This is a genomic window from Amycolatopsis tolypomycina, from assembly GCF_900105945.1.
Lineage (GTDB): Bacteria > Actinomycetota > Actinomycetes > Mycobacteriales > Pseudonocardiaceae > Amycolatopsis > Amycolatopsis tolypomycina.
Window position 1 is genome coordinate 1,813,088 of sequence record NZ_FNSO01000004.1, and the last position, 115,343, is coordinate 1,928,430.

At 73.4% G+C, this 115,343-nt stretch carries 72 protein-coding genes and 1 pseudogene (1 of these 73 cut by a window edge); 33 read left to right on the forward strand and 40 right to left on the reverse strand.

Annotated elements, in window-relative coordinates; all coding sequences use genetic code 11:
- Positions 1 to 57: 57 nt before the first annotated feature.
- From BLW76_RS19140 to BLW76_RS19175, 8 genes are all read left to right on the forward strand, one after another.
- Positions 58 to 17,727, forward strand: a complete 17,670-nt coding sequence (locus BLW76_RS19140) for a non-ribosomal peptide synthetase (RefSeq protein WP_091309245.1) — start codon at positions 58 to 60, stop codon at positions 17,725 to 17,727.
- Positions 17,728 to 17,756: 29 nt separating this feature from the next.
- The gene (locus tag BLW76_RS19145; RefSeq protein ID WP_091309248.1) at positions 17,757 to 17,981 is read left to right on the forward strand and encodes an MbtH family protein; all 225 of its coding nucleotides are present in this window, start codon (positions 17,757 to 17,759) and stop codon (positions 17,979 to 17,981) included.
- A 67-nt stretch (positions 17,982 to 18,048) separates the two neighbouring features.
- Positions 18,049 to 19,389, forward strand: a complete 1,341-nt coding sequence (locus BLW76_RS19150) for a serine hydrolase domain-containing protein (RefSeq protein WP_091309251.1) — start codon at positions 18,049 to 18,051, stop codon at positions 19,387 to 19,389.
- Positions 19,390 to 19,427: 38 nt separating this feature from the next.
- Positions 19,428 to 39,215 (forward strand): non-ribosomal peptide synthetase, encoded by a 19,788-nt coding sequence (locus tag BLW76_RS19155; RefSeq protein ID WP_091309254.1) that lies wholly within the window; start codon positions 19,428 to 19,430, stop codon positions 39,213 to 39,215.
- Entirely contained in the window at positions 39,212 to 40,462 is a 1,251-nt protein-coding gene (locus BLW76_RS19160) for an MFS transporter (RefSeq protein WP_091309257.1), read from the forward strand. The genes BLW76_RS19155 and BLW76_RS19160 overlap by 4 nt, the downstream gene beginning before the upstream one ends.
- The gene (locus tag BLW76_RS19165; RefSeq protein ID WP_091309260.1) at positions 40,459 to 41,664 is read left to right on the forward strand and encodes a cytochrome P450; all 1,206 of its coding nucleotides are present in this window, start codon (positions 40,459 to 40,461) and stop codon (positions 41,662 to 41,664) included. Before BLW76_RS19160 ends, BLW76_RS19165 begins: the two co-directional genes overlap by 4 nt.
- A 114-nt stretch (positions 41,665 to 41,778) precedes the next feature.
- A complete protein-coding gene (locus BLW76_RS19170) occupies positions 41,779 to 42,654 on the forward strand; it encodes a hypothetical protein (protein WP_091309263.1) in 876 nt (291 codons plus the stop codon).
- Between the two features lie 251 nt (positions 42,655 to 42,905).
- Positions 42,906 to 43,676, forward strand: a complete 771-nt coding sequence (locus BLW76_RS19175) for a sugar phosphate isomerase/epimerase family protein (RefSeq protein WP_091309265.1) — start codon at positions 42,906 to 42,908, stop codon at positions 43,674 to 43,676.
- A 36-nt stretch (positions 43,677 to 43,712) separates the two neighbouring features.
- Here the strand turns inward: BLW76_RS19175 and BLW76_RS19180 are convergent, their stop codons facing one another.
- Positions 43,713 to 44,372 (reverse strand): lytic polysaccharide monooxygenase auxiliary activity family 9 protein, encoded by a 660-nt coding sequence (locus BLW76_RS19180; protein ID WP_091309268.1) that lies wholly within the window; start codon positions 44,370 to 44,372, stop codon positions 43,713 to 43,715.
- Between the two features lie 368 nt (positions 44,373 to 44,740).
- Here BLW76_RS19180 and BLW76_RS47820 point away from each other — a divergent pair, with 368 nt between their 5' ends.
- Positions 44,741 to 45,031: a hypothetical protein gene (locus tag BLW76_RS47820; protein WP_143060644.1), complete on the forward strand. Its 291-nt coding sequence runs from the start codon at positions 44,741 to 44,743 to the stop codon at positions 45,029 to 45,031.
- Between the two features lie 226 nt (positions 45,032 to 45,257).
- On the opposite strand, the gene BLW76_RS19185 is transcribed toward BLW76_RS47820, so the two are convergent.
- The 5 genes from BLW76_RS19185 to BLW76_RS19205 form a co-directional block, all read right to left on the reverse strand.
- Positions 45,258 to 46,061: an MBL fold metallo-hydrolase gene (locus BLW76_RS19185; RefSeq protein WP_091309270.1), complete on the reverse strand. Its 804-nt coding sequence runs from the start codon at positions 46,059 to 46,061 to the stop codon at positions 45,258 to 45,260.
- Between the two features lie 53 nt (positions 46,062 to 46,114).
- Positions 46,115 to 46,720, reverse strand: a complete 606-nt coding sequence (locus tag BLW76_RS19190; RefSeq protein ID WP_091309272.1) for a DUF3618 domain-containing protein — start codon at positions 46,718 to 46,720, stop codon at positions 46,115 to 46,117.
- Positions 46,717 to 47,142, reverse strand: a complete 426-nt coding sequence (locus BLW76_RS19195) for a phage holin family protein (protein WP_091309274.1) — start codon at positions 47,140 to 47,142, stop codon at positions 46,717 to 46,719. The genes BLW76_RS19190 and BLW76_RS19195 overlap by 4 nt, the downstream gene beginning before the upstream one ends.
- Complete coding sequence (locus tag BLW76_RS19200; protein WP_091309276.1) at positions 47,142 to 48,122, reverse strand: hypothetical protein; 981 nt, start codon at positions 48,120 to 48,122, stop codon at positions 47,142 to 47,144. Before BLW76_RS19200 ends, BLW76_RS19195 begins: the two co-directional genes overlap by 1 nt.
- 125 nt (positions 48,123 to 48,247) lie before the next feature.
- Positions 48,248 to 48,712 (reverse strand): SRPBCC family protein, encoded by a 465-nt coding sequence (locus BLW76_RS19205; RefSeq protein ID WP_091309279.1) that lies wholly within the window; start codon positions 48,710 to 48,712, stop codon positions 48,248 to 48,250.
- A 109-nt stretch (positions 48,713 to 48,821) separates the two neighbouring features.
- On the opposite strand from BLW76_RS19205, the gene BLW76_RS19210 reads away from it, so the two are divergent.
- Genes BLW76_RS19210 through BLW76_RS19220 form a run of 3 tightly spaced genes read left to right on the forward strand, consistent with a single transcriptional unit; the run spans position 48,822 to position 50,770 of the window.
- The gene (locus BLW76_RS19210) at positions 48,822 to 49,202 is read left to right on the forward strand and encodes an STAS domain-containing protein (RefSeq protein ID WP_091309282.1); all 381 of its coding nucleotides are present in this window, start codon (positions 48,822 to 48,824) and stop codon (positions 49,200 to 49,202) included.
- 30 nt (positions 49,203 to 49,232) lie between these two features.
- On the forward strand, positions 49,233 to 50,042 hold the full coding sequence (locus tag BLW76_RS19215; RefSeq protein WP_091309284.1) for a nucleotidyltransferase family protein: 810 nt from the start codon (positions 49,233 to 49,235) through the stop codon (positions 50,040 to 50,042).
- Positions 50,039 to 50,770 (forward strand): metallophosphoesterase family protein, encoded by a 732-nt coding sequence (locus BLW76_RS19220; RefSeq protein WP_091309287.1) that lies wholly within the window; start codon positions 50,039 to 50,041, stop codon positions 50,768 to 50,770. Before BLW76_RS19215 ends, BLW76_RS19220 begins: the two co-directional genes overlap by 4 nt.
- A gap of 64 nt (positions 50,771 to 50,834) precedes the next feature.
- Here the strand turns inward: BLW76_RS19220 and BLW76_RS19225 are convergent, their stop codons facing one another.
- The 3 genes from BLW76_RS19225 to BLW76_RS19235 all read right to left on the reverse strand — a co-directional run bounded on the left by BLW76_RS19225 (position 50,835) and on the right by BLW76_RS19235 (position 55,554).
- A complete protein-coding gene (locus BLW76_RS19225) occupies positions 50,835 to 54,071 on the reverse strand; it encodes an AfsR/SARP family transcriptional regulator (RefSeq protein WP_091309288.1) in 3,237 nt (1,078 codons plus the stop codon).
- A 275-nt stretch (positions 54,072 to 54,346) separates the two neighbouring features.
- Positions 54,347 to 54,715 (reverse strand): hypothetical protein, encoded by a 369-nt coding sequence (locus BLW76_RS19230; protein ID WP_091309291.1) that lies wholly within the window; start codon positions 54,713 to 54,715, stop codon positions 54,347 to 54,349.
- Positions 54,716 to 54,948: 233 nt separating this feature from the next.
- Positions 54,949 to 55,554, reverse strand: a complete 606-nt coding sequence (locus tag BLW76_RS19235; RefSeq protein WP_244170212.1) for an SGNH/GDSL hydrolase family protein — start codon at positions 55,552 to 55,554, stop codon at positions 54,949 to 54,951.
- A 51-nt stretch (positions 55,555 to 55,605) separates the two neighbouring features.
- On the opposite strand from BLW76_RS19235, the gene BLW76_RS19240 reads away from it, so the two are divergent.
- The 4 genes from BLW76_RS19240 to BLW76_RS19255 all read left to right on the forward strand — a co-directional run bounded on the left by BLW76_RS19240 (position 55,606) and on the right by BLW76_RS19255 (position 59,148).
- Entirely contained in the window at positions 55,606 to 56,421 is an 816-nt protein-coding gene (locus BLW76_RS19240; RefSeq protein ID WP_208613335.1) for an alpha/beta hydrolase, read from the forward strand.
- Between the two features lie 69 nt (positions 56,422 to 56,490).
- Positions 56,491 to 57,453 (forward strand): quinone oxidoreductase family protein, encoded by a 963-nt coding sequence (locus BLW76_RS19245; RefSeq protein WP_091309297.1) that lies wholly within the window; start codon positions 56,491 to 56,493, stop codon positions 57,451 to 57,453.
- Positions 57,454 to 57,628: 175 nt separating this feature from the next.
- Positions 57,629 to 58,381: an SDR family oxidoreductase gene (locus BLW76_RS19250; protein WP_091309298.1), complete on the forward strand. Its 753-nt coding sequence runs from the start codon at positions 57,629 to 57,631 to the stop codon at positions 58,379 to 58,381.
- Entirely contained in the window at positions 58,378 to 59,148 is a 771-nt protein-coding gene (locus BLW76_RS19255; protein ID WP_091309301.1) for an SDR family oxidoreductase, read from the forward strand. The genes BLW76_RS19250 and BLW76_RS19255 overlap by 4 nt, the downstream gene beginning before the upstream one ends.
- Before the next feature lie 46 nt (positions 59,149 to 59,194).
- Here BLW76_RS19255 and BLW76_RS19260 read toward each other — a convergent pair whose 3' ends face one another.
- Positions 59,195 to 59,701: a dihydrofolate reductase family protein gene (locus BLW76_RS19260; protein ID WP_091309303.1), complete on the reverse strand. Its 507-nt coding sequence runs from the start codon at positions 59,699 to 59,701 to the stop codon at positions 59,195 to 59,197.
- Between the two features lie 167 nt (positions 59,702 to 59,868).
- Here BLW76_RS19260 and BLW76_RS19265 point away from each other — a divergent pair, with 167 nt between their 5' ends.
- Entirely contained in the window at positions 59,869 to 62,937 is a 3,069-nt protein-coding gene (locus BLW76_RS19265; protein WP_091309305.1) for a glycoside hydrolase family 2 TIM barrel-domain containing protein, read from the forward strand.
- Positions 62,938 to 62,979: 42 nt separating this feature from the next.
- On the opposite strand, the gene BLW76_RS19270 is transcribed toward BLW76_RS19265, so the two are convergent.
- Complete coding sequence (locus tag BLW76_RS19270; protein WP_091309308.1) at positions 62,980 to 63,825, reverse strand: hypothetical protein; 846 nt, start codon at positions 63,823 to 63,825, stop codon at positions 62,980 to 62,982.
- 358 nt (positions 63,826 to 64,183) lie between these two features.
- Here BLW76_RS19270 and BLW76_RS19275 point away from each other — a divergent pair, with 358 nt between their 5' ends.
- Genes BLW76_RS19275 through BLW76_RS19285 form a run of 3 tightly spaced genes read left to right on the forward strand, consistent with a single transcriptional unit; the run spans position 64,184 to position 67,451 of the window.
- Complete coding sequence (locus BLW76_RS19275) at positions 64,184 to 65,830, forward strand: AMP-binding protein (protein WP_091309310.1); 1,647 nt, start codon at positions 64,184 to 64,186, stop codon at positions 65,828 to 65,830.
- On the forward strand, positions 65,830 to 66,810 hold the full coding sequence (locus BLW76_RS19280; RefSeq protein WP_091309313.1) for a phosphotriesterase family protein: 981 nt from the start codon (positions 65,830 to 65,832) through the stop codon (positions 66,808 to 66,810). The genes BLW76_RS19275 and BLW76_RS19280 overlap by 1 nt, the downstream gene beginning before the upstream one ends.
- A 14-nt stretch (positions 66,811 to 66,824) precedes the next feature.
- Positions 66,825 to 67,451, forward strand: coding sequence for a TetR/AcrR family transcriptional regulator (locus BLW76_RS19285; RefSeq protein ID WP_091309316.1), 627 nt, complete (start codon positions 66,825 to 66,827; stop codon positions 67,449 to 67,451).
- 15 nt (positions 67,452 to 67,466) lie between these two features.
- Here the strand turns inward: BLW76_RS19285 and BLW76_RS19290 are convergent, their stop codons facing one another.
- The 14 genes from BLW76_RS19290 to BLW76_RS19355 all read right to left on the reverse strand — a co-directional run bounded on the left by BLW76_RS19290 (position 67,467) and on the right by BLW76_RS19355 (position 88,052).
- On the reverse strand, positions 67,467 to 68,792 hold the full coding sequence (locus BLW76_RS19290; RefSeq protein WP_091309318.1) for an extracellular catalytic domain type 1 short-chain-length polyhydroxyalkanoate depolymerase: 1,326 nt from the start codon (positions 68,790 to 68,792) through the stop codon (positions 67,467 to 67,469).
- Positions 68,789 to 71,653, reverse strand: a complete 2,865-nt coding sequence (locus BLW76_RS49650; RefSeq protein WP_091309320.1) for a PQQ-dependent sugar dehydrogenase — start codon at positions 71,651 to 71,653, stop codon at positions 68,789 to 68,791. Before BLW76_RS49650 ends, BLW76_RS19290 begins: the two co-directional genes overlap by 4 nt.
- 33 nt (positions 71,654 to 71,686) lie before the next feature.
- A complete protein-coding gene (locus BLW76_RS49655) occupies positions 71,687 to 72,859 on the reverse strand; it encodes a ThuA domain-containing protein (protein ID WP_244170213.1) in 1,173 nt (390 codons plus the stop codon).
- A gap of 190 nt (positions 72,860 to 73,049) precedes the next feature.
- A complete protein-coding gene (locus BLW76_RS19305) occupies positions 73,050 to 73,928 on the reverse strand; it encodes an alpha/beta fold hydrolase (RefSeq protein ID WP_091309323.1) in 879 nt (292 codons plus the stop codon).
- Between the two features lie 139 nt (positions 73,929 to 74,067).
- Positions 74,068 to 75,573, reverse strand: a complete 1,506-nt coding sequence (locus tag BLW76_RS19310; RefSeq protein WP_091309326.1) for a hypothetical protein — start codon at positions 75,571 to 75,573, stop codon at positions 74,068 to 74,070.
- A 128-nt stretch (positions 75,574 to 75,701) separates the two neighbouring features.
- A complete protein-coding gene (locus BLW76_RS19315; protein WP_091309329.1) occupies positions 75,702 to 76,796 on the reverse strand; it encodes an acyl-CoA dehydrogenase family protein in 1,095 nt (364 codons plus the stop codon).
- Entirely contained in the window at positions 76,793 to 77,977 is a 1,185-nt protein-coding gene (locus tag BLW76_RS19320) for an acyl-CoA dehydrogenase family protein (protein ID WP_091309330.1), read from the reverse strand. Before BLW76_RS19320 ends, BLW76_RS19315 begins: the two co-directional genes overlap by 4 nt.
- Positions 77,974 to 79,197 carry an acyl-CoA dehydrogenase family protein gene (locus BLW76_RS19325; protein ID WP_091309333.1) on the reverse strand — a complete coding sequence of 408 codons (1,224 nt, stop codon included), beginning with the start codon at positions 79,195 to 79,197 and terminating at the stop codon, positions 77,974 to 77,976. The genes BLW76_RS19320 and BLW76_RS19325 overlap by 4 nt, the downstream gene beginning before the upstream one ends.
- Positions 79,198 to 80,214, reverse strand: a complete 1,017-nt coding sequence (locus BLW76_RS19330; RefSeq protein ID WP_091309336.1) for a phosphotransferase family protein — start codon at positions 80,212 to 80,214, stop codon at positions 79,198 to 79,200.
- 104 nt (positions 80,215 to 80,318) lie between these two features.
- On the reverse strand, positions 80,319 to 80,771 hold the full coding sequence (locus BLW76_RS19335) for a MaoC family dehydratase (RefSeq protein ID WP_091309337.1): 453 nt from the start codon (positions 80,769 to 80,771) through the stop codon (positions 80,319 to 80,321).
- A 5-nt stretch (positions 80,772 to 80,776) separates the two neighbouring features.
- Positions 80,777 to 81,538 carry a 3-oxoacyl-ACP reductase FabG gene (fabG, locus tag BLW76_RS19340; protein WP_091309340.1) on the reverse strand — a complete coding sequence of 254 codons (762 nt, stop codon included), beginning with the start codon at positions 81,536 to 81,538 and terminating at the stop codon, positions 80,777 to 80,779.
- Between the two features lie 235 nt (positions 81,539 to 81,773).
- The gene (locus BLW76_RS19345; RefSeq protein ID WP_091309342.1) at positions 81,774 to 85,286 is read right to left on the reverse strand and encodes an SAV_2336 N-terminal domain-related protein; all 3,513 of its coding nucleotides are present in this window, start codon (positions 85,284 to 85,286) and stop codon (positions 81,774 to 81,776) included.
- Positions 85,287 to 85,302: 16 nt separating this feature from the next.
- Complete coding sequence (locus BLW76_RS19350; protein ID WP_091309344.1) at positions 85,303 to 86,361, reverse strand: AAA family ATPase; 1,059 nt, start codon at positions 86,359 to 86,361, stop codon at positions 85,303 to 85,305.
- The gene (locus BLW76_RS19355) at positions 86,358 to 88,052 is read right to left on the reverse strand and encodes a VMAP-C domain-containing protein (protein ID WP_091309346.1); all 1,695 of its coding nucleotides are present in this window, start codon (positions 88,050 to 88,052) and stop codon (positions 86,358 to 86,360) included. Before BLW76_RS19355 ends, BLW76_RS19350 begins: the two co-directional genes overlap by 4 nt.
- Before the next feature lie 113 nt (positions 88,053 to 88,165).
- Here BLW76_RS19355 and BLW76_RS19360 point away from each other — a divergent pair, with 113 nt between their 5' ends.
- Positions 88,166 to 88,462: a hypothetical protein gene (locus tag BLW76_RS19360; RefSeq protein WP_091309349.1), complete on the forward strand. Its 297-nt coding sequence runs from the start codon at positions 88,166 to 88,168 to the stop codon at positions 88,460 to 88,462.
- Between the two features lie 65 nt (positions 88,463 to 88,527).
- Here BLW76_RS19360 and BLW76_RS19365 read toward each other — a convergent pair whose 3' ends face one another.
- From BLW76_RS19365 to ligA, 3 genes are all read right to left on the reverse strand, one after another.
- Complete coding sequence (locus BLW76_RS19365; protein WP_091309350.1) at positions 88,528 to 89,661, reverse strand: polysaccharide deacetylase family protein; 1,134 nt, start codon at positions 89,659 to 89,661, stop codon at positions 88,528 to 88,530.
- An 813-nt stretch (positions 89,662 to 90,474) separates the two neighbouring features.
- A complete protein-coding gene (locus BLW76_RS19370) occupies positions 90,475 to 90,921 on the reverse strand; it encodes a hypothetical protein (RefSeq protein WP_091309353.1) in 447 nt (148 codons plus the stop codon).
- A 96-nt stretch (positions 90,922 to 91,017) separates the two neighbouring features.
- Positions 91,018 to 93,009 (reverse strand): NAD-dependent DNA ligase LigA, encoded by a 1,992-nt coding sequence (ligA, locus tag BLW76_RS19375; protein ID WP_091319585.1) that lies wholly within the window; start codon positions 93,007 to 93,009, stop codon positions 91,018 to 91,020.
- A 154-nt stretch (positions 93,010 to 93,163) separates the two neighbouring features.
- Between ligA and BLW76_RS50780 the strand changes: the two genes are divergently transcribed.
- Together BLW76_RS50780 and BLW76_RS19385 are read left to right on the forward strand one after the other, a co-directional pair.
- Positions 93,164 to 93,337 carry a mycothiol transferase gene (locus BLW76_RS50780; RefSeq protein ID WP_425266055.1) on the forward strand — a complete coding sequence of 58 codons (174 nt, stop codon included), beginning with the start codon at positions 93,164 to 93,166 and terminating at the stop codon, positions 93,335 to 93,337.
- Between the two features lie 40 nt (positions 93,338 to 93,377).
- Positions 93,378 to 94,217, forward strand: a complete 840-nt coding sequence (locus BLW76_RS19385; RefSeq protein WP_167384654.1) for an LLM class F420-dependent oxidoreductase — start codon at positions 93,378 to 93,380, stop codon at positions 94,215 to 94,217.
- A 122-nt stretch (positions 94,218 to 94,339) separates the two neighbouring features.
- Here the strand turns inward: BLW76_RS19385 and BLW76_RS19390 are convergent, their stop codons facing one another.
- Positions 94,340 to 94,798, reverse strand: a complete 459-nt coding sequence (locus tag BLW76_RS19390; protein ID WP_091309360.1) for a peroxiredoxin family protein — start codon at positions 94,796 to 94,798, stop codon at positions 94,340 to 94,342.
- 237 nt (positions 94,799 to 95,035) lie between these two features.
- Between BLW76_RS19390 and BLW76_RS19395 the strand changes: the two genes are divergently transcribed.
- On the forward strand, positions 95,036 to 96,148 hold the full coding sequence (locus BLW76_RS19395; RefSeq protein ID WP_091309362.1) for an IS110 family RNA-guided transposase: 1,113 nt from the start codon (positions 95,036 to 95,038) through the stop codon (positions 96,146 to 96,148).
- 23 nt (positions 96,149 to 96,171) lie between these two features.
- Here the strand turns inward: BLW76_RS19395 and BLW76_RS19400 are convergent, their stop codons facing one another.
- On the reverse strand, positions 96,172 to 96,687 hold the full coding sequence (locus BLW76_RS19400) for an RNA polymerase sigma factor (protein WP_091309364.1): 516 nt from the start codon (positions 96,685 to 96,687) through the stop codon (positions 96,172 to 96,174).
- Positions 96,688 to 97,318: 631 nt separating this feature from the next.
- Between BLW76_RS19400 and BLW76_RS19405 the strand changes: the two genes are divergently transcribed.
- The 3 genes from BLW76_RS19405 to BLW76_RS19415 are packed head-to-tail and all read left to right on the forward strand — an operon-like array spanning position 97,319 to position 98,773.
- On the forward strand, positions 97,319 to 97,687 hold the full coding sequence (locus BLW76_RS19405; protein ID WP_091309367.1) for a roadblock/LC7 domain-containing protein: 369 nt from the start codon (positions 97,319 to 97,321) through the stop codon (positions 97,685 to 97,687).
- Positions 97,688 to 97,729: 42 nt separating this feature from the next.
- A complete protein-coding gene (locus BLW76_RS19410; protein WP_167384990.1) occupies positions 97,730 to 98,101 on the forward strand; it encodes a hypothetical protein in 372 nt (123 codons plus the stop codon).
- Positions 98,102 to 98,107: 6 nt separating this feature from the next.
- The gene (locus BLW76_RS19415; protein WP_091309371.1) at positions 98,108 to 98,773 is read left to right on the forward strand and encodes a hypothetical protein; all 666 of its coding nucleotides are present in this window, start codon (positions 98,108 to 98,110) and stop codon (positions 98,771 to 98,773) included.
- A 6-nt stretch (positions 98,774 to 98,779) separates the two neighbouring features.
- Here BLW76_RS19415 and BLW76_RS19420 read toward each other — a convergent pair whose 3' ends face one another.
- Positions 98,780 to 98,992, reverse strand: a complete 213-nt coding sequence (locus BLW76_RS19420) for a hypothetical protein (RefSeq protein WP_091309373.1) — start codon at positions 98,990 to 98,992, stop codon at positions 98,780 to 98,782.
- Between the two features lie 164 nt (positions 98,993 to 99,156).
- On the opposite strand from BLW76_RS19420, the gene BLW76_RS19425 reads away from it, so the two are divergent.
- The gene (locus BLW76_RS19425) at positions 99,157 to 99,717 is read left to right on the forward strand and encodes a copper resistance CopC family protein (protein WP_091309376.1); all 561 of its coding nucleotides are present in this window, start codon (positions 99,157 to 99,159) and stop codon (positions 99,715 to 99,717) included.
- Positions 99,718 to 99,719: 2 nt separating this feature from the next.
- Here the strand turns inward: BLW76_RS19425 and BLW76_RS19430 are convergent, their stop codons facing one another.
- The 4 genes from BLW76_RS19430 to BLW76_RS19445 form a co-directional block, all read right to left on the reverse strand.
- A complete protein-coding gene (locus BLW76_RS19430) occupies positions 99,720 to 101,072 on the reverse strand; it encodes a dipeptidase (protein ID WP_091309378.1) in 1,353 nt (450 codons plus the stop codon).
- On the reverse strand, positions 101,069 to 101,338 hold the full coding sequence (locus tag BLW76_RS19435; protein WP_091309380.1) for a hypothetical protein: 270 nt from the start codon (positions 101,336 to 101,338) through the stop codon (positions 101,069 to 101,071). Before BLW76_RS19435 ends, BLW76_RS19430 begins: the two co-directional genes overlap by 4 nt.
- Positions 101,335 to 102,807 (reverse strand): glutamate/gamma-aminobutyrate antiporter GadC, encoded by a 1,473-nt coding sequence (gene gadC / locus BLW76_RS19440; RefSeq protein ID WP_091309382.1) that lies wholly within the window; start codon positions 102,805 to 102,807, stop codon positions 101,335 to 101,337. The genes BLW76_RS19435 and gadC overlap by 4 nt, the downstream gene beginning before the upstream one ends.
- 93 nt (positions 102,808 to 102,900) lie before the next feature.
- Positions 102,901 to 104,715, reverse strand: a complete 1,815-nt coding sequence (locus tag BLW76_RS19445) for a glycoside hydrolase family 15 protein (RefSeq protein ID WP_091309384.1) — start codon at positions 104,713 to 104,715, stop codon at positions 102,901 to 102,903.
- A 139-nt stretch (positions 104,716 to 104,854) separates the two neighbouring features.
- On the opposite strand from BLW76_RS19445, the gene BLW76_RS19450 reads away from it, so the two are divergent.
- Complete coding sequence (locus BLW76_RS19450; RefSeq protein ID WP_091309386.1) at positions 104,855 to 106,198, forward strand: MFS transporter; 1,344 nt, start codon at positions 104,855 to 104,857, stop codon at positions 106,196 to 106,198.
- A gap of 75 nt (positions 106,199 to 106,273) precedes the next feature.
- Here the strand turns inward: BLW76_RS19450 and BLW76_RS49665 are convergent.
- The 3 genes and pseudogenes from BLW76_RS49665 to BLW76_RS19470 all read right to left on the reverse strand — a co-directional run.
- A pseudogene (locus BLW76_RS49665) lies at positions 106,274 to 106,516 on the reverse strand (ion channel); the annotation flags it as partial.
- Positions 106,517 to 106,683: 167 nt separating this feature from the next.
- The gene (locus BLW76_RS19460; protein ID WP_091309389.1) at positions 106,684 to 107,046 is read right to left on the reverse strand and encodes an SHOCT domain-containing protein; all 363 of its coding nucleotides are present in this window, start codon (positions 107,044 to 107,046) and stop codon (positions 106,684 to 106,686) included.
- 446 nt (positions 107,047 to 107,492) lie between these two features.
- Positions 107,493 to 110,153, reverse strand: a complete 2,661-nt coding sequence (locus tag BLW76_RS19470; RefSeq protein ID WP_091309393.1) for a LuxR C-terminal-related transcriptional regulator — start codon at positions 110,151 to 110,153, stop codon at positions 107,493 to 107,495.
- 197 nt (positions 110,154 to 110,350) lie between these two features.
- On the opposite strand from BLW76_RS19470, the gene BLW76_RS19475 reads away from it, so the two are divergent.
- Both BLW76_RS19475 and BLW76_RS19480 read left to right on the forward strand, forming a co-directional pair.
- A complete protein-coding gene (locus BLW76_RS19475) occupies positions 110,351 to 110,605 on the forward strand; it encodes a hypothetical protein (RefSeq protein ID WP_091309396.1) in 255 nt (84 codons plus the stop codon).
- The gene (locus tag BLW76_RS19480; protein ID WP_208613336.1) at positions 110,602 to 110,841 is read left to right on the forward strand and encodes a hypothetical protein; all 240 of its coding nucleotides are present in this window, start codon (positions 110,602 to 110,604) and stop codon (positions 110,839 to 110,841) included. Before BLW76_RS19475 ends, BLW76_RS19480 begins: the two co-directional genes overlap by 4 nt.
- Here BLW76_RS19480 and BLW76_RS19485 read toward each other — a convergent pair.
- A complete protein-coding gene (locus tag BLW76_RS19485; protein WP_091309399.1) occupies positions 110,836 to 112,194 on the reverse strand; it encodes a DUF2252 domain-containing protein in 1,359 nt (452 codons plus the stop codon). The genes BLW76_RS19480 and BLW76_RS19485 overlap by 6 nt on opposite strands.
- Positions 112,195 to 112,507: 313 nt before the next feature.
- Entirely contained in the window at positions 112,508 to 113,014 is a 507-nt protein-coding gene (locus BLW76_RS19490) for a DUF1269 domain-containing protein (RefSeq protein WP_091309400.1), read from the reverse strand.
- A 207-nt stretch (positions 113,015 to 113,221) separates the two neighbouring features.
- Here BLW76_RS19490 and BLW76_RS19495 point away from each other — a divergent pair, with 207 nt between their 5' ends.
- Together BLW76_RS19495 and BLW76_RS19500 are read left to right on the forward strand one after the other, a co-directional pair.
- Positions 113,222 to 113,683 (forward strand): DUF7144 family membrane protein, encoded by a 462-nt coding sequence (locus tag BLW76_RS19495; protein ID WP_091309402.1) that lies wholly within the window; start codon positions 113,222 to 113,224, stop codon positions 113,681 to 113,683.
- A gap of 103 nt (positions 113,684 to 113,786) precedes the next feature.
- On the forward strand, positions 113,787 to 115,343 hold the 5' portion of the coding sequence (locus BLW76_RS19500) for a winged helix-turn-helix domain-containing protein (RefSeq protein WP_091309405.1). 1,002 nt of this gene lie beyond the right edge of the window; 1,557 of the gene's 2,559 nt are visible here — the first part of the coding sequence; its start codon is at positions 113,787 to 113,789; the stop codon falls past the right edge of the window.

Consider the following 115,343-nt stretch of genomic DNA (forward strand, 5'->3'; position numbering starts at 1 on the left):
TCCCTGGTCGCAGGCCCCTCGACGGCCCTGCGCTGACGTGCTCGAAAGGTTCCCGCAATGCCGCGATACGACGTCTCGGTTCCCGCCGCCGAAGACGGGCCGCGTACCCTCGCCCGGCTGTTCCAGGCGCAGGTCGCCCGCACCCCCGCCGCGCCGGCGCTGACCGGTGACGGCGGCACCCTGACCTACGCGGCCGTCAACGCGCGGGCGAACCGGCTCGCGCGGCTGCTGATCCGGCGCGGGGCCGGCCCGGAAGACGTCGTCGCGCTGGTCCTGCCGCGGTCGGCCGACCTCGTCGTCGCGCAGCTCGCGGTGGCCACGGCCGGGGCCGCCTTCCTGCCTGTCGATCCCGACCAGCCCGCCGAGCGCATCGCTTTCATGCTCGGCGACGCGCGGCCCGTGCTGGTCGTGACCCGGGGGAAGACACCCCGGACCACCCTTGACCTCGACGACGTGAGCGAAACAGGCACCGACGCCGACCTCACCGACGCCGACCGGAGACGCCCCCTGCGTCTCGACCACCCCGCCTACCTCATCTACACGTCCGGCTCGACCGGCGTCCCCAAGGGCGTCCTCGTCACCCACCGCGGCCTGGCCGGCTTCTTCGCCGCCATGCGCGAGCAGTACGACGTCCGGCCCGGCGACCGCGTCCTCGAGTTCTCCTCGCCCAGCTTCGACGCGTCGATCCTCGAGCTCGGCATGGCGTTGCCGCACGGGGCGGCGCTGGTCGTGCCGCCACCGGGCCCGCTGCTGGGCGACCGGCTCGCCGACGTCCTGGCCGAGCACCAGGTCACCCACGCGCTCATCCCGCCCGTCGCGCTGGCCACCCTGCCGACCAAGCGGCTGCCGGACTTCCGCACGGTGATCGTCGGCGGGGACGCCTGCCCGCCCGAACTGGTCCGGACCTGGGCGCCCGGCCGGCGGATGATCAACTCCTACGGTCCCACCGAGTTCACCGTCGTCGCGACCTGGAGCGATCCGCTGGTCCCCGGGGGCACGCCGCCGATCGGCCGGCCGCTGCCGGAGGCCACCGCCTATGTCCTCGACGATGCGCTGCGCCCGGCCGCCACCGGGGAGCTCTACGTCTCCGGCCCCGGCCTGGCCCGCGGCTACCTCGACCGGCCCGGCCTGACCGCGAGCCGGTTCGTGGCCGACCCCTTCGGCGCGCCCGGCGCGCGGATGTACCGCACCGGGGACGTCGTCAGGCGGACCGAGTCCGGCGAGCTGGAGTTCGTCGGGCGGGCCGACCACCAGGTCAAGATCCGCGGCTTCCGGATCGAACCGGGCGAGATCGAAGCACTGCTGCTGAAGCAGGCAGGCGTCCGCGAGGCGGTCGTCGTCGCCCGTGAGGACCGCGTCAAGCGCCTGGTCGCCTACTTCGTCGGCGACGCCGAACCGGCGCGGCTGCGGGCCGCCGCGGCCGACCGGCTGCCGCCCTACATGGTCCCGGCCGCGTTCGTGCCGCTCGCGCGGATGCCCCTGACCCACCACGGCAAGCTCGACCGCGACGCGCTGCCCGAACCCGACTGGCAGGCGCAGGTCCGGACCACCCACACCCCGCCGCGGACCCCGGCCGAGCACGCGCTCGCCGAAATCTGGGCCGACGTGCTCGGCGTGCCCGGCATCGGCGTCGACGCGGACTTCTTCGAGCTCGGCGGCGACTCCATCCTCGGCGCCCGCGCGCTGGCCCGGATCCGCGCGCGCTTCGGCGCCGACCTGTCCCCGCGGGTGGTGTTCGACGCGCGCACCATCGCCAAGCTCGCCCGGCTGCTGCCGGCGCGACCCAGTGCCCCGGCCGGCCGGATCGAGCCCGTGGCCCACGGCGCCGTGGCGCCGCTGTCGCCGGTCCAGCGCCGGCTCTGGGTGCTCGACCAGCAGAACCCCGGAAGCACCGAATACAACGCCGGCGTCGGCCTCACCCTCGACGGCCCGCTGGACCGCGACGCCCTCCGCGCCGCACTGGACTCCCTCGCCGCCCGCCACGAATCGCTGCGGACGACGTTCCGGACCGTCGACGGCGAGGGCGTCCAGGTCGTCGCCGACGAGGGCCGCATCCCGCTGCGGGAAGCCGACGCCGAGCCGGACCTGGACGCGCAGCTGGCCGCCGAACTGGACCGCCCCTTCGACCTGACGACCGGGCCGCTCACCCGGGCCACGCTGCTCCGCCGCGGCCCGGACGACCACCTGCTCCTGCTGTGCCAGCACCACATCATCACCGACGGCTGGTCGGTCGGCCTGCTCGTCGACGAGTTCGCCGCGCTCTACGCGGGGGAGAAGCCCGCGCCCCTCGAGATCGGCTACCGCGACTACGCGAAGTGGCACCGCGAGCGGCTGGCCGGGCTGCGCGAGCGCCAGCTGGCGTACTGGCGCACGCAGCTCGCCGGCCTCGAACCCCTGGACCTGCCCACCGACCGCCCCCGCCCGCCCGTCCGCGCCACCGAAGGCGCCATCCGCCGGTACGAGCTGCCCGCCGGCCTCGCCGAACTGGGCCACGACACCGGCGCCACGCTGTTCACGACGCTGACCGCGCTGGTCCAGGTGCTGCTGGCCCGCTACACCGGCCAGGACGACATCGCCGTCGGCACCGCGGTGTCCGGCCGCGACCACGACCAGCTCGAACGGCTCGCCGGGTTCTTCGTCAACACCCTCGTCCTGCGGTCCGCGGTCGACGCCGCGGAACCGTTCGACGCTTTCCTCGACCGGGTCAAGGAAACGACGCTGGCGGCCTTCGCCGCCGCCGAAGTGCCCTTCGACCAGGTCGTCGACGACCTGCGGCCGGCCCGTGACCCGAGCCGGACCCCGCTGGTGCAGGTCCTGCTGGTGCTGCAGCAGGACCTCGTCCGGCCCCGGGAGGCGGGCGCCCTCCGCCTGGGCGAGCACGATCTGCCCCGCCCCCGGGCCCGGTTCGACCTGGTGCTGGAGTTCCAGCCGCAGGGCCGGAGTGTCGCGATCGAGTACGACACCGCGCTCTTCGACGCCGCCACGATCGACCGTTTCGCCGGGCACCTGCGGGTGCTGGCCGAGGCGGTGGTCGCCGAGCCGCACCGGCCGGTGGCCGAGCTGCCGATCATGGGCGAGGCCGAGCTGGCCCACCTGCGCGAGCTGTCCCGCGGGCCGCTGCTCGCGGCGCCGGAAGCCACGCTGCCGCAGCTGTTCGAGGCCCAGGCCGCCCGCACCCCGGACGCGGTCGCCGTCGTCTGCGAGGACCGCCGGCTCACCTACCGCGAGCTCGACGAGCAGGCCGACCGGCTGGCCCGCGTCCTCGCGGACCGCGGCGCGGGGCCCGAGCGGTTCGTCGCCGTCTCCCTGCCCCGCACGGAACGGATCCTGGTGGCGCTGCTCGGCGTGCTGAAGTCCGGCGCCGCGTACCTCCCGGTCGACCCCGCCTACCCGGCCGAGCGGAAGGAACTGATCCTCGCCGACGCCGCCCCGGCCCTGCTGCTCACGCCCGACGGCCGCGGCCCCGGATCCGTGCCCACGCTCGCGTTCGACGACCCCGGCCTGCTCGAAGGCCCGGCGGAAAAGCCACGAGACCGCGCCGCGAACCCCGACCACCCCGCGTACGTGATCCACACGTCCGGCTCGACCGGCCGCCCCAAGGGCGTCGTGGTCGCCCACCGCAGCGCCGCGAACCTGATGGCCTGGGCGCGTAACGACTTCGAAGACGTCTTCCGCCCCGGGTCCACAGTGGTCGCTTCGACGTCGCTCAACTTCGACGTCTCGGTGTTCGAGGTCTTCGCGCCGCTGATGGCCGGCGCCACCGTCGAGATCGTCCGGGACGTGCTCGCCCTCGGCGAAGGCGAGCACACCGGCCGGCCGGTCGGCCTGGTCAGCGGCGTGCCCTCGGCGTTCGCCCAGCTGCTCGCCCAGGGCGCGGTGACGGTCCGGCCGTCCACTGTGGTCCTCGCCGGCGAGGCGCTGACCCGGCACGCGCTGCACGACATCCGGAAAGCGTTGCCGGACAGCCGGATCGCGAACATCTACGGTCCGACCGAGTCCACTGTGTACGCCACCGCGTGGTACCACGACACCGACCGCACGCCGCCGATCGGCCGTCCGATCGCCGGTGTCCGCGCGTACGTGCTGGACCGCGGGATGCGGCCGGTGCCCGTCGGCGTGCCCGGCGAGCTGCACCTCGGCGGCGCCGGGGTGGCCCGCGGCTACCTGAACCGGCCCGGGCTGACGGCGAGCCGGTTCGTGGCCGACCCCGCGGGCGCGCCCGGCGACCGCATGTACCGGACCGGCGACGTCGTCCGCTGGACCGCTCGCGGCGAGCTCGAGTACCTCGGCCGCGCCGACGACCAGGTCAAGATCCGCGGCTTCCGGATCGAGCCCGGCGAGGTCGAGGCCGCGCTGCGCAAGCACCCGGACGTGACCGAAGCGGTGGTGGTGGCGCGCACCGACGGCGGGCACCAGCGGCTGGTCGCCTACGTCGTGCCCGAAGCCCCCACAGACCTGCGGGACTTCCTCGGGGCCGCCCTGCCCGCCCACCTGGTGCCGTCGGCGTTCGTGCCCCTGGCCAAGCTGCCGCTCAACCCCAGCGGCAAGCTCGACCGGCGCGCCCTGCCCGCCCCGGACTGGACCGGCGGCACCACCCGCGTCGCGCCGCGCACCGCCACCGAACGGCTGCTCGCGGACATCTGGGCCGGCGCGCTCGGCCTGCCCGAGGTCGGCGTCGAGGACAACTTCTTCGAGCTCGGCGGCGACTCGATCCTCAGCATCCGGCTGGTCTCCGAGGCCGCCAAGGCCGGCCTGCGCATCACCACCAAGGACGTCTTCCGGCACCAGACGATCGCCGCGCTCGCCGCGGCCGCCGGGGTGGCCGAGCCCGCGGCCGAACGGCCCGCGGCGACCGGCGAAGTGGTCGTCACCCCGATCCAGCACTGGTTCCTCGACACCGACCCGGCCGACCCGGACCAGTTCGTCCAGCAGCTCAGCGTCCGCCTCGCCGACGACGTCGACCAAGCCCGCCTGCGCGCGGCCGTGAACACCGTCGTCGCCCACCACGACGCCTTCCGGCTGCGCTTCCGCCAGACCACGGACGGCTGGACGCAGGAGCACGCCGGGCCCGGCGACACCGACGTCTTCGGCGCGGAGATCGACATCGAGCACGGCCCCCTCGTCAGCGCGGACCTCACCGGGACGACCCTGTGCCTGGCCGTGCACCACCTCGTCGTGGACGGCGTCTCGTGGCGGATCCTCCTGGAGGACGTCGACCGCGCCTACCACGGACAGGAACCGGGCGCCCGCACGACGTCCTTCCAGGAGTGGGCGAACCGCCTGGCCGAGCACGACTTCGCCGAAGACCTCCCGTACTGGCAGGCCGTCGAAGGTGCCCAGATCCCCCTGGACACCGACGGCGCCAACACGGTGGCGAGCACCCGCACCGTCACCACCCGGCTCGACGCCGAACTGACCCGCGCGCTGCTGCAGGACGTCCCCGGCGTCTACCGCACCCAGGTCAACGACGTCCTGCTGACCGCACTCGGGGGAGCACTGCGCCGCTGGACCGGCGCCGGCCGCGTGCTCGTCGACCTCGAAGGCCACGGTCGCGAAGACCTCTTCGACGACGTCGACCTCTCCCGCACGGTCGGCTGGTTCACGTCCCTGTTCCCCATCGCGCTCGACGTCCCCGACGCCGGCGTGAGCGACTTGCTCAAGTCCGTCAAGGAGCAGCTGCGCGCGATCCCGGCCCGCGGCCTGTCCTACGGCGTCCTGCACCACCTCACCGGGACCGCTCCCGCGGTGAGGCCCCGGATCGGTTTCAACTACCTCGGCCGCTTCGAGGCCGAGGGCGAGCTGTACCGGGGCCTCGAACGGGAGCTCGCACTCGAACAGAACCCGGCGGACGTCCGCGCGCACGCCGTCGACGTCGTCGCCCGGGTCACCGACGGCAGCCTGGAGATCACCTGGTTCTACTCGGACCGGCTCCACGAGGAAGCCACGATCCGGACCGTCGCCGACGACCTCGCCGGCGGCCTCGCCGGGATCGTCGCCCACTGCACCGGACCGGACGCCGGCGGCCGCACGCCGTCGGACTTCCCCCTCGCCGCCCTCGACCAGTCCACAGTGGACAGGCTGGCCGGCGACGGCCGCGCCGTCGAGGACATCTACCCGCTCACCCCGGCCCAGGCCGGCATGCTCTTCCACCGGCTCGCCGGCGGCGGCCGCCAGGCCTACCTCCAGCAGGTGACCTTCCTGCAGCGCGACGTCCCCGACGCCGAAGCACTCGGCCGCGCCTGGCAGCGGGTCGTCGACCGGACCCCGGTCCTGCGCAGCCAGGTCGTCTGGGACGGCCTCGACGAGCCGGTGCAGGTGGTCCACCGGCAGGTCACCCTGCCGATCGAGCACCGCGACTGGACCACCGAGCCGGCAGACCTCGACACCGTGCTGGCGGCCGACCGGGACGCCGGCCTCGACCTCGGCGAGCTGCCGCTGATGCGGCTGCTGCTCGCCCGGGTCTCGGCGACCGAGGTCCGCGTGGTGTGGACGTTCCACCACCTGCTGCTCGACGGCTGGAGCCTCTTCCAGGTGCTCACCGACGTCGCGGCCGCGCACGCCGGGCGTCCGCTGCCCAGCCGCCGCCCGTTCCGCGACCACCTCCGCTGGCTGTCCGAACAGGACACCCCGGCCGCGGAACGGTACTGGCGCGAAAAGCTTTCCGGGCGGCCGGAGCCGGTCCGGCTGCGCACCGACCGCCCGCGGTCCCCGGCGCACCCGGTCGAGTCCACGGCCGCGCTGCGGGTCGCGCTGCCCGCCGGGCCGCTGCGCACCGCCGCGCAGCGCCAGGGGCTGACCCTCAACACGCTCGTCCAGGGCGCCTGGGCGGTGCTGCTGGCCCGCCACACCGGGCGGCCGGAGGTCAGCTTCGGCACCACGGTCGCCGGGCGGCCCGCCGAACTGCCCGGGGCCGACGAGATCACCGGCATGTTCATCACCACGCTGCCGGTCGTCGCGTGCGTCGACGAGCGGGCGGCCGCGGGGGACTGGCTGCGCGGCCTCCAGGAAGACCAGGCCGAGGCGCGCCGGTTCGACCACCTGTCCCTGGCGCGCCTGCAGAACTGGGGCGGGGAGTTCGACACCCTCCTCGTGTTCGAGAACTACCCGGTCACCGCCGAGCTGGGGCTGCACGACCTGCGGGGCGTGGAGGCGACGAACTACCCGCTCAGCGTCGTCGCCTACCCGGGCGAGGAGCGGCTGGAGTTCCTGTTCGGCTACGACCCCGCGTTGTTCGACGCCGAGACGATCGCCGGGTTCGCCGGGCACCTGGAGACACTGCTCACCGAGCTGGCGACCCGGCCGCACGAGTCTCTCGCCCGGCTGCGCATGCTCCCCGACGCCGAGCAGCGGGAAGTCCTGGACTCCGGGACCGGCTTCACGCAGGACCACCCCGAGACGACCGTGCCCGCCCTCTTCGCCGAGCAGGTCCGCCGCACACCCGACGCGGTCGCCGTCATCGGCGACGTGACCCTGACCTACGCGGAACTCGACGCCAGGGCGAACCGGCTGGCCCACCGCCTGCTCGCCCTCGGCGCGCAGCGGGACGGCCTGGTGGGGCTGCTGCTGGGCCGCTCGGCCGACGTCGTCGTCGCCGAGCTGGCGGTGCTCAAGGCCGGCGCCGCGTACCTGCCGCTGGACGCCCGCGCGCCGCGCAGCCGGCTGACGGCCCTGCTCGACGGCGTCTCCGTGCTGGTGACCGGCGACGACGGCCTCGCACGGGCCCGGGAAGTCCACAATGGACACATCGTGTCGCTCGGCGAGGTCGGCGACGGACCGGCCGAGGCGCCGGAGGTGCCGATCCGGCCCGCGAACCTGGCCTACGTCATGTACACGTCGGGTTCGACGGGCACGCCCAAGGGCGTGGCGATCAGCCACCGCGACATCGTCGGCCTCGCGCGGGAGCGGTCCTTCGCCGGTCCCGCCCACTGCAGTGTCCTCATGCACTCCGCGCTGGCGTTCGACGCGTCGACCTACGAGCTGTGGGTGCCGCTGCTGAGCGGCGGCCGCGTGGTCGTCGCCCCGCCGGGCGACCTCGACGCCGACGTGCTGCGCCGGCTCGTCACCGACTACGGGGTGACCGGGCTGTTCATCACCGCGGGGCTGTTCCGCGTGCTGGCACAGGAGGATCCCGGCTGCCTGCGCGGCGTCCGCGAGGTGTGGACCGGCGGCGAAGTGGTGCCGCCCGCCGCGGTGCGCCGGCTGGCCGCGGCCTGCCCCGGCCTGACCGTGGTGGACGTCTACGGCCCCACCGAGACCACGACGTTCGCCACCCGGTTCCCGCTGCCGCCGGGGGAGCCGGTGCCGGACGTGCTGCCGATCGGCAGGCCGCTGGACGACATGGCCGCCTACGTCCTCGACCACGGGCTGCGGCCGGTGCCGCCGGGGGCGGTCGGCGAGCTGTACCTGACCGGCACCGGGCTCGCCCGCGGCTACTTCCGGCAGCCGGGCTTGACCGCCGAACGCTTCCTGGCCAACCCCTTCGGCACGCCCGGCGCGCGGATGTACCGCACCGGAGACCTCGTCCGGTGGACGCGCCGCTCGCCTTCGGGGGGTCCGGGTGGCGAAGCCCCCGGCCCGGGGCGAAGCCCCGGTTGTCACGGCGTGCTGGAGTTCGTCGGCCGCGCCGACGACCAGGTGAAGATCCGCGGCTTCCGCGTCGAGCTCGGCGAGATCGAGACCGCGCTGACCGCCCACCCGGACGTCGCCGAGGCCGTCGTCGTGGCGGCCGAGCACGGCGGGTCCAAGCGGCTCGTCGCCTACGTCGTCACGACCGGGACGCCGGACCTGCGCGAGTTCCTGCTGCGGACGCTGCCCGACTACCTCGTCCCGGCCGTGTTCGTCCCCCTGGAAACCCTGCCGCTCAACCAGAACGGGAAGGTCGACCGTCGGGCGCTGCCTGCCCCCGACTTCGTCTCCGGGCTCGGCTACCGCGAACCCACGACGGACGCCGAGCGGCTGCTCGCCGGCATCTGGGCCGAAGTGCTGCGGGTGGACCGGGTCGGCGCCGACGACAACTTCTTCGAACTCGGCGGCGACTCCATCCTGAGCATCCAGGTCGTCTCCCGGGCCCGCCGGGCCGGTTTCGACCTGATGCCCGGCCAGGTGTTCGACCACCCGACCGTCGCCGCGCTCGCCCGCGCCGCCACCCCGGCGGCGCCCACCGCGGCCGACGCCGGACCGGTGACCGGCGAACTGCCGCTGACGCCGGTGCAGCACTGGTACCTCGACCCGCGGCCGGTGCACCCCGAGCAGTTCGTCCAGTCCGTCACGGTGGACCTGCCGGACCCCGCCGGGCTGCCGCGCGCGTTGCGTGCGCTCCAGCTGCACCACGACGCCCTGCGGCTGCGGTTCACCGCCGGCGGGCCACACCACGCGCCCGACGCGCAGGACGTCCTCGGCGCGACCATCGACCTCGAGCACGGGCCGCTGCTGAGCGCCGACCTGGCCGGCACGACGCTGACCCTCACCGCGCACCACCTGGTCGTCGACGGCGTCTCGTGGCGGGTCCTCCTCGACGACCTGGAAACCCTCCTCTCCGGTGGCGAGCTCCCGCCCAAGACGACGTCCTTCCGCGACTGGGCGCGCACCCTGGCCCGCCACGCGGCCGACGGCTTCTTCGACGACGAACTCGCCCACTGGACGGCCATCGACGCCGACCCGGCCCTGCCGGTCGACGCGGACGGCGAGAACACCTACGGCTCGGCCCGCGAAGTGGTCGTGCGGCTGCCCGCGGAGCAGACCCGGGCGGTGCTGCACGACGTGCCGGGCGCGTACCGGACGCAGGTCAACGACGTCCTGCTGACCGCGCTCGGCCGCGTCCTGGGCGACTGGACCGGCCGCGACCGCGTCCTCGTCGACCTCGAAGGCCACGGCCGCGAAGACCTGTTCGGCGGCATCGACCTGTCCCGCACGGTCGGCTGGTTCACCACGATCTTCCCGGTCGAGCTGACCTCGGCCGGCGAGGACTGGGGCGAAGCCCTGAAGACGACCAAGGAACGGCTGCGCGCGATTCCCCGCCGGGGCATCGGGTACGGCGCCCTGCGCCACCTCACCGGCACCGCCCCGCGCCTCGAACCGCGGATCAGCTTCAACTACCTGGGCCGCTTCGACCACGGCGGCGGGCTCGGCGGCGCCGCCCACCCCGAGCAGCGGCGGGCGCACCAGCTCGACGTCGTCGGCGCGGTCGTCGGCGACGAGCTCGAACTCACCTGGCACTACTCGACGGGCGTGCACACCGAGGCCACCGTGCGCCGGCTCGCTGACGCCCTCATCGAGGCGCTGACCGGGATCGTCGGGCACTGCGCCCGGCCGGACGCCGGCGGCCGCACGCCGTCGGACTTCCCCCTCGCCCGCCTCGACCAGGCCGCGGTCGACCGGCTCGCCGGCACCGGCCGGACGGTCGAGGACATCTACCCGCTCACCCCGATGCAGGCGGGCATGGTCTTCCACAGCCTCGTCGACGGCGCGGCCGGGACCTACCTCAACCAGGTGCGGCTGCGGCTGACCGGCATCACCGACCCCGAGCGGTTCGCCAGGGCCTGGCAGCAGGTCGTCGCGGCCACGCCGGTGCTGCGCAGCCGCGTCGTCTGGGACGGCCTCGACGAACCGGTGCAGATCGTCGAGCGGACCGGCACCGTCCCGGTCGTCCACCTCGACTGGACCGCGCTGGACGACGACGCGCGCGCCCGGGAGCAGGAACGGTTCCTCGAGGCCGACCGCGCGCGGGGCTTCGACCTGACGGCCGCCCCGCTGCTGCGGCTGGCGTTCGCCCGGCTGCCCGGCGGCGACGTCCTGCTGATCTGGACCTTCCACCACGTCCTGCTCGACGGCTGGAGCGCCGCGCAGGTGTTCGGCGAGGTGTGCGCCCGGTACGCGGGCGCCGCCGTGCCGGGCGGGCGCCCGCCGTTCCGCGAGTACCTGCGCTGGCTCGGCGAGCAGGACACCGCGGCCGCCGAGGCGCACTGGCGCGCGCAACTTGCCGGGCTGCGGACGCCGACGCCGCTGCCCTACGACCGCCGTCCGGTGGAAGCCCACCGCGCCCGCTCCGCCGCGTCGGTCCGGGTGTCGGTGCCCGCCGCGGGGCTGCGGGAGCTGGCCCGGCGCGCCGGCCTGACGCTCAACACGATCGTCCAGGGCGCGTGGGGGCTCGTGCTGTCGCGCTGCAGCGGGGAATCCGACGTCGTCTTCGGCACCACGGTGTCCGGGCGGCCGGCCGACCTGCCGGGTGTCGAGGCGATGGCCGGGTTGTTCATCAACACCCTGCCCGCGCCGGTGACCGTCCACGACGGACAGGCCGTGGCGGACTGGCTGCGGGAGCTGCAGGCGGCGCAGGCGCGCTCCCGCCGCTTCGACTTCGTGTCACTGGCCCAGCTGCAGAACTGGGCGGGCGGCAGCACGCTGTTCGACAGCATCCTGGTCTTCGAGAACTACCCGTTCGACCCCGAAGCGGTGGCCGCACACGGGATCGGCCTGCACGAAGAAGGCGAGCTGCAGCCGACCAACTACCCGCTGAGCGTGGTCGTCACGCCGGGGGAGCGGCTCACCGTGTCGTTCGACCACGACCCGGACCTGTTCGACCGGGCCACCGTCGACCGGCTGGCCGGGCAGCTGCTGCGGGCACTGGACCGCATCGCCGCGGAGCCCGGGCAGCGCGTCGGCGACCTCGACCTGCTGACCGACGAGGACCGCGAAAAGGTCCTGCGGACCTTCAACACCACCGCGCACCCGGTGCCCGAGGCCACCGTGGTGAGCCGGTTCGCCGACCAGGTCGCCCGGACGCCGGACGCCCCGGCGGTCGACGACCTGACCTACGCGGAACTGGACACCCGCGCCGACCGGCTCGCGTCCCGGCTGATCGAGCTGGGTGCCGGGCCGGAGGACCGGGTCGGGCTGCTGCTGGAGCGGTCGGCCGACGTCGTCGTCGCCGAACTGGCGGTGCTCAAGGCCGGTGCCGCGTACGTGCCGGTGGACCTGCGGGCCCCGGAGAGCCGGATGCGCCTGGTCCTGGCCGAAGCGGGCGTCTCCGTCGTCATTGCCGAGCAGTCCTATCAGGACATCCACAGTGGACCTGTGGTGCGCGTGGACGAAACCGGGCCGGTACCGACGCCGGATGTCCCGGTGAGGCCGGGAAACCTGGCCTACGTCATGTACACCTCGGGGTCGACCGGCAAGCCGAAAGGCGTGGCGGTCACCCACCGCGACATCGTGGCCTTGGCCGCGGACCGCTCGTTCGCGGGCGAAGCGCACCGGACCGTGCTGCTGCACTCGCCGCAGGCGTTCGACGCGTCGACCTACGAGGTGTGGGTGCCGCTGCTGAACGGCGGCCGGGTGGTCGTCGCGCCGCCGGGTGACGTGGACGCCGAGGTCCTGCGTGCGGTCGTCACCCGGGGCGTGCGGGCGCTGTGGCTGACGGCCGGGCTGTTCCGGCTGCTCGCGCAGGAGGATCCCGGCTGCCTGCGGGGCGTCGGTGAAGTGTGGACCGGCGGCGACGTCGTTCCCGCGGCGGCCGTCCGGCAGGTGCGGGAAGCCTGTCCGGGCCTGACCGTCGTCGACGGCTACGGCCCCACCGAGACCACCACCTTCGCCAGCCGGTTCTTCCTGGCCCCCGAAGACGCCGTACCGGACGCGATGCCGATCGGGCGCCCGCTGGACAACATGGCCGCCTACGTCCTGGACGAGGGGTTGCGGCCGGTGCCGCCGGGCGTGCCGGGCGAGCTGTTCATCGCGGGCGCCGGGGTGTCCCGCGGGTACCTCGGCCGTCCCGGGCTGACCGCGGAACGTTTCGTCGCCAACCCGTTCGGGACGCCGGGGGAGCGGATGTACCGCACCGGGGACGTCGTCCGCTGGACCGGCAACGGCGTGCTGGAGTTCGTCGGCCGCGCCGACGACCAGGTGAAGATCCGCGGCTTCCGGATCGAGCCGGGGGAGATCGAGACGGCACTGGCCGCGCACCCGGACGTCACCGAGGCCGTCGTCGTCACCCGCGACCGGCGGCTGGTCGCCTACGTCGTCACGACCGGGAAGCCGGACCTGCGGGCGTGGCTGGAGCGCGACCTGCCCGACTACATGGTCCCCTCGGCGTTCGTTCCCCTCGACGCGCTTCCCCTCAGCGCCAACGGAAAGGTCGACCGCAAGGCACTTCCGGAACCGGCCGTGGCACCGGAGGCCGGGTACGTGCCGCCGCGCACGGAGACCGAACGCGTGCTCGCCGAAGTCTGGGCCGACGTGCTCGGCGTGCCCGGCGTCGGCGTCGAGGACAACTTCTTCGAACTCGGCGGCGACTCGATCCTGAGCATCCAGGTCGTCTCCCGGGCCCGGCGGCACGGCCTCGCGCTCACCCCGCGGGACCTGTTCGCGCACCAGACCGTCGCCGCGCTGGCCGTGGCGGCCGGGTCGGCCGCGGTCACCGTGGCCGAGCAGGGACCCGTCACCGGCGCCGCCGCGCTGACCCCGATCCAGCTCTGGTTCTTCGCCGGCCACCACGGCGATCCGAACGCGTTCACGCAGTCCGTGCGGATCGAGCGGCCCGAGCCGTTTGACGTCGGGACGCTGCGCGCGGCACTGGCCACGCTGGTGCGGCACCACGACGCCCTGCGGATGCGGTTCACCATCGCCGGCCAGGAAAACGCCCCGGCCGAACCGGCCGAACTCCTCGGGGCCGAGATCGACGTGACCCGCGGGCCGCTGCTCACCGCCGAGCTCCTGGAGCCGGCCGTCCTGCGGCTGACGGTCAACCACCTCGTCGTCGACGGCGTCTCGTGGCGGATTCTCCTGGAGGACCTGGAAACAGCCTACCGCGGCGGGCCGCTGCCGCCGAAGACGACGGCGTTCCGCGACTGGGCCAACCGGCTCGCCGCGCACGCCGAGGCCGGCGGCTTCGACGACGAACTGCCGTACTGGCGCACCGCGCTCGCCGTCGACCCCGCGCTGCCGGTCGACCGTGCCGCCGACGAGCCGGGCACCGGCACGGTCACCACGCGGCTGGACGCCGAGCTGACACGCGCGCTCCTGCAGGACGTGCCGGGTGTCTACCGGACGCAGGTCAACGACGTGCTGCTGGCCGCGCTGGGCCGGGTGCTGGCCCGCTGGACCGGCCGCGACGGCGTGCTGATCGACCTGGAGGGCCACGGCCGCGAGGACCTGTTCGACGACGTCGACCTGTCCCGCACGGTCGGCTGGTTCACCTCGCTGTACCCGGTCGCGCTGCGGATCGACGACGAGTGGGACGCGCTGCTCAAGTCGGTGAAGGAACAGCTGCGGGCGGTGCCTCGCCGCGGTGCCGGCTTCGGCGCCCTGCGGTACCTGACCGGGACCGCGCCCGCGCTGCGGCCCGAGATCAGCTTCAACTACCTGGGCCGCCTCGACGGCGCGGCCGGCAGCCTCGACTCCGCCGTCGGCGAGGGTGCGGGCCGGGCGCACCTGCTCGACGTCGTCGGCCGCGTGGACCGGGAAACCCTGGAACTGACCTGGTACTACTCGCGGGACACCCACACCGCCGCGACGGTCGAAAAGCTGGCCGCGGACCTGGTGGCCGCGCTGGGCGAGGCCGTCGCGCACTGCGCCGAGCCCGGCGCCGGCGGCCGCACGCCGAGCGACTTCCCGCTGTCCACATTGGACCAGCGGCAGGTGGACCGGATCGCCGGCGACGGCCGCGGCGTGGCCGACATCCACCCGCTCACGCCGATGCAGGCCGGCATGGTCTTCCACGGGCTGTCCCAGGAATCCCAGGGCGTCTACTTCGAACAGGTCACCGCCGTCCTCGACGGCGTGGCCGAGCCGCGGTTCCTCGCCGAGGCGTGGCAGCACGTCGTCGACCGGACGCCGGTGCTGCGCGGCAGCGTCGTCTGGGAGGACGTCCCCGAGCCGCTCCTGGTCGTCCACCGCGAAGCGCGGGTGCCGGTCACGGAGCTGGACTGGCGGGACCGCGACCGTGAGGAAGCCCTGCGCGAGCTGCTGGCGCAGGACCGCGCCCGGCCGTTCGACCTGGCGGCGGCCCCGCTGCTGCGGGTCGCACTGGCCCGGCTGCCGGATGACGCCGTCCAGCTCGTCTGGACGTTCCACCACGTCCTGCTGGACGGCTGGAGCGTCTTCCAGGTGCTTTCCGACGTCTGCACGGCCTACGCCGCCCTGCGCGACGGCGGCCGGCCCGCCCTGCCGCACCGCAGGCCGTTCGGCGACTACGTCACCTGGCTGCAGGGCCAGACCGCCGACGGGGCCGAGGAGTACTGGCGGCGCGAACTCGCCGACGTCACCGAGCCGACTCCGCTGCCGTATGACCGGATACCGGCGGCCACGCACGAATCCAGCTCGTCGACGTGGGTGGGGCGCGACCTCGACGAGGCGGCGACCGCCCGGCTGGCGGCGTTCGCCCGGCGCGAGCGGCTCACCGTCAACGCCGTCGTGCAGGGCGCCTGGGCGCTCCTGCTGGCCCGGCACAGCGGCCAGGACGACGTCTGCTTCGGCGCCACCGTGTCCGGCCGCCCGGCCGGGCTGGCCGGCGTCGACGACATCACCGGCATCTTCATCAACACCCTGCCGGTGCGGGTCACCGCCGACCCGGCGGCCCCGGTCGCCGGCTGGCTGCGCGGCCTGCAGACCGCGCAGGCCGAGTCGCGCCGGTTCGAGCACGTGCCGCTGACCGCGGTGCAGGCCTGGAGCGGCGTCGAGGGCGGCCGCAACCTGTTCGACAGCCTCGTCGTGTTCGAGAACTACCCGGTCACGGCGGACGATGTCGCGGCGCACGGGGTGCGGCTGCGCGAACTGCAGGCGATGGAGACGACCAACTACCCGCTCAGCGTCGTCGCCGCCCCCGGCCCGCGCCTGTCGCTCGGCCTCGGCTACGACAGGGCGCTGTTCGACGAGGCCACGATCGAACGGCTCGCCCGGCAGCTCGAACACCTCCTCGAGGCCATCGCCGAAGACCCGGCCCGGCCGCTGCGCGCGTTCGACGTCCTCGATGCCGCCGAACGCGACCGGATCCTCGTCGCGTTCAACGACACCGGCCACGAGGTCCCGCCGGTCACCCTCACCGAGCTGATCGAGGCCCAGGCGGCCCGCACGCCCGACGCCGTCGCGGTGGTGTCGCGCGACGAACGGCTCACCTTCGCCGAGCTCGACGCCCGCGCCGACCGGCTCGCCCGGCTGCTGGCCGCGCGCGGCGCCGGGCCGGAGCGGGTCGTCGCGCTCGCCCTCCCGCGGTCGGTGGAGATCGTCGTCGCGCAGCTGGCCGTGCTGAAGACCGGCGCCGCCTACCTGCCGGTCGACCCGGACTACCCGCCCGAGCGGATCGCGTTCATGCTCGCCGACGCGAACCCGGTCGTCGTGGTGACCCGGCCGGGAACACCGGTGCCGGCGGACAACGTGCTCGTCCTCGACGGCTCGGAAGCCCACCGCCCGGCTGCCCCCTTGGCCCGGTCGGTGCCGTTGAGCGCACCGGCGTACGTCATCTACACCTCGGGTTCGACCGGCACCCCCAAGGGCGTCGTCGTCACCCACGCCGGCCTGGCGAGCTTCTCGGGCGCCGAGATCGCGCACTTCGACGTCCGGCCCGGCGACCGCGTGCTGCAGTTCTCCTCGCCGAGCTTCGACGCCTCGGTGCTGGAGCTGTGCATGGCGCTGCCCGCGGGGGCCGCGCTGGTCGTGCCGCCGCCAGGGCCGCTGCTCGGCGACCACCTCGCCGCCGTGCTGCGCGAGGAAGGCGTCACCCACGCGCTGATCCCGCCGGTGGCCATGGCGAGCGTGCCGGACGTCGAGCTGCCCGCGTTCCGCACGCTGGTCGTCGGCGGCGAGGCGTGCCCGGCCGACCTGGTGGCCCGCTGGGCGCCGGGCCGCCGGATGATCAACGCCTACGGGCCCACCGAAACCACGGTGGTGGCGACCTGGAGCGACCCCCTTTCCCCCGGGGCCACCCCGCCGATCGGCCGCCCGATCCGCAACACCCGCGTCCGCGTCCTCGACCACGCGCTGCGGCCGGCGCCGATCGGCGTCGCGGGGGAGCTGTACGTCGCCGGGGCCGGGCTCGCCCGCGGCTACCTCGACCGGCCGGGACTCACCGCGTCGCGGTTCCTCGCCGACCCGTTCGGGGCACCGGGGGCGCGGATGTACCGCACCGGCGACCTCGTGCGGTGGCGCGCCGACGGCACCCTGGAGTTCCTCGGCCGGGCCGACGACCAGGTCAAGATCCGCGGCTTCCGGATCGAGCCCGGCGAGATCGTGGCGGTGCTGCGCAGGCACCCGGGCGTCCGGGACGCGGCCGTCGTCGCGGACGGCCGGCGGCTGATCGCCTACGTCGTGGGCGAGGCGGGCCCCGGGGTGCGGGAGCACGTCGCCGCAACCCTGCCTGCCCACTTCGTGCCCGCCGCCTTCGTGCCGCTCGACGAGCTTCCGTTGACGGCCAACGGAAAGCTGGACCGGCGGGCACTGCCCGCACCGGCCGCGCCGGTGGAGAGCGCCGGGTACGCGGCGCCGGAAACCGAGACCGAGGAGGTCCTCGCGGCCATCTGGGCCGAGGCATTGGACCTCGACCGGGTCGGCGTCGAGGACAACTTCTTCGCCCTCGGCGGGGATTCGCTGCGCAGCCTCCGGATCACGTCGATGACGAAGTCCGCCTTCGACGTCGAGATCACGCCGAAGGACGTGCTCACCGCGGGCACCGTGCTGGCGCTGGCGGAGCTCGTCGAAGAACGGGTCCTGCAGGACCTCGAACGGCTCGCCGCCCAAGACCACTGAAAAACCGTTTACCCGAAAGGAAGAACCCCATGCAGGACGACGCCGAGTTCCAGGTTCTGGTCAACGACGAGGGCCAGTACTCCCTGTGGCCGGTGGCCAACGAGGTCCCCGCGGGCTGGCGCGCCGACGGCTTCCGCGGCGGCCGCCAGGAGTGCATGGACCACGTCGACGAAGTGTGGACCGACATGCGGCCGCTGAGCCTGCAGCGGCAGATGGCCGCCGACGCCGAGCCCGCCGCGGCCCGTCGTGAGTGAAAAGGCGGGTTAGCACCCGCTTTTCCCTCACGACCGGCTCTTGCACCGACGCGGAAGGTCCCCCCTCATGCCCTCTTCTTCGACGCTCACCCAGTCCACCCTGCGGGGCCCCGCACCCGTGGCCGACGGGCGGCTGCAGCGGCTGCTCACCGGCCTCGCCCACAAGCACGGCGTCCCGGCCGCCCAGCTCGTCGTCCACGACGGCGACCGGCGGGCCGCCGCCGTGGCGGGGGAGGTCACCGCGGACGCCAAGTTCCCGGTCGGTTCCATCACCAAGGCGTTCACCGCGGCGCTGGCGATGCTGCTCGTCGCCGACGGCGACCTCGACCCGGACGACCCGCTCGGCGAGCACCTGGACGGTCTCGGCCCGCAGGTCGGCCGGCCGGCGATCGGGCAGGTGCTGAGCCACACCGGCGGGCTGCCGGCCGCGCTCGGCGCCGCCGACGGAGCAGGCTCGGCCCGCCGGTACCTGCGGGCCTGCCACGACGCCGGGCTGGTCCAGCCACCCGGCCAGGGCTTCTCCTACTCGAACGTCGGGTACGTGCTCGTCGGCTACGTGGTCGAGGCCATCACCGGGATGAGCTGGTGGGAGGCGATGGAGACACTGCTGCTCGACGAGCTCGGCATCGACGCCGCGTTCGTCGTCGAGCCGGGCGCGCGGCGCCGGACCGGCGCGCACGTCAGCGGGCACGCCGTCCACGCGGCGACCGGCCGCGCTCGTCCGGTCGCGCAGACCCTGACCCCGGCCGAGGCCGCGGCCGGAGCACTGGCGCTGAGCGCTTCGGATCTGGCGGTGTTCGGCGGGATGTTCCGCGGCGCCGACGGCCCGCTGCCGGCGGACCTGGTGGAGCTGATGCGCCGCCCGGTGCCGGGGGCGGAGCCGTTCGGGCTGGCGGACACGTGGGGCCTCGGCCTGGCCGGCTACCGCGGCCCCGACGCTCACTGGAGCGGCCACGACGGCACCGCGGACGGCACGTCGTGCCACCTGCGGATCGACGCCGCGCACGGCCGGGTCGTCGCGCTGACCACCAACGGCAGCACCGGCTCGGCACTGTGGACGGACCTCGTGGCGGCCCTGCGGCTCGAAGGCATCCCGGTCGGCGACTACGAGCTGCCCCGCGACGTCGACCGGGCGGCCCGCCCGGCCGCGGACCTGACCGGCCACTACACCAACGGCGACCTGGAGTACGAAGTGGACGTCCGCGCGGACGGCGACGCGGTCCTCGTCGTCGACGGCGAGGTCTACCCGGAGCTGGCCCTGCTGCGCGACGGATCGTTTTCGGTCCGCGAGCCGGCCACCGGCCGCCGCATCATCGGCGGCCGTTTCCTGACCGACCCGGCCACCGGCACCGTCAGCGCGATGCAGGCGGGCGGCCGCGTCGCCCGGCGGCGGCGTCGGGCCTCTTGAACTCCCATTCGAACTCCCGTTGTAAGGAAACGAAAGCGATGACCACCTCGAGGAAGAGCCGCATCGACGCGTTGCCCGCGGAGTTGCGGGAGACGCTCAAGCGCCGGCTGGCCGGGCGGGCGGAGCGGTCCGATGTCATCGGCCGGGCGCCGCGGGAGCAGGCCCTGCCCTTGTCGTTCGCCCAGCAGCGGCTGTGGTTCCTCGACGAGTTCCGGCCCGGGGATGCCGAATACAACAGCGCCGTCGCGCTGCGGCTGACCGGGCCCCTCGACGCCGGTGCGCTCACCGGGGCGCTGGCGCAGCTGGTGGCGCGCCACGAAGCCCTGCGCACGACCATCGACGACGCCGGCGGCACTCCGGTGCAGGTCGTCCACGACGCTCCGGAAGTCCCGGTGCGGACCGTCGACCTGACCACCGATCCCGCGCTGCGGCCGGCCGACCTCGACGAGGTGCTGGAAGCCGAGTACGGCCGCTCGTTCGACCTTCGCCGCGGGCCGTTGGTGCGGCTGCTGCTGGTGCGGGTCGGCGACGGGCACCACGTGCTGCTGATCACCGCCCACCACATCGTCACCGACGGCGAATCGATGGGCATCCTGGTCGGCGAGCTCGGCACGCTCTACGCGGCCGCCGTCCGCGGGGAGGTCGCCCAGCTGCCCGAGCCGGCCGTCCAGTACGCCGATTTCGCCGTGTGGCAACGGAACCGGCTCGCCGGGCCCGCCCTCGACCGGCACCTCGCCTACTGGACGACGCAGCTCGCCGGCGTCGAACCGCTCGACCTGCCGTCCGACCGGCCGCGGCCGGCCGTGCGCACGACCGCCGGGGCCGTGCACCACTTCCGCGTCCCGGCCGGCGTCGCCGCCGGGCTGGCCGAGCTGGCCCGCGTCCACGACACCACGCTGTACACCGTGCTCGTCGCGGCCTGCCAGGTGCTCTTCGCCCGCTACACCGGCCGCACCGACATCGCCATCGGGACCGTGGTCTCCGGCCGGAACCGGCCCGAACTGCAGCGGACCGTGGGGTTCTTCGTCGACACCGTCGTCATCCGGTCCACTGTGGATCCCGTGGCGCCGTTCGGGACGTTCCTCGACGCCGTCCGCACGACCGTGCTGGAGTCCTTCGAGCACGCCGAAGCCCCGTTCGAAAAGCTCGTCGAGGCCCTGCACCTCGACCGTGACGCCAGCCGCAACCCGCTGTTCGACGCCATGGTCCTGCTGCACGGCGGCCAGGCCGGGCCGGTGGAGTTCGCCGGGGTGACGGCCGAGCCGGTCGAGGTGGCCCGGCGCGCGGCCAACTTCGACCTGACCGTCGAGTTCCAGCCGGCCGCGGACGCCCTCGAAGGCTCGCTGGAGTACAACACCGACCTGTTCGACGCGCGGACCGCCGTCGCGCTGGGCGAGCACCTCACCGTGCTGCTGACCGCGATCGCCGCCGACGCGAACCGGCTGCTCGGCGACCTGCCGCTGCTCACCGCTGTCGAAGAGAACCGGCTGCTCACCGAATGGAACGCCACCGAACTGGACGTCCCCGCGACCACGATCACCGAGCTGTTCGAGTCCCAGGCCCAGCGCGGCCCGGACGAGACCGCGCTCGTCGCCGGGGACGTCGCGCTGAGCTTCGCCGAGCTCAACGCGATGGCCAACCGCCTGGCCCGCCACCTCGTCACGCTCGGCGCCGGCCCCGAGCGGGTCGTGGGCCTCGCCCTCCCGCGCACCGCCGACGCGATCGTGGCCTTCCTCGCCGTGCTCAAGGCCGGTGCGGTGTACCTGCCGATCGATCCGGCGCTGCCCGCCGAGCGGAAGGAGCTGCTGCTGCGCGACGCCGGTGCGCACCTGGTCCTCGGCCCGGCGGACATCGCCGCCGCGCCGCCGGAGTACTCCGCCGCGGACCTCGCCGACGCCGACCGGATCGGCCCGCTGCGGCCGGACAACACGGCGTACGTCATCTACACGTCCGGGTCGACGGGCCGCCCGAAGGGCGTGGCCGTCCCGCACCGCAACCTCACGAACCTGCTCTTCAACCACCGCACCGACTTCGCCGCGCCCGGGCGGCGGCTGCGGGTCGCGCTGACCGCCACGCTGTCGTTCGACACCTCCCTGGAGGGCCCGCTGCTCATGGCCGACGGCCACGAGCTGCACCTGATCGGCGAGGACCTGCGGCTCGACGCCCACGCGCTCGTCGACCACATCGCCGAGCGCCGGATCGACTTCCTCGACCTCACGCCGACGTACCTGCGCCGGCTGATCCCCGCCGGCCTGCTGACCGATCCGCGGCACCGGCCGAAGATCCTCATGCTCGGCGGCGAAGCCCTCGACGACACGCTCTGGCGTGACCTCGCCGGCGCCGAAGTCACCGTGGCGCACAACTTCTACGGCCCCACCGAGTACACAGTGGACGCGGTGTCCTGCCGGGTCGGCGAAACCGCCCGTCCGGTGCTGGGCCGACCGCTGGCCAACACCCGCGCCTACGTCGTCGACCGGGACCTGCGACCGGTGCCCGTCGGGGTGCCCGGCGAGCTGTGCCTCGCCGGGGCCCAGCTCGCGCGCGGCTACCTCGGCCGGCCGGGCCGGACCGCCGGCAGCTTCGTCGCCAACCCCTTCGGCGCGCCGGGCGAACGCATGTACCGCACCGGCGACTCCGTCCGCTGGACCGCGGACGGACAGCTCGAGTACCTGGGCCGGCTCGACGACCAGGTGAAGATCCGCGGCTTCCGCGTCGAGCCGGGCGAGGTCGAGGCCGCGCTGGTGCGCCTGCCCGGCGTCGCCGCGGCCGTCGTCGTGGCCACCCGGCCGGCGGACGGCCACGCCCGGCTGGTCGCCTACGTCGTGGGTGACGTCACCCCGGACGACCTGCGGGCCGCCCTGCGGACCACGCTGCCCGACTACCTGGTGCCGTCCGCGTTCGTCCCGATCGACGCCGTTCCGCTGACACCGCAGGGCAAGGTCGACCGCCGGGCGCTGCCCGCCCCGGACGCCCCGGCCGACGGTGGCCAGGCCTACGTGCCCGCGCGGACCGCCGTCGAGCACCAGCTGGTGGCGATCTGGTCCGAGGTGCTCGGCAACGACCGCATCGGCGTCGAGGACAACTTCTTCGGCCTCGGCGGCGACTCGATCCTCAGCATCCAGGTGGTCGCCCAGGCCCGGCAGGCGGGCCTGCGGCTCACGTCCCGGGACATCTTCCTGCACCAGACCATCGCCGGCCTCGCGACCGCGGTGCAGCCGGCGGCGGCCGAAACCCCGGCCGCGGGACCGATCGCCGGCCCGGCGCCGCTCACCCCGATCCAGCACTGGTTCTTCGCCACCCACGGGCCGCTGAACCACTTCACGATGTCGCAGCTGCTCGAACTGCCCGCCGACGTCGACCCGCAGGCGCTGCGGACCGCCCTCGACGCCGTCGTCGCCCACCACGACGCCCTGCGGACCCGGTTCTTCACCGTCGACGGGCAGTGGCGGCAGGAAGTCACGCCGGACCCGCAGACCGGGCTGCTGCGCATCCGGGACCTGTCCTCCCTCGGCGACGCCGGCCAGCGCGCCGGCATCGAAGCCGCGGCCGCGCAGGTGCGGGCCGGCCTCGACCTCACCACCGGCACCCTCGCCGGCGCGGCGCTGCTCCTGCGCGGCACGCGCCCGCCGCTGCTGTTCTTCGCCGTGCACCACGTGGTGACCGACGGCGTGTCGCTGCGGCTGCTGCTCGGCGACCTCGAAACCGCCTACGGCCAGGTCGTCGCCGGGGCCGGTGTCCGGCTCGCGGGCACGGCCACCCCGTTCACCCGGTGGGCCCACCTGCTGGAACAGCACGTGCGCGACGGCGGGTTCGACGACGACCTCGAGCACTGGACGCGCGTGGCCCGCCGGGTCCCGGCGGCGCCGGCCGCCGACCACGCGGGCGCGGGCACCACCGGCTCCACCCGCACGCTGACCGTGACCCTCGGCGCCGAGGACACCGACGCGCTGCTGCACCGCGTCCCCGCGGTCTACCGGACCCAGGTCAACGACGTGCTGCTGAGCGCGCTCGGCCGGGCGCTGGCCGACCGCACGGGTCAGGACGGCTGTGACATCCGGGGCTCCGCCCCGGGCCGGGGGCTCCGCCACCCGGACCCCCCGCAAAACGGTGTGCTGATCGCCCTGGAGGGCCACGGCCGCGAGGACGTCCTCGACGGCGTCGACCTCTCCCGCACGGTCGGCTGGTTCACCACGCAGTTCCCGGTGGCGCTCGACCTGCCGCCGTCGGGGGACTGGGGCACCACCCTCAAGGCCGTCAAGGAACAGCTGCGGGCCGTCCCGCGCCGCGGCCTGAGCTACGAAGCCCTGCGGTACCTCGGCGAACCCGGCGCGCCGGGGCACGCGCTGCAGGCGTTCCCGCTGCCGCAGGTCTGCTTCAACTACCACGGCCGCTGGGACGCCCAGGCCGCCGACGGCGGGCTGTTCCGCGGCCGGCACGACAGCCCGGGCGCCGACATCGCGCCGGGCGAGGCGAGCACCTACCAGCTGGACGTCACGGGCGTCGTCGAGTCCGGTGCGTTGTCCCTGACGTGGTCCTACTCCGACCAGGTCAACGACGAAGAAACCGTCCGCGAACTGGCCGAGGCGATGCTGACCGGGCTGCGCGAGATCGTCGCGCACTGCGCCGGCCCGGACGCCGGCGGCCGCACCCCGTCGGACTTCCCGCTGGCCCGCCTCGATCAATCCACAGTGGACAGGCTGGTCGGGGACGGCCGCGAGGTCGACGACATCTACCCGCTGACCCCGCTGCAGGCCGGCATGCTGTTCCACAGTCTCCTGGACCCCACGGCCGACGCCTACGTCGACCAGGCCCGGATGCTCCTGGACGGCGTCCGCGACCCCGACGCCTTCGCGCTGGCCTGGCAGCAGGTCGCCGACCGGACCCCGGTCCTGCGGACCGAACTGGTCTGGGACGGCCTCGAAGAACCGCTGCAGATCGTCCGGCACCGGGCGGTCGTGCCGATCACCCGCCACGACTGGCGCGGGCTGTCCGAAGCCGAGCAGAACGCCCAGCTGGACCGGCTGTCGGCCGAGGACGCCGCCGCCGGGCTCGATCTCACCACCGCGCCGCTGATGCGGCTCGCCGTCGTCGCGCTGACCCACGACCGCGTGCTGCTGATGTGGACGTCGCACCACATCGTGCTCGACGGCTGGAGCCTGGCCCAGATCTTCACCGAGGTGTGCGAGCAGTACGCCGCCCTCACCGAGCACCGCGTCCCGCGGGTGCCTGCCCACCGGCCGTTCCGCGACTACCTCGGCTGGCTCGCCGCCCAGGACGTCACCGCGGCCGAAGACCACTGGCGGGACGTGCTGTCCGGCTTCGCCGCCCCGACCCCGCTGCCCTGGGACCGGTCGCCTTCCCAAGCGCACCGGACGCGTTCTTCGCGCACGGTCCGGACGTCGCTGTCCACTGAGGACACCGAGCGGCTGCGCACGGTTGCCCGGCGGCACGGCCTGACCGTCAACACCCTCGTGCAGGGTGCCTGGGCGCTGCTGCTGGCCCACCACAGCGGCGAAGCCGACGTCGTGTTCGGCACCACCGTCTCCGGCCGCCCCGACGACCTGCCGGGCGTGGAGACGATGATCGGGATGTTCATCAACACCGTCCCGACGCGCACCCACATCGACCGCGGCGAGCCGGTGCCGGCCTGGCTGCGGCGGCTGCAGGACGAGCAGAACCAGGCCCGCCGCCACGACTTCCTCGCGCTCGGGAAGCTGCGGGCCCTCAGCGACGTCCCCGCGGGGCAGAACCTGTTCGACAGCATGGTCGCGTTCGAGAACTACCCCTTCGACGAGAACGCCGCCGCGCAGGCGGGCGTCACCCTGCGCGAGGTGACCGCGCTCGACGCCACGACGTTCCCGGTCACCCTGCGCGCCTTCGTCGACCGGCGGCTGGGCTTCGAGCTGGGCACCGACCCGGCGCTGTTCGACGAGGAAACGGCCGCCGCGCTCGCCGCCCGGCTGGAGACCCTGCTCCTGGCCATCGCTCAGGACCCGGACCGCCCGATCGCCCGGCTGCCGTGGCTGTCGGCCGGCGATCGCGCGCAGCTCGTCGCGGCCGAGCCCGTGCCGCTGCCCGCGCCGACCATCACCGAGCGGTTCGCCGCCCAGGTGGCGGCGCACCCGGACGCGGTCGCGCTCACCGGCGACGGCACCCACCTCAGCTACGCCGAGCTGAACGCGCGGGCGAACCGCCTGGCCCACCGGCTGATCGCGCTCGGCGCCGGGCCCGAACGGTTCGTCGCGCTGCGCCTGCCGCGCTCGCCGGAGCAGGTCGTCGCGATCCTCGCCGTGCTCAAGGCCGGGGCGGCCTACCTGCCGATCGACCCGGCCACCCCGGCCGAACGCGTCGAGCGGATGCTCGCCGACACCGATCCCGTCACCGTCCTCGGGCCCGAAGACGTCGACGTGGCCGACGGCCCGGACACCGACCCGCCGTCGCGCTGCACGCCGGACCACCCCGCCTACGTCATCTACACCTCCGGCTCGACCGGGCTGCCCAAGGGCGTGGTGATCCCGCACGGGAACGTCACCCGCCTGTTCGCCGCGACCGAGCGCTTCGGCTTCGGCTCCGACGACGTCTGGACGCTGTTCCACTCCTACGCGTTCGACTTCTCCGTCTGGGAGATCTGGGGGCCGCTGCTGCACGGCGGCCGGCTCGTGGTCGTGCCGCACGCGGTGTCGCGCTCGCCGCGGGAGTTCCTGCGCCTGCTCGCCGACGAAGGCGTCACCGTGCTCAACCAGACCCCGTCGGCGTTCTACCAGCTCATCCGGGCCGACGAAGACGAGCCCGGCGCGCGGCTTTCCCTGCGGTACGTGATCTTCGGCGGCGAGGCACTGGACACGCGCCGGCTGGCCGGCTGGTTCGCCCGCCACGGCGACCGCGCGCCGCGGCTGGTGAACATGTACGGCATCACCGAAACCACCGTGCACGTCACCGAGCACGACCTCGCGTCCGACAAGGACACAGTGGATAGTCCCGGGATCATCGGCACCGCCTTGCCCGACCTGCGCGGGTACGTCCTCGACGCGGACCTGAACCCGGTCCCGGCCGGGGTGCCCGGCGAGCTGTACGTGGCCGGTGCCGGGCTGGCCCGCGGCTACCTCGGCCGGCCCGGCCTGACCGCCGCCCGGTTCGTCGCCGACCCGTTCGGTACGCCCGGGTCCCGGATGTACCGGTCCGGCGACCGCGTGTCCCGCACCCGGGACGGCGCCCTGCGCTACCACGGCCGCGCCGACCAGCAGGTCAAGATCCGCGGGTTCCGCATCGAACCGGGCGAGATCGAGGCCACCCTGCTCGGCCTGCCGGACGTCGGCTCGGCCGCGGTGCTGGCCCGCGAGGACGAGCCCGGCCGCAAGCGGCTGGTCGCCTACGTCGTCGCCGCGACCCCGGACGCCCCGCCGAGCGCGGCGCGGCTGCGCGAGCACCTGAGCCGGTCGCTGCCGGACTACATGGTGCCCTCGGCGTTCGTGCCGCTCGACGAGCTGCCGTTGACGCGCAACGGGAAACTCGACCACCGGGCGCTGCCGGCGCCCACCGAGGCGAGCACCGAAAGCCTCGTCGAACCCCGCACCGAAACCGAACGCACGGCCGCCGTGGTCCTGGCCACCGTGCTCGGCCTGGAGCGCGTCGGAGCCGACGGCCACTTCTTCGAGCTGGGCGGGGACTCCATCCTCAGCATCCGGTTCACCTCCGCGCTGCGCGAGGCCTTCGGCGTCGACGTGTCCCCGCGGACGGTGTTCGACCACCCGACGGTGGCCGGCCTGGCCGCCGCGCTGCCCGCCGCGTCCGCGACACCGCGCACCGCGGCGATCACGCGAACGGACCGCGACGGCGAGCTGCCGCTGTCCTTCGCCCAGCAGCGCCTGTGGTTCCTCGACGAGTTCGCCCCGGGTAGCACGGACCACGTCACGGTCTTCGGCGTGCGGCTGCACGGCGACCTGCGGCCGGCCGCCCTCGCCCGCGCGCTCACCGCGCTGATCGCCCGGCACGAGTCGCTGCGCACCACGTTCCCGTCGGTCGACGGCCGCCCGCGCCAGGTCGTGGGGGAGCCGTGGCAGCTCGCGCTGCCGGTCACCGAAGTGTCCGGCGAGGACGGCCTGCGGCGGCTGCTGGCCGAGGACCTCGCCCGGCCGTTCGACCTCGCCCGCGGCCCGCTGCTGCGCGCCCGGCTCGTCCGCCTGGCCGCCGACGACCACGCGCTCGTGCTTTCCCTGCACCACATCATCACCGACGGCTGGTCGATGGGGGTCCTCGCCGGCGAGCTCGCCACCCTCTACGGCGACGAACGCGCCGCACTGCCCGCGTTGCCCATCCAGTACGCGGACTTCGCCGCCTGGCAGCGCGAACGCCTCACCGGCGACTTCCTCGCCGAGCAGCTCGGCTTCTGGCGCCGCGAACTCGACGGCCTGCGCCCCCTGGACCTGCCCACCGACCGCCCGCGGCCGGCCACCCGGACGTCGAACGGCGCCGAGCACGAGTTCACCCTCGGCGCCGAGGCGCTCGACGGGCTGCGCCGGCTGAGCCGCGACCGCGACACGACGCTGTTCACGGCGCTGGTCGCGGCCTGCCAGCTGGTGCTGCGCCGCTGGTCCGGCCAGGACGACGTCGCCGTCGGCACGGTCACCTCCGGCCGTGACCACGCCGGCGTCCAGGACCTGGTCGGGCTCTTCGTCAACACGGTCGTCCTGCGGTCCTCAGTGGACGGACGGCACGGCTTCGGGCAGCTGCTTGGCAGCGTCCGCCGGCACGTCCTGGACGCCTTCGCCCACCAGGACGTGCCGTTCGAGCGCCTCGTCGACGAGCTGAGCCCCGACCGCGATCCGAGCCGCACCCCGCTGTTCGAGGTCCTGGTCACGCTGCAGAACGCCGGCAACCGCCTGCCCGCCCTCGCCGGGCTGACTGCGAGCGAGCTGGTCCTGCCGATGACCACCGCCGGGTTCGACCTGAGCGTCGAGTTCGAAGAGCGCGCGGACGGCCTGCGGGGCTTGCTGAACTACAACACCGACCTCTTCGACGCGGCGACCGTGCGCCGCTTCGCCGAGCACCTGACGGTCCTGCTCGCCGCCGTCACGGCCGACCCGGACCGGCCCGTCGACACCCTGCCGCTGCCCGCGGCCGAAGCGGCGCTGGTCGTCGAGACGTGGAACGCGACCGACCGGCGGGTGCCGGACACGAGCGTCGTCGGGCTGTTCGAGGCGCAGGCCGCCCGGACCCCGCACGCGACCGCGGTGGTCTCCGGCGACACGACGCTGACCTTCGCCGAACTCGACACCCGGGCCAACCGGATCGCGCGGGCCCTCGTCGCCCGCGGTGCCGGCCCCGAGCGCCTGGTCGCCGTCGCCCTGCCGCGCTCGGCCGAGCTGGTCGTCACCCTCCTCGCCGTCCTCAAGGCCGGCGCCGTCTACCTGCCCCTGGACCCCGAGCTGCCCGCCCGGCGCCGGGAGGCCCTGCTGGCCGACGCCCGGCCGGTCCTCGTGATCACCGAACCGGTGGCCGCGGACGGGCCCGGAACGAGCCTCGGCACCCCGATCAGCCCGGACCACGCGGCCTACGCGATCTACACCTCCGGTTCCACCGGAACGCCGAAGGGCGTGCTCGTGAGCCACCGTGCCCTGGCCGGCTTCGCCGTCGACCACGCGGAGGAGTTCACCGCCGCGGCCGGGAAGGACCGGCTGCGGGTGGCGCTGACCGCCGCGTTCACCTTCGACGCGTCCTGGGAAGCCGTGCTGCTGGCGCTCACCGCCGGCCACGAGCTGCACGTGATCGACGCCGACACCCGGCTCGACCCGGCCGTGCTCGCCCGGTACGTCACCGAGCACCGGATCGACCTGGTCAACTCGACGCCGTCGTTCGTCCGCCACCTCCTGGACGCGGGATACTGCCCGCCCGTGCTCCTGGTCGGCGGGGAAGCCGTCGGCGAAACGCTGTGGCGCGAGCTGAGCGACCTCGACGGCGTCACGGCGTTCAACCTGTACGGCCCGACCGAGTGCACGGTCGACGCCACCCTGTGCCGGATCGGCGAGACCCCGCGCGAGGTGATCGGCCGTCCGCTCGGCAACGTGCGGGCCTACGTCCTCGACGACCGGCTGCGCCCGGCCCCGATCGGCGTACCCGGCGAACTGCACCTGGCGGGCGTCCAGCTGGCCCGCGGCTACCTGAACCGGCCCGGGCCGACCGCGGATCGGTTCCGCGCCAACCCGTTCGGCCCGCCCGGCAGCCGGATGTACGCCACCGGCGACCGCGCCCGCTGGACCGCCGAAGGCCACCTCGAGTACCTCGGCCGCGTCGACGACCAGGTCAAGATCCGCGGCTTCCGGATCGAGCCCGGCGAGGTCGAGGCGGCCCTGCGTGCCCTGCCGGAGGTCGCCGACACGGTGGTCGTCGCCCGCCGCGACGACGGGCACGCCCGGCTCGTCGCCTACGTGGTCCCGGGGTCCGCGGCGGATCCGGTGCGGCTGCGGACGGCGCTGAAGGAAACCCTGCCCGACCACCTGGTGCCGTCGGTGTTCGTCCCGCTCGACCGGCTGCCGCTGGCCACCAGCGGCAAGGTCGACCGCCGCGCGCTGCCCGCGCCCGCCGTGCACCCCGCCCCGGCCGAAGGCCGGACCGCCCCGCGCACCGACACCGAACGGCTGCTGGCCGGGATCTGGGCCGACGTCCTCGGCATCGCCGAACCGGGGGTGACCGACAACTTCTTCGCCCTCGGCGGGGATTCCATCCTCAGCATCCAGGTCGTCTCCCGGGCCCGGCGGCACGGCCTGCGCCTGACCTCCCGGGACGTCTTCCGGCACCAGAGCATCGCCGAGCTCGCGCTCGTCGCCGGTGCCGAAGCGGCCGCCGAGCCCGAAACCGGGTGCACCGGCCCGGCTCCGCTCACCCCGATCCAGCGGTGGTTCTTCGAGACCGGCCACCACGACCACTTCACGATGTCCACGCTCGCCGAACTCGACCCGGACGTGGACGTGCCCGCCCTCGAAACCGCGCTGGCCGCGGTGCTCGGCCGCCACGACGCCCTGCGCACCCGGTTCACCGGCGACGGCAGGCAGGAATTCCGGCCTGACGCGGAAATCCCAGCCCTGCGGCACGTGTCCGATGGGAACACCAGGTCGGTGGCGGCCGAGGCCCGTGCCACTGTGCGGGTCGAGGGCGGCCCGCTCGTCGCGCCCGTCCTGATCACCTCTCCCGGACAGCCGCCGCGGCTGCTGCTGGTCGTCCACCACCTGGTGATCGACGGTGTTTCGTGGCGGATCCTGTTCGACGACCTCGAAACCGCCTACCGCCAGGCCGTTTCCGGCCGGCCGGTCGACCTCGGCCCGGCCCCGGTCAGCTTCCTCCGCTGGGCCGATCGCCTGGCCTCGCACGCCTTCGACGCCGAACTGCCGTACTGGACGCAAACGCTCGACGGCGTCGTCCCCGACCTGCCGGTGGACGCGGTGGGGGAGAACACCGCCGGGAGCGCCCGCACGGTCACCGTCCGCCTGGACGGCAAGACCACCGACGCCCTGCTGCACCAGGTGCCCGAGGTCTACCGGACACAGATCAACGACGTCCTGCTCAGCGCACTGGGCCGGGTGCTGGCCCGCTGGACCGGCCGCGACCGCGTCCTGGTCTCCCTGGAAGGGCACGGCCGCGAGGAGATCTTCGCCGACCTCGACCTGTCCCACACGGTCGGCTGGTTCACCGCCGAGTACCCGGTCGCGCTCACCCTCCCCGCGGCCGATGACTGGGGTCCGACCCTGAAGGCCGTCAAGGAGCAGCTGCGAGCCGTGCCCGGCAAGGGGCTCGGCTACGGCGCGCTGCGGCGGCACGACGATCCGGTGCCGCAGATCTCCCTGAACTACCACGGACAATGGACGGCCGGCGGCGACACCGAGGGGCTCTACCGGGGCTGGGGCGGCGACCTCGGTGACGACGTCGACCCCGAACGGCCGCGCACGGCGCTGCTCGACGTCGTCGGCATCGTCGACGGCGGCGCGCTCGAACTCGCCTGGACCTACGCGCCCGGCATCCACCGCGAAGAGACTGTGCGCGGGCTCGCCGAGCAGGTGGTCGCGGCACTGCGCGAGATCGTCGCGCACTGCGCCGGCCCGGACGCCGGCGGCCGGACGCCGTCGGACTTCCCCCTGGCCCGGCTGACCGCGGCCGAGCTGGACACCGTGGCCGGCGACGGCCGCGGCGTCGAGGACATCTACCCGCTCACCCCGCTGCAGGCCGGGATGGTGTTCCACACCCTCCTCGACGCCGGCTCCCCGGCCTACTTCGAGCAGGTCCGCATCCGGCTCGCCGGCGTCACCGACCCGGCCGCGCTCGCCGCTGCCTGGCAGGCGGTCGTCGACCGGACGCCGGTGCTGCGCACCCGGCTCGTCTGGACCGGCGTCGAGGAGCCCGTGCAGGTGGTCGACCGCACGGCGACCCTGCCGGTCACCCACCACGACTGGCGCGACCTCGGCCCTGCCGAGCGGGAAACGGCGCTGGACCGGGCCCTGGCGGCCGATCGCGCCATCCCCTTCGACCTGACCCGTGCGCCGCTGACCCGGCTGACGATCGGTGCCCTGCCCGGCGACGAGGTCGACCTGATCTGGACGTCCCACCACGTGCTGTTCGACGGCTGGAGCTCCGCGCAGGTCTTCGCCGAAGCCTGCGAGCAGTACGCCGCCGCGACCGCCGGTGTCCGGCCCGCCCTCGTCACCCGGCGCCCGTACCGCGACTACCTCGGCTGGCTGGCCGGCCGCGACCAGGCCGCCGCCGACGCGTTCTGGCGGGACGCCCTGGCCGGCTTCGACGCCCCCACGGCGTTGCCCTACGACCGCCCGCCTGCCGAAGCCCACCAGTCCCGCTCCACCGACTCCGTCCGGATCGAGCTGGCGCGGGCCGCGACCCTGCGGCTGCGCGAGTTCGCCCGGACCCACGGCCTGACCGTCAACACCGTCGTGCAGGGCGGCTGGGCGCTGCTGCTGGCGCTGCTCTCCGGCGACCGTGACGTCGTCTTCGGCACCACGGTCTCGGGCCGCCCGGCCGACCTGGCCGGCGTCGAGACCATGATCGGGCTGTTCATCAACACCATCCCCACCCGCGTCCGCGTGGCCGCCGCGCTGCCGGTCGCGGAGTGGCTCGGGCAGCTGCAGGCGGCCCAGAGCGAGGCCCGCGACCACGACTTCGTGTCGCTGGCCCGGCTGCGCCCGCTCAGCGACGTCCCGGCGGGGCAGAACCTGTTCGACAGCATGGTGGTGTTCGAGAACTACCCGATCAGCGAGCCCGCCACCGCGGGGGCGCCCCGGGTCGTCGAGGTCGCCTCGGCCGACGCCACGAACTTCCCGCTGTGCCTGCGCGCGTCCCTCGACGAAGGCCTCGCGCTCGACCTCGCCTACGACCCGGCGCTGTTCGACGCCACCACCGTCACGGCCCTGACCGACCGCCTGGTGCTGCTGCTCGACGCCGTCACCGCGGACCCGCACCGGCCGCTGGCCCGGGTGCCGTGGGTCGACGCGGCCGAGCGCGCGCGGGTGCTCGCCGACGCCCACGGCCCGGGTGCCGCCGGGACGCCGGCCACCGTGCCCGCGCTGTTCGCCGACCAGGTCGCTCGCCACCCGGACGACCCCGCGGTGCTCGCCGACCGGACCCTGACTTATCGGGAGCTGGACGAGCGCGCGAACCACCTGGCCGCGCGCCTGGCGGGGCTCGGCGTCGCCGTCGAGGACCGGATCGGGCTGCTGCTCGAACCGTCGGTCGAGCACGTCGTCGCCGAACTCGCCGTGCTCAAGGCCGGCGCGGCCTACGTGCCGCTGGACACCCGGGCGCCGCACGAGCGGCTGCGGGCCGTGCTCGCCGAGGCCGGAGTGTCGGTCGTGCTCTCCGGCGACACCTGGGTGCCGACGGCCGAAGCCGTCCACAGTGGACCGGTGCTGACGGTCGGCCGGCAGCGGTCTCCCGTCGCCCCGCAAACGCTTGCGGGCCCCGAGAACCTCGCCTACGTCATGTACACCTCGGGGTCCACCGGCGTCCCCAAGGGCGTCGCCGTGCGCCACCGCGACATCACCGCGCTGGCCCAGGACGGCCGGTTCGGCGGCGGCGCCCACACGCGGGTCCTCGCCCACTCGCCGCTGGCCTTCGACGCGTCCACCTACGAGCTGTGGGTCCCGCTGCTCACCGGCGGCGCCACGGTCCTTCCCGACGGGCCGGACCTGACGCCCGCGTCGTTGCGGCGCGCGGTGTCCGCGCACGACGTGACGTCGGCGTGGCTGACCGCCGGGCTCTTCCGGCTGCTCGCCCAGGACGCCCCGGACTGCCTGCGCGGCCTGCGCGAGGTGTGGACCGGCGGCGACGTCGTCCCGCCCGCCGTGGTGCGGGCGGTCCAGGCCGCCTGCCCCGGCCTGGTCGTGGTCGACGGCTACGGCCCCACCGAGACCACCACCTTCGCCACGTCGTTCCGGATGACCGGCTCGGAAGTTCCGGAGCCGGTGCCGATCGGCCGTCCCCTCGACGGCATGCGGGCGTACGTGCTGGACGCCGAGCTGCGGCCGCTGCCCGCCGGCGCCCCCGGCGAGCTGTGCCTGGCCGGCGCCGGCTTGGCCCGCGGCTACCTCGGCCGGCCCGGGCTGACCGCCGAGCGGTTCGTCCCCGACCCGTTCGGCGCGCCGGGGGAGCGGATGTACCGCACCGGCGACGTCGTCCGGCGCGGCGCGGACGGCGAACTCGTGTTCCTCGGCCGCTCCGACGACCAGGTCAAGCTGCGCGGGTTCCGGATCGAGCTCGCCGAAGTCGAGGCCGTGCTGGCCACGCACCCCGCGGTCGCGCAGGCGGTGGCGAGCGTCCACCCGGACCCCGCCGGCACCCGGCGGCTCGTCGCGCACGTCGTCCTCGAGCGGGCCGCGGATCCGGACGAGCTGCGCGCGCACGCCGCCGCGGCGCTGCCCGAGTACATGGTGCCCGCCGTGGTGCTCGTGCTGGCCGCGCTCCCGTTGAACCGCAACGGGAAGGTCGACCGTCGGGCGCTGCCGGTCCCGGACGGCCCGGTGCCGTCGCAGCGCCCCTACGTCGAGCCGTCGACGCCGGCCCAGCGTGCGGTCGCCGGGATCTGGCAGCGGCTGCTCGGGGTCGAGCGGGTCGGCGCGAAGGACAACTTCTTCGAGCTCGGCGGCGACTCGATCCTCAGCATCCGCCTCGTCTCCCGGCTGCTGGCCGAATGCGGCGTGTCGCTGTCACCGCGGGCGGTGTTCGCCCACCCGACGGTGTCCCGGCTCGCCGCCGCGATCGAAACCGTCGGCGGCACGGCGGCCGACCCGATCCCGGCCGTGCCCCGCGACGGCGAGCTGCCGCAGTCCTTCGCCCAGCAGCGGCTGTGGTTCCTCGACGAGTTCGAGCCGGGCGGCACCGAGTACGTCACCAGCTCCGCGGTCCGCCTGCGCGGCGAGCTGGACGTCGACGCGCTCGCCGGGGCGTTCACCGCGCTGGTCGAACGGCACGAGCCCCTGCGCACGACGTTCGGCTCGGCCGACGGCCACGGCGTCCAGATCGTGCACCCGCCGTCGCCGGTGCCGCTGCCGGTGGTCGACGCGCGGGAGGAGGAGCTGGCGGAGATCCTGCGCGCCGACGGTGCGCAGCCGTTCGACCTGGCCGAAGGGCCCCTGCTGCGGGCCAAGCTGATCCGGCTCGCGCCGCGGGAGCACGTGCTCACGGTGACGGTGCACCACATCGTCACCGACGGCTGGTCGAACGGCCTGATCGCCGAAGAGGTCGGCGCGCTCTACGCGGCGGCGCTGCGCGGCGAACCGGCGGACCTGCCGCCGCTGCCGGTGCAGTACGCGGATTTCGCGGCCTGGCAACGCGGCCGCCTCGCCGAGCGGGTGCTGGCCGGCCAGACGGAGTACTGGACCTCGCAGCTGCGCGACCTGACCCCGCTGGAACTGCCCACCGACCGGCCCCGCCCGCCGGTGCGCACCACCCGCGGCGCGACGCACGAGATCGTCGTCCCGGCGGCGGTGACCGCGCGGCTCGAGCAGCTGAGCCGGCAGCGTTCGGCGACCCTGTTCACCACGCTGGTCGCGGCCTGCCAGGTGCTGCTGAGCCGCTGGGCCGGGCAGGACGACGTCGCCGTCGGCACGGTGACGTCGGGGCGCGAGCGGCCCGAGCTGGAAGGGCTCGTCGGGTTCTTCGTCAACACGCTGGTGCTGCGCTCGCAGGTCCGTCCTTCGCTGGCTTTCCCGGCGTTCCTCGACGAAGTCGCGGCCGGGGTCCGGGCCGCGTTCGACCACCAGGACCTGCCGTTCGACCGGGTCGTCGACGCGGTCCAGCCGGGCCGCGACCCGAGCCGCACGCCGTTGTTCCAGGTGATGGTGGTGCTGCAGAACAGCCCCCGCGAGGCAACCCGGCTGCCGGGCCTGGAGACCGAGGAGATCCCCCAGCCCGCGACGGCGGCGAACTTCGACCTGACACTGGAGTTCCAGCAGGACGGCGGCGAGCTGCGCGCGGCGCTGACGTACAACACGGACCTGTTCGACGCGGCCACGATCGACCGCCTGGCCGCCCACCTGGGCGTGCTGTTGGCGGGTCTGGCGGACGACCCGGACCGGCCACTGGCCCGCCTGCCGCTGATCGGCCCGGCCGAGCGAACGCTGGTGCTGGAGGAGTGGAACGACACCGCGGTGCCGGTGGAGCCGCTTTCGGTGCCGTCCCTGATCGCGGCCCGCGCGCGGCAGACGCCGGACGCGGTGGCGGTGATCGCGGATTCGTCGCTGACGTACGCGGAGCTGGACGCCCGCGCTTCGCGGTTGGCGTCGGTGCTGGCCGGGTACGGCATCGGGCCGGAGCGGCTCGTGGCGCTGGCGTTGCCGCGTTCGGTGGAGATCGTGGTTGCGCAGCTGGCGGTGTGGAAGGCCGGTGGGGCGTTCGTCCCGGTGGACCCGACGTATCCGATCGAGCGCATCAGTTTCATGCTGTCGGACGCCCGCCCGGCCCTGGTGCTGACCCTGGCGGGGCTGGCACCGCCGGTGCCGGAGGGGGTGGAGGTGCTGGCCCTCGACGACCCGGCCCTGTTCGACGGCGAGCCGGGCGACGGTGCGAGTGACGTGGGCAAGGGTGCGACGGTGGCCGCCGCGGCGGTTCCGGCCGAGCCCACCACCGCCATCCCGGTGCGGCCCGACCACCCTGCCTACGTCATCTACACCTCCGGCTCCACCGGCCGCCCCAAGGGCGTGGTCGTCACGCACGCCGGGCTCGCCTCCTTCGCCGCGGCCGAAGCCGAGCACTTCCGAGTCCGCGAGGGCGACCGTGTCCTCGCCTACTCCTCGCCGAGCTTCGATGCCTCCGTCCTCGAACTCTGCCTCGCCCTCCCCGCCGGTGCCGCGCTCGTCGTCGTCCCGCCCGAGCCGCTGCTCGGCGAACCCCTCGGCGACTTCCTCGGCACCCACCGGATCACGCACACCCTGATCCCGCCCGCCGCGCTGGCCACCGTGCCCGCCACCGACCTGCCGGACCTGCGCACGCTCGTCGTCGGCGGGGATGCCTGTTCCGCCGAGCTCGTCGACCGGTGGGCGCCCGGGCGGCGCATGATCAACGCCTACGGCCCCACCGAATCGACCATCGTCGCCACCTGGAGCGATCCGCTGGTCCCCGGCACGCCGCCGCCCATCGGTCGGCCGATCCCGAACACCCGCGTGTACGTGCTCGACGCGGTGCTCGAACCGGTGCCGATCGGCGTGGCCGGCGAACTGTACGTCGCCGGGCCGAGTCTCGCCCGCGGCTACCTCGACCGGCCCGGCCTGACCGCGGACCGGTTCGTCGCCAACCCCTTCGGCGTGCCGGGGGAACGGATGTACCGCACCGGCGACGTCGTCCGGTGGACCGGCGCCGGGCACCTCGAGTACACCGGCCGGGCCGACGACCAGGTCAAGGTCCGCGGCTTCCGCATCGAGCTCGGCGAGGTCGAGGCGGCACTGACCCGGCACCCCGGGGTGGCCGCCGCCGTGGCCGCCGTCCAGCAGGACTCCTCGGGCCACAAGCGCCTGGTCGCCTGCTTCGTCGCCGAACCGGGCGCCGAGCCGGTCGGGGAGCTGCGCGAATTCCTCGCCCGGTCGCTGCCCGGCCACCTGGTGCCCTCGGCCATGCTGGAGCTGCCCGCGCTGCCGCTGAGCCCGAGCGGCAAGGTCGACCGCCGCGCGCTGCCGGTGGTCGCCGCCGCGGCCGAGCCCGCCGGACGGCACGTCGAGCCGGTGACTCCGGCCGAGCGCGCGCTCTGCGAGATCTGGGCGCAGGTCCTCGGCCTCGACCGGGTCGGCACCGCCGACAACTTCTTCGAGCTGGGCGGCGATTCGATCCTCAGCATGCAGGTCGTGTCCCGGGCCCGGCAGGCAGGCCTCCAGGTGTCCACAAAGGACATCTTCCTGCACCAGACCGTCGCCGCGCTCGCCCCCGAAGCCGGCGCGGTGGCCGCCCCCACCGAAGCGGACGGCCCGGTCGTCGGGCCGGTGCCGCTCACGCCGATCCAGGACTGGTTCTTCGCCACCCACACCGTCAACCCGCACCACTTCAACCAGTCGATGCTGGTCGAGCTGGCCGACGGCTTCGACGCCGCCGCCCTGCGACGAGCCCTGGCCGCGGTGTGGACCCACCACGACGCCCTGCGGATGCGCTTCACCCGCACCGAAGACGGCTGGCAGCAGCACAACGCCGACCTCGAACCGGTGCCCGTCCTGCGGCACGAGGACCTCACCGCCGTGCCCGAGGCCGAGCGGGCGGCCGCGCTCGAACGGATCGCCGACGCCGTCCACGCCGGGTTCGACCTCACCGCGGGCCCGCTGCTGGCCGCGGTCCTGGTCACCGCCGGTCCGGCGTGGCGGCCGCGGCTGTTCCTCGCCGCGCACCACGTCGTGGTCGACGCCGTCTCCTGGCGCATCCTGCTCGACGACCTCGACACGGCCTACCGCCAGGCCGCCCGGGAGGTCCCGGTCGACCTCGGCCCGCGGACGACGTCGTTCCGGGACTGGGCGCACCGCCTGCGCGACCACGTCCGCGCCGGCGGGTTCGACGACGAACTCGCGTACTGGACCGGCCTGCCCGCCGCCGTCGACCTGCCCGTGGACCACGACGGCAGCGACACCAGCACGGACACCAGCACGGACACCGGCACGGCGGAGGTCACCGTGGTGCTCGACGCCGACGACACCGACGCCCTGCTGCGCTCGGCGCCGTCGGCCTACCGCACGCGCGTCAACGACGTCCTGCTCACCGCGCTGGCCTGGGCGCTGGCCCGGTGGACCGGCCGCCCGGACGTGGCGATCGCGCTGGAAGGCCACGGCCGGGAGGACGTCCTCGACGGCGTCGACCTCAACCGGACCGTCGGCTGGTTCACCACGCTGTACCCGGTCGCACTGTCCATGACGGACACCGCGGACTGGCGCACGCTCGTCAAGTCCGTCCGCAAGCAGCTGCGGGCCATCCCCGGCAACGGGTTCGGCTACGGCGCCCTCCGCCACCTCGGCGAGCCGAAGGTCCGGGAGCGGCTCGCCGGTCGCACCCCGCAGATTTCGTTCAACTACCTCGGCCAGTGGGACGGGACCGGCGCGGCGACGACGGCCGAGAGCCTCTACGCGGCCGTCCGCGGCTCGCTCGGCCGCGACCACGACCCGGCCGAGCACCACCCGCACCTGCTCGACCTGGTCGGCGCGGTGCAGGACGGCGAGCTCGTGTTCTCCCTGATCTACCAGCCCGGCCGCCACGACCGGGCCACGGCCGAAGCGCTGGCCGGCGACTTCGCCGCGGCGCTGCGCCAGATCGCGGCCGACAGTGCCGGCGGCAAGGCGCCCGGCCGGCGGAAGGAGCGGCGGTGACCACACGGCTTTCGCGCAACCGGAACTACCAGCTGCTGTGGGGCAGCCAGGCGCTGTCGGAGGCCGGCTTCAGCGCGTCGATGATCGCGTTGCCGCTGCTGGTGCTGGCGGTGACCGGCTCGCCCGCGCTGTCCGGCGTGGTGCTCGGCGTCGACGCGATGGCCCAGCTGGTCGCCGGCCTGCCCGCGGGCGCGCTGGCGGACCGGTGGGACCGCAAGAAGATCCTGCTCGGCTGCGAAGCGGTGTACGCGCTGGTGGTGGGGAGCCTGGTGGCGGCGATCTGGTGGGACCGCGTGAGCGTCCCGCACCTCATCGCGGTCGCCGCGGTCATGGGCTGCTGCCGGTCGCTGTTCGGCCCGGCCGAAGGCGCGATGCTGGCCGGGGTCGTGCCGTCGGCCCAGCTGCCGACGGCGGTGGCGATGAACTCCGCGCGCGGCGCGCTCGGCCAGCTCTCGGGCACCGCGGTCGGCGGGTTCCTCTACGGCATCGGGCGGGCCGTCCCGTTCGCCTTCGACGTGCTCGTCCACCTGATCTCGCTGGTCGCGCTGACGTTCGTCCGGGCGCCCCGCCGCGAGCCCGCCCAGCCGGCAGGCGGGCACCTCGGCAAGGAGATGGCCGAAGGGCTGCGCTGGGTGTGGAGCGAACGGCACGTGCGCGTCACGGTGGCGTGCGCGGTGAGCCTGAACTTCTTCTTCAGCGCCTACTACATCGTCATCATCGTGCTGGCCAAGGAGCGCGGCGTCACCTCGGGCGAGATCGGCGTGATGGCCGCGATGCTCGGCGTCGGCGGCGTGGTCGGCTCGCTGATCGCGCCCTACCTGCAGCGGCGGCTCAGCCCGTACGTGTCGATCATGAGCGTGTTCTGGGTGCTGACCCTGCTGACCCCGCTGGCCGCCGTGATCCACGACGGCTACCTGCTGGGCGCGCTGTTCGTCGCCATGGCGCTGCTCCCGCCGACGGCGAACACGACGATCGGCACCTACCAGCTGCTGCTCACCCCCGACCGCCTGCGCGGCCGCCTGACCAGCGTGATGGGCGTGATCGGCGGCGTGTCCGCGGCGACCGGGCCCGCCTTCGGCGGCGTGGTGGTGGAGGCGTTCCCCGGCACCGGCGCCGTCGTGCTCTGCGCCGCCGGGATCGCCCTGGTCACCCTGGTCGTCACGGTCAGCCCGACCCTGCGCCGCTTCCCGCGCGCCGACACCCTCGTCCCCGAACCCCAGCCGACGACCGAGGAGAAAACGTCATGACCACCCAGGAATCCGGCGTCTCGTTCGCCTTCGAGGAGCTGCTGGCGCGCTCGGCCGAGCTGCGCGAGCGCGGGCCGGTCCACCACGACGAGGAGCGCGGGCTGTGGCGGGTACTGGACCACCCTGGCGTCTCGCGGGTGCTGTCCGACCCGGCGGCGTTCTCGTCGGACTTCAGCGGGCTGACGCCGGTCCAGGAGGACTTCGAGACCTTCCGCAAGGGCAACTTCGTCGGGATGGACCCGCCGGACCACCGCAAGCTGCGCACCCTGGTCAGCCAGGCGTTCACCCCGCGCGTGGTGGCCGGGCTGGAGCCGCGGATCCGGGCCATCGCCGGCGAGCTGCTCGACGAGGTCGCGGGGGAGTCCCGCTTCGACGTCGTCGACGCGCTGGCGTACCCGCTGCCGATCATCGTGATCGCGGAGCTGCTCGGCGTCCCGGTGGCGGACCGCCCGCTGTTCACCCGCTGGGCCCAGGTGCTGTTCAGCGGCGACCAGCTCGGCGAGTCGGCCGACATGGAAGACATCCAGCGCGCGCTGGACGCGATCGCGCCGACCATCCGCGAGATGAACGCCTACATCCTCGACCACATCCGCCACCACCGCGCCCACCCCGGCCCGGGCCTGACGAGCCGGCTGGTCGAGGCGGAGTTCAACGGCGAGCGCCTGGAGGACCAGGAGATCGTCGGGTTCGTGGCGCTGCTGCTGATCGCGGGCCACATCACGACGACGGCGCTGCTGGGCAACGCGGTGGTGACGTTCGACCGCAACCCGGCCGCGGCGGCGGAGCTGCGGTCGTCACCGGGCGCCCTGCCGCCGGCGCTGGAGGAGGTGCTCCGGATGCTGCCGCCGTTCCCGGAGCTGGGCCGCCGCACGACGGGCGAGACCGAGCTGGGCGGCCACCGCATCCCGGAGAACTCGATCGTGATGGCGGACCTGGCGGCGGCCAACCGCGACCCGGCGTTCTTCGACCGCCCGGACGTGTTCGACCCGGCACGCAACCCCAACCCGCACCTGACGTTCGGCCACGGCATCCACTTCTGCTTCGGCGCCCCGCTGGCGCGGCTGGAGGGGCGGATCGCGTTCGAGGTGCTGTTCGAGCGCTTCCGGGACATGGCGGTCGCGACGGACGCTCCGGTGGTGTTCCAGAACCCGTCGGTGATCGTGAGCGTGCGGCACCTGCCGCTGGACGTGACGCCGGGCTGAAGGCTCGTCTCCCACGCCGTCGGGTGGCCGACGTTCCGGACGGGCCCGGACTGGGTAGCCCACAGGTGTGAGCTGAGCAGGTGATGCCTGCTGCGACGAGTGAGAGGTGATCACATGAGCCAGGGCGACGCCCCGGTCGGGCGATCGGTGAAGACGGCGGCGGCCGGCGTTCGGGATCTCGCCGCGGAGGCCGCGCGGGTAGGGGCGGCCGCGGCCGCGCGGGCGGTCGAAATCACCGATCGGAAGCTGGCCGAGAGCAAGGACGAACTCGCCAAGGTCGGCCGCGCGGCGACCAAGGACCTCGACAAGAGCACGCGGTCATCACGCCGGGACGTGCTGACCCACTCCGGCGCAGCCCGCGACGAGGTGCTGGCCAGGGCGGCGAAGATGCGCGACCCGGGCCGCAAGGCCGCCCAGGCGGTGGCAACGGTGGTGAGCTCGGCGGGAGAGTCCGGCCGCAAGCGGCGCAAGGCCGTGGCGACGGCGAAGCGGGACTTGGCTGTAGCGCTTCAGGAGGCCAAGAGCGTGGCCCGCGGCGAGCGCACCAAGCGAGCCCGCTGGCCATGGCTGCTGGCCCTCGGAGCGGTGGCGGCCGCGATCGTGGCGGTCGTCCAGGTCCGGCGGCCGAACCCGCTGGCCGAGGCGGAGAAGAACGCCTCGGGACAGGGGGACGAGTCGGCGGTGAAGCCCGCGACGCAGCCGACGGGGAAGCCGGCGACGCAGGCGGTGGACAAGCCCGCGACGCAGGCGGGGAAGCCCGCGACGCAGGCGGGGAACACGGCCGCGTTGCCGGCCGAGCAGCCGTCGGCCACGAAGCCGGCGTCGCCGGCGCCCGCGTCGGCGGCGGCCAAGCCTGCTGAGCCCGCTACGGCGGCGAAGCCGGCTCCGAAGCCGGCCCCGTCGCCCGCGAAGCCGGCCGAGCAGGCGAGCAAGGCCGAGGGCGCAAACGGCCGCGCCCCGGCGGGCCGCGGCCAGAACAAGGCCCACTAGCCCGGTTCCCGGCGCCCGCACCCGAGGTGATCACGGGTGCGGGCACCGGCGCGCCCGCGGCCCGAGGTGGTTGCGGGCGTGGGTGCCGGCCCGCCCGCGCCCCGAGGCGATCGCAGGTGGGTGCCGGCCTGCCCACGCCCGAGCAGATCACGGGCACCGACCTGCCCACACCCCGAGAAGACCGCGCGAGCGGCGCACCACCGGCTTGAAAGCGCTTACACTGACCCGGGAACAAGCGGGGGAGGTCGTCGATGGGCTGGCGGTTCGCGGTGAGCACGCTGGGCATGCCGGGCATCCCGGTGCGGGAAGCCGCGCGCACCGCGCTCGCACACGGCTGCGCCGGCCTCGAACTGCGCGTCCACCCCGACGAGGACGTCCACTTGGGACTCTCCGGCCCCGCCACCGACGGCATCCGCTCCCTCCTCGACGGCGAAGGACTGGCTGTCGCCTGCCTGGCCGGCTACGCGAAGGTCGCCGCGGCCGGGGATGACCGGCCCGTCGTCGACGAGCTGAAGGCCCTGATCGACCTGGCGCACCGGATCGGTGCCCCCTCGGTGCGCGTCTTCCCCGGTGGCGACGGGGACGCCCGGCCCCGCATCGGCGCCGTCCTCGATGACCTGCGGGCCGCCGGTGTCCGGTTGCTCGTCGAGACGCACGATTCGCACCCCACCGGTGCCGCCGCGCTCGGCCTCGTCGCCGGGTTCGGGGAACCCGGCCTGGCCGCCGTGCTGTGGGATGCCGTCCACCCGTGGCGCGCCGGCGAAGAACCGGCCGTCACCCGGGAGGTGCTCGGCCCCTACCTCGGCTATTTCCAGGTCAAGGACGCGGTGAGCCGGCAGGACCCGACCCCGCGGCCGCCGGGGGAGGGCGCTGTGCCGCTTGCCGACTGTGGTGAACTGCTGCGTTCGTGGTCCGGGTGGGTGTCACTGGAATGGGAAAAAGCCTGGTACCTCGGCATCCCCACGGTCGACGTCCCGTTGCGTGCGGCCGCGGCCTGGTTCGGCCGGTACGCGCCCGGGTGAGCCGGGCCGCGAACGCATCGCGGCCCGGCACCGGGGTCAGCGGCCGGAGAAGTTCACGTCGCTGCAGAAGTAGTACGACTGGTCGAGGTGGCTCGCCTGCCAGATCGTGTAGACGATGTGCCGCCCCGTCCGGGCGCCCGCGTTCACCGCGACCTGGTACTGCCCGGCCTGCGCGTACCGGCCCGTCTGGGCGACCAGCTCGAGGTTGCCCCAGCCCAGCCGCTGGGTCGCCGGGTCGAAGCCCTGCTTGGTGATGTACACCAGCAGGTAGTCGGCGCCGTGGCGGGCCTGGTCGGTGATGGTGAGGGTGAACCTGTTGTCCTTGTTCGCCGTCTGCCACGCGCCGACCGTGTCGAGGGCGTTGTACCGCGGCGCCTGCGTGCGGCCGCCGCTGCACAGCGTCCCGTCCGGGATCGCGCCCTGGTGGTTGCCCTTGACGCCTTCGCGGTAGAGCCCGTTCCAGTTCCACATCGCGTTCGGGTCGGCCTGCCACGCCTGCCAGCACATCGGGTCCTTCGTCGCCATCGTGGGGTTCTGGAAGTCGCTGCCCCAGCGGTTCCAGCAACCGTAGTTGCGCGACGGCGGATCGGTGGCCGATCCGTGCGCCTCGGCGACACCGGTGAGCACGCCGCCCAGCAGCACGGCGGCGATGGCCGTCACCACCAGGGAAAGCAGGGTCTTGCGTCGGGGAACCACGCTGTCCTCCTTCGTCGGGGCCTGCCTTGGGAGCGCTCCCAAGACCGCGCCGGACGACCATACGCGGACGCCCCGGGGCCAGGCCACCAGGCGATCTCGGGAAACCGTTGTGAGACAGCGCTTTCCGGCACTCAGGGCGAACTGAACGTTCACTGAACGGCGGAAGGCGCCGGCCCCGCGGCGCCCGATCGGTCCCGTCCCGGCGGACGCCCGGTACCCGCGGAGCCGCCCGGCTGCTCCGCACGGGTGTATCCGGAAAAATTGTCACGAGGACCCCAGTCCTTTGAGGACTTGAAGCGATCTTCGGCCGGTGCTATAGAAATAACTGACCTGGTGACATCGCGAGACGATCCGGGGAGTGAACGACGATGCCGGACGAGATCACCCGCACGGCCGACGGGTTCGCCGCGCTGGTGCTGGCCGACCCCGCGTGGGTCCGGGCGGAGTTCGACGCCATCGTGGCCGCGAACTTCGCCCCGCCACCACCATCGCCGGTGCCCGCCGCCCGTCGCCGGGGGATGCCGCGGCCGCCTGCGGTCGTCGGTGTGCCGCGGCGGCGACCGGGAGTTCGTCTGCTCGCCGCGAAGTGCCCGCGGCGGGAGCGGGCTCCTCCGGTTCGGGACGGTGCAAGGAAACGGACACCGAGGAGAGGGGAGTGATGCCGTGACGGCTCCCGGGTTTCCCTCGGCGCCGGTGGGTGCTGCCTGCCCCGGCAGCGGCCGGTGAGACCTGGTCGGGCCCGGCCACCGCGCCTCCAGGCGCATTCCCGCGGCAGCGACGCCGGCGCGCCGGGAGCCGTCGAGTTCGCAGGGTACGGGCAAACGGTTTCGACACGCTGGTTCCTCCGCTGGTCCCGGTGCCGCCCGCCGGCACCGGGACCGGTGCTCACAACGACAGGAATTCGCCCCGCTGCAGCAACGTCACCCGCGTCGGCGGGCGGTGGTGGCGGACCTCTTCGAGGAAGTTCGACACCGGCGAGTGGAACAGGCCGTAGTCGTCGAAGTGCACCGGGACCGCGCGCCGGGGCTCCAGGAGGTTCAGCAGTTCGAGCCCGCCGCGGTGGTCGAGCGTGACGAGCACGCCGAACGCGCGCGTGCCGCCCAGGTGCACGACCGCGAGGTCGAGTTCGGGGAAGTGCTCCCGGATGGTCCGCAGTTCCCGGTGGAGCACCGTGTCCCCGCTGACGTAGATCCGCAGTGGATCCGCCTCGGGCGTCGCGCGGTACTCCAGGACGCTGCCCATGACCGGCGGGAGCAGCCGCCGCATCGGGCCGGGGGCGTGCCGGGCGGGCACGGCCGTCACCGTCAGCCGCGCTGCGCCGCCGGTGAACGTCTCCGACGTCCACGTCGGCAGCGGGAGCGGTGCGTGGAAACCCCGCCGCAGCAGGCGGGTGGCCGCGTGCGCGGTGGTGAGGATCGGGGTGTCGCGGGGCAGTTCGCGCGCGGCGATCCGGTCGAAGTGGTCGCCGTGCAGGTGGGAGAGGACGATCGCGGTCAGCGGCGGCAGGTCTGCCGGCTGCAGCGCGGGTTCGGTGCGCCGCCGGGAGAACAGGCCCTGCCCGAAGGAGGACCACTGGCCGCGGTGCAGGAAGTTCGGGTCGGTGAGCAGGGTGAACGGGCCGAGCCGGAGCACCGTGGTCGCCGTCCCGACGAACATCAGGGAGTCACCGGGCGAATCGTAGGCCGGCATCGCGGTTCCTCTCGCGGATGGGGGGCGCGGCCGGGCGGCCGCGCCCCCGCGGGTCAGCTCCGCGACCGCTCCCGGGCCTCCTGGGCGCGATCGGTGACGTCGCCGGTCGCCGACCGCGCTTCGTCCTTGACGGTGGACGCCGCGTCGGCGGCTTCGGACTTCACCGACTCGGCCGCCTGCTGCGCGGGCTCGCGCAGGTTCTCCTTCAGCTCGCCGGCCACCTGCTGGGCCACCGGGGCCACGTGCTCGCGGGCGAGGTCGGTGGCCTCCCCGGCGAGCCGGCGCTCCGGCTCGCTCGCGGGCAGCAGGGACGACACGAGCCAGCCGGCGCCGAACGCGATCAGGCCGGCGGCCAGCGGGTTGCCCTGCGTACCGCGCCGGATCGACTCCGGGGCCGAGCTGACGGCGTCGGCGGCGGAGCTCACCTTGTCCTGGGCGGCCGAGGCGACCGAGCCGACCTTGTCGCCCGCCGTCGACGCGTGGTCGGACGCGGTACCCATCACCCGGTCCCGCGCGTGGCCCACCGCCGATCGCATCCGGCCGATGCGGCGTTCGACGATCCGGCCCGGGGTCACCTTTTCGGTGAGGGCGTTGACGTCGGTGCTGAGCGCGCGTTGCGTGCCTTCGATTTCGCGGCGGATCCGCTCCGGTTCCGTCATGGTCGTTCGCCTTTCAGTGCGTCCGGGACCTGCTGCAGGGTCTCGACGGTGCGTTCGGGTTTCGGGTTGATCCGGCGGACTTCGCGGCGGCCGGTCGCGTACAGCACGGCGCCGGCGATCGCCCACACGACCGCGACGATCAGCGCGGCCCAGCCGGAGTCCATGACGTTCGCCAGCCCCTGCCACAGGGCGAAGGAGAGGAACAGCAGGACCATGTAGCCGGCGAACCCGGCCCCGCCGAGCATGCCCGCGCCCTTCGCGGCCTTGCCGGCCTCGGTCTTCACTTCGGCCTTCGCCAGCGCCACTTCCTGCCGCACCAGGGTGGAGAGGTCGTGCATGACGTTGGACATCAGCTCGCCGACGGAGGTATCGGCCACATCGACGGGCTCGCCGCGGCGAGCCGAACCGGGTGCCTCGGTCATCACGGCACCTGCCCCGGCGCGGAGAAGCGGGGGCTCGGCTGCGGCCTGTCTTCGGAAGGCCGGGGTCCGCCGGGGCCGCCGGGCGCCGCGGCCGACCGGCTCGGCTGGGGGAGGCCTTCGCCGGGCTGGGGTGCATGGCCGGGACCCGTGCTGCCCGGCTGGGGTGCGTCGTATCCGCCGCGACCGGCACTGCCCGGCTGGGGTGCGTCGTATCCGCCGGGACCGGCACTGCCCGGCTGCGGGAGGCCTTCGCTCGGCTGAGGCGCGTTGTACCCGCCGGGACCCGCACCACCTGGCTGCGGGAGGCCTTCGCCCGGCTGAGGCGCGTTGTACCCGCCCGGAGCCGCATAGCCCGGCTGCGGCAGGTCCGGCTGAGCCGCCACCGCGCCGGCGTGCTGCGGAACCGACGGCGTCGCGGCCGGGCCGGCGTGCTGCGGCGGCGCACCCGCCCGGCCGTCCGGCGAGCTCTCCTCCTTCTGCTGCGCCACCACACCGCGCGTCAGCCGCCCGACGAGGGCGCCGGCGACGGCCGCGCCGAGCAGGAACGTGCCCGGGCGGCGGCGGGCGAAGCGCCGCACCTCGTCCAGGAGGTCGCCCGGTTCGCGGTGCTCGAGCCAGTCGGCGACCGACCGGGTCCGGTCCGACACCTGGCGCGCGACGTCGCCGGCGAGGCCGGGGGAGTCCGACTGCTGGGCCATCCGCTCCAGCTGGCCGGCCAGCTGGTGGAGGCTCTCCGCCGCCTTCCGCTGGCCGTCCTTGGCCTGGGCCTGCAGCTGTTCCCGGCCTTCGCGGACCAGGTCGCGCGCTTCCTGCTGAGCGTGCGCCGCCACGTGCTTGGCCTGGTCCGCCGCCGTCTGCGCGACTTCGCCACCCCGTTCGGCGGCGGTGGTGGCCACCTCGCGGGCTTCGTCCTTGGCGGTGTCCGACGGTGATCCGTTGCCATGCTGCGGCGGTGACTGACCGCCGGGTCCCTGAGTCATCTCGACCTCCTGCGGGAGGGCACTTCCGCGCCTTCGTGGTGCCGGTGGCGGACCACCGGCCTGGTAGGGCGGCTGGCTACCCGGGCGGTCCGGTGATAAACCGGACACCGCCGCAGCGCGACGGCTCAGTTCCCCGGACGGGGAACGTCTCCGCGCCAGGCGCCGGTTTCGCGGCCCCCGCGTTCCTCGATGAAGGTCTTGAACCGGCCGAGGTCGCCCTTGACGCGGCGGTCGAGGATGCCGAGCTTGTCGGCGACGTTCTCGACGAAGCCGTCCGGGTCGATGTCGAGCTGGGCGGTGACCCGGGTGTGCCGGTCGTCGAGGCGGTGGAACGTCACGACACCCGCGTGCGTCGGGCCGGAGTCGGACTTCCAGGCGACCCGCTCGTCCGGGTGCTGCTCGGTGATCGTCGCGTCGAACTCCCGCGTCTGCCCGCCGACGCTGATCTTCCAGCGGGTGTGGGTGTCGTCGAGCTGCCGGATCTCGTCGACACCCTCCATGAAGTGCGGGAAGGACTCGAACTGCGTCCACTGGTTGTAGGCCGTGGTGACGTCGGTCTCGACATCGACGGATTCGGTGACGGTGCTCATCGCGGCCGGTCCTTTCTTCGGGGTGGATCGTCCGGCCCCGGTTACCCGGCAAATCGATGACAAAACGATGCAACCGATCTAGGGTCGGCAGCGACGGAGAGGAGTGCCCGTGACCGACGACGGGACGCCCGCACTGACCGTGCGCGTCCGCACCGTGCCCGAGGCCGTCGTCGTCGCGGCGGCGGGCGACCTCGACCTCGCCACCGCACCGGTGCTGCGCGCGCGGGCGTGGGCGGCGCTGGACGGCAGGCCCGGAGCGTTGATCGTGGATCTGGGCGCGATCACCTTCTGCGGCTCGGCGGGGCTGCAGGTCATCGCCGAGCTCGCCGGCGAAACGACGGCCGCGGACCTGCCGTTCGCGGTGGTCGCCACCGGGCGGCCGGTCCTGCGTTCGCTGCAGGTCACCCGGATGGACACCACGGTGGCGCTGCACCCCACGGTGGACGGCGCCCGCGCGTGGCTCCGGCGGCGACGCCCCGACGGCGGTTAGGCCGGGCCCGCCGGCGGGTAGTCCTCCGCCATGGAAGCGGAGGCGCTGCTGCAGAGCCTGACCCGGGTCGTGACCGCGCTCGACGGCACGGGCATCCGGTTCGCCGTCGCCGGCGGGCTGGCCGTGTACGCCCGCGGCGGGCCGCCGTCGGACCACGACGTCGACCTGTTCCTCAAGCCCGGCGACGCCGACCGCGCGGCGGAGGTGCTCACCGCCGCGGGCCTGCGCCGCGTGCACCCGCCGGAGGACTGGCTGACGAAGGTCTACGACGGCGACATCCTGGTGGACCTCATCCACGGCCCCAACCACCGGCCGGTGACCGACGAGCTGCTCGACCGCGCCGCGCTGATGCGGATCGGGTCCACCGCGGCGCCCGTGGTCTGCGGCACCGACCTGCTGGTGGACAAGCTGCTCGTGCTGAGCGCGCACCGGTGCGACTTCGCGCCGCTGCTGCGGATCGCCCGCGACCTGCGCGAGCAGGTCGACTGGACCGACGTCGCCGTGCAGGTGTCGGCGTCCCCGTACGCCAGGGCGTTCCTGGCGCTGCTCGGCGACCTGGCCGTGATCGACCCGAAGGAGGCTCTCGTGCCCGAACCACCGCAGTACCTCGTCGCCCGGCTCAGCCGGGCACTGGCCGAAGACCCCCGCACCGCCGAGCTCGGCGTGCACGTGACCGTGCGGGGCGAGCACGTCCACCTGACCGGCGAAGTCACCTGCCCCGCGCGCAAGGCGGAGGTGGATGCCGTCGTCGGCGAGTACCTGACCGGGGAGCTGGTGCACAACGACGTCCGGGTCGCCGACGTCCGCGAACCGGCGAGCGCGGAGGAGATCGGCCGATGAGGATCGCCGCGGTCGGGGACGTGCACCTGGGCGAGGACTCCCGCGGCCTGCTCCGGCCGGCCCTGGAACACCTCGCGGGCACCGCCGACGTCCTGCTGCTGGCCGGGGACCTGACCCGGCACGGCACCGTCGAGGAGGCCCGCGTGGTGGCCGACGAGCTCGCCGGGCTCGGCGTGCCGATCGCCGCGGTCCTCGGCAACCACGACCACCACAGCGACGCCGGCGAGATGATCTCGAACCTGCTCCGCGAAACCGGCGTCGACGTGCTGGAAGGCGACGCGGTCCGGTACGACCTGCCGGACGGCTCCCTCGGCGTCGCCGGCGTCAAGGGCTTCGGCGGCGGGTTCGCCGGCAAGTGCGCCAGCCGGTTCGGCGAGCGGGAGATGAAGGACTTCGTCGAGCACACGATGGCGTCGGCGGATTCGTTGCGCAAAGCGTTGCAGACGCTCGACACGGACGTCGTCGTCGCGCTGACGCACTACGCGCCGGTCCCCGGCACCCTGCACGGCGAGCCACCCGAGATCCACCCGTTTCTCGGGTCGTACCTGCTGTGCGAGCCGATCGACGAGGTGGGCGCCGACCTGGCCCTGCACGGCCACGCCCACTTCGGCTGCGAGCAGGGCGTGACGCCCGGCGGGGTGCGGGTGCGGAACGTGGCGCAGCCGGTGATCCGGAAGGCCTACGCGCTCTACGAGCTGCACCCGGCCGAGCTGTCCGCGCGCCGCTGACATGAACGACTCTTTCATGACACCAGACGTCATGAAAGGGTCGTTCATGACGTTCGGGTGCGGGTCACTCGGCCAGGAGCGTCCGCACGGTCGCCAGCACCGGGCGTTCGCCGGCGGCCGCCAGGATCTCCTCGGCCGTGTGCCAGCACTCGCGCGCGGTGGCGGCGCCGGTCAGGGTCTCCCGGGCCCGGCCGAGCACCACGAACGCGTACGCCACGCCCAGCCGGTGCCCGGTGGCCCGGAGACCCGCGATCGCCTGCTCCGCCAGGGTTTCCGCGGCGGCCGGGTCGCCCGCGCCCAGTACCGCCCACGCCATGCTGGTCCGCGCCTGCTCGGCCAGCAGCCGGAAGCCGCCCTGCTCGGCGTCGCGCAACGCGGCCCCGGCGTGCGCGACCGCCTCTTCGGTGTCCACAGTGGACAGGCCGATCAGGGTGGCGATGCGGCCGCGCAGGTAGCCGATCTTCTCCGCCAGCCGGTGGGCGTCGGTGTACTCCGCCAGCGCCGCCGCCGGGTCGCCCGCCTGGCGGTGGAGGTCGCCGAGCGCGCCGAGCGCGTCCACCTCGAACCGCTGGTTGCCAGCCTCGCGCGCCACCGTCACCGCGAGCCGCGCGGCCGGCCACGCCCGGTCGAGGTCGCCGGTCACCCGGTGCACCGCGGCGAGCCGGACGAGGGCGTCGGCCTCGTCGTCGCGGGAACCCAGCTCCCGCAACGCTTCCAGCGCCTCGGTGAGCACGGCCCCGGCCCGCGCGAGGTCGCCCGAGACGCGGTAGCCGTACCCGAGGTTGCACAACGCGATCGCCGCCGCGTGCGGTGAGCCGAGCCGGCGGCACAGGGCGAGCGCGCGCTCGTTGTGCGCGATGCCGTCCGCGAGCCTGCCGTGCTCGATGAGCACGGCACCCAGGTTGATCAGCCCGTTCGCCGCCCGGATCGACGCGCCCGAGCGCAGCGTGCCTGCCAGCGCCGCGGTGAAGTGCTCGATCGCCTGGTCGAGCCGGCCGAGGTCGAGGTGGACGACGCCGAGCGCGTGCAGGACCGAGTCGGCGCCCTCGCGGGCCCCGGCCGCGCGGTAGGACGCCTGGGCGGCTTCGAGCTCCGCGAGCGCCGTCTCGTAGTCGCCGCGGCTCCAGGCCAGTGCGCCCAGGCTGTGCCGCATCGCCCCGGCCGCCCGCTCGTTGCCCGCCCGCCGCGCGGTGGCCAGCCCGGCGGTCGCGGCCGCCTGCCATTCGGCGTCGAGCCGGTGCGAGTGGAAGAAGCCGCGCAGCAGGTCGGCGGCCCGCCAGGCGAACGACCCCTGGCCTTCCCGGGCGGTCCACCGGATCGCGGCCAGGACGTTGCCGTGCTCGGCCAGCAGCCAGCGGCGGGCTTCGGCCGGTTCGACGGCGGCCTCGCCCTCGGGCGCGTCGGGCAGGCGTTGCAGGTCGGGGTAGAGCGCGGTCGCCGCACCGGCCGCCGCCCGCAGGTAGTACTCGAAAAGCCGGTGCAGCGCGAAGTCCCCGTCGAGCGTCGGCTCTTCGCGGGCCCGCTCGCCGGCGTAGGCGCGGAGCAGGTCGTGCAGGCCGAACCGGTCGTCACCGCGGGGCTGCACCAGGTGGCTCGCGGCGAGTTCGCGCAGCAGCCGCCCGGCCCGGGCGACGTCCGCCGCGGCCAGCGCCGCCGCGCCCGCGACGTCGATGTCCGTGCCGGGCACCAGCCCGAGCAGGAGGAAGAACCGGGCGGCGTCCCGCGAAACGGCGTCGAAGGACAGGTCGAAGGCGCGCCGGACGCCGAGCTGCTCGGCGCCGGGCACGGCGAGCCGCCCGACCAGGTCGGGCCCGGCGAGCTCGGCGAGGTAGCTGCGCAGCGACCGGTCCGGCCAGAGCGCGAGGTTCGCCGCGACGATCCGCAGCGCCAGCGGCAGCCCGGCGCACAGCCGCACCAGCTCGCGCGCGGCGTCGTCTTCGGCGGCGACGCGGTCCGCGCCGACGACCGAGGCCAGCAGCGCGAGCGAGTCGTCCGGCGGCAGCTCGGCCAGTTCGACGAGCCGGGTGTCGACGGTGGCGGTCAGGCCGCCGAGCCGGTCGCGGCTGGTGACCAGCACCGCGCAGCCCGCGCTGCCGGGCAGCAGCGCGCGCACCTGGTCGGGCCCGGCCACGTTGTCCAGCACGATGAGCACCCGCCGGTCGGCGAGCACCGAGCGGTAGAGCGCGGCGGCGTCGGCGAGGTCGGTCGGCACCTGGCCGGGCCGGACGCCCAGTGCGTGCGAAAACCGGGTCAGCACCTCCAGCTGCGCGAGGGCGGGGACCGTCGAGCAGCCCTGGAGGTCGGCGAAGAGCTGGCCGTCCGGGAAGTGCCGCGCGGCGCGGTGCGCCCAGTGCACCGCGGCGGTCGTCTTGCCCACCCCGGCCGGCCCGACGAGCAGCGCGATCGCCGGATGCGTGCCCGGCGCCCGGTCCGGGCCGAGCACTTCGTCCAAAGTGGACAGCAGGCGGGTGCGGCCGACGACCGCGGCGACGTCCGGCGGCAGCTGCCGCGGCCGGAACTCCGGCTGCGCGACGGCCTCGGTGGCCTCGGTGGCCTCGGTGGCTTCGGCGGTTTCGGCGGCTTCGTCGGCGAGCACGGCCCGGTGGGCGTGCCGCAGTCGTTCGCCGGGGCCGACGCCCAGCTCGTCGGTGAACATCCGGTGCACCGCGCGGTAGGTCTCCAGGGCGTCGGCGCGGCGGCCCGAACGGTGCAGCGCCTCCAGGTACAGCGCCCAGAACGCTTCCCGCCACGGGTGCTCGCGGGTCACCCCGGCGAGCTCGTCGGTGATTTCGCCGGGCCGCCCGAGCTCGAGGCTGACCTCGAAGTAGCGCTCTTGGGCCCGCAGCCGCTCTTCGGCGGGCTGGTCGACGTCTTCGCGGCCGAGCACCTCGGCCGGGAGGTCGGCGAGCACCGGCCCGCGCCAGCAGGCGAGCGCGGCGGCCAGCAGTGCGCGTTCGGCGTCCGGCCGCGGCTCGGCCCGGGCGGCGGCGGTGAGTTCGCGGAAGCGCAGCAGGTCGTGCTGCGCCGGCCGCACGCGCAGCAGGTAGCCGGTCGGCTGCGTCTCGACGACGCCGTCGCCGAGCGCCCGGCGCAGCCGGACCGCGTGCACCTGGATGCTCTTGCGGGCGGTCTCCGGCGGGTCGTCGCCCCACAGCAGTTCGGTGAGCCGGTCGAGCGACACGGTCGTGTTCGCCCGCATCAGCAACGCGGCCAGCAGGGCCCGCACCTTGGGCCCGGTGACCGGCACGGGCACGCCGTCCCGCTCGACCTGCAACGGTCCCAGCACCCCGAAGCTGAGCAAACTCCCGCACCCCCCGCTGACCGGACGAACCGGTCATCCCGCGGAGAGGGTAGCGGCAATCGATCAGCCCGGCGGGACGGGCCGCACCACCGGCGGCGAGCACCGGCTCGGGTTCGATGATCCGCAGGTCGAAGGCGTCGAGAGCGCCGGCGCAGTCGAGCACCTTCGTGGCGGGGACGAGGAACGTGCCGGGTTCGGCGGTGGCTTGGCGCGCGGAGGTCTTCCGGGAAAGGCCGCGGCCGGGGTTCGGGGGCCCCGGCCGCGGTGGTCACCAGTTACCAGCGGAGCCCGATGTTCACGCTCGGGGAACCGCCGGAGACGATGCCGTACACCCACCCGGCGGACACGTTGTTGCAGACCCAGGACCGCGCCGGGTCCTCGGCGGCGAACCCGGTCTGGCAGACGGTGCCGCCGTTGTCCCTGCGGACGGTCCACGTGGCCGGGCCGGTGCCGTGCACGTCGGCGTCGACCGAGAGGGTGCCGCCCGGGAACCAGACCGGTGGGTCGATCTGGCAGGTGTTGACGGTGTAGCACGTCTTCGAAACGCCGGCCTGCGCGGTGGCCGATGCGGCTGGTGCGACGATGGCGAGCGCACTGGCCGCGATGGCGCCCACGATGGCGGCGCGTTGGGTTGATCGGTACATGTCTGCCCTCTCTCCCTGATGCGGAAGGGGCGGGCGCTGCAGGCCCCCAGCCGGCAGCGCGCGTCGCGAGCGACGCGGGAAGTGCTCCCCCAGAACCCCCCTGGCTGCCAGGCGACCGGCACCCTCGACCGGCAAGTCCCCCCGGCCGGTGAGCTCCGGACCCCCAGCCCTCGCTCCGACCGCCTGGCGGAACCGATCTTGCCGGGCGCCGGTTAAAGCCGGGCAAAACCCCCTCAGGCGGCGAGCTGCGCGGCGGCCAGCACGTGCGGGGCCAGGCCGTCGGCGATCACGGCGTAACCGGCCGAGGAGGGGTGGAAGCGGTCGGCCGAGAACAGCGCGGGGTCGGCGGCGAAGCGGGCGGCGAGTTCCGGACCGGCCGTGGCCACCGCACCCCCGGCCCGGATGGCGGCTTCGGCCTGGGCCTGCGCGTAGTGGCCGCTGGCCGCCGAGACCAGCTGCCGGTACGGGCCGGGCACCCGCGCCACGATCCCCAGGTCGGGTGCCGGTACCACGATGACGCGGGCGCCGGCACGGACCAGCCGCGTCACGGCGTCGTGCAGCTGGCGGGCGCCGATCGCGGGGGCGACGAAGCCGGCGAGGTCGTTCGCGCCGATCACGATCAGGGCCAGGTCGACGCCCTCGCCGAGAGCGAGGCCCGCCTGGCGGTCGAGGTCGGCCGAGCGGGCGCCGGGGACGCCGAAGTTCCGCAGGCGCACGACGTGGCCGGCGTCGCGCAGCCGCCGGGTGAGCCGCCGGCCGAGCGTGTCGTCCTCGCGGCTGCTGCCGACGCCGGCCGCGAGGGAGTCGCCGAGGACGCAGAAACGGAGTGGTGGGGTCATCACGGGGTACAACGTGAGCGGGACGCCGTTGTTTCCCCGTGGAGGTCGCGTGTGACCAGGACCGTGCTCGTGCGGGTGCTGCTGGTGGCCCTCGTGGTCGTGGTGCTGCTGCCGGCCGCCTTCTGGGCGCTCCAGCGGCGGCTGATCTACCTCCCGGACCCCGGCCCGGTGCCCGCGGCCGCGAGCGTGCTCCCGGGTGCCGAAGACGTCCGCCTCCGCACCGCCGACGGCCTCGAACTCGGCGCCTGGTACCTGCGCCCGGCCGGCCGGGATCCGGCGGCGACGGTGCTGGTCGCGGGCGGCAACGGCGGCAACCGCGCGGGCCGGGCGCCGCTGGCCGCGAAGCTCGTCCAGGCGGGGCTGGCCGTGCTGCTGCTCGACTACCGCGGCTACGGCGGCAATCCGGGCGACCCGAGCGAGGACGGCCTGGCCCTCGACGTCCGCGCCGCGCACCGCTACCTGACCGAAGACCGGCGCGTGCCGCCCGGACGGCTCGTCTACTTCGGTGAAAGCCTCGGCTCCGCCGTCGTGACGGAGCTGGCCCTCGAACACCCGCCGGCCGGGCTGCTGCTGCGGTCCCCGTTCGTGGACCTGGCGGCCGTCGGCGCGGAGATCTACCCGTACCTGCCGGTCCGCCTGCTGCTGCGCGACCGCTTCCCGGTCAAGGAGCAGGCGGCGCGCCTGCGCCTCCCGGCGGTGGTGGTCGTGGGCGGCCGGGACTCGATCGTCCCGCCTGCCCAGAGCCGCGAGGTGGCGGCCGCGGCGTCGGCCCGGCTGGTGGAGATCCCGGACGCCGACCACAACGACAGGGTGCTGCTCGACGGCCCGGAGCTGGTCGAGGCGGTGGTGTCGCTGGTGCCGCGCTGAACCTGGTCCTGGCGGACCCAGGCAGGACCGGGCCTGGTCCGGTCCGCCGGGCCGCCGCAGGCTCGGGGCATGACGAACACCATGCAGGCGGTCACCATCCCCGAGTTCGGCCCGGCCGAGGTCCTGCGGCTCGACACCGTGGCGGTCCCGGAGCCCGGCCCGGGCGAGGTCTCGATCGACGTCGCCCACGCCGGCGCCAACTTCGCCGAGGTCCTGTACCGCCGGGGCGTCGTCGACGTCCCGCTGCCCTTCGTCCCCGGTATCGAGGTCTCCGGCCGGATCCGCGCGCTGGGCGGGGGCGTGACGGGCCTGGCCGTGGGGCAGCCGGTGGCCGCGTTGACGATCGTGGCGGGCGGCGGCTACGCCGAGGTCGTCACCACGTCGGCGGACCTGGTCGCGCCACTGCCGGAGATCGGGCTGGAGGTGGCGGCCGCGGTGCCGTCCAACAGCACCACGGCGTTCCTCGTGCTGGCGCGGGTGGCCCGGCTCGCCCCCGGTGAGCGCGTGCTCGTGCACGCCGCGGCGGGCGGGGCCGGCAGCCAGCTCGGGCAGGTCGCCCGCCTGCTCGGCGCGGGCCGGGTGGTCGGCACGGTCGGCAGCGCGGCGAAGATCGCCGTGGCGAAGTCCTTCGGCTACGACGAGGTCGTCCTGCGCGACGAGGTCGCCGGCACCGGCGAGTTCGACGTCGTGGTGGACATGGTCGGCGGGCCGTCGCGCCGCGCGAGCCTGGACCGGCTGGCCCCGATGGGCCGCCTGGTGGTCATGGGCAACGCCTCAGGCGCCGAGGACGTCGGCCTCCCGGCCAACGAACTGTGGTTCACCAACCGGACCGTGTCGGGGTTCAACCTGGCCGCGCTGTCCGCGGTGGCACCGGAAACCGTCGGGCAGGCGCTGCGCCGTGCGGTGGCGGCCGTCGCGGACGGCACCCTGCGCGTCGACGTCGAGTCCCTGCCGCTGGCGGACGCGGAGTCGGCACACCGCCGCATCGAGTCCGGGTCGACGACCGGCAAGCTCGTGCTCCGGGTGCGGTGAACGGCGTCAGCGGCCCGTCAGGTAGCCGGTCGCGCCGGTGGCCGGGCTGGGCGACGTCGGCGACCGGAGCGGCCGGCTGTGACGTGTGTCCGTCTTGAGACCTCGGCGGCATCGCGCATAATGGCCCCTGACCGACTGCTTGGTATGTGCCGGGCACCACAGCCGAAGGAGACCCGTGAACTCGTTCAAGGATCGCGTCGCGATCGTCACCGGGGCCAGCCGGGGCATCGGCCTCGGGATCGCGAAGACGCTCGTCGAGCGCGGCGCCAAGGTCTGCCTCACCGCGCGCAAGCCGGAGGCCCTCGAAGAGGCCGTCAGCTCCCTCGGCGGCCCCGACGTCGCCATGTTCGTGGCGGGCAAGGCCGACGACACCGACCACCAGGACGAGACGGTCGCCAAGACGATCGAGACGTTCGGCCGGCTCGACTACCTGGTCAACAACACGGGCATCAACCCCGCCTACGGGCCCACGCTCGACATCGACCCGGCCGCCGCGGCGAAGATCCTCGGCGTCAACGTGCTCGCGCCGCTGGGCTGGACCAAGCGCGCCCGCGACGCGTGGATGGGCGAGCACGGCGGCGCCGTCGTCAACGTCGCCTCCGTCGCCGGTCTCGGCGCTTCGCCGGGCATCGGCATGTACGGCGTCAGCAAGGCCGCGCTGATCCGGTTGACCGTCGAGCTCGGCGCCGAGCTGGGGCCGAAGATCCGCGTCAACGCCGTCGCGCCGGCCGTGGTCAAGACGAAGTTCGCGACCGCGCTGTACGAGGGCCGCGAGGAGGAGGTCGCCGCGGCGTACCCGATGAAGCGCCTCGGCGTGCCGTCCGACATCGCGGGCGCGGTGGCGTTCCTGCTGTCCGACGACGCGGGCTGGATCACCGGCCAGACGGTGGTCCTCGACGGCGGCGTCACGCTCGGCGGTGGCCTGTGACCGGCGTCGTCGTCACCGGGGGCGGCGGCGGCATCGGCGCCGCGCTGGCCCGCCGCTTCGCCGCCGACGGCGCCCGGGTCGTCGTGGCCGACCTGGACGGGGACAAGGCCGCGGAGGTGGCCGCCGAAGTCGGCGGGACGGCGTTCGCCGGCGACGTCGCGAGCCTGGACGGCGCCGCGTTGCTGATCGACAGCGCGCGCGGGACGCTCGGCGAGATCGACGTCTTCTGCGCGAACGCCGGGATAGCGCCCTTCGGCGGCGCGGAAAGCGGCGAGGAGGTGTGGGCGCGCACCTGGGACGTCAACGTCATGTCGCACGTCCGCGCGGCGAACCTGCTGCTGCCCGCGTGGCTCGAGCGCGGCCGCGGCCACTTCATCGCGACGGTGTCCGCCGCCGGCCTGCTGACCAGCCTCGGTTCGGCGCCGTACTCGGTGACCAAGCACGGCGCGCTGGCGTTCGCCGAGTGGCTGTCGGCGACCTACCGCCACCGCGGCATCACGGTGCAGGCGATCTGCCCGCAGGGTGTGCGCACGGCGATGCTGGAGAGCACCGGCACGGCGGGGCAGCTGCTGATGGGCGCGTCGGCGATCGAGCCGGAGCAGGTGGCGGACGCGCTGTTCGCGGCGATGGCGGACAAGCGGTTCCTGGTGCTGCCGCACCCGGAGGTCGCGGGGTACTACGCGGCGCGCGCCACCGAGACCGACCGCTGGCTCGGCGGGATGAACAAGCTGCAGCGGAAGGTCGAAGAGGCCGTCGGAGAGCTGTGAGCCGGCGACCGCCCGGCCGCGTGAGCCGGGCGGTCGCCGTCGAGCCCTAGGAATCGACCCGGTACCAGCAAGGACCCACCGACGACAGCCGGACAGGCGGCCCGACCCGCGAGAACACCCGGACCCCGTCGCCGAGCAGAACCGGTACCGGCAAAGCCAAAACCTCGTCCAGCACCCCGGCTTCGAGGCACTGCCGGGCCACGTCCGCGCCCAGCACGTTGACGTACTTCTCCCCGGCAGCCGCCTTGGCCGCGGACACCGCCGACGGCAGGTCGCCGAGGAAAGTCACCCCGGGAGCCGGTTGCGCATTTCGGTGGGTGAGCACGAACTGCGGTCCTTCCCAGCCGCCGCCGAAGGCCTTGCCCTCGCCCGGACCGTCTCGGTGGGGGTCGTCGCCGTCGTAGGTCCGGCGGCCCACCAGCAGTGCACCGATGCGGGCCGTCAGGTCCACCGGTGGCGGTCCAGCGAACGGCGTCAGCCAGGACATGTCTCCGCCCGGGCCGGCGATGAAGCCGTCGATCGAGCAGCTGAACGCGTAAAGCAGCTTGGCCATGGGACCCACCTCCACGAGAACTCCGGACGCGAGTACCGACGAGCGGCACCGGCGAAACTCATCGGTCCGCGGCGAGTTCGAAATTATCGAACCCTTTGATTGTCCGGAAACCTCTGTGCCATAGTGCTTTCCGCCCGCACAACGCCGCGCTGGAAGGGGCCTGCCCGATGCCGGAAGAAGAACCGAGCGGTCTCCGCAGACGGGCCGTGCTGGGCGGGGTCGGCGCCGCCGTCGCCGTTTCGGCCGTCGCGCCGGTCGCCCGGGCTGCCGACGCGGTCGCGCCGCCGGCGCGAGAAAGCGATTTCACGAGCGGCTGGCGGTTCGTTCTGGCCAACCCCGACGGCGTCACCGATCCCGGCGGCCGCTTCGCCGACGCGCCCAAGCCCGGCTTCGACGACTCGCGGTGGCAGGTCGTCGACCTCCCGCACGACTGGAGCATCGAACTCCCGCCCACGGACAAGGGAACCCAGAGCGGGTCCGGCTTCTTCCGCGGCGGGCTCGGCTGGTACCGCAAGACGTTCTCGCTGCCGCCGTCGCTGGCCGGCAAGCGTGTGTCGGTCGAGTTCGACGGCGTCTATTCGGACGCCCACGTCCACCTCAACGGCGAACTCCTCGGCAACCACCCGTACGCCTACACCGGGTTCGCCTTCGACCTCACCGGACGCCTGCACACCGACGGGCGCACGCCGAACGTCCTCGCCGTGCGCGCGACGAACCCGCTGCCCAGCAGCCGCTGGTACTCCGGCAGCGGCATCTACCGCCGCGTCCGCCTGGTCGTCACCGAGCCGGTGCACGTCGCCCGGCACGGCACGTTCGTCACCACCCCGGACATCGCCGCCGGCCGGGGCACGGTCCGGGTGGCCACCGACGTCGTCAACGACTCGGCGGCCCCGGTCACCGCGCAGGTCCGCACGACCGTCACCGACCCGGCGGGCCGCGTGGTGGCGAACGGCTCGACCGGCCTGCAGCTCCCCGCCGGGCAGACGGTGACAGCGGTGAGCGGCCTGCGCGTCGACAAGCCCCAGCTCTGGTCGACCGAGACGCCGCGGCTGTACCGGCTGCGCACCGACGTCGTCGTCGGCGGGCGCGTGCTCGACACGACCACCACGGACTTCGGTTTCCGCTTCACCGAATTCCATCCGGACAACGGGTTTTCGCTCAACGGCGTGCCGACGAAGCTGCGCGGGGTCAACCTGCACTCGAGCCAGGGAGCGCTGGGCGCGGTCGTCGACCCGGCCGCGCTGGAGCACCAGATGCGGCTGATGCTCGCGATGGGCGTCAACGCGCTGCGGACCGCGCACAACCCGCCCGACCCACAGCTGGTGACGGTCTGCGAACGGCTCGGGATCGTCATGATGGTCGAGGCGTTCGACTGCTGGCGGACCGGCAAGCTCGAATACGACTACCACCGCGACTTCGACGAGTGGAGCGCGCGCGACATCGCCGAAATGGTGCACGCGGCGAAGAACTCGCCCGCGGTCGTGCTGTGGTCGATCGGCAACGAGGTGCCCGACGCCTCGATGGCGGGCGGCCCGCAGATCGCCGCCGACCTGATCGCCGTGGTGCGGGGGATCGACAGCACCCGGCCGATCATCATGGGCTCGGACCGCTACCGCGGCGTGCCCGCGCCGGGTTCGCCGCAGGACCTCATCATGAAGCAGCTCGACGGCCTCGGCGTCAACTACAACACCGCCCAGTCCATGGACGGGCTGCACAAGCAGTACCCGGACAAGTTCTTCTTCGAGTCCGAGTCGTCGTCGGAGACCTCGACGCGCGGGGTCTACCAGGACCCCGACCTGCTCAACACCGGCGAAAACCACACCCCGGGCAAGCGGGCGACGTCCTCCTACGACAACAACCTGGCCTCGTGGACGTTCAGCGGCGAGTACTCGCTGAAGAAGGACCGCGACCGCAGGTTCTGCCAGGGCCAGTTCCTCTGGGCCGGGCAGGACTACCTCGGCGAACCGACGCCGTACGACGTCTTCCCGGTCAAGACGTCCTTCTTCGGCGCGGTCGACAGCGCCGGCCTGCCCAAGGACGCCTTCCACCTGTTCCGCAGCCAGTGGACCACCGCGCCGATGGTGCACCTGACGCCGATGGACTGGACGAACCACCGGCCCGGCGAGCCCGTCGCGGTGTGGGTGTATTCCACTGTGGACACCGTCGAGCTGCTGCTGAACGGGAAGTCGCTGGGCACGAAGAAGTTCGACCGCAAGACCACTGTGGACGGACGGCCGTACCTGGAGACGAGCGAGCCGGCCGGCGACGACAAGAACGACCCCTCCGGCAGCTACACGAGCCCGAACGGCGGCACCGGCAAGCTGCACCTGACCTGGACCGTGCCCTTCGCGCCCGGCACGCTGACCGCGATCGGCCGCTCCGGCGGCCGCGAGGTGGCGCGCGACGAGCTCGTCACGGCCGGGCCGCCGCGCGCGGTCAGGCTGAGCGTGAACACCGTGGACAAGGCGGTGATCGCGGGCGCGATGACGTTCGTGACGGCGTCGGTCGTGGACGCCCGCGGTGTCGTCGTCCCGGGCGGCGAGCCGGTGCTGCGGTTCACCGTCGCCGGGCCCGGCCGGGTCGCCGGCGTCGACAACGGGCGGCAGGAACTCGCCCAGGGCTACCAGCAGCCGACGATCCCGGCGTTCAAGGGGCAGGCCGTCGCCGTCGTCGCGGCGACCGGCGGCCGCGGGCCGATCACGGTGACGGCGAGTTCCCCGGGGCTGGCACCGGGGAAGCTCACCCTGCCCGGCTCGGCACTCGGGCAGCGCCACGGCCCGGGAGCCCGCGCTGTCGAGGCGCCCGTGAACCCGGTCGTCTCGACCGCGGACGCGAGCTACTCGGGCGCTCCGGACACGCTGCCGGCGGCGATGCTGGACGGGAACCCGGCCACCGGCTGGTCGAACCACTACGTCAAGCAGGCGACGTCGACGCTGGCCGCGGTGAGCAGGCCGCGCGCCGAGGACTGGGTGTCACTGGCCTGGCCGTCGGCCCAGCGGATCAGCGCCGTCACGGCGAACTTCGTCGTGGACGAGAAGCTGGCGCTGCCGGTCGCCGTCGAAGTCGCCTGCCGCACGGCCCGGGGTTTCGAGCCGGTGCGGAACCTGCGGATCACGTGGGGGACCGGTTCGAACGACCCGACGTCGTTCGCGTTCGATCCGGTCGTCACCACGGAAGTGCGGGTGACGATGACCGCGAAGGGCTTCCTGCGGATCAGCGCGCTGCTGGCCCGGTGACCGCGGGCCCGGCGGGGCGCACCCCCCGCCGGGCCCGGGTGGTCAGCGGCTACAGGGCGCGAGCGCGTCGAGGCCCTGCGGCTTGGCCGCGTTGCGGCCGATGGCGGTGGCGATCCGGTTGATCGTCGCCACGCGCTTGTCTTCCAGGGGGCCGAGGATGGCGTTCTGGACGAAGTTGGGGCCGCCCTGGCCGACGGTCGTCTGCAGGCGGTTGTTGGCTTCGTTGATCTGGGTGTTCAGCAGCTCGAGGTTGCGCTGCACCTCCGCCTGGGCCTGGGCGGGGATGGCGGGCAGCTGGCCGGCGACGTCGGGGCACGAGATCTTGCCGACCCCACCGGCGTTGCCCGTGTTGCCGGTGTTCCCGTTCTGGCCGTTGTTCGCGTTGCCGCTGTTCTGGCCGCCGTTGCCGGTACCCTGCGCCGGTGCCGGAGCGGCGGCACCCGCACCGCCGACCGAGCACGTGGCCAGGCTGTCGAGGCCCTGTGGCTTCTCGGCCCGGCGCCCGATCGAGATGGCGATGCGGTCGATCGTGGACTTCCGCTTGTCCGCCAGTGGGCCGAGGATGGCGTTCTGGACGAAGTTGGGGCCGCCCTGGCCGACGGTTGTCCGCAGGCGGTTGTTGGCTTCGTTGATCTGGGTGTTGAGCAGTTCGAGGTTGCGTGTCACCTCCGCCTGGGCTTGCGCGGGGATGGCCGGCAGTTTGCTCGCCACGTCGGGACAGCTGATCTGGCCGACGGCCGCCTGACCGCCCGAGGCGGCGTTGGCGGCGCCGGGGTCGCCGAAGGTCGTGGCGACGGTCAGCGCTCCGCCCGCGATCGCGAGGGCGAAGACGCCGGTCGCGATCTTCGTCCGCTTGGATAGGCGGTGTCGTCCACCGGAAGCAGGCATGAATGACTCCGATTTCGTGCGTGAGTTAGCGTGAACATATGAGGTGCTCCGCCGTCTTCGGGGGATACGGCGGGGCTCTGTGATGGGACGGACCAATCTGGTCGCCGACGACCATGGTGGCCTCTCGACCAGGGGTTTGTCCAGTGTGATCCGGTCGAAAAAGAAGATATGAACCAATTCGAACCGTGGTACGTGTACCCCTGTGACGGCGGCATCTGGCTGCATTGTTTTGGCGCGGTTTTCGGCGCGCTGGAATTGTCGTGCGCAATTTCGGGCGGCGGAGCCGGGCTTGACGCGACCCGCCGTGGCCTCCTAGCGTCGGCATACCGACCGGTCGGTGTCCAAGGGAGGTCACTGGATGAGCTGGTACGACGCGAAGCCCTGGCTCGCGAGCTACGACGAACGCGTGCGCACCGCGGAGCCGGCGAAGGCGACGACGCTGCCCGAGGCGTTCCGCCGGGCCGTGGACCACGTCCCGGACCGGGCGGCGATCGCGTACTTCGACGCGCGGCTGAGCTACCGCGAGGTCGACGAGCTCTCCGACGGCGTCGCGCGGTACCTGGCGGCCCACGGCTTCGCCCGCGGCGACCGGCTCGCCCTGGTGCTGCAGAACATCCCCCAGTTCGTCATCGCCCTGCTGGGGGCCTGGAAGGCCGGCGGAATCGTGGTGCCGGTCAACCCGATGTACCGCGAACGCGAGCTCACGCACGTGCTCACCGACGCCGGAGTGAAGGCGATCGTCTGCTCGCAGCGCGGCTGGAACGCGTTCATCGCGCAGACGGCGGCGGGCTTGGACATCGCGCTGACCACCAGCGAGCTGGAGTTCCAGACCCGCGACGACGAGCGCGTCCTGGCCAAGGTCGAGAAGGAAGCGACGCCGGGCGCGACCGAGCTCCTCGAAGCCGCCGTCACCCCGGGGCCGAAGCCGCCCGAGCCCGCCTTCGCCCTCGACGACGTCGCCCTGATCAGCTACACCTCCGGCACCAGCGGCACGCCGAAGGGCGCCACCAACACCCACGGCAACATCGGGATCAACGCGGCGGGCCTCGGCTCGTTCAGCGGCCTGCCCGCCGGGTCGACGCTCTTCGGGCTCGCGCCGCTGTTCCACATCACCGGCATGGTCTGCGAGCTCGGCTCCGCGATCGACATCGAGGGCACGCTGGCCCTGGCCTACCGCTTCGAGCCGGGTGTGGTGCTCGACGCGTTCCTCGAGCACAAGCCGTCGTACACGGTCGGGCCGTCCACGGCCTACATGGCGCTGATGGCGCACCCGTCGTTCAGCCGGGAGCACTTCGCGTCGTTCGCGCTGCTGTACTCCGGCGGTGCCGCGCTGCCGCCCGCCGTCGTCGAGGCCTTCCGGGCGAAGACCGGGCACTACATCCACAACGGCTACGGCCTCACCGAGACCACGGCGGGCTGCGTCGTCGTTCCGGGCACCCTGGAAGCCCCGATCGACCCGGCGTCCGGCACCATCTCGATCGGCCTGCCGGTGCCGGACACGATCGTGCGGATCCTCGGCGAGGACGGCGAGGAGCTGCCGCCCGGCCAGGCGGGCGAGATCGCCGTCGAAGGCCCGATGGTCGTCTCGGGCTACTGGAACCGGCCGGACGCCACCGCCGAGGCACTGCCCGGCGGGCGGCTGCTCACCGGGGACATCGGGTTCATGGACGAACGCGGCTGGGTCTACGTCGTCGACCGCAAGAAGGACATGATCAACGCGTCCGGCTTCAAGGTGTGGCCGCGTGAGGTCGAAGACGTCCTGTACACGCACCCGGCGGTCCGCGAGGCCGCGGTCGTGGGGATCGCCGACGAATACCGCGGCGAGACGGTGAAGGCGTACGTCAGCCCGGCGCCCGGGGCGACCGCCGATCCCGCGGAGCTGGTCGCCTGGTGCAAGGAACGGCTCGCCGCCTACAAGTACCCGCGCACCGTCGAAGTCCTCGACGAGCTGCCGAAGACGACCAGCGGCAAGATCCTGCGCCGCGAGCTGCGGGCGCGTGGCTGATGATCGAGACGGTGCGTGGCGCGATCGCGCCGGAAGCGCTGGGCCGGGTGCTGATGCACGAGCACCTCTTCGTGCTGAGCCCGGAATTCGCCGACAACTACCCGGAGCACGAGGGGTTCCGCGAGGACGAGCACGTTCCCGAAGCGATCCGGCGCCTGAAGGAGCTGAAGGACGCCGGGATCGACACGATCGTCGACCCGACGGTGATCGGCCTGGGCCGCTACATCCCGCGCGTGCAGCGGGTGGCGGCCGAGGTCGACGTCAACATCGTCGTCGCGACCGGGCTCTACACGTACAACGACGTGCCGCACTACCTGCACTTCCGCGGCCCCGGCACGCTCCTGCAGGGCGAGGACCCGCTGATCGGGATGTTCGTCGGGGACATCCGGGACGGGATCCGCGACACCGGCGTCAAGGCGGGCCTGCTCAAGTGCGCCACCGACGAGCCGGGGGTGACGCCGGGCGTCGAACGCGTGCTGCGCGCGGTGGCGCAGGCCCACGTCGAGACGGGCGCGCCGATCATGACCCACACGCACGCGGGCACCCGGCGCGGGCTGGCGCAGCAGGAGATCTTCGCGGCCGAGGGCGTCGACCTGACCCGGGTGCTCATCGGCCACTCGGGTGACTCGACGGACCTGGGCTACCTCACCGAGCTCGCCGACGCCGGCTCGCTGCTCGGGATGGACCGCTTCGGCCTGGACCTGCTGCTGCCGTTCGAGGAGCGGGTGAACACGGTCGCGGCGCTGTGCGAACGCGGCTACGCGGGCAGCATGGTGCTCTCGCACGACGCGTCCTGCTACATCGACTGGCTGCCCGCCGCGCAGCTGCCCGCGATCGCGCCGAACTGGCACTACCTGCACATCACCCGGGACGTGCTGCCCGCGCTGCGGGACCGCGGGGTGTCCGAAGCGGACATCACCACGATGCTCGTGGACAACCCGCGGCGGTTCCTGGCGTGGCGTTATCCTGGTGCGTCCTGAGAGGGGGTACTGCGGTGACCCGAGCAAGCACCCGCAAGCCGGGCGAGGCCACCGGCGACGACCAGGCCGCCGTGCCCCGGCGGCTGCTGGAGCACGCCACGAAGCTGTTCGCCAAGAAGGGCTTCGACCGCACGTCGGTGCAGGAGATCGTCGAGGCCGCGGGCGTCACCAAGGGCGCGATGTACCACTACTTCGGGTCGAAGGACGACCTGCTGTACGAGATCTACGCGCGCGTGCTGCGCGAGCAGACCCGCCAGCTCGAGAGCGTGGCGTCCTCGGCCGCCCCGCTGCGCGAGCGGCTTTCGGCGGCGGCGTCCGACGTGGTGGTGTCCAGCATCGACAACCTCGACGACAACACGATCTTCCTGCAGTCGATGCACCAGCTGTCCCCGGACAAGCAGAAGGCGGTCCGGGCCGAGCGGCGCAAGTACCACGAGCGCTTCCGCGGCCTGGTCGAGGAGGGCCAGGCCTCGGGGGAGTTCCGCACCGACAAGCCGGCCGACGTCGTGGTGGACTTCTTCTTCGGGTCGGTGCACCACCTGGGCTCGTGGTACCGGCGCAGCGGGTCGCTGACGGCCCGCCAGATCGGCGACCACTACGCCGACCTGCTGCTGGACGCCCTGCGGCCGCCGGCAGGCTAGAGCGCCTTCCGCCGGTCAGCTCCGGGTCCACTGCTGGGTGGTGGCGTGGGTGCAGGTCCCCAGCCGCACGGCGGTGCCGTTCGCGGTGGCGCCCGCGAGCTCCAGGCAGAGTCCCGACTGCGTCGCGGTGATCGTGCCGTCGGAGCCGATCCGCCACTTCTGGTTGGCTCCGCCGTGGCAGGCCCAGATGATCGCGGCCGTGCCCGGGGCGGTGGCGCCGCCCTCGGCGTCCAGGCAGCGCAGCGTGCCGCCGGAGTAGACGGTCAGCTCCCCGGCCGCGGTGGCCGTCCACGTCTGGTTCGCGCCGCCGTGGCAGTCCCAGACCTGGGTCCGGGTGCCCTGGGTGGTCGACTGGCCCGGCACGTCCAGGCAGCGGCCCGCGGCGACCGAGCGCACCGGGCCGCCGGTGGCCGGGCTCCCGCCGCGGTCGAGGCCGAGGAAGGCGAGGGCGTACGCGAGCATCCCCGCCTGCGGCAGGGTGTGGCCGGTGCCCGCGATGGTGATGCCCTCGACGCCCGCCTGGGTGCCGCTGTCGCCGTAGCGGTTGCGGGTCCACGACGACAGCGGGTGATCGGTGAACGACGGCGTCGGGCTCAGCCCGCGCAGGGCGGTCCACTGCTTGATCTCTTCGCCGTAGTTCGGGTACGCCAGGGTGGTGTCCTGGTTCCCGTGCCACAGCTGCATCCGCGGGTAGGTGCCGGCGTAGCCGGGGTACATGGCGCGGGCCTGGTCGGCCCACTGCTGCGCGGACTTGACCACGTTGCCGCCGGCGCACTGGCTGTTCCAGAGCGAGCCGTCGGTGGTGGCGAAGCAGCCGGCGGGCACGCCGGAGAACGCGGCCCCGGCGGAGAAGACGTCCGGGTACTGCGCGGCCAGCACGTTCGTCATCATGGCGCCCGAGGAGAAGCCGCTGACCACGATCCGGGCGGGGTCCACCGGGTAGTGCTGCCGGGTCCAGGCCACCATCGCCATGATGCCGGTGGAATCGCTGCCTCCGTCCCGGGTCAGGCCCGCCTTCGTGGAGACGTCGAAGCAGTGGCCGTCCCGGGTCGCCTCGGGGACGACGACGAGGTAGCCGTAGCGGTCGGCGGCCGTCGCGTAGTCGCGCCCGTTGCCGTTGAAGATCGCGCTCGCCGAGCCACCGCAGTAATGCACCAGCACCAGCAGGGCCGGCTGGGGCGCCACGTTGTCCGGCACGTACAGGTACATGCCGAGGTTGGTCGGGTTGGTGCCGAAGCCCGTGACGCGGGTCAGGGCGGCGGCCTCGGCCGGGCGAGCGGTCGAGACCAGCCCGGCGATGGCCAGTGGCAGCAGGAGGAGGACCGCGAGCAGCCGCTTCACCGCAGGCTCCACTGCTGGTTGGCCTGGCCGCCGCAGGACCAGAGGATGATCTTCGTGCCGTTGGCCGTGCCCTGCGCGTTCGCGTCGAGGCACAACCCCGACTGGACGCCGGTGATGGTGCCGTTGGCGTTGACGTTCCACTGCTGGTTCACCTGGTTGTGGCAGTCCCAGATGATCACCTGGGTGCCGTTGGCGGTGCCCTGCCCGGACGCGTCAAGGCACTTGTTCCCGTAGACCGTCAGCTGCTTTCCGCTGGTGTAGGTCCACTGCTGGTTCGCTGCCGTAGCGGTGCAGTCCCGCAGTTGCACCTGGGTGCCGTTGGTGGTCGACGAGTTCGGCACCTCCACGCACCGGGTGGACGGCTTCCCCACGATCTGCTTGCCCGAGGGCGGGGTGCCGGGCTGGCCGACGCCGGAGCCGGTGAAGTGGACCCAGTTGACGTTGAACAGGTACGCGGCGCCGCTCTGGCCGGCGGGGTTGCGGGCGACGAAGTAGAGCTTCCCGGTACCGGTGGGCGGGCTCGCCAGACTGGCCATGAAGTCCTGCCAGTTCTGCCAGCCGCCGGTGCCGGCGATCGGCACCGAGGCGACCAGGGCGCCGTCCGGCGCGTTGCGGCGCACTTCCAGGGTGCCGCCGGAGCCGCCCGAGGACGCCCGGACGTGCAGGCCGGTGATGTTGTCGAGGGCCAGCGGGTCGACGGACCACCAGTCCCCGTCCTGGACGAACGCGACGCTGCTGCCCCCGCCCATCGGATCCGTCGCGGCTTCCACGGTGACACCGGCGGTGTCGGTGCCCTTCCCGTCCGCGGTGCGGCCGGTGGCGGTGAAGAACTCGGCCTGCTTCATCTTGGGCTGCAGGATCACCTGGGCGCGCCCGGTGACCGGGCCGGCGCCCCCGGCCCCGCCCTTGTCGGTGTAGGACGCTTCGAGGACGTAGAAGAGGTTGTCGTTCTCGCTGTGCCCCGACGAAAGGGTGGTCTGCACCTGGCCGGTGCACCCGGGGTACTGGTCGAGCGGGTGGCCGTGCGCGTCGTGGCCGAGGTAGGCCTGCACGGTCACCTGCGCGCAGTCGACCGTCCCGTCCTCCGGGTCGCTGACCGTGACGGCGAAGTTCACCTTGTCGCCCCACTCGAACAGCCCACCGGTCGGCGGGGCCGTGATGGTGACCGTCGGTGCGGTGTTGCCTGAGGTGACCGCGACGCTCGCCGTCCCGGTGGCGCCGGCCGCGTTGGTCACGGTCAGCACCGCGGTGTAGTTGCCCGCCGCGTAGGTGTGGCTGGGGTTCGCCGCGGTGGAGGTGGTGCCGTCCCCGAAGTTCCAGCTGTACCGCAACGTGGACCCGCCCGGGTCGGCCGAGCCGGCGCTGGAGAAGTTCACGGTGAGCGGGGCGGGCCCGCTGGTGCGGTCCGCGGTGGCCTTCGCGACCGGCGCGGCCGAGCCGCCGCCGAGGTAGTCGACCCGGACGATGGCCGCGTCGCTGTTGCCGCCGCCGTACCCGGTGCCCCACTCGATGACGTAGAGCGCGCCGTCCGGGCCGAACTCGAAGTCCATCGGCCGGTTGAACTTCACCGACGGCAGCAGCGGGTCGATCGAGGTGACGTTCGTGCCCGCGCTGTCGAGCTGGAAGGTGAACATCGCGCTGGTGTTCCACTCGGCGAAGACCGCGCGGCCGTCGAAGTCCACCGGCCACTTGCGCGCCGACGCGAGGCCGGGGTCGAACCGGTAGACGGGCCCGGCCATCGGCGCGCCGCCGGACAGCTGCGGGAAGTGCGCCGGGTCGGCCTGGTAGTGGTAGTAGATCTGGGCCGGGACGGCCGGCGGCAGCTTCGTCAGCCCGGTGTTGTTGGGCGAGCTGTTGGCCGGGCCGCCGGCGCAGTCGAACTTCGCGCCGGACGCGCCGGTGGCGAAGTTGTACTGGTTGTAGGCCAGGTTCGGGCCGATGCAGAACGGCCACCCGGCGTTGCCCGGCTTGTCGACGACGTCCCATTCGACGGTGTTCCGCGGTCCGCGGTTCGGGTTGTCCGAACCGGCGTCGGGGCCGTAGTTGGCGACCACGGGATAGCCGGTCTTCGGGTCGAGACCGATCCGGAACGGGTTGCGCTGCCCCATCGAGTAGATCTCCGGGCGCGTCCCGGCCGTGCCGGGCGCGAACAGGTTGCCCGAGGGGATCGTGTAGGTCCCGTTGGCTTCCGGGTGGATCCGCAGCAGCTTCCCGGACAGGCTGTTGGTGTTGCCCGCGGTGCGCTGGGCGTCCCAGTAGGCGCGCCCGGAGCGCTGGTCGAGCGGGCTGTAGCCGTCCGAGGCGAAGGGGTTGGTGTTGTCACCCAGTGCCAGCCAGAGGTTCCCGTTCTTCTTGTCGATGACCAGGCCCGCGCCGTGGTGGCAGCACTCGGCGCGCTGCACCGGAACGTCCAGCACGACCTTCTCGGTCGACTGGTCGATGGTGTCGCCGTTGACGGTGAACCGGCTCAGGCGGTCGACGTTGCCCGCGTTGTTCGGCGACCAGTAGACGTACACCCACTGGTTGGTGGCGAACCCCGGGTCCAGCGCGATGTTGAGGCCGCCGGACTCGTTGGCGGTGAAGACGTTCAGGTGCGTCGAAAGAACCGTCGTCCCGTTGGGTTTGACGACCTTCACGTCACCGAGGCGGTCGATGTAGAACACCCGCCCGTCCGGGGCCACGTCCAGCGCCATCGGGTTGGACGTCTCGGTGTGCAGCGTGACCTTCTGGAACTTCGAGTCCGGCGGCAGTGCCGCCGCGGCGACCGGGCTCACGGAGGACGTGAACACCGGGACCGATGCGGCGGCCAGTACCGCGGCCACCGCCAGTGCGCCGCGGCGCAGCGCCGAAAATCCGGACATGGCTCTCCTCAAGAAAGGGGTCGCGCGAACGGGTCAGCGCAGGGTCCACTGCTGGTTGGCCTGCCCACCGCAGGCCCACAGGATGATCTTCGTGCCGTTGGCCGTGCCGCGGCCGGAAGCGTCGAGGCACAGGTTCGACTGGACACCGGTGATGGTGTTCGCGGTGACGTTCCACTGCTGGTTGGGCTGCCCGGTGCAGTCCCAGATGATCACCGGTGTGCCGTTCGCCGTACCGCGGCCGGAGGCGTCCAGGCACTTGTTCCCGTACACCGTCAGCTGCTTGCCCGCGGTGTAGGTCCACGTCTGGTTCGCCTGCCCGGTGACGCAGTCCCGCAGCTGCACCTGCGTGCCGTTCGCCGTCGAGGCGTTCGGCACCTCCACGCACCGGCCCGACTGCGTGCCCACGATCTGCTTGCCCGTCGGCGGGGGAGTGGTCGTGACCGCGCAGTTCGCGGGGACAGCCCCGGCGGCGGTCCGGATCCCGCCCAGCAGCAGGCGCAGGAAGTTCGGCTCGCTGAAGCTCGCGACGGTGTGGCCCATGCCGGTGTACCAGGAGCGGCCGCCGTCGAAGTCGTGGCACCACGTGGTGGGGTGGTCCGCGCCCATCGTGGCACCCGAGTACGTGGACTCGTCCACAGTGGTCAGAACGTGCACGGACGGACGCGGGTTGGCCCGGAAGTCGTACCACTCGTCGTACCGGGTGAACTGCGCGGGCAGCCCCTGCGTGGACGGGTGGTTCGGGTCCTCGACCTTCACGAGGGCGTTCTGCTGCGCGGGGTGCTGCTTGAAGTAGGCACCCACCAGCCGGCCGTACCAGGCCCAGTCGTACCCGCTGTCCGAGGCCGCGTGGACGCCGGCGAACCCGCCGCCGCGCTGGATGTACCGCTGGAAAGCGTCCTTCTTGGCCTGCGTGCCGACCGGGTCACCGGTCGTGGACAGGAAGACCACGGCGGCGTACGGGGCCAGGCCGGCGTCGGTGAACACCGCGTCGTCCTCGGTGGCGTCGACCGCGAAGTCGTTCTGCTGGCCCAGTTGCCGGATCGCCGCGATCCCGGCCGGGATGGAGTCGTGCCGGAAGCCCGTGGTCTTGGAGAACACCAGGACCTTGAACGCCGCCGCGGGCGCGGCGGACACGGGCGTCGCGACCGCCAGCAGCGCCACGGCGAGCAGGGTGGCCGCGCGCAGAGTACGAGACAGCGTTGTCACGGGTACTCCTCTTCAGGAGCGCAAGGAGCGCGCCGGGGTGCGCGCTGCGAAGCCGTCCGGGCACCGAACGGGTCAGGCCAAGATAAGTTTTGTCCGGCGGCAGCGTCAATGCACGATGAAAGTTACGCGCTCGCAACGGATCGCGGGCGAGGGTGCGACCCCCGGTCAGTCCACAAAGGAGTGATCGGCTTCAGTGTCGCTGGACGTGGTCCAGCAGCAGCGCGCTCACCTCGTCCGGGGCCTCCATCGCCATCCACTGGCTGGCGCCCTCGATGATCTGGAAGCGGTACTCCGCGTCGATGTGGTGGACCGTCTGCTCGGCCGCGCTCTGGCCGAGGTACGGATCCTCGCGGCCCCACAGGTACAGCGTCGGGACCTTGATGCGGCCCGCCGGGATGTCGAACTCGTCGTTCGTCGCTCCGCGGTACCAGTTCAACGTGGCCGTCAGTGCGCCCGGTTCGGAAAGGCGGGTCACCGTGCCTTCGACGATGGCCCGCGGAATGCGGCGGTGGTAGACAGCCCGTAATTGCGCGGCTTCGTCGCGTAAGAGGTATTTCTCGGCCTTGCCGGCCTCGCGGCGGAAGAAGCGGATGTACCCCAGGTCGTGGGACTGGCCGTCGTCGGTGGCCACCGCGCGCTGGAGGGCCGCCGGGTGGGGGGTCGAGAGCACCGTCAGTGACCGGAGCCGGTCGGGGTGGGCCGCCGCGAGGGCCCACGCCACCATGCCGCCCCAGTCGCGGGCGACCAGGTGGAAGCGGTCCGCGCCCTGGCTGCTCGCGAACGCCAGTGCGTCGCCGACCAGGTGGTCCAGCGTGTAGTGCTCGACGCCGACCGGGCGCGCGCCCGCCGCGTAGCCGCGCTGGTCGACCGCCAGCGCCCGGTAGCCCGCCTCGCCGAGGGCGTGCAACTGCTCGGTCCAGGAGTCGGCGAACTCGGGCCAGCCGTGCAGCAGCAGGACGAGCTCGCCGCCGGCGGGTCCGGCCGCGAGCGCGGTGTGGCGGTGCTCGCCCACCGTGACGGTCAATCGCTCCAGCGCACCGGCCTCCGCCGGCGCGACGGCTGTTTCCATGGCGCACAGGCTAGATCCGTCGGGCGGGGGAAAACCATGGGAAGAAGGGCATTTTTGTCACCCTTTTACCCGTGACGTGGCCTGGCTCACAAAATTTTCGCTCAGATGAGCGAAAATGTCCGAGAGAACTGAAGGATCTTCATGAAGACCGGCACAGCCGGGCGAGGTCCACCACGGCCTTGTCGAACGTGAAGACGTCGGCGGGGATGTTCTTGGCCGTGTCCCCGGCGAGCAGGGAGACGTAGCAGCCGTAGTCGATCGCGTACCCGTCGTACAGGCGGCCCGGCCGGCGCGGGTCGACGACCCCGCGCCGGAGGATGTGCAGCAGCCGCGCGTCGCACAGCGTGTCGATCGCCGCCGTGCGGTCGCGCGCGGCGAGCAGGAACGTCCGGCACCGGCGCCGGCCGACCACCTCGTCGACCAGGGCGCCGAGGACCCGCTCGGCGTCCTCGTCCCGGCTGATGGCGGACTGCTTGTCCCGCAGGTACCAGTCCCGCGCCGCCCGGCGCACGTGCGCCGTGGTGATCTTCTCGCCGCGGGCGTGCTGGGCGGCCAGCGCCGCGATGTTGATCGCGTCGCGCGGGACGCCCTCGGCGGCCCGGACCAGCTCGGGGAACGCGCCGGCGTGGAAGGCGGCGTCGACGGACTCCCCGGGCACCGCCGTCCGCAGCATCGCGGCGAGGATCGGCCGGACGTGGCTGGCGAACAGCGCCCGGAAGAACGCCCGTGCCTCCTCCGGCGACTGGTCGAAGACCAGGGCGTCGTCGAGGCTGACGGCGGACGCCGCGTCCGAGCCGACCTCGATGCCGAGGTAGTCGTCGTCGAGCGGGACGAAGAAGCGGGCGCGGTGCTCGATCGCGGCGATCTTCACCGTGGCGCCCCGGACGGGCAGGACACTGCGGCGCAGCAGGTCGGCCAGGAACGGCTGCAGGTCCAGCGGCACGCTGCTCCACTCGTCGAGCAGCAGCCACAGCCGGGCGGGCCGGAGGCCGTCGGCCACCGCCTGGACGGCCCGGCTCAGCGGGCCGAACAGCACGCGGTGCCGCTCGACACCGGTGCGCTTCCGGCGGCTCGACGCCGTCGCCGCCGTCCGGTGCCGCGTCCCGGCCTTGGCGCCGCCTTTCGGCCCGACCGACAATTCCGCCGCCCATTCCCGTTCCACGGCGTCGCCGGAAGTCTGTTCCTGTTCGGTTTCACCAACGACTTCGACTTCGGTGGCGGCGGACACCAGGGCGTCGAGACCGCGCAGCAGGGCGTCCTGATTCGGGAAACGGCCGTCGACGGCGAAGGCGAACAGCCGGTCGTGGACGGCTTCGAGGGTGTCCACCAGCAATTGCGTGCCGCGCTGGGCCGGGCTCACCGCGGGGTTGGCGTACAGGCCGCCGGTGGACCCGATCGTCCGCAGGTCGAGGTAGATCGCCAGGTCGCCGGTGCGTTCGACGAGTTCCTGCAGGTGGAGCAGCGCGTGCGTCTTGCCGGTGCCGCGGCGGCCGAAAAGGATCTGGTGGTCGGCCGAATTGATCATCGCGGAAAACGATCCGGCGGCGACGTAGGTCGCGGCCAGTGTCGAACGATCGGCACTTTCGGCCCGCCGGGGAATGCGCATCAGTGCCTGGTTGAGGTGCATCTGGATGGCCGGCGCCATGGGAGCAAGGGTACGGCAGCCGATACCCGGCCCGGCACAGCCGAATGAGTTGCGGAAACGGCCCGTTCCGAGGGGAACGGGCCGTTTCCGGGGCCTCCGCCGCGGGAGGCGGCGGGGGCGTGGCCGGATCAGGCGGGCAGGTCCACCAGTTCGGCCAGCCGGGCCCGGTGGCGGCCCGGCGTGCCGAGGGCGATCTCGTCCGCCTTCGCCCGCTTCAGGTACAGGTGCGCCGGGTGCTCCCACGTCATCCCGATGCCGCCGTGCAGCTGGATCGCCTCCTCGGCCGCCTTGACCGCGATCGGCGCGTTGCGGGCCTGGGCCACGGCCACCGCGATCGGCACGTCGGTGCCGGTGGCCAGCGCGTCCGCCGCGTTGCGGGCCGCCGCGCGGGCGAGCACCAGGTCCGTGTACAGGTTCGCCAGCCGGTGCTTGAGCGACTGGAACCCGCCGACCGGGCGGCCGAACTGGTAGCGGCCCTTGAGGTAGGTCACCGTCTCGGTGAGCGCCCACTCGGCGACGCCCGTCTGCTCCGAGGCGAGGATGCCCGCGCCGAACAGCAGGGCGTGCTCCAGCGCCGCGGCGGCCTCCGGCCCGGACGCGACCAGCGTGGCCGGGGCGTTCTCCAGCGCGACGTCGGCCACCCGGCGCGTCAGGTCGAACGACACCAGCTCCGACACCGTCGCCGCCGACGCCTCGACGACGTACAGCGCCGGGCCGTCGGGGCCGGCCGCCGGGACGACCAGCAGGTCCGCCACCGACGCGTCGGCGACCGTGCCCACCCGGCCGGAGAGCGTGCCGTCCGGGGCAGCCGTCACCGAAGACGGGAAGCCCGCGCCCGGTGCGGTCGACAGCGGCACGGCCAGCGCGCCGATCGCCTGTCCCGCCGCGAGCTTGCCGACGAACTCCCGGGCACCGGCGTGCACCAGCGCCGTCGTCGCCAGCACGACACTGCCGAGGAACGGCACCGGCGCGACGCTGCGGCCCAGCTCTTCGGCCACGACGGCGACTTCGCGGGCCGAAGCGCCGTGGCCGCCGAGGTCTTCGGGGACCGCGAGCCCGGCCACGCCGACCTCGTCGGCCAGCGTGCGCCAGAGCTTCAGGTCGTACGGCTCGGCCGTCTCCACTCGCGCCAGCAGCGCTTCGGCACCCGCCTTGGCCTTGAGCAGGTCGCGGACCGAGGCCCGCAGGTCTTCCTCGACATCGGAATAGAGCAGGTCACTCATCGGGGGAGGTCCTTCCAGGCGACGTCCTTGTCGACGCGCGGCTCCGAGGGCAGCCCCAGTACGCGCTCGGCGATGATGTTGCGCAGGACCTCCGAGGTGCCGCCCTCGATGGAGTTGCCCTTCGCGCGCAGGTAGCGGTAGCCGGCTTCGCGGCCGGTGAAGTCGACGATCGCGGGCCGCCGGAACGTCCAGTCGTCGTAGGCCAGCCCCTCTTCGCCGAGCAGCTCGACCTCGAGGCCGGTCAGCGCCTGGTTCAGCTCGGAGAAGGCGACCTTCATGGCTGAGCCCTCCGGCCCGGGCGCGCCGACCGCGAGCTGCTGGCGCAGCCGGGTGCCGGCCAGCCGCAGCGTCTCGGCCTCGACCCAGTGCTTCACCAGGCGGTCGCGCAGCTCCGGCGTGCGCAGCTCGGGCCGCTCGCGCCAGGTCTTCGCGACGATCCCGATCAGGCCGCCTTCGCGCGGCTGGACGTGCCCGCCGATGGCGACGCGCTCGTTCATCAGCGTGGTCTGCGCGACCTTCCAGCCCTCGCCGACCGCGCCGAGGCGCTGGGTGTCCGGGATGCGGACGTCGGTCAGGAAGACCTCGTTGAACTCGGCCTCGCCGGTGATCTGGCGCAGCGGCCGCACCTCGACGCCGGGGGCGGTCATGTCGCACAGGAAGTACGTCATGCCCTGGTGCTTCGGCACGTCCGGGTCGGTGCGGGTGACCAGGATCGCCCACTGCGACTCGTGCGCACCCGACGTCCACACCTTCTGGCCGGTGACGATCCAGTCGTCGCCGTCACGCACGGCGCGGGTGCCGAGCGCGGCGAGGTCGGAGCCGGCGCCGGGTTCGGAGAACAGCTGGCACCACACCTCCTCGCCGGTCCACAGTGGACGCAGGAAGTGCTCGCGCTGCTCCGGCGTGCCGAAGGCGAGGATGGTCGGCGCGGCCATGCCGAGGCCGATGCCGATCCGGCGCGGGTTGTTGTCCGGCGCGCCGGCGTCGGTGAACACCTTGTCCACCACGGACTGCAGGGCGCGCGGGGCGTTCTGCCCGCCGAGGCCGGCGGGGAAGTGGATCCAGGCGAGGCCGGCGTCGAACCGGGCCCGGAGGAACTCCAGCTGGCCGGTCGACGCGGGGTCGTGGTTCGCCAGGAACTCGGTGGCCTGGCGGGTCAGGTCTTCGGCGGTGACAGTCACTTCGCGCCCTCCGAGAGGTACTTCTTCAGTTCGCGCCGGGCCAGCGAGCGCTTGTGGACCTCGTCGGGCCCGTCGGCCAGGCGCAGCGTGCGGTTCCCGGCCCACATGGCGGCCAGCGGGAAGTCCTGGCTGACGCCGCCCGCGCCGTGCACCTGCACGGCCTTGTCGAGGATCCACTCGACGGTGATCGGGGTGGAGATCTTGATCGCCTGGATCTCGGTGTGCGCGCCCTGGTTGCCGACGGTGTCCATCAGCCACGCGGTCTTGAGCACGAGCAGCCGCTGCTGTTCGATCTTGACGCGGGATTCGGCGATCCAGTCCTGCACGACGCCCTGCTGGGCGATCGGCTTGCCGAACGCCTCGCGGGAGATCGCGCGGCGGCACATGAGTTCCAGCGCGCGCTCGGCCATGCCGATGGCGCGCATGCAGTGGTGGATGCGGCCCGGGCCGAGCCGGGCCTGGGCGATGGCGAACCCGTCGCCCTCGCCGGCGATGAGGTTCTCGACCGGCACGCGGACGTCCTCGAACAGCACCTCGGCGTGGCCGCCGTGGTCGCTGTCGTCGTAGCCGAAGACGTGCATGCCGCGCTTGACCGTGACGCCCGGCGTGTCACGGGGGACCAGGATCATGCTCTGCTGCTTGTGCGGCGCGGCTTCGGGATCGGTCTTGCCCATGACGATGAAGATCTTGCACGCGGGGTTCATCGCGCCGGAGATGTACCACTTGCGGCCGGTGATCACGTATTCGTCGCCGTCGCGGCGGATCGCCGTCTCGATGTTGCGGGCGTCGGAGGAGGCGACGTCCGGTTCGGTCATCGCGAAGGCCGAGCGGATCTCACCGTTCAGCAACGGTTCGAGCCACTGCTTCTGCTGCTGCTCGGTGCCGAACATGGCCAGCACTTCCATGTTCCCGGTGTCCGGCGCGGCGCAGTTGAGCGCGGTCGGCGCGAGCCGGATGCTGCGGCCGGTGATCTCGGCCAGGGGCGCGTACTGCAGGTTCGTCAGGCCCGCGCCGTGCTCGCCGGGCAGGAAGAAGTTCCACAGGCCGCGCTTGCGGGCCTCGGCCTTGAGCTCCTCGACGACCGGCGGGATGGCCCACGGGTCGTCGCGTTCGGCGAGCTGCTGCTCGAACACCGGCTCGGCGGGGTAGATGTGCGAGTCCATGAACTCGAGGAGCTTCCCGCGCAGCTCCTCGGTCTTCTCGTCGAACGCGAAGTCCATTTACTTCTCCTCTTTGAGAATCTCGTTGCCGTGCGCGACGAGCGGCGCGACCCCGGCCCCGACGCCTTCGAAACCCGCCCCGACCGTCTGGCCCTTGCTGAAGCGGTAGTAGATGCCCTCCAGGATCACGGCGAGCTTGAAGAACGCGAAGCTGACGTACCAGTTCAGCTGCGAGACGTCCCGCCCGGACAGCTCGGCGTAGCGGGCGACGACCTCGTCGGTGCCCGGGTAGCCCGGCGCCGAGCTGGCGTTGGACACGAACGGCAGCGACACCTTGTCGCGCTCGGCGTAGGCCACCAGCAGCGCGAGGTCGGTCAGCGGGTCGCCCAGTGTCGACATCTCCCAGTCGAGCACCGCCGAGATCTTGTCGTTCTGGTCGACCAGGACGTTGTCGAGGCGGTAGTCGCCGTGGACGATCGACGGCTCGCCGGACACCGGGACCGCCGCCGCGAGCCGCTCGTGCAGCTCCTCGACGCCCGGGAGCTCCCGGCTGCGGGAGGCGTCCAGCTGCTTCTTCCACCGCCGCAGCTGGCGTTCGAGGAAGCCTTCGGGACGGCCGAAGTCGCCCAGCCCGACCGCCGCCGGGTCGACCGCGTGCAGGTCGACGAGCGTGCCGACCAGCGCGTCGGCCATCGCCCGGGTGCGCTCCGGGCCGAGTTCGCGCAGCTGGTCCGCGGTCCGGTAGGGCGTGCCTTCGACGAAGCTCATCACGTAGAAGGGCGCGCCGACGACGTCGGCGTCCTCGCACAGCAGGACGGCTTCGGGCACCGGCACGGCGGTGTCGCGCAGGCCGGAGATCACCCGGAACTCGCGGCTCATGTCGTGCGCGGTGGGCAGCACGTGCCCGAGCGGCGGGCGGCGCACCACCCAGCGCGAGCGGCCGTCGCCCACCACGTAGGTGAGGTTCGACCGGCCGCCCTCCACGACGTCCGCGCTGAGCTCCCCGGCGACCAGGCCGGGCCGCCGCGCGTCCAGGTGGGCGCGCAGGCGGCCCAGATCGAGTCCTGGCGGGTTCATGCGGCCTCCTCATTCTTTCCGGAGAGCATACCGACTAGTCGGTATGACGTACAGCGGGCCCGGAAAGGGGCACTTTCACGTAAAAGTGCCCCTTTCCGGCGCGGTCACGCGAGGAACCGGGTGACCCATTCGGCGACGCACGCGGGCTTCGCCTCGCCGTCGATCTCGACCGTCCACTTCGACACCGCCTGCTTGCCGCCGGGGATGTCGGTGATCTCGACGAGCTCGGCCCCGGCGCGCACCTTCGAGCCGACCTTCACCGGCTGCGGGAAGCGGACCTTGTTGAGGCCGTAGTTGATGCCCATCCTGATGCCGTTGACCCGGTAGATCTTCGGGCCGAACGCCGAGAGCAGCGACAGCGTCAGGAAGCCGTGGGCGATGGTGCCGCCGAACGGGCCCGCCGCCGCCATCGGCTCGTCGACGTGGATCCACTGGTGGTCGTCGGTGGCGTCGGCGAACTGGTTGACGCGCTCCTGGGTGACCGTGAGCCACTCGCTGTACCCGAGGTGCTCCCCGGCCGCGGCGGCGAACTCGTCGAGGTTCTGGAACTCCCGCATCGGCTTCAGTCCTTCGGTCCGCCGGCGACGTAGATGACCTGGCCGGAGACGAACCCGGCGCCCTCGCTGACGAGGTACGACGTCAGGTGCGCGATGTCGTCGGGCGTGCCGACGCGCTGCACCGGGATCTGCGACGCGGCCGCCGCCTTGAAGTCCTCGAAGCTCATGCCGAGCCGCTCGGCGGTCGCCGCGGTCATGTCGGTGGCGATGAAGCCCGGCGCGATCGCGTTGGCGGTGACGTTGAACTTGCCGAGCTCGATGGCGAGGGTCTTGGTGAAGCCCTGCATGCCTGCCTTGGCGGCGGCGTAGTTGACCTGGCCGCGGTTGCCCAGCGCCGACGTGCTGGACAGGTTGACGATCCGGCCGTACTTCTGCTCGGTCATGTGCTTCTGCACCGCGCGGGTCATCAGGAACGAGCCCTTGAGGTGCACGTTGAGCACGGAGTCCCACTCCTGCTCGGTCATCTTGAAGATCAGGTTGTCGCGGGTGATACCGGCGTTGTTGACCAGCACGACCGGCGGCCCGAGCTCGTCGGCGACGCGCGCGACGGCGGCTTCGACCTGCTCGGCGTCGCTGACGTCGAGAGCGACCCCGACGGCCTTGCCACCCTTGGCGACGATGGCCTCGGCGCCCTGCTTGACACCGGCCTCGTCCAGGTCGAGCAGCCCGACGGCGAAGCCGTCATCGGCCAGCCGCGCCGCGACGGCGGCACCGATGCCGCGGCCGGCACCGGTGACCACGGCGACACGGGAAGGGGAATCGGTCACGGGGGACCTCCTCGTCGTTGAGAAGCGGGTGCGATGCCCGCGAGCCTACTAAGCGGTTGGTCACAGACGATACGGCTCGGAGCCGGTATTTCGCTGCCAACGTACGCAGATTCCCGCCGCCGCGCCCGGTCCGGCCCGGTTTGCCGAGGAAGCCGCGACCGGGCGGGGGCGCCGGTGGCCAACGTCACACGGTGCCGCCGTCGCCAGCCGGCCGGTGAGCCCGCCGCCGGTTCGCTCAGAGGGAGCCGGACTCGTCGGCGAGCAGGGCACCGGGATCGGGCTCGTACCAGCAACGCGACCCGGCGGCCGCCAACCGGGCCAGCGGGTGCGAACGCCCGAGCTCCCGGCTCAGTGCGGCTCCGGCGTCCGCTTCAGCCGGCTCCGGCCCTTCGGCGAGGGCAAGGTTCCACCGGGCGACCAACGTGGCGGTGTGCCGCTCACCCTGGGCCCGGGCCGCGATCCGGGCCGTCCGGCGGTCCAGCTTCACCGCGGCGTCGGGTTGGCCGGTCTCGTGGAGATCAGTGGCGAAGTTGATCGCGCACGCGAGGGTGATCCGGTGTCCTTCCCCGAGCAGCGCCGTCGCCCGGCCGACGAGGGTGCGGTCGAGCTCGAGCGCCACCCGGGCTTCGCCGCCGAGGCGCCGGGTCAGGGCCAGCTCGCCCAACGCGGCCAATGTCGCGGGGTGCCCGTCACCGCATTTCCGGCGCAGGCGGGCCACGACTTCTTCCTGGAGCACCCCGATTTCGGCGGCGAGCGGGCGGCCCGCGAGCGCCGCGGCCAAGCGGGCGGTCGCCGCGAACCCGGCGATGACCGCGATGTCGTCCGTGGCCGGTGCGTGGCCCCCGAGCGCCTCGAACGCCGCTTCGACTTCGCCGGTCTCCCGCAGGGAGCGCGCCAGGGACACAGCCGGGCCGTAACGCCGGTGCAGCCGGACGGCGCGGGCGCGGTCGCCCCGCAGCCGGCAGGCCACTCCGAGCTCGGCGGCGAGCTGAGCGAACTGCGGCGTGCCGGCGGCTTCACCCTCCCAGGCACGCAGTGCCGACTCGGCCACCTCGACCGCCGCGGCCAGGTACCCGAGATCGAGGAGCCGCCTCGTCAGCGCGACGACACCGAGTCGCACGCCCGGATCGGCGCAGTCCACCATGCCCGAGCGCTTCAGGTGCGAAACCACTTCCCCGGGCGCCAGCGCCGAAGTGTCCTGCGCCAGGACGCGGTGAACGGCGTGCCGTGCCGAGTCCGACGCCGTTGCCCCCAAGCGAGCCAGCACCTCCGCCCGGACCGGCTCGGGAACGACCAGGACGCCCCGGTCCGGCACCAGCAACCCGCTTTCGAGCAGGGCTGTTCGCGCCTCCTCGGCCTCCGTGGCGACGGTGCCGCCGGCGACCGGGTCCGGTCCGGAACCCGACAGCCGGTCGAGAAAATACGCGGCCACCCCGCGCGGACCCAGCACGGCGCAGACGTCGAGGAGCGGCCGGCCGGCGGCGACGTCGTCGAGCGCGTGTCGGAACGGTCCCTCGTCCAGTACCTCCCGGGTGAACCAGCCCGCGGAGAACCGGCGTCGTGGCGCGCGGTGCGCGAGGTAGGTGACGGTGGCGGCGAGGCCGCCGTGCAGCTCGGCGAGCGACTCGCACTCGGCGTCGTCCAGTGCGGGGGCGCGCCTCAGCAGCAGTTCGCGGCTCTGCGCGGCCGACAGCCTGCCGACGGGCACCGGGATTCCGTGGTCCCGCCAGGCCGGCTCCCGTGAGGTCACGACGACGTGTGCCGGCCCCGCGGGAAGGTAGGGCAGCACGTCAGCGGGATCGACCGCGCCGTCGAGCACCAGCAGCCACCGCACCGCACGGGCGCCGGCGAACGCGTCCAGCACGGTGGCCGCGACGGCGTCGGCGGCCGCTCCGGGGTGCTGCAGCCCGAGATCGATGGCGATGCGGCCGTAGTCGGTGACGATGTCGGCCGCCTCGCCCGCCCGGACCCACCAAACCGAGTCGTAGTCGTCGGCGTGCCGCGCGAGGTATTCGCGGACCAGCTCGGTCTTGCCGCTGCCGCCCTCCCCGAGCACCACCACGGGACGGCCGCCCCCGCCGGTGAGCGACGATCGCACGGCCGCCAGTTCGGCCCGGTCGACGAAGCCCCGGGCGTTGGCCTGCGGGCTCACCGACAACATGGCCGTCGACTCCGATGTCACCGACGGAGCCGCACGCTCCAGCTGCTCCAGGCTCGAAGAGGAGTCCGCGCCGGCCGTCAGGCGGCGCGCCCGGGAGAGGTAGGGACCCGACAGCGCCCGCATTACGGCGCGCTCGACCCGGATGTCGGCAGGATCGCTGGGCAACGACGGCCCGAACGGGTCGGCGACCGCGGCCAGCAGGCGGGCCAGCACCGGCTTCGCGGCACCGAAGGTCGTGGCCACCTCCCGGATGACGCCCACGGTATCGGTGCGCCGCAACCCGCCGAGGAGTTCCGCCCGCACCCCGGGCAGGAAGTCGAAACCCTCGCCCGGTTCGCCGTCCCCGTCGGTCAGGAGTCCGCCGTGGAGCACCTCGGCCAGGTGGAAGAGCGCCGACCTCGGGACCATTTCCTGCTGCACGAACCGCATCACCGCCAGATCGATCGGCACGGCGGACAGCAGTGCGGCGAGGCGGAAGGCGGCCGGGGACGCGGTCAGGTGGAACGCGCGCACCCGTTCGCGCGCGGAGAGCTCGGCGGGCAGGTCGTCCGGCGCCTCGGCGGACCGGCCGAGAACGGTGACCGGCAGGGTGACCTCGGCCGGGCCCGTTGCCGTGAGCAGGCCCGCCCAGCGCGCCAGCCAGCCGCCGGACATCTCGAGCACCGGAACCGGGAGCCCCTCGCGGCGGGGTGCCCAGGGCTCGGCGTGGACGTCGAAGCGCAGCCGCCGGTTGGGTGCGCCGGGTTCGCCGGTCGACAGGTTCGCCAGTTCCGTGGTCAGGTTTCCCAGGCGCCACAGGCGATGCGGGAGGTGGTGGACCACGGCGAGCGGGTTGTCCTCCCCGAGCGCGGTCAGCCATGACGGGACGGTGTCCGGCCGCCACGCCCGGCCCACGCCGTCGGTCAGCACGAGGACGATGCGCCGTCCGGTGGGATCGGCGAGCTCCCGCAGCGGGCGCCGGTCCGGGCGGCCGGCGACGCGGTAGGTCTCGGGGACGTCCTGGTCGGTGTCGAGCTGGACGGTCCGGACGTCGCGGAACGCGCCCTGGCGTTCGAGCAGGTGGACGAAGTCGGCCGCGGTCGCTCGCCAGAGCGCGGTCGAGCGGCCGGTGTCGCACACGACGACGACGTCGAACCGCCGGGTGGCCGCAGGCCGGGTCACCGGCAGCCACAACCCGGTTTCGGCCGCGGTCGTCGCCACGCGGACCTCGTCGAGCTCCTTGTCCCGGCGGGACGGGACGCGCCGGGACAACGGCCGCAGTGCTCGTTCGATCGCCCGCGGGTTCGTCAGCTGCGAGCCGAAATCCCGGTCGCCACCGGCCCTGCCCGGCCCGGACACGGCCGGATCGGGCGACGGCGCCACCCCGGCTGTGTCCGAGATCGGCTCGGGCTCCTCGAACGCCTGACGTGGGCTCGGCGGCTCCCCGACCGGCTCCGGTGCGCGCGTCCGGTCCAAGGGAGGTTCTTCCGGGTGGCCAGGCCTTCCCGACTGCTGCAGCACGTTGACGAGCCAGAGCATGTCCGCGACCTCTTGCCAGGACAGCTCGCCCGCCGGTATCCGGGTCGGCGTGTCGTCCGGCTCGCTCATAGCGTGTACTCCCCAGTCAGTCGACGGGCGCCGACAGCTGCCGCCACAGCGCGTCGACCAGCCGCGGCCACGACTCGTCGTGCGCGTCGTAGTTCCCGGATGTCACCAGGTAGAGGGCGTTCAGCAGCTGGTCGACCGGCAACCCGGGCTCCGCCGCGGCGGACCGTTCGGCGAAGGCTTCGATCAGCTCGGCGGCCGCGGTCCCGACCCCTCGCGGCAGATGTGCGGCGACGATGCCTGCCAGCTGCTCCACGTCCGGGTTCGGCAGGTCCAGCCGGATGCAGCGCCGGAGGAACGCGGGCGGGAACTGGCGTTCGCCGTTGCTCGTGATCACGATGATCGGGAAGGCGCGGCAGCGCACGACGCCGGAGCGGACCACCGCCGACTCGCCCAGGTCGTGGGTGAACACCCGGACTTCCGGCGTCCTGCTCGCCAACCGGGCCAGCTCCGGGATGAAGTACTCGCCTTCTTCCAGCACGGCCAGCAGATCGTTGGGCAGGTCGATGTCGCTCTTGTCGAGTTCGTCGATCAGCAGGACCCGCGGTTTCTCGTAGGCCAGCAGCGCGGTGCCGAGCGGCCCGAGCCGCACGAAGTCGCCGACATCGGCGGCCGAGGCCGGGTTCCCGTCCCGGACGGCAGCCAGCGCACTGGCCGCCTGGACACGGCCGATCGCGTCGTACTCGTACAGGCCGTTCCCGAGCGAGCTCCGGGTGGAAATCGGCCAGTACAGGACCGGGCCGAGCCGCAGCTCCTGTGCGATCCGGTAGGCGAGCGACGACTTCCCCGTTCCCGGCGCGCCCGTGACCAGCAGCGGGCGGCGGAGGCAGATGGCCGCGTTGATCAGCTCGACCTGCTGCGGATCGGAGCGCATCGGCACCGGGCCGGGCCGGCCGAGCCGCCGGGCGAAGCCGGCGTCCTTCGCCGGCGGCACCGGCAGTACTGGTTCTCCGTCGAAGGCCCGCCACGGCGGGGGTGGTGGGAGCAGTTCGGCGATGTCCTCCGTACGCTGCTCTCCCGTTCCGCGGTAGATCCACCACGGGGGCACCGGGGAAGCGGCTTCCTGGCCAGAACTCATGACCGACCTTCCTTCGAGTGTTGGCGCACACCGACCGGCCCGGACGGCTCGACGAGCCGGCCCGGGTCATCCCACAACAAAGTCACATGACTGCCGACGTGTGTTTCAGGGTCGTCGGCACCGAACGCCGCGCCCCGGAGCAACCGCACGCTCTCCGGCAGGTTCCCGCCGGTTTTGAGCAGGGACGGGACGATCTCCCGGAATTCGGCGGAGAACCGCCGGTCGCGCAGCCACAGCATCGCCGGGACGCCGGCCCGCAGCCCGACGGCCACTTCGTCCCCGGCGATGCTTGCCGCTTCCACCAGCGGGTGAGCCAGCACCAGCAGCACCGGGTCGCTCGTGGCCAGCACCGCGTCGAGGCGCCGCACGTCGGCCTGGTCGCGGGCATCGGTCCACCGGACCTGGTCGTCCGCGAGGGAGCCGACCTGGGCCAGGCTTTCCCACCGGCGGCGCCAGGAGCGGTGCCAGTGAGGCGAGCGCATGCGGTCCAGGCTGCGCACGACGACCTGGTGCCGCAGGCCCAGCGGCTGCGGCGACTCGCCGGGGAGTTCGCCCGGCCACTGGTCGATCGGCAGGCCGAGCAGCGCCCGCGGCAGCAGGAACTCCACCCGGATGGCCGCCGTGTCGGCGGCCCAGCCCGCTTCCGCCTGCCGGACCAGCCCGGCGACCTGCTCCCGCACCTCGGCCAGTCCGCCTTCGAATTCCTCGCCCGCCCGCAGCCCATCGGAGCCGAGCTGGGTCCAGGAGCGCGCCTGGAGCCGATCGGGCGCCACGAAGTCCGGCTCGAGCCGGATGACCAGGTACGCGCTCGCGGGTGCCGCGGCGCCCGCCTGCTCGGTCACCGCGGGCACCGGCACCTGGAGCCGGGCAGCCAGATCGCGGTTCCACTGCCGCAACCCGTCCGCGAGGCGGGGTTCGGCCTGGGCGGCCAGCCGTTCGACGAACACCAGTGCGGGCGGGATTCCGCTGGGCGGCGCGTTCAACCGCTCCAGTTCTTCGAAGTACCCGCGGGGCCCGGCCGGCGGCTCGTCCGGCTCGGGAGCGTACGGACCGGCCGCGGCGCGGTAGTCCTCCTCCAGCCGCACCCACCGCCCGGCGGCGAACAGCCGGAACAGCTGCGCCCGCTCGTCCGACGGCAGCAGCCCGATCGGGCTCAGTTCCGCCGCTGCCGTCCGGACGCTCTCCACCCCGCTCGGATCCGGCTCGAGCTCCTCCAGCACGTCCAGCAGAGCCTGGATCCCGTAGGGGTGGCGCTCGCAGGCGACCACCAGCGCGTAGAGGTGCAACCGGAACGAGGGCTGCTCGGGCACTTCGAACTCCGCGCCGAGCTGCCGCCGGAGCAGATCGATCGCCAGCGCCCGGGCCGACGGAGCGCGCAGGACTTCGGTGCGCGCCAAGGCGTCGACCAGCGGAGCGAGCGAGCCCGCCGCCGCGGGCGGGCGCTGATTCTCGTCACCCGGGGCCAGCAGCTCGGCCGGCGTGACTTCCAGCGCTTTCGCGAGCGCGGCGATCTCGTCGGCCGTCACCGTCTTCCGGACACCGGATTCGATCTTCGCGATGGTGCCGCGGGTGAGCGCCGGCTGGCCGGCGTCGGCGCAGGCTCTCGCCAAGCGATCGGCCGACCACCCGCGCTCCCGCCGAAGGCGGCGAACGTGGGCGGCAACCAGCCGCGCGATCGGCTCAGGCCCCATCGAGCCTCCCGGGTCACTGTTCGGAGCAACTCTATCAGTTTTCTTCCAAATCGGAGCATAATGACGGAGCAACGCAGGTCCGATGAGTCTTCGACAGACGCAGGGGGTAGGCGATGCCTACCAGGCCACCACCGCCCGACAACTTCCTCGCTCTCGTCGCGGCCATCATTCGCGACCGCAAACAGACGATGAACGTGGCGTTCCTGGTGGTCTGCATCGCGTTTGCGGCGGCCGTCGTCCTCGCTCCGGCACTGGTGATCATGCTGCAGTTCGGACCCACCGGCGCGGCCGCTGTCGGGGGTGTCGGCGCGCTGGCCACCGCCGGCGCCGCGGCCCGCCGGGCCCGGCGGCGATCGAGCAGGCAACCGGTGGAGCCGCCCGGGCCGGCAGGAGAGATCGACCGTCCCTGACCACTGCCATCACGGCTCGGCCCGGCTTGCGGTCGCCGGATTCCACACCGGCGTCACCGCCGTCGTCAGCCGGACTGGGCGAGCGGCATCGACCGGTACTTGTCCAGGACCGCGGGGTCCTGCAGCGACATCCACTTCGTGACTTCCGCGTAGGTGGCGCAGACCGTCTCGGGCTTGGTGCACACCTCGCCCATGAAGCCTTCCGCGGCGCGGGAGAACGCCCCGCCGGCCCAGTCGTTGAAGTGGTTGCCGATGACGAGTGGCGCCCGGTTGCCGTCGAAGGCGGCCCGGTAGGCGCCGCGGTAGGTGTCGAGGGTGGCCTGGGTGTACCGCCCGGCGTCGTTCTTGCTGTGGCCGAGCTGGTACCAGAGGTTGTAGTCCATCATGATGACCTTCTTGTGCAGCGCGGGCACCTGCACGTAGGGCATCCAGAACTCCCAGATCCCGTCCAGCTTCGTGGGCCACTTGACGCCGTCGGAGGGCTGGCTGGAGTCGAAGGTGTAGCCGGCGGCGCGCATGGCGGGGAAGGCCTGCGCCCAGTTGCCTTCGAGGCACGGCGTCCGGCCGCCGGTGACGTCCGTGGCGGACAGGTGCAGCCCCAGGTGGTCGCGGGCGTCGTCGACGAAGCGGCTGAACTGCCCGATCTCGTCGGTCCAGCCCGCCGTGGTCCACCGCCCGACCCCCGGCTCGGCCCCGGCGCAGAAGTGCCCGTTGTAGTGCGTGCCGATCTGGTGCCCCGCGGCGACGGCCGTGTTGAGGTCCTGGACGCGGGTGGCGACTTCCGCGGCACTGCCCCCGAAGCCGATCGAGGCCGCGCCCGGCTTGTGCCCGGGCCCGGTGTAGCGCGACCGCTGCTCGTCGGTCAGCAGGTAGATGCCGGAGAGGAACCCGCTGAAGTGCGCGTGGACCGACTGGGCGAGCGAGAGGTAACGGCTCCAGTGTTCGTGCGAGCCGGCCCCGTCGAAGGAGAAGAGCACGAACTGCGGCGGCTTTTCGCCCGGCCGCAGCGGACGCATCCAGTCCGGGTCCTTGACCGGCACGGGGGCCGTGGTGGAGGCCGAGGGCGGAGGCGATCCGGCGGCCGCCGTGCCGGGCCGCGCGTTGCCGCGGCCGAGGGCGGCGATCAGGACGCCGGCCAGCACGAGGGCGAGGGCGACGGTGAGCCAGGTCCCCGGCCGCCGTGTCCATCGAGCACTCATCGTCACGCCTCCCCCTGCTACGGACCGTCACAAGGAGGACGTCGAAGGGGGGACCCGGGGTGGGTCGGGGTGAGATGCGTGACCCAAAAGCAACCCGGCTGGGAACGGAGAGTTACCGGGGGAGGACCGGTCGTGCGAGCGCTGCGTCAGCGCCGGGCGATCAGGGCACGGGTGGGCCGGCCAGGCGAGTGCGGCGGGCGTGCCGGGTTCGCCTGGCTGCGGGCGTTCGCGGCTCACCCTTGCCGCCGTCGACCCTGGCCACGACGCGAGCGCGCACCGCAGCGCACCGGCTCGTTCGGCGGGTTCGGCCGGCTGCCGGGCCGAGCCGGCCGGCGTTCGGAACCGGTGGACGTCGATGCAGTCCGGGTCGACTTCGGTCAGATAGCCGTTGTCCTGGGCGAGCAGCCGGATTCCGTCGCTGCCGGCGCCGTCCGGATCGAGCGTGGCGCGAAGCCGGGAGCCGGCGCGCGCCTTCGGCGGGGCGTCGCCGTCCCACAACGGGTCCAGCAGGCGCTCCACCCGCACCAGCCGGCCGGCTTTCCGGCAGCAGCAACCCGGGCAGGCACCGCTCCCGGCGGCGGCCCAGGTCGACCGGGACGCCACCGCGGTCCGCTTCGACGGTACCCGGAATTCCCCTTGCACCCGGCACTTCCCGCCACCCCGCACCGCCTGGCCGAGACGTCAAGGCTGGTGATCCGGCAGCGGCAAGGGGAACGGCAAGGTGGCGGGCCGAGCTTGTGGCTGTCGGCCGGAAAACTTCGTCATCGCTCCGGATCGCACCGTCTTGCACGTCTGGCCGGGCAGCGCCCCGATTCACTCCTTGCACGGTCCGAAATAGCGGCACTCGATCAGGGCCCGCGGGTCCAGGGCTTGCGCTCGCGGCTCCCAGCTCTCGAGCAGCGGGGCGATCCCCGCCAGGTCGACGGTTCCGTCGGCGGTGAACGGGAAGAAGCGCTCGGTGGTGTCGTGCTCGGCGCAGCCGCTGCCCTGCAGGTTGCCCGCGGGGACCACGGTGAACACCTCTTTGCCGTCTTCGCCGAACGTGAAGTAGGCCTGCAGCCGCACCGGTGTCGTGTCGCCGACGTCGTTGATCTTGGTGCCGCCGTAGCTGGCGGGGTAGCGCCAGCCGGCCCGGGGATCGTTGGCGAACCAGGTTTCGCCGGGTTCGCGGGCGCCGTCGAGGGTCCAGCCCCGCGCGGTGAGGAACTCGTGGACGCGGAGCTGGCGTTCGAGCGCCTGGTCGGTCGGCGGCGTGGTCATCGTGCATCCCTTCGGACGAGGCGGACTACCCAAGTCAGTGTCGCGCTTGGGCGACTTTCACGACCGGGTGACCTGCGTCCGTGCGCCGTGACGGGGCTAGACGATGCCGGCCGCGATCAGCTGCTGCCAGATCTCGCCCTGGTCGACGACCTCGACGCCGTGCTTCTCGGCCTTGGTCAGCTTGCTCGCCCCGACGTCCGCGCCGGTGATGAGCAGGTCCGTGTTCGCCGACACCGACGTCGCCGTGGTGGCGCCCGCCTTCTCGCACAGGCGCTGGAACGTCGGGCGCGGCACCTTCTCGCCGGACCGCGGGTCGCTGATCGAGCCGGTGACCACCACCGTCTTGCCCGCCAGCGGCGCGCCCGCCGCGACCACCGGCGGGAGGTCCTCCTCACGGACGTCCAGCGAGACGCCCGCCGCGCGCAGGCGCTCGAGCTCGGGGCGCAGCCGCGTGAGGTGCTCGATCAGCGAGGCGGCGACCTTCGGGCCGATGTCCTCCACGGCCACGAGCCCTTCGACGCCCGCCGCCACGACATCCTCCAGCGAGCCGAACCCGGCCCGGCACAGGCGGGCGGCGGTGCCTTCGGACGCCATCGGGATCGCCAGCCCGATCAGCGCCCGGCGCAGGCCGACCGCGCGGCTCGCGTCGATCGACTCGATCATCCGCGTGGCCGAGACCTCGCCGATGCGGTCGAACTCGAGCAGCTTTTCCTTCGTCAGCCCGTAGAAGTCCGACGGGTGCTCCAGGATCCCGGCCTCGGCCAGCCGCTCGATCCACACGCCGCCGATGGCGTCGATGTCCGCCGCCGCCCGCGACGCCCAGTGGATCAGCCGCCGCACTGTCTGCGCCGGGCAGGACACGTTGGTGCAGAACAGTTCCCGGCTGTTGCCCTGCTCGGTCAGCGGCTGCCCGCACGACGGGCACTCGCTCGGCGGCACGATCTCCCGCTCGGCGCCCGTGCGCTTCGACTCGTCGAGCACGCCCGCGACGAACGGGATCACGTCACCGGCGCGGCGCACCAGCACGGTGTCGCCGATCCTGATGCCGCGGGCGCGGATCACCTCCTGGTTGGCCAGCGTCGCGCGGGTGACCGTGGTGCCGCCGACGAACACCGGTTCGAGCCAGGCGACCGGGGCGATCTTGCCGGTCTTGCCGACGTCCCAGACCACATCGGACAGTACGGTGGTCTTCTCCTCGGCCGCGAACTTGAACGCCAGCGCGCCGCGCGGCGAGCTCGACCGGGTGCCGGCCGCCGCGTAGGCGTCGCGGCTCGCCAGCCGCAGCACCGCGCCGTCGAGGTCGTAGTCGAGGTCGTTGCGCTGCCGCTCGATCTCGCCGATCACCTCCTGCGCCGCCGCGGCGTCGGCGCAGCGCCGCATGTCTGCCGCGGTGAAGCCGAGCGTGTGCAGCGCGCTGCCGAGGTCGGTCTCCGCGCTGTCGGGCTCGGTGTGCAGGTCGAAGGCGAAGAACCGCAGCCGCCGCTCGGCGACCGTGGCCGGGTCCTTGGCGCGCAGCGTGCCCGCGGCCGCGTTGCGCGGGTTGATCAGCGGCTTGTCCGGGTGGGCCGTGTTGTAGGCGGCGAAGGTGGACCGCAGCATCACGGCCTCGCCGCGGACCTCGACACGGCCCGGCGCGTCGACCCGCTCGGGGATCCCGTCGGTCAGGGCCCGCACGAGCACGGTGACGTCGTCACCCGTCGTGCCGTCGCCGCGGGTGACCGCCCTGGCCAGCCGCCCGTTTTCGTAGACCACGGCCAGCGACAGGCCGTCGAGCTTCGGCATGACGACCACCGGCTGGCCGGGGAAGCGGTCGAAGAACGCCTCGACCTGCTCGGGTTTGGTCGCCTTTTCCAGCGACAGCATCGGGCGCGAGTGCCGGATCGGCGCGTGCAGCACCGCGGGCGCGCCGACCTGGTCGAGCGGGTTCGGGTCGGGCGTGTGCTCCGGGTGCGCCTCGATCAGGCTCCGCAGCTCGTCTTCGACAGCGTCGTACTCCGCGTCGGCCACCAGCGGCGAGCCCCGGTAGTAGGCGTCGCGCAGCACCATGACGCGGTCGGCGAGTTCCTGGATGCGTTCCTGAGCGTTCACGGGGAGGACGTTACCGGGCACCACCGACACTGGGACATTCGACAGAAAACGGATTGCCGCCGGTCCCGCGGGTCGCCGACGATGGCAGGCATGGGGAGCCGACGAGCGCACCACGCCGGCCGAGTCCCTGCGCTGCCCGCGCCGCACGCTGGAGCTGAAGGGCGCCGGCCTCGACGCCACGGCCGAGGATCCCGCCAATCAGCACGGCAGCGGCGGCGGATCGATGTCGGTGCGCGAAGTGGTGGTCGGGATGATCGAGGAATACGCCCGCCACCTGGGGCACGTCGACCTCCTGCGCGAACGGATCGACGGCAGGCCCGGTCAGTGAGATCGCGTTCTGGAGTTCCTCCAGGTTTACGATGAAGATCATGCGATTCGCCATCAAGACCTCGCCCCAGAACACCGAATGGGCCGACATGCTCGCCGTCTGGCAGGCCGCGGACGAAATCGAACTGTTCGAGTCCGGCTGGACCTTCGACCACTTCTACCCCATTTTCTCCGATTCGACCGGCCCCTGCCTGGAAGGCTGGGTGACGCTGACGGCGCTCGCGCAGGCGACCAAGCGGCTGCGGCTGGGCACGCTGGTCAGCGGCATCCACTACCGGCACCCCGCGCTGCTGGCGAACATGGCCGCCACGCTCGACATCGTCTCCGGCGGACGGCTGGAGATCGGCGTCGGCGCCGGCTGGAACGAAGAGGAATCCGGCGCGTACGGCATGGAACTGGGCACGGTCAAGGAGCGCAGCGACCGGTTCGAGGAAGCCTGCGAAGTCCTCGTCGGGCTGCTGACGCAGGAGACCACCACGTTCCAGGGCGAGCACTACCAGCTGACGGACGCCCGCTGCGAGCCCAAGGGCGTGCAGCGGCCGCACCCGCCGATCTGCATCGGCGGCAGCGGTGAGAAGCGCACCCTGCGCACCACCGCGAAGTACGCCCAGCACTGGAACTTCGTCGGCGGCCCGCCCGAGGAGTTCGCCCGCAAGCGTGACGTCCTGCACCGCCACTGCGCGGACATCGGCCGCGACCCGGCCGAGATCACGCTGTCCTCGCACGTCCGCCTCGACCCGGACCTCGACTACGCGAAGGTCGCGGCCGAGGCGGCGGCGCTCGGGGAAGTGGGTCTCGACCTGGCGATTGTCTACCTGCCGCCGCCGCACACGCCGGCTGTGCTGGAGCCGCTGGCGAAGGCGCTCGAGCCGCTGCGCTGAGCCGCGCTGCGGCTGACCTGCTGGGCCTGGCAGGCGGCGCCTGCCCGCAGCATCAGACCCACGGCGCCTGACCTGCTGGGCCTGACCCGCGGCGCCCGACCCGCGGCGTCCGACCTGCTGCGTCAGGCGGGGGCGCCCAGCGCGGCGACGGCCGCGGCGATGCCCGCCCGGTCGTAGCCGGCGGTGGGCAGGGCTGCGCTGTGCGCGTGCCGGACGATCCCCTCGGCGTCGACGAGGACGCTGCCGGACCGCTGCAGCGCGCCGAAGACCGCCCGGCCCAGCCCGACCAGTTCGTGCGGCGTGCCGCGGCGGCCGGTGAGGACCGGGAACGGGATCGCGTGCTTCGCCCGCCAGGCGGCCGCCGTCGCCTGGTCCTCGGGGACGGCGATCAGGACGCGGACGCCGGCCGCCTCCAGCGTGGCGGCGTCGTCGGCGAGGTGGCGGACGTGCCGTCGGCAGACCGGGCAGGTCGTCGACCGCATGAAGTAGAGCAGGACCGCGTGGTGGTCGGGCAGGTGGACGGTCTGCCCGTCGGTGTCTTCCAGCACCAGCTGCGGTGCGGGCGATCCGGCTTCGAGCACGGTGATTCCTAATCAGTTCGGGGAGTGAGCCATCCGGCAGACTCCTGGTCGGTAGCTGGCTGGCAGGTGAGCACTCGTGGTTCGTGGACGTGTGAGTTCTGCTGAGAGACCGTGCCCCTGCTGGTTGGCTGGGAGAGTTGATCGCTGCTGGGATGTCGTGTCCCGCGTACCGGCGGGAGCGCTGTTTGGTTAGGTCGCTGATGGTTCTCCCGCCGGCTGCTCGAAGGCGTGACGGGGATGACCCGGCTGCACACGATGATCGGTGAGCTGGCCGGGGACGACGCTGACGCGCTCGGGGTACTGGTCGGGATCGAGACCGACCGAGGTCCCTGGGTCGCGGCGCTGGTCGCCGCCGGATACTCGGTGCTGGCGGTCAACCCGTTGCAGGCGGCCCGCTTCCGTGATCGGCTGGGAGTCTCGGGCGCCACAAGCGACGCCGGCGACGCGCACGTGCCGGCGGACATGGTGCGCACCCACGGCCACGAGTTGCGGCCGGTCGCCGGGGATTCCGCACGGGCCGAGGCCGTCAAGGTCGTGACCCGCACGCATAAAACCCTGATCTGGGAACGGACTCGCCACACTCAACGGTTGCGGGACGCGCTGCGGGACTACTTTCCCGCCGCCCTGGTCGCTTTCACCGACCTCGACGCCGCCGACACGCTGGAATTGCTGGCCAAGGCCCCCACCCCGGCTCAGGCCGCCCGGCTGACGACCGCCCAGATCAGCGGCGCGTTGAAGCGAGCGCGCCGCCGCGACATCGCCGGGAAAGCCGCGGCGATCCAGGCCGCGCTGCGCGCCGAGCACCTCACCCAGCCCGAGGTCGTGACCGCTGCCCACGCCGCCTCGGTTAGGGCACTGATCGCGGTCCTGACCGTCCTGGACTCCCAGGTCAAGACCTTGCAGGGGCAGGTCGAGGCCTATTTTGGGCAGCACCCGGCCGCTGAGATCATCGCGTCCCAGCCTGGTCTGGGACCGATCCTCGGCGCCCGGGTGCTCGCAGAATTCGGCGACGATCCCGACCGCTATGCCACCGCCAAGGCCCGCAAGAACTGCGCCGGGACTTCTCCGATCACCCGAGCTTCGGGAAAAAAGAAGGTCGCGCCGGCCCGGTTCGTCCACAACGACCGGCTCATCGACGCCCTGCTGACCCAGGCGTTCAGCGCACTCAGACGCTCGCCCGGCGCACGCGCCTACTACGACCGGCACCGAGCCCGCGGCGCCGGCCACAACGCCGCCCTGCGCCAGCTCGCCAACCGACTCGTCGGCATCCTGCACGGCTGCCTCAAAACCGGCACCCTCTACGACGAGACAACCGCCTGGTCGCATCACCCCAAAAACATCGCTGCTTGACATCTACGCTCCTGGGATGTCTTTCAGGGGGTGTGGAGCCGGGCGCGGACCGCGTTCCGGGCCCGGTGCAGGTGGGACTTCATCGCGGCGGTGCTCAGCCCGAGCGCGTCGGCGACCGTCCGGCCCGGCTGCCCGAGGACGTCCCGCATGACGAGCACGCGGCGCTGGACGTCCGGCAGCGGCCGGATGGCGTCGGCGACGCGCTCGGCTTCGAGCCGCCGGAGGACCTCGTCTTCGGCCGACGCGGCGAGGCTGGGCTCGGGGGTGTCCTCGAAAAGGCGCCGGGCCCGGCGGAGGCACTCGTTGCGGACGATCCGGAACATCCAGGAGGCCAGTGCCGCCGTGGCCCGGAGGGAGCCGATCTTGCGGTAGAGGACGAGGAGGGCTTCCTGTGCCGCGTCCTCGGCGTCCTGGGGTGACGCGCAGAGGTGGTCGGCGAAGCGGCGGACGTGGGGGTGGGCGCCGTGGATCACCGCCGTCAGTGATTCTGGGTCGCCGTCCTGTGCCGCTTTGACCAGGTGGTCGCTGATCCAGCCCATGGGTCTCTTTCCGGTTGACGTCGTCACACCTCATAAGAGGGTTTGGGCTCCCGGAAGGATTCAGGGGGTGAGTTCCGGTGGGGGACCGGCCTGGCTCGGCGGCGCTGACCTGGTTGTTTGTCGTCGGCAGGGGGTGTGGTCGGTGGCTTGGTCCGGGGGTGGGTTGCGGTTGGCTCCGGCCTGCCCCTTCTGGGCCCGCCGTGCCCAGCCCAGCCGTTCACGTCCCGAACCCGGCGCGCGGGGACGTTGCAAGCCGCCGAACAGGCGATGGCGCTGGCGAGCTTCCCGTCGCTGAGCGTGTCCGCGACCCCGTCGCTTCCGGCCTCCCGCACCCGCGTCGGACGTCGCCCGGCGCGCGACGTCTGTCCGGCCCCTCGTGTCGTGGCTTTTCCCGCGGGCTCCCGGCAATGCCGAACATCGAATTCCGGCGCTTAGTGATCAAAGAACATGGTCACTTATTTCTGTTACGAGCCGAAATTTGTTTCACTCGATCGTGTGATGCTGAAATTGGAGCTCCGGTGCTTGTTGGCGAAAAGTAATGGTGCCGGTAAGGTTCGCGCCGTGCAGAGCAACCCGAATGGTTGATTATCGCCACTCGCCTCGCGCAATTCCGGAGTAGAAAGAAAGCGTCTTGGACTTCGAAGCACTGGCCGGCGAGCTGCGGAGCCTGCGGGAAACCGTCGCCGGGGTGACCGATACCGTGCTCGCCGCCGTTGATGGTATTCCGATCATTGCCGATGCTGCCGATGACATCGACCCCGCCAAGGTCTCCGCGCTCGCCGCGGCTGATCTGGGGATCGCGCGGCAGGCCGCCGAAATCACCGGTAAGGGCACGCTGAACCAGACCGTCGTGTTCGGCAGTGAAGGCTACATGGCCGTCTACGCCATCGGGCGGCTCGCGCTGATGGTCGTGCTGGGGGACAAGGGCCTCAACGTCGGGCGGCTCCTTTTCGAAGCCCGGCCCGTCATCGAGCGGATCGGCTCGATCCTGGCCGCGTAGCACCGGCCGACCACCCGTCCACGGAAAGGATGCAGCACCATGATGAACATCGACACGGCACTCAAGGAAGCCATGTCCATCAGCGGCGCCGTCGGCGTCGCGCTGGTCGACTACGACAGCGGCATGTCGCTCGGCACCAGCGGGGGCGGCGACTGGCTCGACCTCGAAGTCGCGGCGGCCGGCAACACCGAGGTCGTGCGGTCGAAACTGCGGGTCATGTCCTCGCTGGCGCTCAACGACACCATCGAGGACATCCTGATCACGTTGCACCGCCAGTACCACCTGATCCGGCTGATGAACTCGGTGAGCTCCCGGAACTCGCTGTTCCTGTACCTGGTGCTGGACCGCGACCGGGCCAACCTGGCGCTGGCGCGGCACTACCTCAAACGCATCGAAGCGGATCTGCAGGTGTAGCCGGGGATGAGCGGAGGCGGCTCCCGCGCCGCACTCGTCATCGGCTCGGCTTTCGTGCACGACATCGGTTCCCTGTTCCCCGTGACGATGACCCTCGCCGGCGACGAGCTGGCATTCACCTTCGTGTCGTCCTGCCCGTCGCCCGACGCCGTCGAAGAATGGGTGCGGCGGCGGTCGGGCACCGTCGTGGCCGGGCGGGTGCCGCGCTTCTTCGTCGACGCCGGCGGGCGGCGGATCCGGGTCGAGCTCGCCGGGTCGCCGATCCGGGCCCTCGTCGTGCTCGCCGACGAGGTGACCGCGGCGCCGGCCGTCCCGCGGCTCGGCCGCTGGCAGGACCAGATGCCCTGCCGCGTGCGGGGAGCGATGGACGAGCTCGCGCGGATGCTTTCGCGCTGCCACCACCACGCCGGCGGTGCGGCGCCGCTGATCGACCTCGAACTGGCCTACCGGCCGGACCGCGAGTACGAGACGCGGCTGGCCGGCGCGCACGAACGGGTGCGGGCCTACATCGCGCCGGTCCGCCCGGTGCTGGCCATGCGCTGGCGCTCGGCGACGTCGGCGCAGCGCAAGGCGTTCCTCGCCGAGGTGCCCGACGGCACGCCGGCCCGCGGCTGGCTCCGGCGCCGCCGCACCACGCGGATCATGGGAATGGAGGTGGAAGTGTCGCCCTGACCGGGCTCAGGCCGGGGCCAGCAGCTGGTCGAGCACCCCGGCCTTGATGTCGGCGACCAGGACCTCGAGCTGCTCGACGCTCATCTCGATCTTCTGTCCGAAGTCGTCGGTGATGACGATCCGGCGCTCGGCCGGGGCGTCGTCGGCGACGTGCAGTTCCGGGCAGCCGCAGTTGCACTGCCCGCAGAACGTCGCGATGTGGCGCCAGGGTGCGTTCACGGCCGGTCTCCTCTTCGCCGTCGGGTGCCGACAGCCCAGTAGTCGGCCGGGAACCCGCCCCGGTTCCCGGATCAGCCGATCCGGTGACGGTGGCCCGCCGCGGCGCGGTGCGGCGGGCTGCCAGACTGCTCCGGTACGCCACGTCGTCGGATCGAGGGACTCGCATGAAGATCGCCCGGTTGTTCGGAGCCCTGGTGCTCGCGCTGTCCGGCGTGCTGCTGGTGGCCGGCCCCGCGTCGGCGCACACCGAGCTCAAGTCGAGCTCGCCCGCCGAAGGGGCCAGCTTGGCCGCGCCGCCGCGGAAGATCGAGCTCACCTTCGAGGAACCGGTCACCCTGCAGCCGGACCCGATCTCGATCACCGGCCCGGACGGCGCGAAGTGGAGCGTCGGCACCCCCTCGGTGGTCGACGCGGTGATCTCCGCCCCGGTCACCCCGTCCGGTCCGGCCGGTGCCTACACCCTCACCTACAAGGTCGTGTCCGGCGACGGCGACAAGGTCACCGCCGCCGTGCACTTCACCCTCACCGCGCCGGTCTCGTCCAGCGCGGCGGCGCCCACGTCGTCGTCGGCCGCACCGGCCGCCACCACCGAGTCCGCGGCACCGGCGCCGGCGAGCGATGTCGCCGCCGGCGTTCCGGCGTGGGTGTGGATCCTGGTCGCCGTCGTGGTCGTGCTGGCCGCGCTCGTCGTCGCGCTGCGCTTGCTGCGGCGGCCGCGGCCGTAGCGTCACCCGGAAGCGGCGCCGTAGTTCCGCAGGAACAGCGCTTCGGCCAGTGCCATCGCCGCGATCTCCTGCGGGGCCACGCTTTCGTTGGGCGCGTGGATGTTCGCCTGCGGCTCCTCGACGCCGACGAGCAGGATCTCGGCGTCGGGGTAGGTCTCGGCGAACACCGTGCACAGCGGGATCGAACCGCCCTGGCCGAGCCGGCTCACCGGACGGCCGTACGCGGTCTCCAAGGCCTCCTCCATCGCCTGGTGGGCGGGGCCGCCGGTCGCCGCGTGGAACGGCTCGCCGATCGCCTCCACCTCCACCGAGACGGCCACGCCCCACGGCGCCGCGGCCATCAGGTGCTCGCTCAGCGCGGCCGCCGCCTGGTACGGGTCGACACCCGGTGGGACACGCAGGTTCAGCCGCGCCCGGGCGCGCGGGGCCAGCGCCGCCGTGGAGCCGACGACCGGCGGGCAGTCGATGCCGAGCACCGTCAGCGCCGGGCGCGCCCACAGCGTGTCCGCGACCTCGCCGGTGCCGAGCAGGACGGCACCGGGGGACAGGCCCGCGTCCGCCCGGAACCGCGCCGCCGGGTACGGGGCGCCGGACCAGCGGCCGTCGCCGGGCACGCCGTGGATCGTGGTGTCGCCCGCCTCGTCGCGCAGGGTGCCGAGCACCGTCACCAGCGCGGCGAGCGCGTCCGGGGCGGGGCCGCCGAACATGCCGGAGTGCAGTTCGGCCGGCAGCGCGTCGACCTGGACGACGACGTTGACCAGGCCGCGCAGGCTGACCGTCACGGCGGGGTGCCCGACGGCGGCGTTCCCGGTGTCGCCCACCACGATGGCGTCGGCGCGCAGCTGCTCGGCGTGCGCGGGGACGAACGCCTCCAGGCCGCCGGTGCCCTGCTCCTCGGACCCCTCGACGACCACCTTGAGGTGCACCGGCACGTCGTCTCCGAGCGCCCGCAGCGCGGTGAGGTGCATCAGGATGCCGCCCTTGCAGTCGGCCGCGCCGCGCCCGTACCAGCGGCCGTCTGCTTCGGTCAGCCGGAACGGCGGTGTCCGCCACTGGTCGTCCGCCAGCGGCGGCTGGACGTCGTAGTGCGCGTACAGCAGCACGGTCGGGGCGTCTTCCCGGGGGCACCGCCGGGACCCGAGCACGGCCTGGCTGCCGTCCGGGGTCTCGGCGAGGTGGGTGGCGAACCCGGCTTCGGTGAACGCGTCGGCCACCCGGACCGCGGCGCGGTGGCATTCTTCGGGCGGGAACTGCCGCGGGTCCGCGACCGAGCGCAGCGCGACGAGTTCGGCCAGTTCTTCGCGGGCCCGCGGCATCAGTGCGTCGACCCGCTTCCGGAGGTCCACCGCGCTCACCGGGCCTTCTCGGGGCAGTGGGCCAGCAGCACGCGCAGCTGCGCGTGGCGCACGGCCTCCGGCGGAGGCATCCCGGGGCCGCCGGCACTGACGTTCGCCGCCCGGACGAGCGCGGCGTAGGGGTCGGCGCAGACCGCGGCGGCGTCCACCCGCGCCGGACGGTGGAGCAGGTACCCGGCCACGAGCAGGCCGCCCAGCACGAGGCCCACCAGCACGTAGACCGAGATCCGCTGCGTGCGGGTCGATCGTTCGTCCACAGTGGTCATGACGCGCTCACCTCCGGCTGCCGCCACGACGGTTTGCGCAGGCGGTGGAACAGGAACGGCACCAGCAGGCCGAGCCCGAGCGCGCCGCCCGCGACGATCCCGAGGTACACCCACGGGCTGCCCGCCCCGAACTGCGACGGCGGGACGAACCCCACGAGCAGCGCGGCCAGCGACGCGCAGAACCCGATGCCGCACAGGCCGAGCAGCATCGGCGCGCGAAACCCGCGCGGGTGGCCGGGGAACTTGCGCCGCAGCCGCACCGCCGCGACGAACATCAGCAGGTACATGATCAGGTACACCTGGGTGGTGATCACCGAGAAGATCCAGTACGCGCTCGACACGTCCGGGATGAACGCGTAGCAGAGCGCGATCAGCGTGGTGACGGCGCCTTGCGTGACGAGGATGTTCTGCTGCACGCCCCGGCCGTTGAGCCGCTGCAGGAACGGCGGCAGGTACCCCTCCTGCCGGGCGATCAGGAGCAGCCCCTTCGACGGGCCGGCCAGCCAGGTGAGCATCCCGCCGAGCGACGCCAGCACCAGCAGGACGCCGATCAGCGGCGTCAGCCACTGGATGCCGAAGCCCGCGAGGACCGTGTCGAAGGCCTGCATCACCCCGGCCGTCAGCGACAGCTGGTCGGCCGGGACGAGCCAGCTGATCGCCAGCGCGGGCAGGATGAAGATCAGCAGCACCAGCCCCATCGCCAGGAACATCGCGCGCGGGAACTCCTTGCCCGGCTTGCGCAGCGACGACACGTGCACCGCGTTCATCTCCATTCCGGAGTAGGACAGGAAGTTGTTCACGATCAGCACCAGGCTGGCCAGCCCGGCCCACGCGGGGAGCAGGTGGCTCGCCGACATCGGCGCCGCGGACGGGTTTCCCTTCCCCAGGAACACGATGCCGAGGACCACCAGCAGCGCGCCGGGCAGCAGCGTCCCGAGGACGAGCCCGCCGCCGGCCAGCCCGGCCACGCCCTTCGTGCCGCGCGAGGAGATCCAAACCCCCGACCAGTACGCGACGACGATCACCGCGGCCGTCCACCACCCGCTGGTCGCCAGGTCCGGGTCCACCACGTAGGCGAGCGTGCCGGCGACGTACCCGAGCAGGCTCGGGTAGTAGAAGATCGTCATCGCGAACTGGCACCAGACGGCCAGGAAGCCCATCGGCTTGGAGATCCCGAGCGCCACCCAGTTGTAGACCCCGCCGGGCCAGCCGGACGCCAGCTCGGCCGAAACCAGCGACGTCGGCAGCAGGAACACGACCGCCGGGACGACGTAGAGGAAGACGGCCGCCAGGCCGTACACGGCCATCGTCGGCGAAGGGCGCAGGCTCGCGACGGACCCGGTCGTCATCAGCGCGAGCGCGACCCAGGAGATCCACGCGGCGGCCGGTGGGCGGGTGTGCCTGCCCCCTTCGGCGGGTGGTGGTCCCGCGGGTTCCGGGGACCGGCTCGGTCTGTTGGTGGTGGTCATGGCAGTCGGCCTCCAGGGCTCGCCTCGACGGGTGCCTCATCGTGTTCCGGGTGACGGCCGGCCGGGTCACCCGCGGCGGGCGAGACCGGTTCCTCAGCCGAGGGCGGCGTCGAGGGTCACGGCGGCGTCGATCAGCGCCAGGTGCGTGAACGCCTGCGGGAAGTTGCCCAGCTGCTCGCCGGTCGGGGAGATCTCCTCGGCGTACAGCCCGACGTGGTTGGCGTAGGTGAGCATCTTCTCGAACGCCGTGCGGGCCTCCTCCAGCCTGCCGGCGCGGGCCAGCGCGTCGACGTAGGTGAAGCTGCACAAGGAAAACGTGCCTTCGGAGCCGGCCAGGCCGTCCGGGGACGCCGCCGGGTCGTAGCGGTAGACCAGGCTGTCGGTCACCAGGTCCGCCTGGATCGCGTCGAGCGTGGAAAGCCACAGCGGGTCCTGGGGCGGCAGGAAACCCGTGCGGGGCATGCGAAGCAGCGACGCGTCCAGTTCCTCGCCGGTGTCGTGCTGGACGAAGGCGTTGCGCGTCCGGTGCCAGCCGCGGGCGAGGAGCTGGCCGTGGATGCTGTCGCGCTGCCACGTCCAGTCCTCCACCGGCGCCGGCCGGCCGTGCGCGGCGGCCAGGCGGAGGCCGCGGTCGAACGCGACCCAGCTCATCAGGCGGCCGTAGGTGAACCGCTTGCGGCCGCCCCGGGTCTCCCAGATGCCTTCCTCGGGCTGGTCCCAGTGGTCGCCGAGCCAGTCGAGGGTCGCGCGCAGGGCCGTCCAGCCCTGGTGGGGGAGCTCGAACCCGGCGCGGTCGGCGGCGAAGACGCTGTCGAGGGCTTCGCCGTAGATGTCGAGCTGCAGCTGCCCGGCCGCGTCGTTGCCGATCCGGACCGGGCTCGAGCCGCGGTGGCCCGACCAGTGCGCGAGGCTCTCCTCCCGCAGGTCCGTCGTGCCGTCCACCCGGTACAGCACGGCGAGCGGCCCGCTCGGCCCGCCGCTGCCTTCGCGGATGCGGTCGCCGAGCCAGGTCCCGAACCGGGCCGCCTCCTCCGTGAACCCGAGTGACAGCAACGCCGACACCGAAAACGACGCGTCCCGGACCCACGTGTAGCGGTAGTCCCAGTTGCGCTCGCCGCCGAGCCGCTCGGGCAGCCCGAGGGTGGGCGCGGCGACCAGGCCGCCGGTCGGCGCGTAGGTCAGCAGCTTGAGCGTGATCGCCGAGCGCGCCACGATCTCCCGCCAGCGGCCGCGGTAGGTGGCGCGGGCCAGCCAGGCGCGCCACCAGTCCACAGTGGACCGCAAAAGCGCCTCGAACTCGGCGACGCGCATCTCCCGCGGCGGCTCGGCGGCGTCGGTCTCGAGCACGACCCCGCGGACCTGGCCGGCGGACAGGGTGAGGCTCAGGTGCACGTCACCGCCTTCGGCGCGCACCTCGGCCAGGTGCTCGTCGCCGGGCTCGCGGACCGCCTGCAGCGTCAGGGAAGTCTCGCGCGCGACGAACACGGCCCCGTTCGCGACGAGCATCGCCTGGTGCGGCCGTCGCCCGTAGTCGAACCGGGGCGCGACCACGAGGTCGAACGTCATCCGGCCGCGGACGCAGCGCACGAGCCGGGCGATCCGGTGCCGGGTCGTGGCCGTGCCCTCGCACGGCGGCATGAAGTCGACCACCTCGCCGAGGCCGTCCGGGCCGGCGAACCGGGTGATCAGCACCGCGGTGTCCGGGTGGTACATCTGCGAGCTCGCGCACGCGCCGGCCGGGCGGATCCGGAACCGGCCGCCGCGCTCGTCGTCGAGCAGGGCGCCGAAGACCGACGGCGAATCGAAGCGCGGGGCGCAGAACCAGTCGATCGACCCGTCGGTCGTCACCAGCGCGGCGGTCTGCAGGTCACCGATCAGCCCGTGCTCGGCGATCGTGGTCTCGGTCATCGTTCCTCCATGGGGGCACCGGGATCTCCTCGGTGCACCGTCGCCCGGGCCCGGCCGCGCTGCCTCATCCCCGCCGGGTGAGGTGGCCCGGCCGCCGCGCGGGCCACGGTGGGCGCCACCCGAGCAGGAAGGCGCGCCGATGATCGTGCTGCCACTGGCCCTCGCCCAGTTCGTCGCGAGCTACGCGGCCACCACCATGACGGTGGCCGTCAGCGCCATCGCCGCCGACCTCGGCACCACGGTGATCGGCGTGCAGACGGCGATCACGGTGTTCACCCTGACGATGGCGTCGCTCATGGTGCCCGGCAGCAAGCTGAGCGACCTGCTGGGCCGCAAGCGCTGCTTCCTGGCCGGGCTGGCCGTGTACGGCACCGGCGCGCTGCTGGCCTCGGCCACGCCCGGCCCGGGGCTGCTGATCGTCGGCTACTCGCTGCTCGAGGGAATCGGCTCGGCGCTGATGATCCCGCCGATCTACATCCTGGTCACCGTGACCAGCCGCGACCTCACGGGCCGCGCGCGGGCGTTCGGCGTGGTCAGCGGCGCGGGCGCGCTGGGCGCGGCCGCCGGGCCGCTCGTCGGCGGCCTGGTGACGACGTGGCTCGGCTGGCGCGCGTCCTTCCTCCTGCAGGTGGTCCTGGTCGGCGTGATCGTCCTGCTGGCGCTGCGGATCGTCGAACCGCCGTCCCCGCCACGCGAACGGCGGTTCGACGTCACCGGCGCGGTGCTGTCGGCGGCCGGGCTGTTCTGCGTCGTCTTCGGTGTCCTGCAGGCGGGCACCCAAGGCTGGCCGGCGTCACCGGTGTGGCTGTTCGCCGGGCTCGGCGCCGCGTTCCTGATCGTGTTCTTCGCGCACGTCCGGGCCAGGGAGCGGAGCGGCCGGGAGCCGCTCGTGCCGTCCGGGCTCTTCCGCGACCGCGGTACCGGGCTCGGCCTGCTGACCCAGCACGTGCAGTGGCTCGTCCTGCAGGGGTCGTTCTTCGTGGTGGCGGTGTTCCTGCAGCAGGTCCGCGGTTACGACGCCGTCGAAACCGGGCTGATGCTGACCCCGGCGACGATCGGCATCCTGGGCGCCTCGGCGGCCGCCGGGCGGCTGGCGCGCCGGCATTCGCAGCGTGGGCTGGTCCGGGCCGGCTTCCTCCTCACCGTCGCCGGCCTGGTCCTCGTGCTGCTGCTGGTCCGTGCCGATTCCGGCGTGGCGAGTGCGGTGCCCGGCCTGTTCCTGCTCGGCGCCGGTGTCGGGATCATGCTGACGGCCTCGGTGAACCTGGTGCAGTCCCGCTTCCCGGATGCCGCGCAGGGCGACATCTCGGGCGTGTCCCGCAGTGTGTCGAACCTCGGCTCGTCGGTGGGGACGGCGCTGGCCGGGTCCGTCCTGGCCGGCACGCCGCACCTCGGCGGGCGCTCCTTCGCGCTGGCTCTCACGACACTGGCCGTCGCCGCGCTGGCCGGGCTGGTCGCGGCCCTGCTGCTGCCGTCCGAGTGAGGTGTCCTTTGTGGACCGAACCGCCTGGACGATCACCCGCAGGACCACGCCGAGGACGACCAGGTCGGCGATCATCTGCAGGGTGACGAGCACCCGGGCGCCGGTGGCGATCGGGGTGATGTCGCCGAAGCCCACGGTGGTGAAGACGGTGACCGTGAAGTACAGGGCGTCGGTCCGGCTGAGCGTCGTGCCGAACGCGCCCGCGCCGTCCTGGGCGAGCACGTAGTAGCCGTCGGCGAACAACAGCAGGAACAGCGGGAGGATGAGGGCCAGCGCCTGGACGCCCTGCCAGGCCGGGAAGGGCGAGCGCAGGATCATCCGGACCTCGCCGACGACCAGCAGCACCACGACGGCGAGCCCGGCGGCGAAGAGGACGACCGTCCACGGTCGCAGGGGTTGGTCGACCGGGAGCAGGTAGTAGAGGCAGACCAGCGCGGTGACCGTGAGCAGCGGCCGGAGCACCGCGAGGTGGACGAAGCGCCGGGTCACCGTGCGAGAGCTTTCCGCTTGAGCGCCTGGTATTCCGCGTCGTCGATGACGCCCTCCTCCAGCAGCCGCCGCGCTTCGGCGATCTGCGCGGCGCCGGTGGTGCCGGACGCGGCTTCCCGCGCCCGGTGCCGCTCGACGAGGTGCCGGCCCTGGGTGACCAGGTAGAGCAGGATGCCGAGGAACGGCAGGAGGATGAGCAGCACCGTCCAGCCCGCCTTGCCCCAGCCGGAGACGTCGGTGCGGCGGAACAGGTCGCCGAAGGCCACGAACAGCAGCCAGAACCAGGCGATCCACAGGAAGAACACCAGCATGGTCCACATGAGGTTCAGGAAGGGGTACTCCGCGCTCGCCAGTGCCATGACATCTCCTCGTCCGGGATCGGGGGCCGGGCACGTTCGCACGTGCCCGGCCCACTCGACCGGATCCCGGAGGCGCCCGCCTCACCCGCGCCGGGTGGGGCGAGCGCGGTCGGCCGGCAAGGCGCCCCGGACTCACGGCCGGCGGCCGCCTCCGCCGCGAGCGGCTCGGCTGACCGCGCGCCATCCGGGAGCGGCTCGGCTGACCGCGTGCCATCCGGGAGCGGCTCGGCTGACCGCGTGCCATCCGGGAGCGGCTCGGCTGACCGCGTGCCATCCGGGAGCGGCTCGGCCGACCGCGCGCCATCCGGGAGCGGCTCGGCCGACCGCGCGCCATCCGCGAGGGCCTCGGCCGACCACGCGACACCCGCGAGCGTCTTGGCCGACTGCGCCACACCCGCGCGCCTCGGCCAACCACGCGCGACCCGCAACCGGCCGCGAACCGCCGCTCAGACCGTGAAGTCGGCGACCTCGGCGTCGAGCAGCCCGCGTTCCTGCGCGGTCGCCACGGCCTCGCGCCTGCTGCGGACGTCGAGCTTCGCGTAGATGCCGCGGACGTGGGTCTTGACCGTGTTCGGCGAGACCGTCAGGTCCTGGGCTATCTCGTCGATCGACCGTTGCGTGGGCAGCAGGCGCAGGACGCTGCGCTCGCGTTCGGTCAGCGGTGCCGGCATCGGCGGGGTGCGCAGCCGTTGCCGCACCGCCAGGATCTCGCCCGCGAACCGCTCGCCCGCGCCCAGGCCGCCCAGCCTGCTGGTCAGGAAGCCGATCAGCTCGGGCGGGGCGAACACGAACGGGAACCGGACGCCGGTCGGTTCCGCGGCGCGCAACGCCTCGTCCAGCAGCCGGGCCGCGCGCTCGGCCGCGCCGGCCGCCAGTGCGGCCTGCACCCCGAGCAGGGACACCTCGATCGCCGCCCACGCCGGCTCCATCGGTGTCTCGTCGTCCGAGAGTGACCGCAGCACCGAGGTCGCCGCGTGGTGGCGGCCGAGCCGCAGCTGGGTGCGGGCGCGCATCAGCAGCAGCTCACCCGAGCCGGCGAGGATCGGCAGGGCCCAGCGGACCGTCTCCCGCGCCTGGCCCGCCGCGCCCAGCCGCAGGGCGGCGCGCTGCTCCAGCACCGCGCACAAGGCCGCGTGACCGGCCGGGCAGGCGCGTCCGGTGCCGAGGCGGGTGCGGGCGCGGCGCATCCGCCGCAGTCCCGCGTGCCAGCTGCCGAGCTCGAACTCCGCGGCGCCCCGCAGTGTTTCGGCGAACAGCCGCAGCTCCCTGGCCGCCCGGGCCGGCGCGTCCCCGAGCAGCTGCCCGACCCGCTTCGCGTGCTTGAGGCAGTCGGCCGGCTCGCCGCGGAGCAGGGCCCCGTACGCCAGCAACGCCCCGGCCTGGGCGCCCTGGAGCGACCGCGGCGGGTCCTGGTGCGGCAGCCGGGCGCCGGCCCGGCGGGCCAGCGTCTCCATCGCCCGGTAGTCGCCGTCGTGGCAGGCCAGCTCGGCCAGCAGGGTCAGGCACTGGGCGACCGTGAAGTCCTGGTGGACCCGTTCGGCCGTGCCGAGGACCTGCAGCAGGGCTTCCCGGGCGGCCTCGCGCTCGTCGCGGGCGACGAGGACGCCGGCCCGGTGCAGGGTCGCGAGGCTGCCCAGCCCGGCGTCGGCGGCCAGCTCTTCGTCGACCTGCCCGGCCTGCCGGGCCGCCGGGGGGTGGTCGAGCCGGTCGAGCCAGGAGTACGTCAGCTGCCGCAGCACGGTCAGCTCCGCCGTCGGCCGCTCCGGCCACGCCGCCTCCGCACGGGCCAGCTGCAGGGCGGCCGCCGACGTCTCGGCGGCCTCCAGGCACAGCCCGGCCGAAACCAGCGCGGCCGGCGGGTCGACGGCGATCCGGCGGTCCGCCAGCAGGGACAGCGCCAGCCGCAGGACGTGGTGCTCACCCGCGAGGAACAGCGTCACGGCGTGCTCGCGCAGCAGCTCGCGGACCCGTTCGGGCCGGCCCGAACGGACGCTGTGCAGCAGCGCCGGCCCGGGCCGGTCGTGCTCGGCGAACCAGCGGGCCGCCTTCGCGTGCAGGGTCCGCGTCCGGTCCGGTGCCCGCCGCTGCAGCTCCGCGCGCAGGTAGGTGCGCAGCACCGGCAGCACCGCGTGCCGCGGCGGGGTGCCGCCGGAGTCGACAACCTGGGTGGCCGGCTCGCCGAGTTCGCGCAGCATGGCCTCGGCGTCCACCCGGCCGGACAGCTCCGGCGCCAGCCCGGCCGGGACCTCGTCGCAGATGCTGATCGTCCGCAGCAGTTCCCGCTGCGCCGGGGTGAGGGCGGCGAGCACCTCGTCGGTCAGGTAGCCGAGCACGGAGCTGTCACGGCCGGCGCAGAAGTCCCGCAGGCTGCCGTGCCGGGCCGCGGACGCCGCGGCGAGCCGCAGCCCGGCCGGCCAGCCCCCGGTCCGGGCGACCAGGTGGGCGACCTGGTCCCGCGGGATCGCCGAGCCCGCCGTGGCCAGCAGGGCGTCCGCCTCTTCGGCGGTGAACCGCAGCCGGGCGGCGCCGACTTCGACGAGCCGGTCCGCGAGCCGGGCCCGGCCCAGCGGCAGCGGGGGTTCCCGCCGGCTGGCGACCGCCAGGCACAGGCTCGCCGGCTGGTGGCGGACCAGCGCCCGCAACCCCTGCCACGGACCGGCGGAGGTGATTTCCTGCGCGTTGTCGAGGACGAGCACCACGGGTTCGGGCAGCGTGTCGAGCGCGTCGGCGACCTGGGCGAGGAAGGCGAGGTCGGTGCTCGGCGCGTCGGGGACCGCCAGCCGCCGCAGCGGGTTGCCGTCCGGGATCCGGCGGCAACGGCCGAGTGCTTCGAGGACCGCGCTCCAGAAGAGCCGGTCGTCGTTGTCGTCGGTGTCGGCCGACAGCCAGGCGACCGCGCCGCCGTCGCGGTGCCGCGCCCACTCGGCCAGGAGCAGCGTCTTGCCGAACCCGGCCGGGGCCCCGACGAAGACCAGGGCCGCTTCGCCCGCCGCGTCGAGGACGGCACGCAGCCGCGGCCGCGAGACGAAGTCCGCCGGCGGGCCGGGCACGGTGATCTTGGCCCTCGGTACCCGTCTTCGGGCCGGGACGTCGTGGCATTGCCGCATGTCCGTTCTCCTTCGTGATCGGTGCACAAGACAATCCCGGCGGATCCTGCCACGCAATTGCCCCGGCTCACCCGCTGCGGGCGAAGAGAACAACAGGGGCCGGCACAATCGTGGGCCGGGTGAAAAATCGTGGAGATTCTGCGGGGAAAGAACGATTCGCCGTTTCCCGGTTCAGCTGGCTCGGACCGGCCGAGGTCGTGGTCTTCGACGTGGTCCGGACCGGCCGGGTCGGGGCCGGTTCGGTGCTGCTCGGGCTGGCCGTCGCGCTGTCGGCGCTGAGCCCGGTGCCCGAGCTGCGGACCGGCGTCCGCGCCGGTGCGGACCTGGTCGCCCGGCTGGTCTTCCTGCCGGCCCGCGGCTGGTCGGCGGTCGTGCTGCTGCTCGACGCGGCGCTCGTCGCCCGCGCGTGGTTCTCCGCGGGCCGTCCCCGGCGGCGCCGGGACGCCCGGTGAGCCGGGCGGGCGTGGCCGCGGCGAATTACGTCTTCCGCGGCGGTGGCGCCATTCCGGAACGGGCCGCCGAAGGTGTCGAGGATTTCCGTGGTGTGCTCGTCGTGCCGGTGCCGCCGGATACGATAGTTTTCGGAACCGTTGCCCATCCCGGAAGCCTTCCGCGGATCCTGCGGCGCCTGGAAGCGCTCGGGATGCACGTGCAATCCGTGCACCGGGTCCGGGAACTGCCGTCATGACGCGGCGGCCGCCGTGACGTGCCCGGCCCGGATCGCCTGCCGCAGGGCCGCGTGGTCGCGTTCGTTCTGGTTGGCGCACGAGACGGCGAACTCCCGCACGGCCTCGGCGAACGCCGGGCCGGAACCGAGGTAGGCGGCGATGGCCAGGGCGTCCCCGGTGCGCGCGTGGGCTCGGGCCAGCGTCCACCCGCACAGCCGCGCGTGCGCACGCAGGACGTCCGGGGTCATCGCGGTGACGTCGCCGGCGGGCTGGTCGTCGCGCAGCCGCCGGACGTGGAAGTCGGCGGTCCGGCCGTCGAACTCCGTGGTGCGGGCCCAGCCGAGGAAGACGTCGCCGGTGGCCTGGATCAGCCGCTGGCCGGTGACCACCCGCCGGCCGGGGCCGCCCGGCACGCTCGCGCCGGTGTACTCCTGCAGCACCGACGGCCGCGCTTCCTTCAGCTGCAGCAGGAGCGGGTCACCGGTGCCCGTGCGGACGAGCAGCGCCACCCACGACCGTGTGCCCGCGTCACCCGGCCCGGTCACCGCGCGGGCCGCGTCGGCGAGCCGGTAGCGGTCCAGCAGCGCCTTCCGCGCGGGGCCGAGCGTGCGCCGGTACCGGGCGAGCACGGCGCCGAGCCGGTCGGTCAACGTCGCCGGGTCGCCGTCGCCGGCGAGGCGGCCCGCCGGGACGAGCGAAGGCGGCCGCGCCGCCAGCCGCAGGTGCCCGTCGCGGATTTCGGTGCGGCGCCGGGCGTCGTCGCCGCGCCGCGGCCCCAGCCGGTGGGCCGCGACCACCCGCAGCGTCCGGGCGTCGGGCGGGGCGAAGAAGATGTCGAGCGGCGTGCGCCGCGCGAAGTCGTGCATCGCCAGGCGGTAGGCCTCGACCACGGCGAGCACGGTGCGCCGGCGCGGGGCCGCCGCGTGGCCGTTCTCCCGGCCGGTGACCTCGAAGCTCGCGGCCAGCCGCTTGACGTCCCATTCCCACGGCGCGGGCAGGGTTTCGCCGAAGTCGGCGAAGTCGAACACCAGCCGTCGGCCCTGCGCGGGGAACAGCCCGAAGTTGGCGAGCTGCGCGTCGCCGCACGCCTGGACACCGAACCCGGTCCGCGGGGTCAGCGCGAGGTCGGCCGCCGCGGGGAGCGCGGCACCGCGGAAGTAGGCCAGCGGCGAGGTGGCCATCCGGCCGTAGCGCAGCGGCCGCAGTTCCGGGACGCGGTCGCGGTCCTGGCGGGCCAGCAGCGTCAGGGGATCGGCGCGCCGGAGCGGGCCGGGGAATTCGGCGTGGCCGTCCGGCGGGACGGCGGCGCGCGCGGCGCGGGCCCGGGCGATCCGCTCGTCGGGTGCCGCGGTCTCGTTTTCGGTGAGAGTCATGGGACGGATCGTCGGCCGCGGCGCGGGCCGGGGCGTCGCCCGCCGGGGGTGAAGCGGGGAGTCATCCACCACGGGTGACGACCGGCGGCGGCGCGGGCCGCAGGGTGTGGCCGTGGAGGTGCGGTGATGGCGAAGCGGACGCCGCGCGGCCGTCACCCCGGCGGGTGCGCCACGGGATCTCCCCGCCGGTCCGGCCCGGCGCCGCGCTCCGCCATCCCGTGCGGGCCGGCCCGGCCGCGCTCTCGGGGGAGCGCGCGTACCTCCCACGGGACCGCGGCGGCGCTCGGGGGCGCCGCCGCGGTCCTGCCCGCGCTCACCGCGGTTCGGGCTGCGGTGCCTCGCCGAAGGCCTCCCGCAGCCGGGCTTCCTCCACGTCGGACAGGTTCGTGCTCAGCAACGTGGCGCCCGTTTCCTTGAACGGCTCGACGACCCGGTCCAGCACGGTCTCCTCCGACATCACGAACAGCGCGGACGTCCCCGGCGTGACCTGGGACCGGACGGTGGCGACGAACTCCGTGTCGATCCCGACGTGGCTGAGCGATCCGGTCAGGGCGCCGATCGCCGCGCCGACGGCCATGCCCAGCAACGGCACCAGGAAGATCAGGCCGAACAGCAGACCCCAGAAGCCCCCGCCCAGCGCGCCGGCGCCGGTCAGGTTGCCGAGGTCCGTGGTCTTCGGCTTCTTCCGGCCTTCGGGCCAGGAAACGTATGCCGCATCGGCGATCGAGATCAGCTGCTGCTTCTGCAGCTGCCGCAGCAGATCCAGTGCGTTTTCGGCACCTTCGACGGTCGGGAACCGCCACACGGTCAACGTGGACACGACGTCCTCCTCGGTTCGGTGGATCGGTGGTCGAGCCGCACTGTTTCCCCGGTGCGGGCGGGCGGCATCGCCCACGCCGTGTGAGCCCGCGAGCGCCCCGGCCGATCTCACCTGGGGCGGGCGAGGCCCGGCGGACCGGCGACCGACCATGATCGCCCGGGTCCGCAGCCCACCCCGAGAAACGAGCGAGGAACGAGGAAGAGGATCATGACCGAACCCATGCAGCCCCGTGCCGGAGCGACCGGAGCCCGGGCCCCGCTCCCACCGGACCGGGCCGTCGCGCGGTCGCGGCGGGTCGGCTGGATCTGGTTCGCCGGGGCGATCACCGTCCTGGCCGGACTGTTCAACGTGGTCGAAGGCGCGGTCGCGCTGTTCGACCGGGACTACTACGTGATCGGCCCGTCCGGGCTGCTCGTCTTCTCCCTGGCCGGCTGGGGCTGGGTGCACCTGATCGTCGGCATCCTCGTCGTGCTGACGGGCATCGCGCTGTTCACCGGATCGACGTGGGCGCGGGTCGTCACCGTCGCGCTCGCCGGGTTCAACGCGCTCGCGCAGCTGGCTTTCCTGTCGGCGTACCCGTTCTGGGGCGTCATCGTGATCGCCCTCGACGTCCTGGTGATCTGGGCCGTCATCGTGCACGGCGACGAAGCCACCTACGAAATCTGGTGACCCCGGCGTCCCGGCCGGACGCGGCTGATCAGTAAGGTCGTGGCCTCCGCCCGGCGTCGACCGCGGATCCGGGGCGCATTCTCCCGACAGCCGAGAGGTTCACGTGCCCGATCGAACGACGCTGGAGTTCCGACCGGTCCCCGGGGCGAAGGTCGCGGTGCCGCGGCTGCCGGGCAGCTTCGTCCCCCGGCCCCGGCTGGCGGCGGTGCTGGACCGCGCCACCACCCGGCCCGTCACCGTGGTCCGGGCGCCGGCCGGGGCAGGCAAGACCACCGCGCTGGCCGGCTGGGCCGGCGACGGCCACGACGTCGCCTGGGTGTCCCTCGACGAGAACGACAACGACGAGTCCCGGTTGTGGGCGGCGATCCTCCGCGCGCTGCGCCGCTGTCCCGCGGTGCCCGGCGACCGTGGTCTGGACCGGCTCGGCCCACCGCCCGCCGGGCGGCGGCGGGCCTTCCTGGCCGATCTGGACGACGTGCTCGCCGGGCCCGCCCGCCCGGTGCGGCTGGTGCTCGACGACCTGCAGGAGATTTCCCACGCGGAACCACTGGCGGCCCTCGCGGCGCTGGCCCGCCACCTGCCCGCCGCCCTGCGGCTGGTGCTCGTCAGCCGGGTCGAGCCGCGGCTGCGGCTGGCCCGGCTGCACGTGGAAGACGTCCTGTCCCGGGTGGAGGCGGCCGAACTCCGGTTCACCGCCCGGGAAACGGCGAACCTGCTGCGCGCCACCGGAAGCGTGGTGAGCGACGACCGCGTCCGGGAGCTCACCGAACGCACCGGCGGCTGGGCCGCGGCACTGGGCTGGGCGGCCGTTTCGGTGCGCGACGCCGACGACGCGGACGCGCTCGTCGCCTCCGTCACCGGCGACGAGCGCGCCGTGGCGCGGTTCTTCGCCGACGAAGTGCTGGCGCGGCTGCCCACGGCGACGTCGGATCTGCTGCTGTGCCTCGGTGTCTGTGACGCCGTGAGCGCGACGCTCGCGGTCCGCCTGTCGGGACGCGCGGACGCCGGGGAACGCCTGGACGAGCTCGAGCGCGCGATGGGGCTCGTCACGCGCACCCCCGCCGACACCTACCGGCTGCCGCCGTTGCTGCGCGGCTTCCTGCGGGCCGAGCTGGCCCGGCAGGATCCGGGGCGGGTGCTGCGGCTGCACGGGATCGCCGCCCGCTGGTACGCCGGCGAAGGCCGGTTCGGGGAGGCGCTCCGGCACGCCGTGGCCGGCCGCGACCGGCAGCGCGTCCTCCTGCTGGCGCGCGAGCACGCCGTGCGCCAGGTGCTGGCCGGCGACGGCGAACCGGTGCGGATCGCGCTCACCTACCTCGGCGCCGCGGCGGTCGCCGCGAGCCCGCCGCTGCGGCTGGCCTCGGCGCTGGAGAACGTCCAGCGCGGCCTGCCCGCCGAAGCCGCCGCCGACCTCGGCGCCGCGGACCACGACCACGAGCTGTGGCCCCTCGCCGCCCGCCACCTGGCGCTGGTCACCGGGAAAACCCCGCCGGACAACGGCCTTCCGGTGACCCGGCCGTCCGGGTGCGACGCCTGGGTCACCCTCGACCGCGCGTGGCGGTCGCTGCGCCGCGGGGCCCGGCGGCACGCCGTCACCCAGGGGCAGGAGGCGCTGCGGCTGGCCCAGGGGGACCGGCTGGACCACCTCGTGCTCCACAGC

Excerpts from the sequence above, each read along its gene's own strand:
- BLW76_RS19140 (WP_091309245.1), top strand. The coding sequence starts at position 58 with ATGCCGCGATACGACGTCTCGGTTCCCGCCGCCGAAGACGGGCCGCGT.
- BLW76_RS19145 (WP_091309248.1), top strand. The coding sequence starts at position 17,757 with ATGCAGGACGACGCCGAGTTCCAGGTTCTGGTCAACGACGAGGGCCAG.
- BLW76_RS19150 (WP_091309251.1), top strand. The coding sequence starts at position 18,049 with ATGCCCTCTTCTTCGACGCTCACCCAGTCCACCCTGCGGGGCCCCGCA.
- BLW76_RS19155 (WP_091309254.1), top strand. The coding sequence starts at position 19,428 with ATGACCACCTCGAGGAAGAGCCGCATCGACGCGTTGCCCGCGGAGTTG.
- BLW76_RS19165 (WP_091309260.1), top strand. The coding sequence starts at position 40,459 with ATGACCACCCAGGAATCCGGCGTCTCGTTCGCCTTCGAGGAGCTGCTG.
- BLW76_RS19170 (WP_091309263.1), top strand. The coding sequence starts at position 41,779 with ATGAGCCAGGGCGACGCCCCGGTCGGGCGATCGGTGAAGACGGCGGCG.
- BLW76_RS19175 (WP_091309265.1), top strand. The coding sequence starts at position 42,906 with ATGGGCTGGCGGTTCGCGGTGAGCACGCTGGGCATGCCGGGCATCCCG.
- BLW76_RS47820 (WP_143060644.1), top strand. The coding sequence starts at position 44,741 with ATGCCGGACGAGATCACCCGCACGGCCGACGGGTTCGCCGCGCTGGTG.
- BLW76_RS19185 (WP_091309270.1), bottom strand. The coding sequence starts at position 46,061 with ATGCCGGCCTACGATTCGCCCGGTGACTCCCTGATGTTCGTCGGGACG.
- BLW76_RS19190 (WP_091309272.1), bottom strand. The coding sequence starts at position 46,720 with ATGACGGAACCGGAGCGGATCCGCCGCGAAATCGAAGGCACGCAACGC.
- BLW76_RS19195 (WP_091309274.1), bottom strand. The coding sequence starts at position 47,142 with ATGACCGAGGCACCCGGTTCGGCTCGCCGCGGCGAGCCCGTCGATGTG.
- BLW76_RS19200 (WP_091309276.1), bottom strand. The coding sequence starts at position 48,122 with ATGACTCAGGGACCCGGCGGTCAGTCACCGCCGCAGCATGGCAACGGA.
- BLW76_RS19205 (WP_091309279.1), bottom strand. The coding sequence starts at position 48,712 with ATGAGCACCGTCACCGAATCCGTCGATGTCGAGACCGACGTCACCACG.
- BLW76_RS19215 (WP_091309284.1), top strand. The coding sequence starts at position 49,233 with ATGGAAGCGGAGGCGCTGCTGCAGAGCCTGACCCGGGTCGTGACCGCG.
- BLW76_RS19220 (WP_091309287.1), top strand. The coding sequence starts at position 50,039 with ATGAGGATCGCCGCGGTCGGGGACGTGCACCTGGGCGAGGACTCCCGC.
- BLW76_RS19230 (WP_091309291.1), bottom strand. The coding sequence starts at position 54,715 with ATGTACCGATCAACCCAACGCGCCGCCATCGTGGGCGCCATCGCGGCC.
- BLW76_RS19235 (WP_244170212.1), bottom strand. The coding sequence starts at position 55,554 with ATGACCCCACCACTCCGTTTCTGCGTCCTCGGCGACTCCCTCGCGGCC.
- BLW76_RS19245 (WP_091309297.1), top strand. The coding sequence starts at position 56,491 with ATGACGAACACCATGCAGGCGGTCACCATCCCCGAGTTCGGCCCGGCC.
- BLW76_RS19260 (WP_091309303.1), bottom strand. The coding sequence starts at position 59,701 with ATGGCCAAGCTGCTTTACGCGTTCAGCTGCTCGATCGACGGCTTCATC.
- BLW76_RS19265 (WP_091309305.1), top strand. The coding sequence starts at position 59,869 with ATGCCGGAAGAAGAACCGAGCGGTCTCCGCAGACGGGCCGTGCTGGGC.
- BLW76_RS19270 (WP_091309308.1), bottom strand. The coding sequence starts at position 63,825 with ATGCCTGCTTCCGGTGGACGACACCGCCTATCCAAGCGGACGAAGATC.
- BLW76_RS19275 (WP_091309310.1), top strand. The coding sequence starts at position 64,184 with ATGAGCTGGTACGACGCGAAGCCCTGGCTCGCGAGCTACGACGAACGC.
- BLW76_RS19280 (WP_091309313.1), top strand. The coding sequence starts at position 65,830 with ATGATCGAGACGGTGCGTGGCGCGATCGCGCCGGAAGCGCTGGGCCGG.
- BLW76_RS49650 (WP_091309320.1), bottom strand. The coding sequence starts at position 71,653 with ATGTCCGGATTTTCGGCGCTGCGCCGCGGCGCACTGGCGGTGGCCGCG.
- BLW76_RS19305 (WP_091309323.1), bottom strand. The coding sequence starts at position 73,928 with ATGGAAACAGCCGTCGCGCCGGCGGAGGCCGGTGCGCTGGAGCGATTG.
- BLW76_RS19310 (WP_091309326.1), bottom strand. The coding sequence starts at position 75,573 with ATGGCGCCGGCCATCCAGATGCACCTCAACCAGGCACTGATGCGCATT.
- BLW76_RS19315 (WP_091309329.1), bottom strand. The coding sequence starts at position 76,796 with ATGAGTGACCTGCTCTATTCCGATGTCGAGGAAGACCTGCGGGCCTCG.
- BLW76_RS19325 (WP_091309333.1), bottom strand. The coding sequence starts at position 79,197 with ATGGACTTCGCGTTCGACGAGAAGACCGAGGAGCTGCGCGGGAAGCTC.
- BLW76_RS19330 (WP_091309336.1), bottom strand. The coding sequence starts at position 80,214 with ATGAACCCGCCAGGACTCGATCTGGGCCGCCTGCGCGCCCACCTGGAC.
- BLW76_RS19335 (WP_091309337.1), bottom strand. The coding sequence starts at position 80,771 with ATGCGGGAGTTCCAGAACCTCGACGAGTTCGCCGCCGCGGCCGGGGAG.
- BLW76_RS19345 (WP_091309342.1), bottom strand. The coding sequence starts at position 85,286 with ATGAGCGAGCCGGACGACACGCCGACCCGGATACCGGCGGGCGAGCTG.
- BLW76_RS19350 (WP_091309344.1), bottom strand. The coding sequence starts at position 86,361 with ATGAGTTCTGGCCAGGAAGCCGCTTCCCCGGTGCCCCCGTGGTGGATC.
- BLW76_RS19355 (WP_091309346.1), bottom strand. The coding sequence starts at position 88,052 with ATGGGGCCTGAGCCGATCGCGCGGCTGGTTGCCGCCCACGTTCGCCGC.
- BLW76_RS19360 (WP_091309349.1), top strand. The coding sequence starts at position 88,166 with ATGCCTACCAGGCCACCACCGCCCGACAACTTCCTCGCTCTCGTCGCG.
- BLW76_RS19365 (WP_091309350.1), bottom strand. The coding sequence starts at position 89,661 with ATGAGTGCTCGATGGACACGGCGGCCGGGGACCTGGCTCACCGTCGCC.
- BLW76_RS19370 (WP_091309353.1), bottom strand. The coding sequence starts at position 90,921 with ATGACCACGCCGCCGACCGACCAGGCGCTCGAACGCCAGCTCCGCGTC.
- BLW76_RS19385 (WP_167384654.1), top strand. The coding sequence starts at position 93,378 with ATGCGATTCGCCATCAAGACCTCGCCCCAGAACACCGAATGGGCCGAC.
- BLW76_RS19395 (WP_091309362.1), top strand. The coding sequence starts at position 95,036 with ATGACCCGGCTGCACACGATGATCGGTGAGCTGGCCGGGGACGACGCT.
- BLW76_RS19400 (WP_091309364.1), bottom strand. The coding sequence starts at position 96,687 with ATGGGCTGGATCAGCGACCACCTGGTCAAAGCGGCACAGGACGGCGAC.
- BLW76_RS19410 (WP_167384990.1), top strand. The coding sequence starts at position 97,730 with ATGAACATCGACACGGCACTCAAGGAAGCCATGTCCATCAGCGGCGCC.
- BLW76_RS19415 (WP_091309371.1), top strand. The coding sequence starts at position 98,108 with ATGAGCGGAGGCGGCTCCCGCGCCGCACTCGTCATCGGCTCGGCTTTC.
- BLW76_RS19425 (WP_091309376.1), top strand. The coding sequence starts at position 99,157 with ATGAAGATCGCCCGGTTGTTCGGAGCCCTGGTGCTCGCGCTGTCCGGC.
- BLW76_RS19435 (WP_091309380.1), bottom strand. The coding sequence starts at position 101,338 with ATGACCACTGTGGACGAACGATCGACCCGCACGCAGCGGATCTCGGTC.
- gadC (WP_091309382.1), bottom strand. The coding sequence starts at position 102,807 with ATGACCACCACCAACAGACCGAGCCGGTCCCCGGAACCCGCGGGACCA.
- BLW76_RS19445 (WP_091309384.1), bottom strand. The coding sequence starts at position 104,715 with ATGACCGAGACCACGATCGCCGAGCACGGGCTGATCGGTGACCTGCAG.
- BLW76_RS19450 (WP_091309386.1), top strand. The coding sequence starts at position 104,855 with ATGATCGTGCTGCCACTGGCCCTCGCCCAGTTCGTCGCGAGCTACGCG.
- BLW76_RS19460 (WP_091309389.1), bottom strand. The coding sequence starts at position 107,046 with ATGGCACTGGCGAGCGCGGAGTACCCCTTCCTGAACCTCATGTGGACC.
- BLW76_RS19470 (WP_091309393.1), bottom strand. The coding sequence starts at position 110,153 with ATGCGGCAATGCCACGACGTCCCGGCCCGAAGACGGGTACCGAGGGCC.
- BLW76_RS19485 (WP_091309399.1), bottom strand. The coding sequence starts at position 112,194 with ATGACTCTCACCGAAAACGAGACCGCGGCACCCGACGAGCGGATCGCC.
- BLW76_RS19495 (WP_091309402.1), top strand. The coding sequence starts at position 113,222 with ATGACCGAACCCATGCAGCCCCGTGCCGGAGCGACCGGAGCCCGGGCC.